Source organism: Sulfitobacter sp. M85, assembly GCF_029285915.1.
In the GTDB taxonomy this organism is placed as follows: Bacteria; Pseudomonadota; Alphaproteobacteria; order Rhodobacterales; family Rhodobacteraceae; genus Sulfitobacter; species Sulfitobacter faviae.
Map to the genome: position 1 here is coordinate 55,796 of NZ_JABECQ010000006.1, position 114,114 is coordinate 169,909.

Annotated in this window: 106 protein-coding genes and 1 pseudogene (2 of these 107 only partly in view); 50 read left to right on the forward strand and 57 right to left on the reverse strand. The window is 63.0% G+C overall.

The window, feature by feature from the left end:
- On the reverse strand, positions 1-152 hold the beginning of the coding sequence (locus HKX24_RS12955; protein ID WP_271693964.1) for an ABC transporter substrate-binding protein. Its footprint begins 1,420 nt before the window's first position; only the first 152 of its 1,572 coding nucleotides appear in the window; its start codon is at positions 150-152; the stop codon falls past the left edge of the window.
- 188 nt (positions 153-340) lie between these two features.
- Between HKX24_RS12955 and HKX24_RS12960 the strand changes: the two genes are divergently transcribed.
- From HKX24_RS12960 to HKX24_RS12995, 8 genes are all read left to right on the forward strand, one after another.
- A complete protein-coding gene (locus tag HKX24_RS12960) occupies positions 341-1,309 on the forward strand; it encodes a GntR family transcriptional regulator (RefSeq protein WP_271693963.1) in 969 nt (322 codons plus the stop codon).
- A complete protein-coding gene (locus HKX24_RS12965; RefSeq protein WP_271693961.1) occupies positions 1,306-2,007 on the forward strand; it encodes a creatininase family protein in 702 nt (233 codons plus the stop codon). Before HKX24_RS12960 ends, HKX24_RS12965 begins: the two co-directional genes overlap by 4 nt.
- A complete protein-coding gene (locus HKX24_RS12970; protein ID WP_271693960.1) occupies positions 2,004-3,017 on the forward strand; it encodes a 2-dehydropantoate 2-reductase in 1,014 nt (337 codons plus the stop codon). Before HKX24_RS12965 ends, HKX24_RS12970 begins: the two co-directional genes overlap by 4 nt.
- Positions 3,014-3,766, forward strand: a complete 753-nt coding sequence (locus HKX24_RS12975) for an SDR family oxidoreductase (RefSeq protein WP_271693957.1) — start codon at positions 3,014-3,016, stop codon at positions 3,764-3,766. Before HKX24_RS12970 ends, HKX24_RS12975 begins: the two co-directional genes overlap by 4 nt.
- The gene (locus HKX24_RS12980; RefSeq protein WP_271693956.1) at positions 3,763-4,662 is read left to right on the forward strand and encodes a polysaccharide deacetylase; all 900 of its coding nucleotides are present in this window, start codon (positions 3,763-3,765) and stop codon (positions 4,660-4,662) included. Before HKX24_RS12975 ends, HKX24_RS12980 begins: the two co-directional genes overlap by 4 nt.
- Positions 4,659-5,579 (forward strand): isoaspartyl peptidase/L-asparaginase, encoded by a 921-nt coding sequence (locus HKX24_RS12985; RefSeq protein ID WP_271693955.1) that lies wholly within the window; start codon positions 4,659-4,661, stop codon positions 5,577-5,579. Before HKX24_RS12980 ends, HKX24_RS12985 begins: the two co-directional genes overlap by 4 nt.
- Positions 5,580-5,720: 141 nt before the next feature.
- A complete protein-coding gene (locus tag HKX24_RS12990; RefSeq protein WP_271693953.1) occupies positions 5,721-6,299 on the forward strand; it encodes a TRAP transporter small permease subunit in 579 nt (192 codons plus the stop codon).
- Positions 6,299-7,690: a TRAP transporter large permease subunit gene (locus HKX24_RS12995; RefSeq protein ID WP_209219229.1), complete on the forward strand. Its 1,392-nt coding sequence runs from the start codon at positions 6,299-6,301 to the stop codon at positions 7,688-7,690. The genes HKX24_RS12990 and HKX24_RS12995 overlap by 1 nt, the downstream gene beginning before the upstream one ends.
- A gap of 284 nt (positions 7,691-7,974) precedes the next feature.
- Here HKX24_RS12995 and HKX24_RS13000 read toward each other — a convergent pair whose 3' ends face one another.
- A complete protein-coding gene (locus tag HKX24_RS13000) occupies positions 7,975-9,069 on the reverse strand; it encodes a TRAP transporter substrate-binding protein (RefSeq protein ID WP_271690295.1) in 1,095 nt (364 codons plus the stop codon).
- 242 nt (positions 9,070-9,311) lie between these two features.
- Here HKX24_RS13000 and HKX24_RS13005 point away from each other — a divergent pair, with 242 nt between their 5' ends.
- Genes HKX24_RS13005 through dctP form a run of 3 tightly spaced genes read left to right on the forward strand, consistent with a single transcriptional unit; the run spans position 9,312 to position 12,232 of the window.
- Positions 9,312-9,812: a TRAP transporter small permease subunit gene (locus HKX24_RS13005; protein WP_271694055.1), complete on the forward strand. Its 501-nt coding sequence runs from the start codon at positions 9,312-9,314 to the stop codon at positions 9,810-9,812.
- Positions 9,802-11,124 (forward strand): TRAP transporter large permease subunit, encoded by a 1,323-nt coding sequence (locus HKX24_RS13010; protein WP_271693952.1) that lies wholly within the window; start codon positions 9,802-9,804, stop codon positions 11,122-11,124. The genes HKX24_RS13005 and HKX24_RS13010 overlap by 11 nt, the downstream gene beginning before the upstream one ends.
- 19 nt (positions 11,125-11,143) lie before the next feature.
- On the forward strand, positions 11,144-12,232 hold the full coding sequence (gene dctP, locus HKX24_RS13015; RefSeq protein WP_067266589.1) for a TRAP transporter substrate-binding protein DctP: 1,089 nt from the start codon (positions 11,144-11,146) through the stop codon (positions 12,230-12,232).
- Positions 12,233-12,482: 250 nt separating this feature from the next.
- Here the strand turns inward: dctP and HKX24_RS13020 are convergent, their stop codons facing one another.
- The 12 genes from HKX24_RS13020 to HKX24_RS13075 form a co-directional block, all read right to left on the reverse strand.
- On the reverse strand, positions 12,483-13,217 hold the full coding sequence (locus HKX24_RS13020; RefSeq protein WP_271693951.1) for an amino acid ABC transporter ATP-binding protein: 735 nt from the start codon (positions 13,215-13,217) through the stop codon (positions 12,483-12,485).
- Positions 13,214-13,888, reverse strand: a complete 675-nt coding sequence (locus tag HKX24_RS13025) for an amino acid ABC transporter permease (RefSeq protein ID WP_271693950.1) — start codon at positions 13,886-13,888, stop codon at positions 13,214-13,216. Before HKX24_RS13025 ends, HKX24_RS13020 begins: the two co-directional genes overlap by 4 nt.
- 3 nt (positions 13,889-13,891) lie before the next feature.
- On the reverse strand, positions 13,892-14,650 hold the full coding sequence (locus tag HKX24_RS13030; protein WP_271693949.1) for an amino acid ABC transporter substrate-binding protein: 759 nt from the start codon (positions 14,648-14,650) through the stop codon (positions 13,892-13,894).
- A gap of 244 nt (positions 14,651-14,894) precedes the next feature.
- On the reverse strand, positions 14,895-16,250 hold the full coding sequence (locus tag HKX24_RS13035) for a sigma-54 dependent transcriptional regulator (RefSeq protein WP_271693948.1): 1,356 nt from the start codon (positions 16,248-16,250) through the stop codon (positions 14,895-14,897).
- A gap of 17 nt (positions 16,251-16,267) precedes the next feature.
- Positions 16,268-16,393: a hypothetical protein gene (locus HKX24_RS13040; RefSeq protein WP_259950196.1), complete on the reverse strand. Its 126-nt coding sequence runs from the start codon at positions 16,391-16,393 to the stop codon at positions 16,268-16,270.
- A gap of 34 nt (positions 16,394-16,427) precedes the next feature.
- Positions 16,428-17,627, reverse strand: a complete 1,200-nt coding sequence (locus HKX24_RS13045; protein WP_276154053.1) for a formate dehydrogenase subunit gamma — start codon at positions 17,625-17,627, stop codon at positions 16,428-16,430.
- A 67-nt stretch (positions 17,628-17,694) separates the two neighbouring features.
- A complete protein-coding gene (gene fdh3B / locus HKX24_RS13050; protein WP_067266580.1) occupies positions 17,695-18,288 on the reverse strand; it encodes a formate dehydrogenase FDH3 subunit beta in 594 nt (197 codons plus the stop codon).
- Between the two features lie 12 nt (positions 18,289-18,300).
- Positions 18,301-21,288: a formate dehydrogenase subunit alpha gene (locus HKX24_RS13055; protein ID WP_271693946.1), complete on the reverse strand. Its 2,988-nt coding sequence runs from the start codon at positions 21,286-21,288 to the stop codon at positions 18,301-18,303.
- A gap of 101 nt (positions 21,289-21,389) precedes the next feature.
- Positions 21,390-21,602: a twin-arginine translocation pathway signal protein gene (locus tag HKX24_RS13060; RefSeq protein WP_067266573.1), complete on the reverse strand. Its 213-nt coding sequence runs from the start codon at positions 21,600-21,602 to the stop codon at positions 21,390-21,392.
- A 65-nt stretch (positions 21,603-21,667) separates the two neighbouring features.
- Positions 21,668-22,276, reverse strand: a complete 609-nt coding sequence (locus tag HKX24_RS13065) for a molecular chaperone TorD family protein (RefSeq protein WP_271693945.1) — start codon at positions 22,274-22,276, stop codon at positions 21,668-21,670.
- On the reverse strand, positions 22,273-22,905 hold the full coding sequence (locus HKX24_RS13070; RefSeq protein ID WP_271693944.1) for a DUF3306 domain-containing protein: 633 nt from the start codon (positions 22,903-22,905) through the stop codon (positions 22,273-22,275). Before HKX24_RS13070 ends, HKX24_RS13065 begins: the two co-directional genes overlap by 4 nt.
- Positions 22,902-23,441 (reverse strand): DUF3305 domain-containing protein, encoded by a 540-nt coding sequence (locus HKX24_RS13075; protein WP_271694054.1) that lies wholly within the window; start codon positions 23,439-23,441, stop codon positions 22,902-22,904. The genes HKX24_RS13070 and HKX24_RS13075 overlap by 4 nt, the downstream gene beginning before the upstream one ends.
- Positions 23,442-23,822: 381 nt before the next feature.
- Between HKX24_RS13075 and HKX24_RS13080 the strand changes: the two genes are divergently transcribed.
- Genes HKX24_RS13080 through HKX24_RS13100 form a run of 5 tightly spaced genes read left to right on the forward strand, consistent with a single transcriptional unit; the run spans position 23,823 to position 28,287 of the window.
- On the forward strand, positions 23,823-25,787 hold the full coding sequence (locus HKX24_RS13080) for a 4Fe-4S binding protein (RefSeq protein WP_276154052.1): 1,965 nt from the start codon (positions 23,823-23,825) through the stop codon (positions 25,785-25,787).
- A 25-nt stretch (positions 25,788-25,812) separates the two neighbouring features.
- Complete coding sequence (locus tag HKX24_RS13085; RefSeq protein WP_271693942.1) at positions 25,813-26,016, forward strand: DUF6494 family protein; 204 nt, start codon at positions 25,813-25,815, stop codon at positions 26,014-26,016.
- 5 nt (positions 26,017-26,021) lie between these two features.
- On the forward strand, positions 26,022-27,092 hold the full coding sequence (gene apbC / locus HKX24_RS13090; RefSeq protein WP_271693941.1) for an iron-sulfur cluster carrier protein ApbC: 1,071 nt from the start codon (positions 26,022-26,024) through the stop codon (positions 27,090-27,092).
- Positions 27,089-27,805 (forward strand): biotin/lipoate--protein ligase family protein, encoded by a 717-nt coding sequence (locus HKX24_RS13095; RefSeq protein WP_271693940.1) that lies wholly within the window; start codon positions 27,089-27,091, stop codon positions 27,803-27,805. Before apbC ends, HKX24_RS13095 begins: the two co-directional genes overlap by 4 nt.
- A complete protein-coding gene (locus HKX24_RS13100; protein ID WP_271693939.1) occupies positions 27,802-28,287 on the forward strand; it encodes a DUF6505 family protein in 486 nt (161 codons plus the stop codon). Before HKX24_RS13095 ends, HKX24_RS13100 begins: the two co-directional genes overlap by 4 nt.
- Before the next feature lie 42 nt (positions 28,288-28,329).
- Here the strand turns inward: HKX24_RS13100 and HKX24_RS13105 are convergent, their stop codons facing one another.
- The 3 genes from HKX24_RS13105 to HKX24_RS13115 are packed head-to-tail and all read right to left on the reverse strand — an operon-like array spanning position 28,330 to position 30,553.
- Positions 28,330-29,142, reverse strand: coding sequence for a substrate-binding domain-containing protein (locus HKX24_RS13105; RefSeq protein WP_271693938.1), 813 nt, complete (start codon positions 29,140-29,142; stop codon positions 28,330-28,332).
- The gene (locus tag HKX24_RS13110) at positions 29,139-29,852 is read right to left on the reverse strand and encodes an ATP-binding cassette domain-containing protein (RefSeq protein WP_271693937.1); all 714 of its coding nucleotides are present in this window, start codon (positions 29,850-29,852) and stop codon (positions 29,139-29,141) included. Before HKX24_RS13110 ends, HKX24_RS13105 begins: the two co-directional genes overlap by 4 nt.
- Positions 29,849-30,553 carry an ABC transporter permease gene (locus tag HKX24_RS13115; RefSeq protein WP_271690280.1) on the reverse strand — a complete coding sequence of 235 codons (705 nt, stop codon included), beginning with the start codon at positions 30,551-30,553 and terminating at the stop codon, positions 29,849-29,851. The genes HKX24_RS13110 and HKX24_RS13115 overlap by 4 nt, the downstream gene beginning before the upstream one ends.
- Positions 30,554-31,003: 450 nt before the next feature.
- On the opposite strand from HKX24_RS13115, the gene repA reads away from it, so the two are divergent.
- The 4 genes and pseudogenes from repA to HKX24_RS13135 all read left to right on the forward strand — a co-directional run.
- Positions 31,004-32,179: a plasmid partitioning protein RepA gene (gene repA, locus HKX24_RS13120; protein ID WP_067266546.1), complete on the forward strand. Its 1,176-nt coding sequence runs from the start codon at positions 31,004-31,006 to the stop codon at positions 32,177-32,179.
- Complete coding sequence (gene repB / locus HKX24_RS13125; protein WP_271693936.1) at positions 32,179-33,174, forward strand: plasmid partitioning protein RepB; 996 nt, start codon at positions 32,179-32,181, stop codon at positions 33,172-33,174. The genes repA and repB overlap by 1 nt, the downstream gene beginning before the upstream one ends.
- 178 nt (positions 33,175-33,352) lie before the next feature.
- A complete protein-coding gene (gene repC / locus HKX24_RS13130) occupies positions 33,353-34,504 on the forward strand; it encodes a plasmid replication protein RepC (RefSeq protein WP_271693935.1) in 1,152 nt (383 codons plus the stop codon).
- Between the two features lie 141 nt (positions 34,505-34,645).
- Positions 34,646-36,589, forward strand: a pseudogene (locus HKX24_RS13135) (cache domain-containing protein); the annotation flags it as partial.
- A gap of 55 nt (positions 36,590-36,644) precedes the next feature.
- Here the strand turns inward: HKX24_RS13135 and HKX24_RS13140 are convergent.
- The 5 genes from HKX24_RS13140 to HKX24_RS13160 form a co-directional block, all read right to left on the reverse strand.
- Positions 36,645-37,697, reverse strand: a complete 1,053-nt coding sequence (locus HKX24_RS13140) for a M20/M25/M40 family metallo-hydrolase (RefSeq protein ID WP_271693934.1) — start codon at positions 37,695-37,697, stop codon at positions 36,645-36,647.
- 94 nt (positions 37,698-37,791) lie between these two features.
- A complete protein-coding gene (locus HKX24_RS13145; RefSeq protein ID WP_067266538.1) occupies positions 37,792-39,105 on the reverse strand; it encodes a TRAP transporter large permease in 1,314 nt (437 codons plus the stop codon).
- Positions 39,102-39,605, reverse strand: coding sequence for a TRAP transporter small permease subunit (locus HKX24_RS13150; RefSeq protein WP_067266537.1), 504 nt, complete (start codon positions 39,603-39,605; stop codon positions 39,102-39,104). Before HKX24_RS13150 ends, HKX24_RS13145 begins: the two co-directional genes overlap by 4 nt.
- A gap of 58 nt (positions 39,606-39,663) precedes the next feature.
- Positions 39,664-40,683 carry a TRAP transporter substrate-binding protein gene (locus HKX24_RS13155; RefSeq protein ID WP_271693933.1) on the reverse strand — a complete coding sequence of 340 codons (1,020 nt, stop codon included), beginning with the start codon at positions 40,681-40,683 and terminating at the stop codon, positions 39,664-39,666.
- A 138-nt stretch (positions 40,684-40,821) separates the two neighbouring features.
- The gene (locus tag HKX24_RS13160) at positions 40,822-41,316 is read right to left on the reverse strand and encodes a MarR family transcriptional regulator (protein ID WP_276154051.1); all 495 of its coding nucleotides are present in this window, start codon (positions 41,314-41,316) and stop codon (positions 40,822-40,824) included.
- A gap of 137 nt (positions 41,317-41,453) precedes the next feature.
- Here HKX24_RS13160 and HKX24_RS13165 point away from each other — a divergent pair, with 137 nt between their 5' ends.
- Genes HKX24_RS13165 through HKX24_RS13200 form a run of 8 tightly spaced genes read left to right on the forward strand, consistent with a single transcriptional unit; the run spans position 41,454 to position 49,759 of the window.
- On the forward strand, positions 41,454-42,404 hold the full coding sequence (locus HKX24_RS13165) for a PDR/VanB family oxidoreductase (protein WP_271693930.1): 951 nt from the start codon (positions 41,454-41,456) through the stop codon (positions 42,402-42,404).
- Positions 42,405-42,415: 11 nt separating this feature from the next.
- A complete protein-coding gene (locus tag HKX24_RS13170; RefSeq protein WP_271693928.1) occupies positions 42,416-43,750 on the forward strand; it encodes a Rieske 2Fe-2S domain-containing protein in 1,335 nt (444 codons plus the stop codon).
- A complete protein-coding gene (locus HKX24_RS13175; protein ID WP_271693927.1) occupies positions 43,747-44,226 on the forward strand; it encodes an aromatic-ring-hydroxylating dioxygenase subunit beta in 480 nt (159 codons plus the stop codon). The genes HKX24_RS13170 and HKX24_RS13175 overlap by 4 nt, the downstream gene beginning before the upstream one ends.
- The gene (locus tag HKX24_RS13180; protein ID WP_271693926.1) at positions 44,223-45,848 is read left to right on the forward strand and encodes an AMP-binding protein; all 1,626 of its coding nucleotides are present in this window, start codon (positions 44,223-44,225) and stop codon (positions 45,846-45,848) included. The genes HKX24_RS13175 and HKX24_RS13180 overlap by 4 nt, the downstream gene beginning before the upstream one ends.
- Positions 45,845-47,014 (forward strand): thiolase family protein, encoded by a 1,170-nt coding sequence (locus HKX24_RS13185; protein ID WP_271693925.1) that lies wholly within the window; start codon positions 45,845-45,847, stop codon positions 47,012-47,014. The genes HKX24_RS13180 and HKX24_RS13185 overlap by 4 nt, the downstream gene beginning before the upstream one ends.
- Positions 47,011-48,258 (forward strand): SDR family NAD(P)-dependent oxidoreductase, encoded by a 1,248-nt coding sequence (locus HKX24_RS13190; protein ID WP_271693924.1) that lies wholly within the window; start codon positions 47,011-47,013, stop codon positions 48,256-48,258. Before HKX24_RS13185 ends, HKX24_RS13190 begins: the two co-directional genes overlap by 4 nt.
- Positions 48,255-49,037, forward strand: a complete 783-nt coding sequence (locus HKX24_RS13195) for a cyclase family protein (protein ID WP_271693923.1) — start codon at positions 48,255-48,257, stop codon at positions 49,035-49,037. The genes HKX24_RS13190 and HKX24_RS13195 overlap by 4 nt, the downstream gene beginning before the upstream one ends.
- On the forward strand, positions 49,034-49,759 hold the full coding sequence (locus HKX24_RS13200; protein ID WP_271693922.1) for an SDR family oxidoreductase: 726 nt from the start codon (positions 49,034-49,036) through the stop codon (positions 49,757-49,759). The genes HKX24_RS13195 and HKX24_RS13200 overlap by 4 nt, the downstream gene beginning before the upstream one ends.
- A gap of 10 nt (positions 49,760-49,769) precedes the next feature.
- Here HKX24_RS13200 and HKX24_RS13205 read toward each other — a convergent pair whose 3' ends face one another.
- On the reverse strand, positions 49,770-50,642 hold the full coding sequence (locus HKX24_RS13205) for an NAD(P)-dependent oxidoreductase (protein WP_271693920.1): 873 nt from the start codon (positions 50,640-50,642) through the stop codon (positions 49,770-49,772).
- Between the two features lie 180 nt (positions 50,643-50,822).
- On the opposite strand from HKX24_RS13205, the gene HKX24_RS13210 reads away from it, so the two are divergent.
- Positions 50,823-52,319, forward strand: a complete 1,497-nt coding sequence (locus tag HKX24_RS13210; protein ID WP_271693919.1) for an aldehyde dehydrogenase family protein — start codon at positions 50,823-50,825, stop codon at positions 52,317-52,319.
- Between the two features lie 49 nt (positions 52,320-52,368).
- On the opposite strand, the gene HKX24_RS13215 is transcribed toward HKX24_RS13210, so the two are convergent.
- The 17 genes from HKX24_RS13215 to HKX24_RS13295 all read right to left on the reverse strand — a co-directional run bounded on the left by HKX24_RS13215 (position 52,369) and on the right by HKX24_RS13295 (position 69,530).
- Positions 52,369-53,652: a TRAP transporter large permease gene (locus HKX24_RS13215; protein ID WP_271693917.1), complete on the reverse strand. Its 1,284-nt coding sequence runs from the start codon at positions 53,650-53,652 to the stop codon at positions 52,369-52,371.
- Positions 53,645-54,163 (reverse strand): TRAP transporter small permease, encoded by a 519-nt coding sequence (locus HKX24_RS13220; RefSeq protein ID WP_271693916.1) that lies wholly within the window; start codon positions 54,161-54,163, stop codon positions 53,645-53,647. The genes HKX24_RS13215 and HKX24_RS13220 overlap by 8 nt, the downstream gene beginning before the upstream one ends.
- A 66-nt stretch (positions 54,164-54,229) precedes the next feature.
- Complete coding sequence (locus HKX24_RS13225; protein WP_271693914.1) at positions 54,230-55,213, reverse strand: TRAP transporter substrate-binding protein; 984 nt, start codon at positions 55,211-55,213, stop codon at positions 54,230-54,232.
- Between the two features lie 115 nt (positions 55,214-55,328).
- A complete protein-coding gene (locus HKX24_RS13230; RefSeq protein ID WP_276154050.1) occupies positions 55,329-56,234 on the reverse strand; it encodes an HAD-IIA family hydrolase in 906 nt (301 codons plus the stop codon).
- Positions 56,231-57,040 (reverse strand): phosphonate ABC transporter, permease protein PhnE, encoded by an 810-nt coding sequence (gene phnE, locus HKX24_RS13235; RefSeq protein ID WP_271693911.1) that lies wholly within the window; start codon positions 57,038-57,040, stop codon positions 56,231-56,233. The genes HKX24_RS13230 and phnE (HKX24_RS13235) overlap by 4 nt, the downstream gene beginning before the upstream one ends.
- Positions 57,037-57,831, reverse strand: coding sequence for a phosphonate ABC transporter, permease protein PhnE (gene phnE, locus HKX24_RS13240; RefSeq protein WP_271693910.1), 795 nt, complete (start codon positions 57,829-57,831; stop codon positions 57,037-57,039). The genes phnE (HKX24_RS13235) and phnE (HKX24_RS13240) overlap by 4 nt, the downstream gene beginning before the upstream one ends.
- Entirely contained in the window at positions 57,828-58,601 is a 774-nt protein-coding gene (phnC, locus tag HKX24_RS13245) for a phosphonate ABC transporter ATP-binding protein (RefSeq protein WP_271693909.1), read from the reverse strand. The genes phnE (HKX24_RS13240) and phnC overlap by 4 nt, the downstream gene beginning before the upstream one ends.
- 53 nt (positions 58,602-58,654) lie before the next feature.
- Positions 58,655-59,635, reverse strand: a complete 981-nt coding sequence (phnD, locus tag HKX24_RS13250; RefSeq protein WP_271693908.1) for a phosphate/phosphite/phosphonate ABC transporter substrate-binding protein — start codon at positions 59,633-59,635, stop codon at positions 58,655-58,657.
- A gap of 188 nt (positions 59,636-59,823) precedes the next feature.
- The gene (locus tag HKX24_RS13255) at positions 59,824-60,537 is read right to left on the reverse strand and encodes an FCD domain-containing protein (RefSeq protein ID WP_271693907.1); all 714 of its coding nucleotides are present in this window, start codon (positions 60,535-60,537) and stop codon (positions 59,824-59,826) included.
- The gene (locus HKX24_RS13260; RefSeq protein WP_271693906.1) at positions 60,534-61,376 is read right to left on the reverse strand and encodes a sulfite exporter TauE/SafE family protein; all 843 of its coding nucleotides are present in this window, start codon (positions 61,374-61,376) and stop codon (positions 60,534-60,536) included. The genes HKX24_RS13255 and HKX24_RS13260 overlap by 4 nt, the downstream gene beginning before the upstream one ends.
- 4 nt (positions 61,377-61,380) lie before the next feature.
- Positions 61,381-62,142, reverse strand: coding sequence for a DUF1028 domain-containing protein (locus tag HKX24_RS13265; RefSeq protein ID WP_271693905.1), 762 nt, complete (start codon positions 62,140-62,142; stop codon positions 61,381-61,383).
- A gap of 3 nt (positions 62,143-62,145) precedes the next feature.
- Positions 62,146-63,939 (reverse strand): gamma-glutamyltransferase family protein, encoded by a 1,794-nt coding sequence (locus HKX24_RS13270; protein ID WP_271693903.1) that lies wholly within the window; start codon positions 63,937-63,939, stop codon positions 62,146-62,148.
- Positions 63,940-63,950: 11 nt separating this feature from the next.
- Positions 63,951-64,850 carry an ABC transporter permease gene (locus HKX24_RS13275; protein WP_209219184.1) on the reverse strand — a complete coding sequence of 300 codons (900 nt, stop codon included), beginning with the start codon at positions 64,848-64,850 and terminating at the stop codon, positions 63,951-63,953.
- The gene (locus HKX24_RS13280; protein WP_067264018.1) at positions 64,850-65,794 is read right to left on the reverse strand and encodes an ABC transporter permease; all 945 of its coding nucleotides are present in this window, start codon (positions 65,792-65,794) and stop codon (positions 64,850-64,852) included. The genes HKX24_RS13275 and HKX24_RS13280 overlap by 1 nt, the downstream gene beginning before the upstream one ends.
- Before the next feature lie 66 nt (positions 65,795-65,860).
- Positions 65,861-67,375 carry an ABC transporter substrate-binding protein gene (locus HKX24_RS13285; protein ID WP_271693902.1) on the reverse strand — a complete coding sequence of 505 codons (1,515 nt, stop codon included), beginning with the start codon at positions 67,373-67,375 and terminating at the stop codon, positions 65,861-65,863.
- A 41-nt stretch (positions 67,376-67,416) separates the two neighbouring features.
- Entirely contained in the window at positions 67,417-68,526 is a 1,110-nt protein-coding gene (locus HKX24_RS13290) for a dipeptide ABC transporter ATP-binding protein (RefSeq protein ID WP_271693901.1), read from the reverse strand.
- A complete protein-coding gene (locus HKX24_RS13295) occupies positions 68,523-69,530 on the reverse strand; it encodes an ABC transporter ATP-binding protein (protein ID WP_271693900.1) in 1,008 nt (335 codons plus the stop codon). The genes HKX24_RS13290 and HKX24_RS13295 overlap by 4 nt, the downstream gene beginning before the upstream one ends.
- A gap of 345 nt (positions 69,531-69,875) precedes the next feature.
- Between HKX24_RS13295 and HKX24_RS13300 the strand changes: the two genes are divergently transcribed.
- From HKX24_RS13300 to HKX24_RS13325, 6 genes are all read left to right on the forward strand, one after another.
- Positions 69,876-70,574: a GntR family transcriptional regulator gene (locus tag HKX24_RS13300; RefSeq protein WP_271693898.1), complete on the forward strand. Its 699-nt coding sequence runs from the start codon at positions 69,876-69,878 to the stop codon at positions 70,572-70,574.
- 131 nt (positions 70,575-70,705) lie between these two features.
- Positions 70,706-71,668 carry a dihydrodipicolinate synthase family protein gene (locus tag HKX24_RS13305; protein WP_271693896.1) on the forward strand — a complete coding sequence of 321 codons (963 nt, stop codon included), beginning with the start codon at positions 70,706-70,708 and terminating at the stop codon, positions 71,666-71,668.
- Between the two features lie 192 nt (positions 71,669-71,860).
- Positions 71,861-72,634, forward strand: coding sequence for a cyclase family protein (locus tag HKX24_RS13310; protein WP_276154049.1), 774 nt, complete (start codon positions 71,861-71,863; stop codon positions 72,632-72,634).
- A 3-nt stretch (positions 72,635-72,637) separates the two neighbouring features.
- Positions 72,638-73,117, forward strand: coding sequence for a MarR family transcriptional regulator (locus HKX24_RS13315; protein ID WP_276154048.1), 480 nt, complete (start codon positions 72,638-72,640; stop codon positions 73,115-73,117).
- A gap of 9 nt (positions 73,118-73,126) precedes the next feature.
- Positions 73,127-75,277, forward strand: coding sequence for an indolepyruvate ferredoxin oxidoreductase subunit alpha (locus HKX24_RS13320; protein ID WP_271693894.1), 2,151 nt, complete (start codon positions 73,127-73,129; stop codon positions 75,275-75,277).
- Positions 75,274-76,815 carry an indolepyruvate oxidoreductase subunit beta family protein gene (locus HKX24_RS13325; protein WP_271693893.1) on the forward strand — a complete coding sequence of 514 codons (1,542 nt, stop codon included), beginning with the start codon at positions 75,274-75,276 and terminating at the stop codon, positions 76,813-76,815. The genes HKX24_RS13320 and HKX24_RS13325 overlap by 4 nt, the downstream gene beginning before the upstream one ends.
- Before the next feature lie 258 nt (positions 76,816-77,073).
- Here the strand turns inward: HKX24_RS13325 and HKX24_RS13330 are convergent, their stop codons facing one another.
- Positions 77,074-78,849: a glycoside hydrolase family 15 protein gene (locus HKX24_RS13330; protein WP_276154047.1), complete on the reverse strand. Its 1,776-nt coding sequence runs from the start codon at positions 78,847-78,849 to the stop codon at positions 77,074-77,076.
- A 45-nt stretch (positions 78,850-78,894) separates the two neighbouring features.
- Entirely contained in the window at positions 78,895-79,644 is a 750-nt protein-coding gene (gene otsB, locus HKX24_RS13335; RefSeq protein ID WP_271693890.1) for a trehalose-phosphatase, read from the reverse strand.
- A gap of 198 nt (positions 79,645-79,842) precedes the next feature.
- On the opposite strand from otsB, the gene HKX24_RS13340 reads away from it, so the two are divergent.
- From HKX24_RS13340 to HKX24_RS13350, 3 genes are all read left to right on the forward strand, one after another.
- Positions 79,843-80,817: a DNA topoisomerase IB gene (locus HKX24_RS13340; protein ID WP_271693889.1), complete on the forward strand. Its 975-nt coding sequence runs from the start codon at positions 79,843-79,845 to the stop codon at positions 80,815-80,817.
- Between the two features lie 93 nt (positions 80,818-80,910).
- On the forward strand, positions 80,911-81,507 hold the full coding sequence (locus HKX24_RS13345; protein ID WP_271690239.1) for an exopolysaccharide biosynthesis protein: 597 nt from the start codon (positions 80,911-80,913) through the stop codon (positions 81,505-81,507).
- A gap of 163 nt (positions 81,508-81,670) precedes the next feature.
- Complete coding sequence (locus HKX24_RS13350) at positions 81,671-83,074, forward strand: trehalose-6-phosphate synthase (protein ID WP_271693888.1); 1,404 nt, start codon at positions 81,671-81,673, stop codon at positions 83,072-83,074.
- Between the two features lie 9 nt (positions 83,075-83,083).
- On the opposite strand, the gene HKX24_RS13355 is transcribed toward HKX24_RS13350, so the two are convergent.
- Positions 83,084-83,851, reverse strand: a complete 768-nt coding sequence (locus HKX24_RS13355) for a DeoR/GlpR family DNA-binding transcription regulator (RefSeq protein WP_271694052.1) — start codon at positions 83,849-83,851, stop codon at positions 83,084-83,086.
- A gap of 220 nt (positions 83,852-84,071) precedes the next feature.
- Between HKX24_RS13355 and glpD the strand changes: the two genes are divergently transcribed.
- The 9 genes from glpD (at position 84,072) to HKX24_RS13400 (ending at position 94,381) form a co-directional block, all read left to right on the forward strand.
- Positions 84,072-85,661, forward strand: a complete 1,590-nt coding sequence (glpD, locus tag HKX24_RS13360; RefSeq protein ID WP_271694051.1) for a glycerol-3-phosphate dehydrogenase — start codon at positions 84,072-84,074, stop codon at positions 85,659-85,661.
- 13 nt (positions 85,662-85,674) lie between these two features.
- Positions 85,675-86,760 carry an ABC transporter ATP-binding protein gene (locus tag HKX24_RS13365; protein ID WP_067268463.1) on the forward strand — a complete coding sequence of 362 codons (1,086 nt, stop codon included), beginning with the start codon at positions 85,675-85,677 and terminating at the stop codon, positions 86,758-86,760.
- A complete protein-coding gene (locus HKX24_RS13370) occupies positions 86,760-87,845 on the forward strand; it encodes an ABC transporter ATP-binding protein (protein ID WP_271693887.1) in 1,086 nt (361 codons plus the stop codon). The genes HKX24_RS13365 and HKX24_RS13370 overlap by 1 nt, the downstream gene beginning before the upstream one ends.
- Positions 87,842-88,714, forward strand: a complete 873-nt coding sequence (locus HKX24_RS13375; protein ID WP_067268460.1) for a sugar ABC transporter permease — start codon at positions 87,842-87,844, stop codon at positions 88,712-88,714. The genes HKX24_RS13370 and HKX24_RS13375 overlap by 4 nt, the downstream gene beginning before the upstream one ends.
- A complete protein-coding gene (locus HKX24_RS13380) occupies positions 88,714-89,601 on the forward strand; it encodes a carbohydrate ABC transporter permease (RefSeq protein WP_067268458.1) in 888 nt (295 codons plus the stop codon). Before HKX24_RS13375 ends, HKX24_RS13380 begins: the two co-directional genes overlap by 1 nt.
- Positions 89,602-89,616: 15 nt before the next feature.
- The gene (locus tag HKX24_RS13385) at positions 89,617-89,889 is read left to right on the forward strand and encodes a DUF2160 domain-containing protein (RefSeq protein ID WP_067268456.1); all 273 of its coding nucleotides are present in this window, start codon (positions 89,617-89,619) and stop codon (positions 89,887-89,889) included.
- Positions 89,890-89,959: 70 nt separating this feature from the next.
- Positions 89,960-91,672 carry an ABC transporter substrate-binding protein gene (locus HKX24_RS13390; RefSeq protein WP_276154046.1) on the forward strand — a complete coding sequence of 571 codons (1,713 nt, stop codon included), beginning with the start codon at positions 89,960-89,962 and terminating at the stop codon, positions 91,670-91,672.
- 76 nt (positions 91,673-91,748) lie between these two features.
- On the forward strand, positions 91,749-93,245 hold the full coding sequence (gene glpK, locus HKX24_RS13395) for a glycerol kinase GlpK (protein WP_276154045.1): 1,497 nt from the start codon (positions 91,749-91,751) through the stop codon (positions 93,243-93,245).
- Between the two features lie 8 nt (positions 93,246-93,253).
- Positions 93,254-94,381 (forward strand): iron-containing alcohol dehydrogenase, encoded by a 1,128-nt coding sequence (locus tag HKX24_RS13400; RefSeq protein WP_271694050.1) that lies wholly within the window; start codon positions 93,254-93,256, stop codon positions 94,379-94,381.
- Positions 94,382-94,413: 32 nt separating this feature from the next.
- Here HKX24_RS13400 and HKX24_RS13405 read toward each other — a convergent pair whose 3' ends face one another.
- The 7 genes from HKX24_RS13405 to HKX24_RS13435 all read right to left on the reverse strand — a co-directional run bounded on the left by HKX24_RS13405 (position 94,414) and on the right by HKX24_RS13435 (position 102,846).
- Complete coding sequence (locus HKX24_RS13405; RefSeq protein ID WP_271693884.1) at positions 94,414-95,808, reverse strand: M20 family metallopeptidase; 1,395 nt, start codon at positions 95,806-95,808, stop codon at positions 94,414-94,416.
- Complete coding sequence (locus HKX24_RS13410; RefSeq protein WP_276154044.1) at positions 95,805-97,394, reverse strand: gamma-glutamyltransferase; 1,590 nt, start codon at positions 97,392-97,394, stop codon at positions 95,805-95,807. The genes HKX24_RS13405 and HKX24_RS13410 overlap by 4 nt, the downstream gene beginning before the upstream one ends.
- Positions 97,395-97,398: 4 nt before the next feature.
- The gene (locus tag HKX24_RS13415) at positions 97,399-98,394 is read right to left on the reverse strand and encodes an oligopeptide/dipeptide ABC transporter ATP-binding protein (RefSeq protein WP_209219165.1); all 996 of its coding nucleotides are present in this window, start codon (positions 98,392-98,394) and stop codon (positions 97,399-97,401) included.
- Entirely contained in the window at positions 98,391-99,389 is a 999-nt protein-coding gene (locus tag HKX24_RS13420) for an ABC transporter ATP-binding protein (RefSeq protein WP_271693882.1), read from the reverse strand. The genes HKX24_RS13415 and HKX24_RS13420 overlap by 4 nt, the downstream gene beginning before the upstream one ends.
- Positions 99,390-99,392: 3 nt before the next feature.
- Entirely contained in the window at positions 99,393-100,295 is a 903-nt protein-coding gene (locus HKX24_RS13425; protein ID WP_271690227.1) for an ABC transporter permease, read from the reverse strand.
- A 1-nt stretch (position 100,296) separates the two neighbouring features.
- A complete protein-coding gene (locus HKX24_RS13430; protein WP_136720362.1) occupies positions 100,297-101,214 on the reverse strand; it encodes an ABC transporter permease in 918 nt (305 codons plus the stop codon).
- Between the two features lie 114 nt (positions 101,215-101,328).
- Complete coding sequence (locus HKX24_RS13435) at positions 101,329-102,846, reverse strand: ABC transporter substrate-binding protein (protein WP_271694045.1); 1,518 nt, start codon at positions 102,844-102,846, stop codon at positions 101,329-101,331.
- 164 nt (positions 102,847-103,010) lie between these two features.
- Here HKX24_RS13435 and HKX24_RS13440 point away from each other — a divergent pair, with 164 nt between their 5' ends.
- Complete coding sequence (locus tag HKX24_RS13440; RefSeq protein ID WP_271694044.1) at positions 103,011-103,793, forward strand: IclR family transcriptional regulator; 783 nt, start codon at positions 103,011-103,013, stop codon at positions 103,791-103,793.
- 40 nt (positions 103,794-103,833) lie between these two features.
- Here HKX24_RS13440 and HKX24_RS13445 read toward each other — a convergent pair whose 3' ends face one another.
- From HKX24_RS13445 to HKX24_RS13470, 6 genes are all read right to left on the reverse strand, one after another.
- Complete coding sequence (locus tag HKX24_RS13445; RefSeq protein ID WP_271694043.1) at positions 103,834-105,897, reverse strand: catalase; 2,064 nt, start codon at positions 105,895-105,897, stop codon at positions 103,834-103,836.
- A 102-nt stretch (positions 105,898-105,999) separates the two neighbouring features.
- Positions 106,000-107,046, reverse strand: coding sequence for a glycosyltransferase (locus tag HKX24_RS13450; protein WP_271694042.1), 1,047 nt, complete (start codon positions 107,044-107,046; stop codon positions 106,000-106,002).
- The gene (locus tag HKX24_RS13455) at positions 107,043-107,606 is read right to left on the reverse strand and encodes a class I SAM-dependent methyltransferase (RefSeq protein ID WP_271694041.1); all 564 of its coding nucleotides are present in this window, start codon (positions 107,604-107,606) and stop codon (positions 107,043-107,045) included. The genes HKX24_RS13450 and HKX24_RS13455 overlap by 4 nt, the downstream gene beginning before the upstream one ends.
- Positions 107,606-108,304 (reverse strand): PIG-L family deacetylase, encoded by a 699-nt coding sequence (locus HKX24_RS13460; protein WP_271694040.1) that lies wholly within the window; start codon positions 108,302-108,304, stop codon positions 107,606-107,608. Before HKX24_RS13460 ends, HKX24_RS13455 begins: the two co-directional genes overlap by 1 nt.
- Positions 108,301-109,389 carry an acyl-CoA dehydrogenase gene (locus HKX24_RS13465; protein WP_271694039.1) on the reverse strand — a complete coding sequence of 363 codons (1,089 nt, stop codon included), beginning with the start codon at positions 109,387-109,389 and terminating at the stop codon, positions 108,301-108,303. The genes HKX24_RS13460 and HKX24_RS13465 overlap by 4 nt, the downstream gene beginning before the upstream one ends.
- A 174-nt stretch (positions 109,390-109,563) precedes the next feature.
- Complete coding sequence (locus HKX24_RS13470) at positions 109,564-110,193, reverse strand: glutathione S-transferase N-terminal domain-containing protein (protein ID WP_271694038.1); 630 nt, start codon at positions 110,191-110,193, stop codon at positions 109,564-109,566.
- Between the two features lie 135 nt (positions 110,194-110,328).
- Here HKX24_RS13470 and HKX24_RS13475 point away from each other — a divergent pair, with 135 nt between their 5' ends.
- Positions 110,329-110,832, forward strand: a complete 504-nt coding sequence (locus tag HKX24_RS13475; RefSeq protein ID WP_271694037.1) for a CinA family protein — start codon at positions 110,329-110,331, stop codon at positions 110,830-110,832.
- Entirely contained in the window at positions 110,829-112,892 is a 2,064-nt protein-coding gene (locus HKX24_RS13480) for an NAD(+) synthase (protein ID WP_271694036.1), read from the forward strand. The genes HKX24_RS13475 and HKX24_RS13480 overlap by 4 nt, the downstream gene beginning before the upstream one ends.
- A 6-nt stretch (positions 112,893-112,898) precedes the next feature.
- On the opposite strand, the gene HKX24_RS13485 is transcribed toward HKX24_RS13480, so the two are convergent.
- Positions 112,899-114,114: the 3' portion of an MFS transporter gene (locus tag HKX24_RS13485; RefSeq protein WP_276154043.1), read on the reverse strand. It continues 5 nt past the right edge of the window; 1,216 of the gene's 1,221 nt are visible here — the last part of the coding sequence; its start codon lies beyond the right edge, outside the window; it ends in the stop codon at positions 112,899-112,901.

The window sequence follows — 114,114 nt, forward strand, 5'->3', positions numbered from 1 at the left end:
GCTTCGGCCTGCGAGCCCAAGGTCGACCAATGCGGGTCAATCGAATCCGGGCCGGCGCGCAGGCCGATCACCAGATCGGCGGCCATCGCTGCTGGCGCGGCAGCGATCAGCGCCAATGCGGCGACGGCGGATTTCAGGGTAAGCTTCTTCATTGGTCAAAAACCTCCATGTGTTATATCTTGCAGTTACACTAGACAGCTATAATTGTGACGGTCAACACAAATATGTAACATTGCAACCTTCGCATGCCGTATAAGCCCAATATATAAGCTTGTCGCGCCACGGCTTTTGAGGCAGTGTTACAGACATGAGTGACAAACAGGCAAAATTTGAACGGGCAATGGATCGAATCGTACAGGCGATGGATCGCAGCTCGTCCGTATCTCTTTCCGTTCAGCTCCGCGGAGCGCTGGAATTCGGGATCGCGTCGGGCGAGTTGCCTTCCGACGCGCGCCTGCCCTCGGTCCGCGCTTTGGCCGCGCGGATGAAGATTTCCCCGGTCACGGTCAGCAATGTCTACGCCGCGCTGCAATCCTCGGGGTTGGTCGAGGGGCGCGTCGGCTCGGGTACATTCGTCAGCGGCGGTGGTAGCCGCGCCCACGACGGGCGCTTTCGTCAGCTTGATCAACAGATCGCTGAACTGTTGAGCCTCGCGAAATCCTGTGGCGTCAGCGCGTCGGAACTGGCTGTGCGCATTTCCATGGCCAGCAGCGCCAGCCCGCGCCCGCTGCGCATTCTGATGGTCGGCAATTTCATCGACGCGACCCGCGCTTATGCCGATGAACTGCGCCAGCATCTGCCCGAGGGCGATGAGATCGACGCCGCCGTTCTGGATGAGATCGCACCCAATCCGCCCAAGGACATCGACCTGATTATCGCGCCCAAAACCCTGCTGTCCAAAACGCGAGAAATCTTGCCGAATGTCGAAGTGCTGGGCCTGACACTCATCCCCAATGAAGCGACCCGCGTGGCGCTGGCCTCGATCCCGCCCGACGCCAAGACGCTCGCTTACTCCTATTTTCCCGGCTTCGTTACGATCATGAAAGCGGGCATCCTGCGGTTTGCCCCCCATGTCACGCAGTTGACCATGAAGGTTCGTGACGAGAATGGCCTGTCATCGGCCATGCGCGAGGCAGATGTGGTCATCTATGCCACCGGTGCCGACTACCTTCGTGGCGCGTTGCGCCCCGAGCAGACCGCTTTTGAATACCGTCACACCCCGGACGTGCACGCCATCCGTTCAGAAATCCTGCCCGCCATTGAGACATGCCGGGCCTCTCTCAAATCCGCAAAGGCCGCCGAAGAATGAAGATATCCGAAAGCAATTGGTTCGAGATCGAAGAATACCTCAAGACCGACGACCGCTGCGTCCTCCCCTTGGGCAGCACCGAGCAGCACGCCTACCTCAGCCTCTCGGTCGATTCGATCCTGTCGGAGAAGGTCGCCGCCGATGCCGCCGAACCTCTGGGCGTTCCGGTGTTTCCGGCCGTGGCCTATGGTCTGACGCCCTATTTCATGGGCTTCCCCGGCTCGGTCTCGCTGAAGCTTTCGACCTATGCAGCACTCCTGCGCGACATTCTCGACAGTCTCTACGCCACCGGATTCCGCCGCGTGCTGATCGTCAACGGCCATGGCGGCAACAGCCCCGTGCAGCCCGTCACGATGGAGTGGATGGAGGCCAACGAAGGCGCCCGCTGTCGCTTCCATGACTGGTGGCGCGCGCCCGAAACGTGGAACTGCGTGCAGGAGATCGACCCCGTCGCCTCTCACGCGTCCTGGATGGAGAACTTCCCCTGGACCCGCCTGCCCGGTCGTGAGCTTCCGGACGAGCAGAAACCCTTCGTCGATTTCGACCGCCTGCGGGACCGCAACGCCGCCGGCGTGCGCGCGCTCATCGGGGACGGCAACTACGGCGGCGTCTACCAGAAACCCGACGCCGACACCGCCCGCCTGTGGGAGATCGCCGTGCGCGAGACCCGCGCGCAGCTCGAGGGGGACTGGGCATGAGCGAGACCCCGATCCTGATCTGGGGCGCCGGTGCCATCGGCGGCATCCTCGGCGCCTATTTCGCCCGCGCGGGTCATGCCGTGCATATGGTCGATGTCGTGGAAGAGCATGTCGAAGCAATGCGCAGCAGCGGGCTGCGCATTGAAGGCCCCGTCGAAGCATTTACCCAAATCCTCCCGGCCAGCACGCCGGACGAACTGACTGGCCAATACGACCGCATTTTCCTCTGCGTGAAGGCGCACCATACCGCCGCCGCTTTGGAGATGCTTGCCCCCCATCTCGCGCCGGGCGGCTATGTCGTCTCGGCCCAGAACGGGCTCAACGAAAAGGTCATCGCCGCGCGCATCGGGGCCGAGAACACGGTCGGCTGTTTCGTCAACTACGGCGCCGACTGGTTGGAGCCGGGCCGCATCCTTTTCGGCAACCGCGCCGCCGTAGCTGTGGGGGAACTCGACGGGCGCATGAGCGACCGCGTGGCTGAGGTGCATCGCCTCTTGCAACTGGTCGAACCCGAAGCCGTCGCCACCGACAACATCTGGGGCTACCTCTGGGGTAAGATGGGCTACGGTGCGCTGCTCTTTTGTACTGCCCTCACCCCCGACAGCATGTCCGACGCCATGGCGCGCGACGAGCACCGCGCCGCCTACCGCGCGCTTGGCCACGAGGTGATGACACTGGCCGCGCATGAGGGCGTGTCCCCCCTCGGGTTCAACGGGTTCGACCCGGAAGCCTTCCGCGAGAACGACACCGCCGCCATCGACGCCGCGATGGAGAAGATGATCGCCCACAACCGCAAGACCGCCAAGACCCATTCGGGCATCTGGCGCGACCTCGCGGTGCGCAAGCGTAAGACCGAAGTCGACGCACAGATCGGTGTCATGGTCGAGTTGGGCCGGGAGGCAGGCATCGCGGTGCCGACACTGGCGCGCATGGTCGAGCTTATCCACGACATCGAGGACGGCAAGCGCGAACAATCCGCCGACCTCGTCGACCTGTTGGTGGCGGCATGAAGATCGATTTGACCGGCAAGGTCTTTGCCGTGACCGGCGCAGCACAGGGCATCGGCGCCGCGATCCTGTCCGAACTGCGCGCCGCCGGGGCCACCGTGGCCGCGATGGACATCGACGCCGCGGGCCTCGCCCCGCTGGAGGCCGAGGGCGTGACGCTGCATAGCGGCGATCTGGGCAACCGCGAAACAACCCTCGCGCTCTGCGCCGAGATCGTCGAACGGCACGGACGGATCGACGGGCTGGTGACCTCCGCCGGCGGCGTGCGCGGTCAGGTCGGACGCCCGCTGGAGGAGATCGGCGAGGCCGACTGGCAGGCGATCTTTCAAGCCAATGTCGATGCCGCCATGTGGTGTGCGCAAGGTTTCGCGCCCGCGATGAAGAGCGCGGGATCGGGCCGGATCGTCACCATCTCCTCCGGCGCGGGGCTGAAGCCCAGCCTTACCGGCATCCAAGCCTATGCGGCGGCGAAACACGCGCTTGTGGGTCTCACCAAGCAGCTGGCGCTGGAGCTTGGGCCGCAGGGCATCACCGTGAATTCCGTGGCCCCCGGCTTCGTCCTGTCGAACCCCTCGACAGAAAAGCAATGGGACGCCTTCGGCCCCGAGCGGCAGAAGCAGATCATCGGCGGCATCCACATGCGCCGCTTGGGCCGCGCGCAGGACATCGCGGATGCGGTCACCTTCCTCTGCTCCGACCGCGCCGGTTGGATCACGGGGCAAATCCTTTCCGTCGACGGAGGCCACGCATGAGCGAGCCGCATGAATGGGACGAGCCGCATTGGCGCGGGCTGGTCGAACAGGTCCGCGCCGGCCAAAACCTGCTGCCCAAATGCTGGCCGGGCGGTGCGCGCTGTGCCGTGGCGCTGAGTTTCGACAGCGATCACGAAACCAACGAGCTGCGCGACGGCGGCACAAGCATTGCCCGTCTCGGCTGGGGCGAATACGGCGCACGGCGCGGCATTCCGCGCATCCGCAAGGTACTGGATCGGCATGGGGTAAAGGCAAGCTTCTTCGTGCCCGCCGTCTCAGCCCTCCTGCACCCCGAAGAGCAGCGCAGCCTTGCCGAGGAGGGCCACGAGATCGGCCTTCACGGCTGGATCCACGAGCGCAATACGCAGGTCCCGCCGGAGGCTGAACGCGATCTGATGCTGCGCGCCTCGGACACGCTGGAGAAGATCACCGGCACCCGCCCCGTCGGCATGCGCACGCCGTCCTGGGACTACAGTGCCCACACGCTCTCGATCGCCCGCGAGATGGGGCTTCTCTACGACAGCTCCCTGTTCTCTGACGACGACCCCTATGAGATCGTGGAGAAAGGCGAAGCGACCGGGATCGTGGAACTGCCGGTGGAGTGGATTCGCGACGACGCCGTCTATTTCATGATGAACCGTTTCGGCGCGCAGCGGCCCTATACGCCGCCCGCGGACGTGCTCGACATTTTCCGGCGCGAGTTCGACGGCGCTTATGACGAGGGCGGGCTCTTCCTCTTGACCATGCACCCGCATGTGACAGGCTACCGCTCGCGCATCTTCATCCTCGACGAGCTGATCGACCACATCAAATCCCGCGGCGATTGCTGGATCGCCACCCATGCCGAGATCGCCGCCTATTGCGCCAAACAGGCCGGATTGAAAGGACACACATGACCTATTCCCTTGCCATTCACGGTGGTGCCGGAACCATCCTCAAGGAAAGCATGACGCCCGAGAAGGAGGCCGCCTATCACGACGCCCTCGCCCGTGCGCTGGAAGCCGGCGAAGCGCTGCTGCGCGACGGCGGCAGCGCGATGGACGCGGTGGTGGCCGCGGTCTCAGCGCTGGAGGACGAGCCGCTGTTCAACGCAGGGCGCGGCGCGGTCTATACTTCCGAAGGAGTGCAGGAGATGGACGCCGCCGTGATGGACGGCGCCGACCGGCGCGCGGGCTCGGTCGCCGGTGTTTTCGGGCCGAAGAACCCGGTGAAACTGGCGCGCGCCGTCATGGAACGGACCGAGCATGTCACCCTCATCGGCCCCAACGCGCTGGAGATCGCGCGGCAGGCGGGGCTCGAGTTCGCCGACCGTGACTATTTCTTCACCCAGTCACGCTGGGATGCCTTGCAGGAGACGCTCGAGATGCGCGCCCGGGGCGAGGTCTCCGACGATCCGGCGCGGCGGCATGGCACCGTGGGGGCCGTGGCGCGCGACGCGGCGGGCAACATTGCCGCCGCCACCTCAACGGGGGGCATGACCGCCAAGGCCCCGGGCCGGGTTGGCGACACGCCGATGATCGGCGCGGGCACCTTTGCCGACAACGCGACCTGCGCGGTCTCGGCCACCGGCCATGGCGAGATTTTCATCCGCTGGAACGCCGCCGGGGAGATCGCCGCGCGGATGCGCCACGCGGGCGAGGATCTGGCCACCGCCGCCGAACATGTGGTGATGCAGGATCTGGCACCCAACGACGGCTCAGGCGGGATCATCGCCGTGGATGCGGCGGGCAATATCGCCATGCCGTTTAACTCGCAGGGCATGTACCGCGGCATGGTCCGCAAGGGCAGCGCGCCCGAGACCAGTATCTATTGAGCGGCGCGGCCCTTCGGTTGCCTTCCTGCCACGGGAAGGCGACAAATGCCGCCGGGAAGAGCCGCCCGCCATCTAAATCTTGACATTTTGTCCCCTCCCTTTGATTGACGGTCAAACGAACTTGACGGGAGAGGGGACAAGGTGCGTTTTTTAGCAGCAATTGCCAGGGTGATCTGCGCGGTGAACTTGGTCATCGGCAATCTCTTCTCATGGCTCGCACTCGGCATCGTGTTGGTCTGTTTCACCGTGGTCGTGCAGCGCTATGTCTTCGCGATCAGCTTCGTTTGGATGCAAGACCTTTATATCTGGCTCAACGGCGCGATGTTCACGGCCGTGGCCGGTTTTGCGCTGCTGCGCGATGACCATGTGCGCGTCGACATCTTCTACCGCCCCGCCACCATGGCCCGCCGCGCGCTGATTGACCTGATCGGTGTCATTGTCTTTCTGCTGCCCTTCTGCTGGATCGTCTACAGCTATTCGATCCCCTTCGTGATCCGCGCTTGGGGCTATCAGGAAGGGTCGGCCAATGTGGGCGGCATGCCGGGGCTTTATATTCTCAAAGCCTTCATCATCGGCTTCGCATTTCTACTCGCAATTCAAGGGATTGCATGGATCATCCGCTCCATCCTCGTGCTCAGCGGCAATGCTGAGCTGGTGCCCAAATCCATGCAATACAGCCGGGACCAAATCCCCGCAGACCATCCGCAGGGAGCCGTTTGATGGATCCGATTTTCATTGGCGAGATGCTCGCCGCGCTCATGTTTTTTGGCGTGATCGGCTTTTTGCTGCTCGGCTTTCCGGTGGCCTTCACCCTTGCCGGCGTGTCGCTGCTGTTTGGCGCCGTGGGCATGGGCTTCGGCGTTTTCGATCCCTCCAACTTCGGCTCGCTCCCGAACCGCTACATTGGCTTTATGACCAACGAAGTCTTGGTCGCCGTGCCGCTCTTTATCTTCATGGGGGTGATGCTGGAACGCAGCCAGATCGCCGAGCAGCTTTTGCTCACCATGGGCAAGCTTTTCGGAAATATGCGCGGCGGTCTGGGGATTTCGGTGGTGCTCGTGGGCGCGATGCTCGCGGCATCCACGGGCGTCGTGGGGGCCACGGTTGTCACCATGGGCCTGATCTCTCTGCCCGCCATGCTGCGGGCGGGCTATGACCCCAAGCTTGCAACCGGGGTGATCTGCGCCAGCGGCACCTTGGGTCAGATCATTCCACCCTCCACCGTGTTGATCTTCATGGGCGACATGCTTTCGGGCATTAACTCTCAGGTGCAGATGGCCAAGGGCAACTTTGCCCCCACGCCCGTCTCGGTCGGGGATCTTTTCGCCGGGGCGCTGCTGCCGGGGATTTTGCTGGTCTCGCTTTATCTCAGCTACGTTCTCTTCAAGGCCGCGACCGCGCCCGCCTCCTGCCCCGCGACGCCGGTTCCGGCGGATGAGAAAAGCCAACTGGTGCGGGATTTCTTTGTCGCCCTGATGCCGCCCCTCTTGCTGATCCTCGCCGTGCTGGGGTCGATCCTCGGCGGCATCGCGACCCCGACCGAGGCCGCCTCTGTCGGTGCCGTGGGGGCGATGGTGCTTGCGGCCATGCGCTGGCGGCTGTCCTTCCGCATCTTGCGGGAGACGATGATCGCGACGGCCACGATCACCAGCATGGTCTTTGTCATTCTGTTAGGGGCTTCGGTCTTTTCCATCGTGTTCCGCATGATGGGGGGCGACAATCTGGTGCATGAGTTCCTCAGCAACCTGCCCGGCGGCCCCTTGGCGGCGGTGGCGGTGGTGATGATCATCATGTTCTTCTTAGGCTTCATCCTCGATACCTTTGAGATCATCTTTATCGTGATCCCGATCACCGCGCCGGTGCTGTTGATGCTGGACATCGATCCGATCTGGCTGGGTGTCTTGGTCGGGGTGAACTTGCAGACATCCTTCCTGACGCCGCCCTTCGGCTTTGCGCTGTTCTATCTGCGCGGGGTGGCCCCGGCGGATCTGCCGACGAGCGCGATTTACAAAGGGATCCTGCCCTTCGTGATGTTGCAGGTGGTGGCGATTGCGATCCTCTTTGCCTTCCCGCAGATCGTGACTTGGTTGCCTAAGGTGATCGCAGGGTGAGATAGCCCCCCTCGACGTTCAAAGGCCCGGCAGCAATGCCGGGCCTTTTTGGTTGAGCGGTAAGGGCTTCACCCTCCCTGGTGGGCGATCGAACCTGTGAAAGGGGCTGCGCCGGTGCCCATCTCGCGAACCGATCCGGCGCGGGCTACGTCGCAAAATCGCCCTCCGGGGGGAGGGAGGGCGATGCCCGGTGTGCCACCGGGCGGGACAGATTTCTTGGGGTTCGCCCATGAAAAAGGCCCGGCGTTTCCACCGGGCCTTTCCAATCACATTCAGCGCGAAGCTCAGTACTTCAGGAACTTCTGACGCGCCTGCACATAGGGGCTGTCGATGTTCTCGGTCCGGGTACGGACGAGGTTCAGTGCTTCGACAAAGCTCTCGGCGGTCTTCTTGACCAACGGGTCGTCGCTGTTGCGCAGTTCTTCGACCACTTCGACCGAGGCCTTGGCGCCGGCTTCCATGATGTCGTCGGGGAAGTTGCGCACGGTCACGCCATGCTCTTCCTGCAGGGTCTTCAGCGCGCGCGGATCGTTCGCGTAGAAGTCCGCGGCGACTTGGTCGTACTCCGCTTGGCTGACGTCACGGATGATCGCCTGCAGGTTCTCGGGCAGTTCCTGATACTTCTTCTTGTCGACGACAAGCTCGGTCGCCAGACCCGATTCCACGAAGGACGGCATGTAGTAGTTCTTGGCCACCTGATGGAAGCCGAGCGCCAGATCGTTGTAGGGGCCGACGAATTCCGCAGCGTCGAGCGTGCCCGACTGGAGCGCTTGGAAGATCTCGCCCGCGGCCATGTTGGTCACGGTCGCGCCCAGTTTCTCCCACACGCGGCCACCAAGGCCCGGGGTCCGGAAGCGCACGCCTTTGACGTCGTCGAGGCTCTTCAGCTCATCGCGGAACCAGCCGCCGGTCTGCGTGCCGGTGTTGCCCGACAGGAAGCCCTGAACGCCGAACTGGTCATAGATCTCGTCCCAGATTTCCTGACCGCCCATGTAGCGCATCCATGCCGTCAGTTCCGGCGTGGTCATGCCGTAGGGAACGCCAGTGAAGAAGGACAGCGCGGGCGATTTGTTCTGCCAGTAGTAGGCGGCGCCATGGCTCATCTCAGCGGTGCCGTCGATCACGGCGTCCAGCGACTGCAACGGCGGCACCATCTCGCCGGCGGAGAAGACCTGAATGGTCAGCTCGCCACCCGAGGCAGCGGTGATCCGATCGGCCAGACGCTGCGCGCCGACACCCAGACCGGGGAAGTTCTTGGGCCATGTGGTAACCATGCGCCATGTGATGTTGCCCTGCGCAATAGCGGGCGCTGCAAGTGTCGTGGCGGCGGCACCTGCCCCCATCACACCTGCTTTGCGGATAAATGAACGACGATCCATGTTTTTCCTCCCAAACGGATATTTGCTTAGCCTCCCCCGACGTCGACGCGGAGGGCCATGCGCAGCAGATAATCGTCGCTTTTCGAAAATGTCCATGGCTTAGGCAAATTGAAATCTCACCTTCTGGACAATCCCGCCCCAAGCCGCATACGTAGTGCTACTTAAAGCAGCATTATTAATGGTCTTTTGCCTTGTTTTCGGCAGAAAGGCCAATAATGTGCGAGCTGCCAGGGAGGGCTCAGATCTTGATAAAATTCATCGACCAGATGAACGAATTCGTCGGGCGCATCGTGTCGGTCGTCGCCGTCATTTTCGCCGCAATCATCATCTATGACGTCTTCATGCGCTATGCGCTGAATGACCCGACCCGCTGGGCCTTTGACGTCACGAAACAACTTTATGGCTTCTATTTCGTGATGCTGGGCGGCTATGCGCTGCGCCATCAGGCCCATGTGCGGGTCGATCTGATCACCGAAACCCTTGGCCCCAACCTGCGCCGTTGGGTCGAAGCGGCGGGCTATGTGATCTTTTTCTTCCCCTTCGCCTGGATCTTCACCACCCGCTCTTATGAATTCGCCATGCGCTCCTATACCCAAGGTGAGACGACATATGGCTCGGTCCAGCTGCCGGTCTATCCGCTGAAAATGGCCATGGCCCTCGCTGCCGGTCTTTTGCTGCTGCAAGGCGTGGCGGAATTTTTGAAACTCGTACTTAACCGTCAGGAACTGCCCCGTGACGCCTGAACTCATTGCACTCACCATGTTCGGCCTGCTTTTGCTGGGCCTTTTCATGGGCCACCCGCTGGCCTTCGTTCTGGGTGGCACGGCCGTATTGGGCGCTGTCATCGCCGGCAAACCGATGGTGCTGGGCATCGTCATCAACCGCATTTTCGGCGACGTGCTGGACAACTTCACGCTGATCGCGATTCCGCTCTTTATCTTGATGGCACGGTTCCTGTCCGATTCGGGCGTGACGGATAAGATGTTCGAATCACTGCGGCTTTTGATGTCGAACATTCGCGGCGGTCTGGCGCTCGCGGTGGTTTTCATCTCGATCCTGCTCGCCGCGACCACGGGTATCATCGGCGCCTCGATCACCGTGATGGGCGTGATGGCCCTGCGCCCGATGCTGCAATATGGCTATAGCCCGACCCTGACCACCGGGGTCATCGCGGCATCAGGCTGTTTGGGCATTCTGATCCCGCCGTCGATCATGTTGATCCTCATGGCCTCTTATTCCCCCCTCTCGGTGGGAGAGCTTTTCGCAGGCGCCATGGTGCCGGGCGTGGTGCTGGGGCTGCTCTATGCGGTCTGGGTTTTCGTCGTCGCCGTGGTCCGGCCCGACATGGCCCCCGCCGTCGAGCCGGATGAGAAAATCTCGAAACCCGCCCTTGTGCGTATGCTGCTGATCGAAGCCGTGCCGCCGCTCGTGCTGATCCTCGGCATTCTGGGCTCCCTGCTCGCGGGCATCGCCACGGCGACCGAAGCCTCCGCCATCGGTGCGGCGCTGGCACTGGTGATCGTTATCATGCGCGGCAAGTTCAGCTGGGCCTCCTTCTACGGCGCGATGTTGGAGACCGGGCGCACCTCAGCAATGATCCTGTTTATCGTCGTTGGCGCCACCGCCTTTACGGGCGTGTTCAACATCACCGGGGGTCTGCGCGCCACGCAGGAGATCATCCGCAACCTCGACATGGCGCCTTGGCTCTTGCTTGCGATGATGATGTTCATCGTCTTCATCCTCGGGGCCTTCCTCGACTGGACTGGCATCGTGCTGCTGTCCTTCCCGATCTTCCTGCCGATCGTGCAGGAGATGGACGTAAGCCTGCTGTGGTTCGTCGTCCTGATGTCGGTGGTTCTGCAAACGTCCTTTTTGACCCCGCCCTTTGGATATGCGCTCTTCTACCTGCGCGCCATTGCCCCGCGTGAGGTCAAGACGTCGCATATCATCGTCGGCGTGCTGCCTTTCATCGGTCTGATCCTGATGATGTGCGTGGCCATCGCCCTGTTCCCGCAGCTTGTCACCTGGCTGCCGGAAACGCTCTATACAAAATAATCAACGGAGGAGAGAGATTATGAAATTGAAATCAACCCTTGCCGGACTGGCACTCTGCGCGGGCGTTGCCACGCAGGCCGCGGCCCAAGACAGCTGGACCATGACCACCACATGGCCCACTTCGCTGGAACTGATCGAGATCGACAAGCATTTCGTCGATCTGGCCAACAAGCTGACCGGCGACGACCTGACCATCGAATTCTTCGAAGGCGGCTCCCTCGTGCCCGCGGGCGAAGTGTTTGGCGCGGTTGAATCCAACACCGTGCAGGCTGGCGCCGACTGGCCCGGTTACTGGGCGGGCCGCAACTCTGCCTTCTCGCCGCTGGCGACCACGGCGAGCCTGTTCAACGCGGTCGACTACGTCAACTGGATCGAGCAATGGGGCGGCAAAGAGCTTTATAACGAGATCTACGGCAAGTTCGGCATGGTCTATCTGCCCTACGGCGTGACCAACAACGAATCCGGCTTCCGGACCAACGAGCAGATCGTCACGCTGGAAGACCTCAAGGGCAAGCGTCTGCGTCTGTCGGGTCTGGAGCAGGGCCGTCTGTTGGAAAAACTGGGCGGGTCGCAGGTCTCGATGGCCGGTGGCGAAATCTATCAGTCGCTTGAGCGCGGCGTGATCGATGGCGCGGAGTTCTCGACCCCGAACGTCGACTTCTCGGGCGGTTTCCAGCAGGTCACCAAATACTGGGCGACACCGGGCTGGCACCAGTCTGCTTCGATCTTCGGTGTGATGATCAACAAAGGCGCATGGGATGCTCTGTCGGACGAGACCCGCGAAGCGCTTGAGATTGCGGCGCAGGCCAACCTCGTTTGGTCGCTGTCCTTCACCGAGAAGCGTGCGACCGAAGCTTACCAGCAGTTCCTCGACGCGGGCATCGAAATCAACCGTTATGATGACGAGACACTGACCAAGGTTCAGGAGATGGCGAACGAGACCATCGAGGAGACCGCCTGCGAGAACCCCGATTCCGCTAAGGTTTACCTGAGCCAGCTGGAGTATCTGAACGACTACGCCAAATGGCGTGACGCGTCGGCGCCGTTCAACCTGGGCCGCACGCCGAATGGACCGGACATCGAGAAAATCCGCGCCTGCGCGGAGTGATTTGAGCCGTCAGGTTTAAACGGAAAGGCCCACCAAATGGCGGGCCTTTTTGCGTTTGGGGAAGAAGATCGAGGGCCATCGCCTGCCCGCGGGTCGGCGATCTGACAGATGTTCGGTCGCACTTCATGGTTCAACTATGATGTGCCTTCCCGAGGTTGCACCCAGCCTCACCAAATCGCCTACCCGGGGGGGCGGGCAGGCGATGGCCCGGCGCCTGCGGCTTGTCCCGGGCCCGGGTGGCAAAATCACCCTACCCCTCGACCCGTTTCAAAAACTTCTGCAACCGCGCATCCTTCGGCGCGCCAAAAATCTCCGACGGCGCACCGCTCTCAACAATCTTCCCGCCGTCCATAAAGATCACCCGATCTGCGATCTCACGAGCGAATTGCATTTCATGGGTCACGATCAGCATGGTCTGCTTCCGCTCTGCCACCGCGCGCATCAGGTCGAGCACCTCCCCCACCCATTCCGGGTCAAGCGCCGAGGTCGGCTCGTCGAACAACATCAGTTCCGCCCCGAGCGCCATGGCGCGACCGATGCCAACACGCTGTTGCTGCCCGCCAGACAACGCCGCCGGGAAACTGTCAGCCTTATCGGCCAAGCCGGTCTCAGCCAGAACCGAGAGCGCGCGTTCTTCGGCCTCGGCCTTGGGCCGTTTCTGCACCGTCACGAGCGCTTCCATGATGTTCTCTTTCGCCGTCTTATTGGCGAAAAGCGCGTAGTTCTGGAACACCATCGCCGTCCGGCGGCGCAGCGCTAAAATATCCGCCTTGCGCGCCTTGGCGGCATCGACACTCACATCGCCGATGCGAATGACCCCCTCTTGCGGCACGTCGAGGAAATTGAGGCAGCGCAGCAGGGTCGACTTGCCAGTGCCCGAGGGGCCGATCACGACCACCCGCTCGCCCTCGGCAATCTGCAAATCAATGCCGTTCAGAACCGGCGCGCCGCCGAAATCTTTGGTCAGGCCAGTGATATCAATCATCGCGCGAACGCCTTATTCAGATAGGTTTCAAGCCGCTTTTGCACTTGGCTCAGCGCTTCGACGATGACCCAATAAATCATGGCGACGACGAGATAGGCCTCGAAATAAAGGAAACTTCCGGCGGCTTCTTTCTGCGCGGCGCCCATCATCTCGGTCACGCCGAGGGTAAAGGCGAGCGACGTGCCTTTGATCATGTCGATGAAGTAATTCACCAACGTCGGCGCGGCAATCCGGGCCGCCTGTGGCAGGATGATCCGCCACATCATCTGACCTTGGGTCATGCCGATGGACTGGGCCGCCTCCCATTGGCTGCGGTCCACCCCCATGATCGCGGCGCGGATGCTTTCGGCCATATAGGCTGCGAAATGCAGGGTCAGCCCCATGATGGCAGCAGTCACACCGCTAATATTGGTCAGGAACGACAGCACCTGCGGCAGACCGAAGTAGAAGAGAAACAGTTGCACCAGTAGCGGCGTGCCGCGGAAGAAGCTGATGAAAACGATCACGAGCCAGTCGAGCACGGGCACTTTCACAACCCGTTCGACCGCCAAAAGCGAGGCGAGGATGAGTGCGAACACCATCCCCGCCACCGCCATGAACAAGGTCAGCGGTACGTAGCCCAATATGACGGGCACCAGCCCCAGCATGTAGTCAAGGTCTAGCGCCCGCATGGGTTACTCCGCTTTGGTGATGTCTGTGCCGAACCACTTGTCCGAGATTTCGGCCAGTGTACCGTCTTCGCGCAGGGATTCCAGCGCAGTGTCGACACGGTCACGCAGCGCGCGGCCTTCCTCATTGTCTTGGAACGGCAGGGCGTTGCGGATCTCGGAGAAGGGCTTGCCCGCCAGTTGCAGCGGCAGGGGGCTTTCCTGAATGAGCTGCGCCGAGGAAACCCGGTCCATCACAAAGGCATCCACCCGGCCAAGCGCGGTATCTTGGGCAATGTTGGACTCATAGGTCTTGATCTCGATCTCATCCGCGAAGGCGAGTTCGTTCAAAAGCTGCTCGAAGTTCGACCCAAGGTTCACCGCAACGGTTTTGCCGCGCAGGTCTTCGACGCCGCCGATCTCTTCGTTGCCCTCTTTGGTCACGACCTGCGCACCGTCAAAGACATAAGGCGCGGTAAAGGCGAACTTTTCCCGACGCTCGGGCGTGATGGTGATTTGGTTGGCAATCGTGTCGATCCGGCCTGCGTCCAGCGCGCCGATCAGGCCGGAGAACGCCATAGTCTCGAACTCGACCTCAAAACCTGCCTCTTCGCCAACGGCGTTCATGACATCGACCTCAAACCCCTGAAGCACATCCTGCTTCACAAAGGTGAAGGGGAAATAGCCGCCCGACATGCCGACGCGGAGCGTGTCATTGTCTTGGGCAAAGGCTGCGGTGCCGGTGACCGCGGCGAGCGCGGTGGCGGTAACGATCTGTTTCAGCATTGAATTTACTCCTTTAACGCTTGCGCTTCAGATGTCACCGGGGGCCGCCCGCTTCAACACCATCGCTGAAACAGGAACGTTTGGCGGGTAGGATCGGTTCAGATGGAATAACGGGTCTAGGGAAACGCCTGCGGCAGGATAATCTTCTTAGATCAATACCCAGAACAGACTGATATTCCACGAAACCGACGCAGATTCCCCACACGTGGAACGGATATGCGCGTTTCGCATAGCTTTATCAGGGTCAAAGCGCCTCGATATCCAACCCTTCGGCGGCCCAAGCGGCGAGCTTGCGGTCGACGGTTTTGCGCGACACGCCCAAGCGGCGCGCGGCCTCGGCCCGGTTGCCGTTCGACAGATCAAGGATGTGCAGCATATGGCGCTGCGTGACCAGTTCGAGGTCTTCGATCGCCCGCGGCCCATCGACCGCGCCATGGCCCGCAAAGGCTTCGGGCAGGCTGCCAAGGATCACCGAGCGTTCGATCAGATTGCGCAATTCGCGCACATTCCCCGGCCAGTCGTAACGGCGCAGTTTCAGCAAAGTCTCCGCGTCCAAGCGCAGCGCGGGCATGCCGAGCGCGGTCGAAAACTGCTGCATGAACATCGCCGCCAGTTCGACGATATCCTCGGACCGGTCCTTGAGCGGCGGCATCGCGACCTCGACCACATTCATGCGGTGATAGAGGTCGGCGCGGAAACGCCCCTCTTCCACCGCCTTGGGCAGGTCGGCGTTGGTGGCGAACAGGAACCGCAGGTTCAGCGGAATCTCCCGCTCTGCCCCGTCGGGCCGGATGCGCTGGTCTTCCAACACCCGCAAAAGCGCCGCCTGTAGCTGCTCCGGCATCTGCGCCACTTCGTCAAGAAACAACGTGCCGCCGTCGGCCAAAAGGAACAGCCCCGGTTGCAGGGTCTCATTTCCCTCCACCGCGCCAAAGAGTTCGGGCGCGATCCGGTCCGGCGTGATGGCGGCGCAATTCACCGCGACGAAGGGATTATCGGCGCGGTCGGACATCTGGTGCAACTGCCGCGCGGCCAACTCCTTGCCCGTGCCGCTGGGACCGGTGAACAGCACCGGCGTCGGCACCGGGGCAAGACGGTTGAGCATGCCGCGGACCTTCGACAGCGCCTCGGACTTGCCGAGCATCTGCACCGCCGCGCCACCCTGCAACTCGCGCCTGAGCAGGGTGTTGTCGCGGCGCAGGTTCTTGCGGTCCAATGTGCGTGACACCGCGCCGAGGATTTGGTTCGCCCGGAAAGGTTTCAGCACGAAATCACTGACGCCTGCCCGCAGCGCGGCAATGGCAGTTTCAAGATCTGCATAGGCGGTGATCAGGACCGTGTCGGCGTAGAACCCCTTGCGGCGCTGTTCGACGACCCATTCCAGACCGGTCTTGCCGGGCATGACATTGTCCAGCACGACCACATCGAAATGCGCCTCGTCCAAGAGCTTGGTGGCCTCCGCAGGAGAAGCCGCTTGGGCCACGCGTTTGACGCGCGGCTCCAATATCTTGGTGAGGAAATGGCGCATCCCCGGTTCGTCGTCGATCACAAGGATCGACGCGCCTTCGAGCGTGCCGCCGTATTCATCGCCTGCCGCCATGATATGCCTCTTTGGTGTCAGTCCAGCCGGACGTTTTCACCTGAATAGACCTCGGCGGAGGAAAAGCCTATCTCATGCAGCCCGAAATAGGCCACGACGCCGATCACCGCGACGCCCAGAAACCCTGCCAACATGGCTTTCATCGCGCGACTCCTTTGATTTGAACGCCGCCGCCCGTCATTCTGCGGGGGTCCGTTTGTCTTGTTTGACCTCATCGAGCCAGAGCGAATGGTGCTGTTCGGCCCAACGCTCATCGACCTCGCCATTGCCCATGGCGTCAAAAGCGCCTTCCATGCCGAGCGTCCCGATGTAGATATGGCCCAAGATCACCGCCATCATCAGAAAGCCAATGATCGCGTGCCACAGCTGGGCATATTGCATTTCGGCGTGCGGCGTCAGATCGCCCTGAAGCGGACCAAAGCCTGCGGCCTCGGCCATGCCGATGTCATTGATGATGTTGAACGTATGCCCGAAAAGCTGGATCTCGAAGGGAAAGAGCAGCGACAGCCCCGAGAGCGAGACCGAGAAGCCCAGCAGGATCACGGCCCAGAAGACGATCTTTTGGCCGAAGTTGAACTTCTTGGCGGGCGGGTGTTTGTCACCGATGAAACCGCCGCCCTGTTTGATCCAGACCCAATCGGTCTTGTTCGGGATATTGTGCCAAATCCACATGACGAAGACCATGACGAGCGCAATCATGAAGGCCCATGAGACGTTGTTGTGGATGAACTTCGACCCGGTCAACAGGGTCGAGTTGAACTCATGCCCCAGCAAAGGGATGACGACCTTGCGGCCAAAGAGCGTGGCCAAGCCCGTCAGCGCGAGCAGGATGAACGAGCCCGCCAGCATCCAATGCGCGAAACGCTCAATGGCTTTGAAGCGGGTGACGGTGCGCCCGACCTTGCCGCCCTCGATGCGGATCCGGCCCCGCAAAAGGTAAAAGAGCAGCAGAACGGCCAGCGTCCCGGCGAGCAGCCAAGCGCCATAGGTCGCAAGTGGGCCTTCGCGGAATTGCTGCCACCACATCCCGTTGTCTTGAACAAGGACGCGGCCCGTCTTGTTCATCGTGCTCACGCGCACGGGCAATTCGTTATAGCGGATGCCGCGCCAGAGGTCGGGGTCGGAGCGTCCGCCGAGCGGGCCAAGGCTTGGCACCGTGGCCGCATCGCCGCCCAGATTGTTGCGCCGGAACCCATCGTCGATCTCTGCGCCGTTCTGACGCCGTTCGATATCGGCCAAGTTCTGCGCGCCGCCGGTGCTAGCGCGGTCGATGGCCGAGGGGGTCGCGTTCTCAGGCAGGCGCACGTCCTGCGCCGTGACGCTGACCGGCAGCGCGGCCAAGGCGAGAATGAAAAGAGCCATCAGGTGGCGCAGCATGGGAAATCCCCCGGCTAGACAGATATGGAGAAAAGGGACGGCCCGATCAGGCCGCCCCCGAAAGCCGTTACTGGCCCTTTTGCTCGTAAGCCGTGCCCCAGCCCCAAGCGCCGGAGCCGAAGCCGCGTGCGACCACGCGCTCGCGGTAGATGTCGGAGACCATGTCCCCGTCACCGGCCAGCAGCGCCTTGGTCGAGCACATTTCGGCGCAGATCGGCAGCTTGCCTTCCGCGATCCGGTTGCGACCGTACTTCTGGAACTCAGCCTGAGAGTGGTTCTCTTCGGGGCCACCGGCGCAGAAGGTACATTTGTCCATCTTGCCGCGCGACCCGAAGTTGCCAGCCTGCGGGTACTGCGGCGCGCCGAAGGGGCAGGCGTAGAAGCAGTAGCCGCAGCCGATGCAGAGGTCTTTGGAGTGCAGCACGATGCCGTCGTCGGTCTGGTAGAAACAATCCACCGGGCAGACCGCCATGCAGGGCGCGTCTGAGCAGTGCATGCAGGCGACCGAAATCGAGCGTTCGCCCGGCTGGCCGTCCTGAATGGTCACCACGCGGCGGCGATTGATGCCCCAAGGCACCTCGTGTTCGTTCTTACAAGCCGTGACGCAGGCGTTGCATTCGATGCAGCGCTCGGCATCGCAGAGAAACTTCGCTCTTGCCATTCTCTTGTCTCCTTACGCTGGCATGATCTTGCAGAGAGTCGCTTTGGTCTCCTGCATTTGCGTGACTGAATCGTAGCCGTAGGTCTGCACGGTGTTGGTGCTTTCGCCCAGCACGATCGGGTCGGCCCCGTCGGGGTATTTGTCGCGCAGGCTGACGCCGCCCATGTGCCCGCCGAAGTGGAAGGGCATGAAGGCCACGCCCTCGCCCACCCGTTCGGTGACCAAGGCCATCACCTTGATCTTGCCGCCCTCCGGGCCTTCGACCCAGACATCGGACCCGTCGCGCACGCCGAGGTTGTTGGCGTCACGGGTGTTGATCTCGATGAACATGTTCTGTTGCAGCTCGGCCAGCCATGGGTTCGACCGGGTCTCATCCCCGCCGCCCTCATATTCGACCAGACGGCCAGAGGTGAGGATGATCGGGAATTCCTGCGAGAAGTCGTTCTTTTGGATCGACGCATAGAGCGTCGGCACCCGCCAGAAGGTCTTGTCGTCATAGGTCGGATAATCCGCCACCAGATCGCGCCGGTTCGAGTAGAGCGGCTCGCGGTGTTTCGGCACCGGATCGGGGAAGGTCCAGACCACGCAGCGGGCCTTGGCGTTGCCGAAGGGGGCGCAGCCATGCGCGATCGCCACCCGCTGGATGCCGCCCGACAGGTCGGTCTTCCAGTTGATGCCGCCGACTTGGGCCACATAATCGGAATCGATCTCACCCTGTTGCGAGGTTTCACCGACCTCCGCCTGCCCGTCATCGGCGTTTTGCGGCGCTTCATAACCGGCGACGGCTTCGATGATGCGACGCTCATCCGCTGTCAGATCACTGTCCCAACCCAAGTCAATCAGCATCTGCATGGTGAACTCGGGATAGCCGTCCTTGATCTCGGACCCTTTGGAATAGACGCCCTCGGCCAGCAGGTTTTCACCATCACGCTCCACGCCGAAACGCGCGCGGAAGGTCAGGCCACCATCGGCCACCGGCAGCGACATGTCGTAGAGGTTCGCGGTGCCCGGGTGCTTCATCTCGGGCGTGCCCCAGCAGGGCCATGGCATGCCGTAGTAATCGCCATCCGCCGGGCCACCAACGGCACGCAGGGTGGTTTTGTCGAAAGTATGCTGGTTCTGCATGTGCATCTTCATCCGCTCTGGCGACTGCCCGGTGTAGCCGATGGTCCACATGCCTTTGTTGAACTCGCGCGTCAGGTCTTCGATGAGCGGCTCTTCACCATTCACCTCGATGTTGCGGAACATGCGATCTTCAAAGCCGAACTTCTTGGCGAACTTATAGAGGATCGTGTGGTCGGGCAGGCTTTCGAACAGTGGCTCCACGACCTTTTCGCGCCACTGGAGCGAGCGGTTGGATGCGGTGACCGAGCCAGAGGTTTCAAACTGCGTACAGGCCGGCAGAAGATAGGTGTCTTCGGTGCGGTCATGCAGAACGGCGGAAACGGTGGGGTATGGGTCGACCACAACCAAGAGGTCGAGTTTCTCCATCGCCGTTTTCATCTCGCCCTGACGGGTTTGCGAGTTCGGCGCGTGGCCCCAGAGCACCATCGCTTTGGTGTTGTCGGGCTGTTCGAGGTTCTCACGATCCTCAAGCACGCCGTCGATCCAACGCGACACCGGGATGCCGGTGAGGTTGATCATGCGCTGCTCTTCGCCTGCGCCATCGGTCCAAGCGGCGAAACGGCTCTGGATCCACTCTAGATCCTCGCCCCAAACGCGCGCCCAATGCGCCCAAGAGCCATCGGACAGACCGTAGTAGCCCGGCAGCGTGTCGGCCAGAACGCCAAGGTCGGTGGCACCCTGCACGTTGTCGTGGCCGCGGAAGATGTTGGTGCCACCGCCCGCGGTGCCCATGTTGCCAAGGGCCAGCTGCAGAATGCAGTAGGCACGGGTGTTGTTGTTGCCATTGGTGTGCTGCGTGCCGCCCATGCACCAGATCACGGTGCCGGGACGGTGGTTGGCCAGCGTGCGCGCGACGCGCTCAAGCTGGGAGCCGGGCACGCCGGTGACGCGCTCGACCTCGTCGGGCGTCCAGTTGGCGACTTCCTTGCGGATCTCATCCATGCCCCAGACACGGGTACGGATGAATTCCTCATCCTCCCAACCGTTCTCGAAGATGTGGTAGAGAAGGCCCCAAACCAGTGCCACGTCCGAACCGGGGCGCATCCGCACATACTCATCCGCGTGGGCTGCGGTGCGGGTGAAGCGCGGGTCGCAGACGATGAGCGGCGCGTTGTTTTCTTCCTTCGCCTTCAGCACGTGCTGAAGCGAGACCGGGTGCGCCTCGGCTGGGTTGCCGCCGATGATGAAGATCGCACGCGACTTGTGGATGTCGTTGTAGCTGTTGGTCATGGCGCCGTAGCCCCATGTGTTCGCCACGCCCGCCACGGTGGTGGAGTGGCAGATCCGTGCCTGATGGTCGACGTTGTTGGTGCCCCAGTAGGCCGCGAACTTGCGGAACAGATAGGCCTGTTCGTTGGAGTGTTTCGCCGAGCCCAGCCAGTAAACCGAATCCGGGCCAGAGGTGTCACGGATCGACAGCATCTTGTCGCCGATCTCGTTGATCGCCTGATCCCAAGAGATCCGCTGCCATTCGCCGCCGACCTTTTTCATCGGGTACTTCAGGCGGCGCTCGCCATGGGCGTGCTCACGGACCGAGGCGCCCTTGGCGCAGTGTGCACCGAGGTTGAAGGGGCTGTCCCAACCGGGTTCCTGACCCAGCCAAACACCGTCCGACACTTCGGCGATGACGGTGCAACCGACCGAGCAATGGGTGCAGACGGATTTCTTGACTTCCATCTTGCCGCTGACGGCGGCGGTGGCGGCGCTGGCCTGTTGCACGCTGCCCGCGGTGCCCGCGATTGCGGCAAGTCCACCGATGGCAAGGCCCGAGCCGCGCAGGAACGCGCGCCGGTCAATACCGCTGCGCGCCACATCGGACAAGATGCCTGTCCGCTGCGCAGACCGGGCGACCCCATTGGTCTTTTTCCTCAACATATCTTCACTCCCTATGCGCGGGCTGGCCCCGCCTGAGGTGGCTATTGAACGGCGGGCGTTGTCGCCCTGCCAATTTTCGGGGCCGCGCCCCGGTTATCTGGTCAGAACCGCGCAGCGGCGTAATAGGCCCGCGTGTGTTCGGTGTCTTGGATACGGTCCGAAGACAGGTCGGGCGCCTTGGCCGCTTCGGCCTCGGTCCCGGTGGTGGCCACGGCGACGGCGGCCAAAGGCGCGGCGCTGCCCGCGAATTTCAGGAAGTCGCGCCGATCCTTGCGAACGGCTGTGTCGGTGGATCCCTCTGGCTTGCGTGTCATCTTCTCTCTCCTGTTACGTCTCTTGTTCAGGGGCGCGCGGCCCCGCCTGTCTCATCCCGCTTGGTCTAGTCGTCTTTGCTCAGCCGGAAGGCTTCGGCCTCGATCTGCATGAAGGCGCGGCCGATCTTGCCCACCGGGGCGTAGAAGACCGAGTTTTTCGCGCCTTCGAGGTCGGCAAAGAAATGCCCGGCCCAAGGCGCGATATGCCGGTTAAAGAATGTCTTTTGCTGCGCCACCGTGGCGGGGGCCGAGAAACGGCCTGCGATCATCGCGCCCATCATCTCCATCAATGAGGCGATGTTGTCTTCGGGCTCGAACACATTCGCTGCACGCTCCAACCCGCGCGCGACCATGTCCTGGCGCAGTGCCGCCAGCGGCTTTTCGTTAAGAAAGCCGGTGAGGTAGAAGCTGGCATAGGGCAACAGTTCGCCCCGCCCCAAACCGATAAAGAGCCGGTTGAACTCGCTCTCGGCCCCCGCGGGTTTGGTCTTGGTGGCCAGTTTGGAGAGCGCTTTAAACCCCTGCCCCAATTCGCTGTCATCGCCCGACAGGGCGGCACATTGATCCAGCAGGATCTGATCCGGCGGGCCGGAAAGGATCAGCCCCATGAAGTTGTAGAGGTCCGCGCGCAGGCGGTCTTCTTCGGGCAGGGGCGTCGCGGCCAATTGGGTCATGCGCTGCTACCTTCCATGTCCTGTGCCAGATCGCTGGCGAAGTGAAACCGCATGCGGCGGTGGGTTGGCGCAGGCTGCGCCTCGGCGTCTTCTTCGGGGGTCACCGTCTGCGCCTCGTAAGGTGCGTCTTGAGCCAGAGCCGTTTCGGTCCGGCGTGGGCCCGGCACGACGACATCATGGGTCGGTGCCAGCGCGGGCGCTTCTGCCTCAGCCACCTCTTCCGGCGCGTCGCCCTCGGCGGTCAGCACCTCTTCGACCTTCGCGACCATGCCCCGGCCCACTTTGTAGATCGTATTGACCGGCTTTCCAGCGGTGGCTGCCGCTGAGTAATCGTCGTCATAGTCGTTCAACCCGTCGAGGCAGGCGAGCACCGGATTGGTTTTCCAAAAACTGCGCAGCGCACGGGTCTTGAGCCGTTGCGGCAGTTGCGCCTTGAGAAAGGCACGTAGCTGTTCGCCGCTCACCAGATCCTCAGGCGCGGGCAGGTCGAACTCGGCCAAGAGATCATCATCGCTGCGCTCAGCCAGCGCGGCCTCTTCGGCGGCAGCGGCGCGGGCTTCGTGAAGCCGCGCTTCGGCCTCCGCCTCGGCGGCGACGGCGGCGCGGCGCTTTTGCCAGAAACCGCTCATGCCAGACGCTTTCGCTTTAACGCGGGCGAGGCGTAGATGTCAGCGGGCTTTTCGATGCGCGGGTCGCCGATACCGTCTTGCTTGCGATCGGTGCGCAGACGATCCCGGCGGCGTTTGACGAAGGCTTCCTCTTGATGGAACTCTTCGACGAATGCCTGCACCCATGCGATCAACCCCGGCGTCATCGCGACCTTTTCCACGACCTCTTCGGCGCTGTCGCAATAGTCCTGCGCCTCATAGGGCGATGCGGTCACAAGGGCGAGTTTGAAGGGTCGGTCCGTCGCGCCGGGGATGGGGCGCATGACGACATAAACACACGGCACATCCGCGCCCAGCCCGTGCACATAGGCTTCGGTCTCGGCGCCGTGGAGCTCCAGCTTGAGGGTCGCGGCGTGGTATTCGACAGTCTCACCCTCGCGGCGCAGCTCACGCCAATCCGCTTTTTCAGCACCGGGCAGCACGGCGGTCGCTTTCCAGCTCCACTTGGCCCAACGGGTCACACCCGGCGCGCGCCGCAGCACAATGCCCAAGGGCATCGTCCGATACATTGTCGGGTTGTGAATCAAGTCGCTCCTCCGTTTCGAAGACCTTCGCCGGAAAGCCCGGTCCGGGGGAAGCGCTAATCCGCGCCGAGGCCCGAAAAACCCGGCTTTCGAGACAAGATGGCCCGCCGGTTCTGCCCGTCAATGGTGCCTCGGCCTATTTGTCTAACTTGAGTATTTTGATCGGAAAACAGGCAAATCGCCGATATCGAATCACCCGGGCGGCAAGGAGCCGCGCCGCCCCGCCGATCGCCCCTGTCGCGACGCGGTCGCGGGGCGAATTTCGGTTGTAGGGGGTGGCAAATCCCGTCTAGCTTGGGGCCTCAGCCGCCGCCGGAGAGGCTGCGGATTGACGGGCGAGATAAGGGAAAATTCATGGCCAAGACATTGATAACATGCGATTGCGCAGGGTCGCAGCGTATCGATTCCGATGCATTGGCCGAGCGTAGCGGTTTGGCGGTCTCCCCCCCCTGTTCGGCCCTTTGCACCACCCAGATCGACCGCGCGGCCAAGGCGCTCACCGCTGGCGATGCGATTTTATGCTGCACCCAAGAAGAGCGGGTCTTTACCGAATTGGCCGAGGAATTGGGCCTGTCCCCTGCCCCCCTATTGGACCTCCGCGACAGGGCCGGATGGTCCGATGACCCCCGGGACAAACTACCCAAAATGTCCGCCCTCGCGACGGAAGCGCTGTTGGACGTTCCGGCTGAAAAAACCATCGACGTCGCCTCGGAAGGTCTTTGCCTGATCGTCGGGCGTGGCCCGGCGGCTCTGGAAGCGGCGGCGCAACTCAAGGACCACCTCAGCGTCACGCTGTTGATGGACGACGCGGTGACCGAGGCTGACGACAGCCTGCCCGAGGTTCGCGATTTTGATCTGATCTCCGGCAAGCTGCGCCGCGCCAAGGGTGCGCTTGGCCAGTTCGAAGTGGTGATCGACGCGCTGCGGCAGGTCGATCCGCGCGGCCGTGGCCCGCTAAGCTGGACCGAACCGCGCGACGGCGCGCGCAGCCAATGCGACATCATCCTCGACCTGCGCGGCGAGACGCCGCTCTTCCCCGCACATGAGAAACGCGAAGGCTACCTGCGCGCCGATCCGGGCCACCCGCCCGCCGTGGCCGCTGCCGTGCTCGCCGCCTCGCATCTCACCGGCACCTTCGAGCAACCGCTCTACGTGCGCACCGAGCCGCTGCTCTGCGCCCATTCCCGCGCCGGGCAGATCGGCTGCACCGCCTGCCTCGACCTTTGCCCCACCGGCGCGATCACCCCCGACGGCGATCACGTCACCGTCGATCCGATGATCTGCGCGGGCTGCGGCGCCTGTTCCTCGGCCTGCCCCTCGGGCGCGATCAGCTATGACGCGCCGCCCGTCGATTTCACCATGCGCCGAGTGCAGACGCTGGCGCGCGCCTATCTCGAAGCGGGCGGCGACGCGCCGCGCCTCTTGGTCCACGACGCCCACGGGGCCGAGATGATCCGCCTCGCCGCGCGCCATGGCCGCGGACTGCCCGCCGACGTCATCCCGATGGAACTCGACGCGCTCGCCGCCTTCGGCCATGCCGAGGCGCTCGCCGCCCTCGCCGCCGGTTTCGCCCATGTCTCGCTCCTCCTCGGCCCCAAGGCCGACCGGGATGCCATCGAGACCCAGACCGCGCTGGCCCGCGCCATCGCGGGCGAGGCGCGGATGTCCCTCATCGACACGCCCGACCCCGAGGCGCTGACCGACATCCTCTACGACGCCGAAGCGCCCGCGCCTGTGGCCCAACCGGTGCGCCCCATGGGCAGCCGCCGCCAGATCGCCCGCCAATCCGCGCGCGCGCTGAACCCCGAGGCCGAGGTGCTCGACCTCCCCGCCGGCGCGCCCTATGGCGCCGTGCTCGTGGACAAGGAGGCCTGCACGCTCTGCCTCTCCTGCGTCTCGCTCTGCCCCTCGGGCGCCTTGGGCGACAACCCTGACCTGCCGCAACTGCGGTTCCAAGAAGACGCCTGCCTGCAATGCGGCCTTTGCGCCAATGTCTGCCCCGAGGACGCCATCGCGCTGGAACCGCGCCTTGACCTCACGGAGGCGGCGCTGAGCCAGCGGGTGCTGAACGAGGAAGAACCCTTTGCCTGCATCGAATGCGGCAACCTCTTTGGCGTGAAATCCACCGTCGAGCGGATCACAGACAAGCTGCGCAGCCATTCGATGTTCGCCGACGAGGCCAAGCTGCGGATGATCCAGATGTGCGATGACTGCCGGATCAACGCGCAGTACCATAGCACTAATAACCCGATGATGGGCGCGGAGCGTCCCCGCCCCCGCACCACCGACGATTACCTCTCCAAACGGCGCGACCACTAGGCCGCCCCCAACACAGGAGCTACCCATGAGCGAAGACTTCAACATGTCGATGCGCAAGTTTCTCAAACAGGTCGGCGTGACCTCGCAGCAGGCCATCGAGAAGGCCATGCGCGACCATGACACCGCCGGTAAGACCTTCCCGGTCAAGGCCGTGATCTCGATCCCGGAACTGGGTCTCGAACATACGGTCGACGGCACCATCGCCGGTGCGGACAAGGGCGAGGCATAAGCGACGTGACTGCCAGCAGAGACGCGGTTCTGACCGCATTGAAGACCGTGACCGATCCGGCCACGGGCACCGACATCGTGGCCAGCGGCGTGATGCGCGCGTTAAACGTGGACGCCGAAGGCGCGGTGCGTTTCGTGATGGAAATTCCACCCGCGCAGGCCAAGGCTTATGAGGAAGCCAAGACGCAAGCAGAAGCTGCATTGGCGCAGGTCGAGGGGGTCTCGAAAGTCTCCATCGTGCTGACCGGCCACAGCGAGAAGGCTCCGCCCCCGGACCTCAAGCCGCAACGCAAGGCAGAGCCCGCGGGCCCGCAGAAGATCCCCGGTGTCGACCGGATCATCGCCGTGGCCTCGGGCAAGGGCGGTGTCGGCAAATCCACCGTTTCGGCGAACCTCGCCTGTGCGCTCGCGGCCCAAGGCCGCCGCGTGGGCCTCTTGGACGCGGATGTCTACGGCCCCAGCCAGCCGCGGATGCTCGGCGTTTCGGGCCGTCCGGCCTCGCCCGATGGCAAGACCATCCTGCCGATGCGCAACCACGGCGTCACCATGATGTCCATCGGTCTCATGACCAACGAGGATCAGGCCGTGGTCTGGCGCGGGCCGATGCTGATGGGCGCACTGCAGCAGATGATGACGCAGGTGCAATGGGGCGCGCTCGACGTGCTGATCGTGGACCTGCCGCCGGGCACCGGTGACGTGCAGATGACGCTGGCGCAAAAGGCGCAGGTCGACGGCGCGGTGATCGTCTCTACCCCGCAGGATGTGGCCCTGATCGACGCCCGTAAGGGCATCGACATGTTCAACCAACTCAAGGTGCCGATCCTCGGCATGATCGAGAACATGTCGACCCATGTCTGCTCCAACTGCGGCCACGAGGAGCATGTCTTCGGTCACGGCGGTGTCGCCTCCGAGGCCGAGAAATGGGGCGTGCCGCTGCTCGCCGAAGTGCCGCTCGACCTGCAGATCCGGCTTGCTTCCGACGGCGGCGCGCCGATCACCGTGAGCCAGCCCGACAGCAAGCAAGCCGCGGCTTTCCACGCCATCGCCAAGACATTGGTCGACAGCGGCGCGGCATGAGCGAAGACCTGTCCTTTCCCCCGTTGATGTCGGGCGAGGCGGTGACGGGCGATGCCCTCGCCGCCGCCTGCGCCCGCGCGGCCGAGGGCTGCGACGCGGGGCTGATTTGCTACCGGTTGGGCGAGACGGAGATCGAGGCCGCGCTGGTCTTCGCCCCCGAGGTGCCGCTGGCGCGCGCCGTGGCGATGCTGCCGCTCTGCGGGGTGGGCTTCCAAAATGCACTCGGCGCGCTGTCGCCGCCTGAGGTGGCGGTGCAGCTCGACTGGGACGGCGGCATTCGCCTCAACGGCGCCTCCTGTGGCCGCTTTCGCACGGTGGCGTCCACGAGTGACGCTGAGGCGGTCCCCGACTGGCTCGTCGTGGGCTTCACCCTGCCGCTCTTCCCCGCCGACGATCCCGAGATGACTCAAACCGGTCTTACCCCCGACCGGACCGCGCTCTATGCCGAGGGCTGCGCCGAAGTGCAGCCCCCTGCCCTCGTGGAATCCTGGGCGCGGCACAGTTTGCATTGGATCAACCGCTGGGAGGACCTCGGCCCGAAAGCGCTGCATAGTGAATGGCGCGGGTTGGTTTTCGACCTCGACACACAGGTGACCGTGCAGGGCCAAAGCGGTAGATTCATCGGTGTCGACGAGGACTTCGGCATGTTACTGCGGGACAAAGAGACCACCCGTCTCATCCCGCTCACCACCCTATTGGAGCCCGCCCCATGACCCTCAAACTCGCCCGCGCGATCCATTTCGACGAAAGCGACCGCAACGTCTTCGCCTCCCCCGCCCGCACCGGCGAATGGTGCATCTCGGGCGGGTTCGAGTTCTCGGACTGGACCGAGGGTGATCTCACCGGCAAGGCACGCCAAGCTTTCGCCAACGGCTGGCTGGGGCTGGAGACCTTCGGCCGCGTCACCTTCGTCGCCGTCACCCAGATCGAAGAGGCCGAGGTCGAGGCGCTCGCCGCCCTGCTGGCGCAGCATTTCGTGACATACTACGGCGCGCCCTCGGTCGATGCGGCACGCCCCGTGGCGAAGGAGGAACTGGCGCAGATGGTCGATCTCTGCGCCGACCACGCGCCCAATTGCCTGCTCACCGTCGCGCGCGAGTTGACCGAGGCGGGCGTGCGCGAAAGCTTCCGCATGATCCAGCCGCAGGACGCAGGCCTCGAGCAATTCGCGATCCACGGCGACCTGCCCGAATGAACCACCCGCGCCCCGGCTGGCGCGGATGGTCTCTAACAAAGGCTATTTAGCCTCTGCCGCGTTGAAGACAAAGAGCGTCTCACCGTTGATCTTGTAGTCATTGATCAAGGTTTTCGCGCGATCTGATGTCAGCCAATCCTCTAGCTTCAGGGCCAGTTCGTTTTTCACATGGCCGTGCATTTCGGGATTTACCGGCAGATAGGCATATTGGTTGAACAAAACTGGATCGCCCGCGTAGAGCAGCGTCAGATCGCCTTTGTTTCCGAAGTTCAGCCAGCTCGCGCGGTCCGACATGACATAGGCGGGCATCCCCGACGCGGTGTTGAGCGCGGCGCCCATGCCCGCGCCGACAGCGTTGTACCAATCCCCGAATGCCGCCGGGTCAAGGCCCGCTTCGGCCCAGAGGGACAGTTCCTTTTTATGGGTGCCGCTGTCGTCCCCCCGGCTCACGAAGGCAGTCTCCGCCTCGGCGATTGCGCCCAAAGCAACCGTGGCCGCATCTGATCCTTCGATGCCCGCCGGATCGTCTTTCGGCCCGATGAAGACGAAATCGTTATACATGATCTCAGTCCGGTGGCTGCCGAAGCCACCTTCGACAAAGGCTTCTTCCGCCTTGCGCGAATGGACGAGAATCGCATCCACGTCGCCCGCCTCGCCCAATTTGATCGCTTGGCCGGTGCCGACGACCAGCAGTTGAACGTCCAGATCCAGGTCCGCCGCGATCTCGGGTAGGAGCACGTCGGCAAGGCCCGAGTTGTTGAACGAGGTGGTCACCGCCATCTTTATCACATCCGCGGCTTGCGCGGCACTGCTCATCGCCAGCGCGGAAATTGCGCCAATCATCCAATGTTTCATTCTACGATATCTCCTCTTAGAAATGCCTGAGCCTCTGCGGTCTCAGGTCGGTTGAAAAACACATTTGCGGGACCGGCCTCATGCAGACGCCCCCCCAGCAGAAACAAAACGTCATCGGCCAAACGGCGGGCTTGGCCAAGGTCATGTGTCGATAGGATCAGCCGCGTGCCGGTCGATTTCGCCGATTGCAAAATCGCCTCGATCTCTCGCGTCGCGCGCCCGTCCAATGCGGCACAGGGCTCATCCAGAAACAGCAATTTAGGCTTGCAGATCAGCGCACGGGCAAGGGCCAGCTTTTGCTGCTCACCGCCCGAGAGCACCGGGGCCGCGCGGCCCAAAAGTGGCTCTAACCCGACGCGGTTGGCCCATTCCTCGGCTTCTTTTCGTGCGTGGGCCTTTGACACGCCGCGCAGGCGCAAGGGGTAGATGAGGTTCTCAAGCACCGTACGTCGCAGCATGACCGGGCGCTGAAAGACAAATGCTTGGTGATGCCGCGCCTCCTCGGTCGAGCAAGCCCAGTCAATCTTTCCAGCCGACAGCCGCGCCGTGCCGTGCAACAGTTGCAACAGCGTGGTCTTCCCTGCGCCGTTCGGCCCCATCACAACCGTAGCGCCCTGCCCGTCCAGCGTCAGATCGATCGGCCCGACCAGCCGCTGCCCACGCCTGCGGCTTTCGATCGCTTTGGTTTGCATCGGGAAAAGTTGCGTCACCACCGGCCCTCCCGCTCCGTCCGGCCCAGCCAATGGATGGCGAGGTTCACCGCCACCGCAAGCCCGATCAGCACAAACCCAAGGGCGAGCGCCAGGGCGAACTCCCCCTTCCCGGTTTCAAGCGCGATGGCCGTGGTCAACACACGCGTCGCATGGTCGATATTGCCGCCGACGATCATGATCGCTCCGACCTCACCAATCGCGCGGCCAAACCCCGCAAGTGCCGCAGTCAGCAACGCGCGGCGAGAGTCCCAGAGCAGGGTGCGTATCTTCTGGCCCTGCGTGACATTCATCGAAATCAGAAGGTCATGATATTCCTGCCAAAGCTCACGGATCGACTGATGCGCGATGGAAGCGATCAGGGGCACGATAATGATCACCTGCGCGATGATCATCGCCGTGGGAGTGAAGAGCAGTCCGAATACCCCAAGCGGCCCGGAGCGGGAGAGAACCACATAGACGATCAGCCCGACCACGACCGGCGGCAGCCCCATGAGCGCGTTCAATATCGCAATGACCAACCGCCTCGCGCGGAACCGTTTGACGGCGACCAAAGCGGCGAGGGGCAGCGCGATCAGGCAGGCAACAGCCAAGGCAGAGAGGGTGACACGAAGAGACCGGCCGGCGATCTCCACCAGCTCGGCATCAAAGGTAAAGACAAGCCAAAAGGCCTGCGTGATACCGCTCCAAATATCGACCATCTCGCGGAGGCCTCCCCCGAATAGGAGCCCGCGGCCCCATCGCCCGCGCAGAGTGTCAGGACTATCATTCGGACGCCAGAGCCTGCCGGCGTGAAAATACCCAGGAAGACAGGCTGGCTTTGATTTACCTCGCTCAGAAGGACAGAAGGTCAAGTTGACCCACCTGTGATTCCCGCGAAAGGAAGGATGTGGCTCTAACAAGGGGGAGCGGACGCGCGCGTGGGGTTCACTCGTGGTTGGCGAGGGCCTTTTGCCGCAAGAATAGTTTTATTGTTTATCTACAGTCACTTCTGTCGAGTGGGACATTCTATCTTTGCGTTTGGCCAGATAATTAATGCCGCCTTGCCCTCTCCTTCCGCAAGAATCTATTGCAAGCTTCGCTCCAATCGCATTAAGTAACGGAAACAAAAGCGCTACCGAATAATAGCGTTACTGAGAGCGAGGGCAGATGTGACGGACACGGTACACATCAATACACGGATCCGTCGTAATGCGGAAACGCTTTCCGAGGCGTTGGAAAGTCACATGCTGAAGGTCTTTGCGCCCGACGCGCGCAAGGAGTTGCGCCGCTTCTCCGCCGGGGAAGCCGCTGAATTACTTGGCATTTCTACGAGCTTCCTTCGCAAACTCCATTTCGACAATAAGATCGTCGATGTCCAGACCAGCCCCGGCGGGCGGCGGCACTACAGTGCGGACGATCTACTGTCGATCCGACGGACATTGGAATCCACCGCTAAAACCCGCGGCGCCTATCAGCGCGGTCGTCGTGAGGGGGACAAACTACAAGTATTGTCCTTTTTGAACTTCAAAGGCGGCAGCGGCAAAACCACGAGCGCGATCCACGCGGCACAGCGGTTGGCCCTTAAAGGCTATCGCGTGCTCTGTGTCGATATCGACCCGCAAGCGTCTTTAACAACTCTGTTTGGCTATCGGCCGGAGTATGATTTCCTGAATTCTGGCACCATTTACGATGCGATCCGCTATGATGATCCCGTCCCCTTGGCCGATGTGATCCAAAACACATTCTTTACCGGCATTGATTTGGCCCCGGGCGGCTTGATGCTGCAGGAGTTCGAGCACGAAACGCCTCAGGCACTGCTTAACAATACGCAGCCTCCATTTTTCGCGCGTCTGGCGACATCCTTGCAGGATGTAGAGCAGAATTACGACGTGGTTATCTTCGATTGTCCGCCGCAATTGGGCTATCTGACCATGTCGGCGCTCTGCGCCTCGACGGGTGTGTTGATCACAGTGGTCCCGAACATGCTCGACGTCGCATCCATGTCGCAATTCCTTCAGATGAGCGCCGATCTGCTCGATGTCGTCTCTAACGCGGGGGCAAGCATGGAGTTCGACTTCCTGCGCTTCCTTATCAACCGCTATGAGCCGAATGACGGGCCGCAGCAGCAGGTTCTATCCTTCTTGCGGCAACTCTTTGACGAGGAAGTCATGGTGGCCCCGATGCTGAAATCCACTGCGATTTCTGACGCGGGGCTGACCCATCAGACCATCTATGAGGTCGACCGGTCGCAGTTTCATCGGACAACCTATGACCGCGCGGTGGATTCACTCAATCTTGTGAATGATGAGATCGAAAGCATGATCCAGAAAGCATGGGGGCGGTAATGGCACGTAAAGGTATTCTATCATCCGCGCCAGCGAAATCTCCAAAGACGGAGCCGCCGAAAACGCCCACGTTAGAGCCGAAGAAGAGCCGGAGCAAGCCTAGCCTCATGCCCCGCGGAGCGGTTGGGGCGCTTCAGTCGTCGTTGAACCGGATGCAAGAGAATGCAGTTCAAGAATTGGACTGCAACCTGATTGATATGGCCGGCGTCGAAGACCGGCTAGGGACTGATACGCAGGCTCAGAAGCAGCTTCATGACAGTCTAAAGACCTATGGCCAGCAGGTCCCGGTTCTGGTTCGGCCGCATCCGGACACCCCGGGCCGGTTCGAGATTGTCTACGGGCGGCGGCGACTTCAGGCTTTGAAAGCGCTTGGGATGCCGGTCAAAGCGATGGTGCGTCAGTTGGATGACCACGCTTTGGTGATGGCGCAGGGCCAAGAGAACACGGCCCGTCAGGATCTCTCTTTTATCGAGAAAGCGAGTTTTGCGGCGCAACTCGATGCGGGGGGGCATGACCGGCAGACAATTGCGGATGCGCTTTCGATCGACCTGCCAATGGTCAGCCGGATGCTCAAGGTGGGCCATGCGTTCGATCTGCCCTTTCTGCGTCAGATCGGGTCGGCGCCATCCATCGGGCGTGATCGCTGGATGGCACTGGTCAAATTGTTTGAACAAACGAGCGCGAAAGAACGGGCAGAAAAACGAATGGCGCGGCCCGATTGGGACGGGTTCACCTCGGATGAGCGGTTTGAGGCGATTTTCGCCGAGGCTTCGACGACCCCTGAAAAGTCTGCCGCCTCCCCTGCCCCATCGGCCAAGCCCCGCACGCTTCGGAGCAGGGATGGCAAGGCGCTGGCGGACATTCGCAGCGGCAAGCGTGGTGTCACGGTCACCGTGCCCGCCCGCGCAGCGGAAGGTTTTGATAAATGGCTCGATGCACATGCAGAAGAGCTTTTGCAGGAGATTCACGACCGCTGGCAAAAGACCCGCGCGTGAGACATTGAGGAAGTAGCAACAGGAGGCACATCCAAGACCACAAAAGAAAAGCCCCCCAGGATAAATCCCGGAAGGCCCTTCTCAAACTTTGCACCTTCGAGATAGCCCCAAAGATTTATCGATGTCAACTCTACCCGATGGGATAGGGCCGGTATTTTGTTGTCTTTCGTGATTTTAGATGGAAAACACGTTCCGAACTGCGTTCGGGCGGCCGAAATCGGCTACCCAAGTGGAATGCGAGGGGCCGGACAAATGGGCTTTGCTCGACCGGCTGACAACCGCGGCAGAGGCCTTCGAGCTGTCGCACCGCACTCTCACCGTATTGAAGGCTCTGCTGAGTTTTCTGCCAAGCCGGCATATTCCAGATGGCGCGGCGGGCATTGTATTTGCCTCGAACGCCCGGCTCTCTGAACGACTCCACGGTATGCCGGAGAGCACTCTGAGGCGGCATCTGGCGCAGTTGGTCCGCGTGGGCCTGATTGCGCGGCATGATAGCCCCAACCGAAAGCGTTTTGCGCGAAACCAAGGGGGCGCGATTGCGCTGGCCTTTGGGTTTGATCTTGCCCCTCTTGTCGTTCAGGCGGGAGTGATCGAGATGGCAGCTCAAGCAGCCGAGGCAGAGCAGGAGCGCTTGCAGGCGCTGAGGGACCGCGTGCTGGTCCTCCGCCATGCGCTGATCAGGAAGGGTTGCGGCGAGAGATTGGCTGATGAGGCGGGCCGGGTTCTGCGGCGCAAACCGGATGAAATGGCGTTGTCTCAGCTTGAGACGGCGATCCGTGTGGCACTTGACAATGCCCGTGGAGAAGAACCTGTGGGTGAAACAGCACCCGTCCCCCCTGCCCCGCTTACGGATCAAATGAGCGCCAACGACGGCGAAAATGAGCGGCACATACAGGTTTCAGATAAATCCTATTTTGACTCTGAAGAGCGCGGCAAAGGCAATAAGAACCCGCGTACGGCTGACAAAGCCGAACCTGATTATTCTGAGAAAGAAGAAGGCGTATCATTCGCGGTTGTCGTAGATGCCTGCACAGAGGCTCGGAGCTTTTTCCCGGATGCGATGGGAAACTGGGGAGACCTTGTGCGGATCGGAGACCGGATTGCACCGATGCTGGGGATTGACCCGCCTGTGTTAAATGAGGCAAAACGAGACATGGGCCTGGAGAGCGCTGCGGTCACGGTGCTGTGCTTGCTTGAGAAAGCCGCGACGATCCGTAGCCCCGGAGCTTATCTGAGGCGTTTGACGCAAATGGCCCGAAATGGTGCGTTTTCCCTTGGTCCGATGGTCTCAGCCTTGGCAAACCGGCGAAATTGTCAGCTGACAATTTGAAAACCATAGGTTTTACAGTGACTTAGGTTAACTTACGGCTGGCAATTTAAGAAATTGAGCCTTCTATCGGCAAAATCCCTCCATATGCTTCACCCTCCTCGGCTCACCGGCTAACTTAGGTGAAGCTCACCGGGAAAACCCATGACCTCTGTCCGCCTCCGCCTGCTTATCCTCGCGCTCACACCGCTCATTGTGCTGATGCCGCTTCTGTTGGTTCTGGGCATGTCACGTTGGACGGCGGATTATGACGAAGTCCTCATCGCGAATGTTGAAAGCGAATTAAGGATCGCCAACCAGTATCTAGCCCGGTTGTTGGCGCAGACGGGGAATGAGTTGGACGCTGTCGCCGGGTCCGTCGAATTCGCCCAGCAGGTTGATAGCCCGGCGCCAGGACAGGCGGCTTTCTTTGCCGAGATACAGGACCGGCTGGGATTGGATTTTCTGCAATTCCTCCCCATCGACGTCGCCGTCGAAGACGGAGAGGATTGGCCGGTGATCGCCCGCGCCGCGCGGGGCGAGAGCGGCGCGGAGATCGATGTATTCAGCAACGCACGGCTGACAAGATTGAACGACGCCCTCGCGGTCCGCGCGCAGGTGCCGGTGATCGATACGCCCGCCGCCGTGCCCACGGACCGAAAGACCGAAGACCGCGGCATGGTGGTTCACGCCGCGAGCCCGGTTAACTTGGACGGCAGGCAAGGGGTCTTGGTCGGCGGGATGCTGTTGAACCGCAACCTCGACTTTATCGATACGATCAATGACCTCGTCTATCTCAACGCGGTGACCGGTGGTGACAGGCAGGGCACGGCGACGCTTTTCCTAGATGACCTGCGCATCTCGACCAATGTGCGCCTTTTCGAAGATGTGCGCGCCCTCGGCACCCGGGTCTCGGCAGAGGTGCGGGAGGCCGTGTTGATTGAGGGGCGCACTTGGCTCGACCGGGCCTTCGTGGTGAACGATTGGTACATCTCTGGCTACCAGCCGATCACGGATAGTTTCGGCGAGCGGGTAGGGATGCTTTATGTCGGCTTCCTCGAAGCACCCTTTGCACAGGCGAAGCGGGAGGCGTTCTGGTGGATGCTGGCTGCTTTCTTTGCCGTGCTGGCGCTATCGGCGCCGGTGTTCCTTTGGCTGGCACGCGGTATCTTTTCGCCGCTCGAACGGATGACAAAAGTCATGCACCGGGTCGGCAAGGGGGAACTTTCGGCGCGGATCGGCGCAGTGCCTGCACGGGATGAGATCGGGGCGGTGGCGCATCACCTCGATTGGTTGCTGGAGCAGGTGCAGGAACGCGACCGGCAGTTGCGCAGCTGGAATGATGCGTTGAACCAGCGGGTTGATCAGCGCACTGCTGAACTGCGCGAGGCGAACGAGAAGCTCGAGCAGACCTTCCGCCAATTGGTGATGAGCGAGAAGCTCGCCTCCATCGGTGAGATCACAGCAGGGGTCGCGCATGAAATCAACAACCCCGTCGCAGTCATCATGGGCAATGTCGATGTCATCCGGGAGACGCTTGGCCCGGATGCAGAACCGGTGGCCACGGAACTCGGCTTGATCGACCGGCAGCTGTCACGGATCGAGGTCATCGTCGGCAAATTGCTCAAGTTCGCCGCGCCATCCGAATTCTCAGACTGTGAACATAATATCTCGCTGCGGCCCTTGGTGCAAGACTGTCTCGTGCTGGTCGATCACCTCATCAGCCGGGGCGGGATCGAGGTGCATTGCGATCTGTTTGAGGTGCCGCCAGTGCGCGCGGACTCCGGTGAGATTCAGCAGGTCGTGGTGAACCTTGTGGTCAATGCGGTGCAAGCGATGCAGGGGGCAGGGCGGTTGGCATTGTACCTTAGCCCTGAGGATCGCGACGGCGTGGCCGGTGTGGCGTTGTCGGTGCATGACAGCGGACCGGGGGTGCCTGAGGCGTTGCTCGGCTCGCTTTTCGATCCCTTCTTTACCACCAAACCGGGGGAGGGAACGGGCTTGGGCCTGTCGATCTCTCAGACGCTGATCCAGCGGGCCGGGGGGATCATCACGGTCCGCAATCGGGCGGAAGGGGGCGCGGCTTTTACCGTTTGGCTGCCGCAAGCCCCCGAGGATGCGGCCCCCCCGACTAGACCTGACGCGCAAGGGGGGGCAGGGGGCATCAGGCCGCCTTGCCGTCAAAGCCCTCAAGATAGGCCACGAGGATGTCGAGTGCGGCTTGCAGGTCACCTTTCGATACCATCTCGGTCACCGTGTGGATGTAGCGGGTGCCGACCACGATCCCCACAGCCCGCGCGCCAGCGGCGGCTTGCTGCGCCGCAGCGCCGTCCTGTCCCCCTGCGGCAAGCATGGTGCGTTGGAAGGGGATGTCGCGGGCTTCGGCCAGCTTTTCGATGTCGCGCACGAGGTCCACATCGGCGATGAAGCTGCTGTCGCGGACGTGCAGGCCAAAGCCTTTGCCGAGCCGCGTGGTGGAGAGATGCTCGGGCACGCCGGGTGTGTCACAGGCCAGCGTCGTGTCGATGCCTAGGCCGATATCGGGCTGCACTTTATAGGCCGCCGTGCGCGCCCCGCGCAGGCCGACTTCTTCCTGACAGGTGAAGGCCACATGAATCTCCGCGCCACGCCCCTTTTCGGCCAGCTTGCGGATCGCCTCGATCCCCAGCCAGCAGGCCACGCGGTTGTCGAGCGCTTTGGAGACGAACTGCTCACCCATCTCAAGGAAAGGCTCGTCCATGACGACGAAGTCACCGACCTTGACGATGTCCTTTGCTTTTTCGCCGAGCCCCAGATCGACGAAGAATTCCGAGACTTCGGGGATCTTCTTGCGGTCTTCGGGGGAGGAAATGTGAATGGGCTTGCCGCCGGGGTTCATCACGCCCTTCAGATCGCCCTGATCGGTGCAGACCAGCACCCGGCGCGAGAAAAGGTTGCGCGGATCGAAACCGCCCACGGGCTGCAGGTAGAGGAACCCGTCTTTCGACACATGGCTGACCAGAAAGCCGATCTCGTCCATATGGCAGAGCAGCATGATCTTGGGCGCTTTGCCATCGCCCGCCGTCGCATCCCGGCGGCAGAGGAGGGAGCCCATGGCGTCGGTCTCCACATGGTCGAACAGCCCTTCGATCTCACGGGTGATCAGATCGCGCACGCGGTGTTCGCGCCCCGGAACGCCGGGGGTTTCGCAAAGGTCTTTGAGTAGGTCGATGTTCATGCTGGCCTCATCCTTGGTGATTTGGCCGCACTATCGCGCCGCGCCTGCCGAAGTGCAAACAGACGCGGCCCGATGAGGCTGAGAGGGCAGGGGGCTACATCTGACCCGGCAGGAACAGCACGAGCGCGGGGAAGACGAGCAGCAGGATCAGCCGCAGGATATCGACAAGCCAGAACGGGGTGACGCCGCGAAAGATCGTCCCGGTGGAAACATCGCCCACCACGCCTTTGAGGACGAAGACATTGAGGCCGACCGGCGGGGTGATCAGGCTGATTTCGGTCACGACGACGACGATAATGCCGAACCAGACCGGATCGAAGCCAAGACTCGTGACCAGCGGAAAGAAGATCGGCACCGTCAGCAGCAGCATCGACATGCTCTCAAAAATGCAGCCGAGCGCGATGTAGATCAGAAGGATCAGACCCATGACCACCCAAGGCCCGAGGTCGAGCGCGGTCACGGTGGCCAGCAGCCCTTCGGGCAGCCCCGCGAGGTTCACGAAGTTGGAGAAGATCCACGCCCCGATCAACACCGAGAAGAGTGAGGCAGAGGTGAGCGTCGTCTCCTCCAGCACCTCCCGCAGGCCCCGCCAGCTAAGCCCGCCGCGTGCCCAAGCGATGAGGAAGGCCCCCGCCGCCCCCATGCCCGCGGCCTCGGTCGGGGAGAAGGCAAGGTGGATCGGCCAGAAGTCCAAGACCCCATAGAGCCCGCCGATAACCAGCGCAAAAAGCGCCAGCACCGACCAGACGTGATTGAGCGCGCGCAGCCGCTCGCCCCAAGTCGCACGGGGGCCAGCAGGGCCGGCCTCGGGGTTCATGGCGACGGAAAAGCGCACCGCGCAGAGATAGAGCAGGATGCCGAGCGCGCCGGGCACGATGCCCGCGATGAACAGCGCGCCGATCGAGGTCTCGGTCAGCAGGCCATAGATCACGAGGATCACCGAGGGCGGGATCAGGATGCCGAGCGTGCCCCCGGCAGCGATGGAGGCGGTTGAGAGGCTGTCGGAATAGCCGTATTTGCGCATCTCCGGCATGGCGACCTTGGACATCGTGGCGGCGGTGGCAAGCGATGAGCCGCAGATCGCCGCGAAGCCCCCGCAAGCGACGATGGTGGCCATGGCTAGACCGCCCCGGAAGTGGCCCAAAAAGGCGTTGGAGACTTGGTAAAGCTCACGGCTGATGCCGCCTTTGTTGACGAAAAGCCCCATGAGGATGAAAAGCGGGATCACGGATAGCCCGTAGTCTTGGCTGGTGTCGATGATCAGCCGCGACACCATGGAGATCGATGCGCGGTAGCTGGTCTCATAGACCAGCCCGATCATCCCGACGAGGCCCATGGCAAAGGCAATCGGCAAGCGCAGCAAGACGAGGACGAAAACGGCGGCAAAGCCGATAGCAGAGGCGATCATGTGGCAGGGTCCAGAAGTTGCGGCGCAAAGAGGCGCAGAAGCCCGCGCAGGATCAGCACGACAGCAGTGAGATAGGTCATCACCGCGATGAACATGCCGATGTAGAAGGTCGGGATTTCAAGATATTCGGTCACGTCGCCATAGCTCAGCGCGCGGTAGGCGAGGTCGACGACCCGCCCCGCCGGAAACCACAGCATCACCCCGCAGCCCAGTGTCACCAGCCCGTCGCGCCAGCGTTGCAGCCCCCAGTTTTCAAAGGGGCGGTCTAAAAGGTCGGCGGCGATATGCCCTTCGCGGCCCGACAGGACCGGCAAGGCAGAGAAAACGATCAGCGCGATGCCGATGCGGATCAGCTCGGTTGCAGCTTCGATGGGTGCATTGAAGACCGACCGCATGATGACATCGGCAAAGGTCAGCACCATCAGCGCGAAGAGCGCGAGAGAGGCCATCGTCATCGGCAGGGCCGAGAGGGCGGTGGTTAGGCGGATTAAAGAGCGCATGGCGGTTCCCTGGCTGGGGGCCGACCGCCTCTGCGCCCGGCCCCTTTGGCGGTGGGGGTTATTTGCTGGCCTTCGCCATTTCCTCACGCATCATCTCATAGGCGGCCTGCCCATCGACACCGGCCTCGTCGAGCTCTGCGATCACCTTGTCGCGCACTTTGGCGGCCATCTCGGCAAAGCGGGCTTGATCCTCTTCCGAGGCGGTGACGATCTTGTTATCGCCCGCGGCCTCGGTCGCCTCACGCGCGTCGACGTCGCTCTGGTCCCAAACCGCACCCATCATGCGGCTCGCCGTCTCGCCAAAGACTTCGCTGTCGAGCTTTTGCTGCACGTCTTCGGGCAGGCTGTCGAAGGTCTCTTGGCTCATGATGACCGAGAAGGAACCGCGGTAGAACCCGCCGGGCATCTCATAGACGTTCTTGGCCACTTCGTTGAGCTTGAAGCTGATCCGCTCGCCCATGTTCATCGCCACCGCATCGGCGGCCCCGGAATCGAGTGTTTCGTAAACCTTGGGCGCGGGCACCTGAATGCCGACGAGGCCAAGCTCCGCCCCCACATCCGCCGAGACACCACCGCCGAGGCGGGTTTTCAGTCCTTGCAGATCGTCGAGGGTGTTCACCTCTTTGTTGGAGTGGATTTGCCCCGGGCCGTGGGTTGTGAGCGCGATCACCTTCACGCCGCGGTGCTCGTCCAATTCAGACAGCATCGCCTCATGCACGCGCCAATGGGCGACCGATGCGGCCTCGGCATTGCCTTCGTAGCCGGGGATTTCCACCAGTTTCGTGCCGACGAAACGACCGGGCGTGTAGCCGTGGAACAGAATGGCGATATCGGCGGCCCCGTCCAGCAGCAGGTCCATCTGCGCGGGCGGCGGGGCGAGGCCGTTTTTCAGCTCGGTCTCGATCAGCCCATCGCTGGCCTCGGCCATCATGTCGGTCAATTGGGTGAACATGCCGGTGTTGACCGGGTGGCTTGGCGGCAGCCATGTGGAAATGGTCAGCGTCTCGGCGGCGAAGGCGCCGGTCGCGGTGCAGAGCGCAAGCGCACTCGTCGTGAAAAACTTGGTGAATTTGGTCATTTTGGGCTCCTCCCCATACCGTTCGATATGCCTTGGCGGGGTTCTCCCAAACCCGCATCGCCAAGTATATGCTTTTTCATGTATTCACATTTACAGCACGATTGGAACCATTTTTTGCGCCCGGGGCAAGGGCGCTGATCAGCCGCGAAGATCGCCCGTGTCATCCAAGGCGGCGAGCAGCGATTTCAGCGCGGGCTTCAACTGCGCCCCCTCGTTGCCCTTCAGCATTTCCATCAAGGCCGCCTCATGGCGGCGCGCTTGCGGCACCAGTTCGGCGGCCAGCGCGCGGCCCGCGTCGGTCAGATAGACCCGCACCCGGCGGCCATCGGCAGGGTCGCTGCGGCGGATCAGCAGGCCGCGTTCCTCCATCTGGGCGATGATCCGTGTGAGGCGGGATTGTTCGGCCAGCGCCCGGCGCGCGAGCTGCGTGATCATCGCGCCATCAGTGTCCGACAGGCAGGCCAACACGCGCCATTCCGGCACCCGCAGCCCCGCCTTGCGCACCTGCGCGTGGAACTGCGCACTCGCCACATCGCTGGCCGCCGCCAAGAGATACAGCAGGTAATCCGAGACGAATCCCCCCTCCTGACCCGTCTCCTTTTGGGCGGTTGCATCGGTCTTTTGCTGCGTCACACCAGTTAACCCTTTGATGGAAAGAGGGCTCCTTGCGCCTCGGCCTCTCTAAATGGCGGGCAAATTGGCGCTTGGCAAGAAAACCCTTGACCGAAACTATATGAAAAATCATATTGTTTGGCAGGGGAGGACATCACATGTCGAAGATCAACGCCATCGTGCGCAGGGTCACAGCGCTGACCGACCGCATCAGCGAATTCGAGATTGCAGCCGCCGACAGCAGCCCGTTGCCGAACTGGGATGCCGGGGCGCATGTGCTTTTCGATCTGCCCGATGGCGACAGCCGCGCCTATTCCCTGATCACCTTCGATCCGATCCCCGAGGCCCCGGAAAGCTACCGCATCGCTGTCCAGCGTGAGCCCGAGGGCAAGGGTGGCTCGACCCATATGCACGGGCTGAAACCGGGGGCCGATATCACCTGCGCCGCGCCGAAGAACGATTTCCCCCTGTCCCCGGACGCGCCCGCCGTGCTGCTGGCGGGGGGGATTGGCATCACGCCGATGATCTCGATGGCGGCGACGCTCAAGGCCGTGGGGCAGGACTTCGCCTTTCATTATACGGGCCGCAGCGCGCCCGTCATGGCCTACCGCGATGCCCTGCGCGACAATTTCGGCGATGCGCTGCATCTGCATTGCGATGATGACGCCACGGCGCTGGATCTCGGCGCGGTGATCGACAGCCTCGGGGCCCGCGCGCATCTCTATGTCTGCGGCCCCAAAGGGTTGATCGACGCGGCCAAGGCAAAAGCCGAAGCCGCGGGCATCGCCGCCGAGCGTATCCATTTCGAACTCTTCGACGCGCCACAGGAGCAAGAGGGCGACAGCGCCTTTGAGGTCGAAGTTGCCTCAAGCGGGGAGGTTTTCACCATCCCCCCCGGCCAGTCGATCATCGACGTGCTGGAGGCGGGTGGTGTCGATGTCATGTACGACTGCCAGCGCGGCGATTGCGGCATCTGCCAATGCGATGTGCTCAGCGGCACCCCCGATCACCGCGACGTGGTCCTGTCCGAGGCCGAGCGCGCGGCAGGGAATGTCATGCAAATCTGCGTCAGCCGCGCGAAATCTCCGCGCCTTGTGCTCGACATCTGAGGGAGGAACTCATGGGACGTTACGACAGCCCGGCGGCCTTGGCCGCCCTCGTGCAGCCACATCAGGTGCACCGCGATATCTACACTGACCCAGAGGTGTTCCAGCAGGAGATGAAGCATCTCTTCGCCAATGCTTGGGTCTTTGTCGGCCATGAAAGCCAGACCCCGAATAAGGGCGATTATTTCAGCACCCATATCGGCACCCAGCCCGTCATTCAGGTGCGCCATTCGACGGGCGACATCCATGTCCTGCTGAACCGCTGCCCCCACAAAGGCACCAAGATCGTGATAGACCGGCAAGGCAACACCGGCAAATTCTTCCGCTGTCCCTATCACGCATGGAGCTTCAAGACCGATGGCTGCCTCTTGGCGATCCCGCTCAAGAAGGGCTACCAGAACACCGGGCTGGAAGAGACCGACAGCGGCAAGGGGATGCGCAGCGTCGGCGATGTGAAAAACTACCGCGGCTTCATCTTTGCCCGTTTGGCCGAAGAGGGCATGAGCTTCGAAGAGTTCTTTGGCGAAAGCCTGTCCTCGTTCGACAATATGGTTGACCGCTCCCCCGCCGGACGGCTCGAAGTGGTCGGCCCGCCGCTGCGCTACATGCATCATTGCAACTGGAAGATGCTGGTCGAAAATCAGACCGACACCTGCCACCCGATGGTGGCGCACGAGAGCTCGGCCGGGACGGCGGTGAAGCTCTACGAAGAACTGGGCCTGCCCGAGGACGCGCCCAAACCCCCCGCGATGGAGATCATCGCCCCCTTCATGTCGCCTTACGATTTCTTCGAAGGCATGGGCATCCGCACATGGCCCAACGGGCATGGGCACACCGGCGTAAACCACTCTATCCACTCGGATTATTCCGCCATCCCCGGGTATTTCGAAGCGCTCTGCGACAGCTATGGAGAGGAGAAGGCCAAGGCGATCCTTGATGAGAACCGCCACAACACGGTCTATTTCCCAAACATCATGATCAAGGGGCCGATCCAGCAATTGCGGGTTTTCATCCCCATCGCCGCCGACCGGACCGTGGTGGAAAGCTACATCTACCGCCTTGTCGACGCACCCGATGAGTTGACCGCCCGCACCGCGATGTACAACCGCATGATCAACGCGCCCACCTCCATCGTCGGCCATGACGATCTGGAAATGTACGAACGCGCGCAGGAAGGGCTGATGGTTGACGGGCTGGAATGGGTGAACATCCAACGCCTGATCGAAGAGGACGAGGATTTCGAGGTCGAGGCGGTCGAAAACGGCACCACCGAACGCCAGATGCGCAACCAATTCCACGCATGGGTCAAGTTCATGACCATGGGCCAAAAGACGGAGGCGCCGGAATGAGTGTGACGCGCGAAAGCCTGATCGACTTCATCTATGATGAAGTGCGCATGTTGGACGAGGGGCGCTATACCGAATGGCTCGACCTCTGGCTGCCGGATGGGCACTATTGGATGCCGTTGGACTATCAACAGCAAGACCCGATCAACGAGACCTCGTTGATGTATGAAGATATGTTCATGCTCAAGCTGCGCGTCGAACGTCTGAACGGCGCGCGCACCTTCAGCCAAAAGCCCAAGAGCCGCTGTCACCATGTTATCCAACGGCCCTACGTGGATGAAATGGATACGGACGCCGGGCGTTTCGTCACGACCACCTTCATGCACTACGTCGAGACGCGGCTGGATGAGCAGCAGTTGCTCGCCGTCACCGCGCGGCATGAGCTGGCGCTGGTCGACGGGCGGTTGCGCATTGCCAACAAACGGGTGGATATCGTCAATTGCGACGCGGCCTTCCGCAATATCCAGTTGCTGCCATGATCGGGGCAGAGACTAAGACGGTCTTCGCAGCCTTTGAAGACACCGCCGCGCGGCACCCCGAACGGGGTTTCCTGAATGTCTTGCCGGAAACAGCGGGCATCTACGGCATCGCGGCGGGGGAGGTGAGTTATGCCGAAGCCGCGCGCGAGGTTGCCGCCCTGCGCAAGCGCATTTCGGCGGCGGGCTATTTGCCCGGGCAGCGCGTGATGCTGCTGATGGAGAACCGCCCGGCCTTCTTCCTCTGGTGGCTTGCGCTGAACGGTCTGGGCCTGTCGGTCGTGCCGGTGAACCCCGATCTGCGTGCGGCGGAGCTGAGCTATATGATCGACCATGCCGAGCCGGTCTTGGCCGTGGCGATACCCGCGCGCGGCGACGACCTGCGCGCCGCGGCACGGCAAGCGGGACGCGACATGCCGGTGATCGCGCCGGAGGATTCCTTGCCCGCGCCCGCCACGCGTGAGGCCATCGCGGCACGGCAAGGCGGGGCAGAGGAGGCCGAGGCGGCGTTGCTCTACACCTCAGGCACCACCGGTCAGCCCAAGGGCTGCATCCTGACGAATGCCTATTTCCTCGATGCCGGGCGGTGGTACGCTGACACCGGCGGGCTTTGCGCCCTCTCGCAAGACGGCGAGCGGATGATCACGCCGCTGCCGATCTTCCACATGAACGCGATGGCCTATTCCTTCATGGCGATGATCGCCGTGGGCGGCTGTCTGACCGCGCTTGACCGCTTCCATCCCCGCAGCTGGTGGGCCTCGGTCCGGGCCTCGGGGGCGACCTGCCTGCACTACCTTGGTGTCATGCCATCCATGCTGATGGGGGCCGAAGAAAGTGAAGCCGACCGCGACCATGCCGTGCGCTTCGGCTTCGGCGCGGGGGTGGACCCGAAACTGCACGCCGCCTTCGAGGCGCGTTTCGGTTTTCCATTGGTCGAGGCTTGGGCCATGACCGAAACCGGCGCGGGGGCGGTGATCTGCGCCAACCGCGAACCGCGCCGCGTGGGCGAAAGCTGCCTCGGCACGCCCGAAGGGGGGCTGGAGGTCCGGCTGCTCAACGATGCCGGGCAAGAGGCCGATCAAGGCGAACTGCTAGTGCGCCGCGCCGGTGCCGAACCCCGGCGCGGGTTCTTTGTGGGCTACTTTAAAAATGCCGAAGCCACGGATGAGGCTTGGGCGGGCGGTTGGTTCCACACCGGCGACATCGTGCGCCGCGCGCCGGATGGTGCGATGTATTTCGTCGACCGCAAGAAAAACGTGATCCGGCGCTCGGGCGAGAACATCGCGGCGGTCGAGGTGGAATCGACCCTGATGCGCCACCCTGCCGTGGCCAGCGCCGCCGTGGCCGCCGTGCCTGACGCGGTGCGCGGGGATGAGGTTTTCGCCTGTATCGTGCCGAAGGACGCCGGTGCTGACCCTGCCGTCTTGGCCCGTGAAATCACCGAATGGTCCCTGACCCAGCTTGCCTATTACAAAGCCCCCGGCTTCATCGCCTTTGTCGAGGCGCTGCCGCTGACGGCGACGCAGAAACTCCAACGCGGGGTGCTGAAAACGCTGGCCGCCGACCTACTGGACGATCCCGCCACGCAAGACTTGCGCGGGCTAAAGAAACGGACGGCAGCATGAGGCGCAGGGGCTATGACGGCGTCGTGCTCGCGGCGCCTACCTCGGTGCCCTATGCCCGCTATAGCAATGAGACCGCCCATTGGTGGATCGCCCGCGCGCTGCGCGCGATGCTGGGCAAGGCTGGGATCGCGCCGGGCGAACTGGACGGGTTCTCGGTCTCCAGCTTCTCGCTCGCGCCGGACACGCCGGTCGGGTTGACCCAGCATTTGGGGCTCAGCCCGCGGTGGCTCGATACCGTGCCGACGGGTGGGGCCAGCGGGGTCATCGCGCTGCGCCGCGCGGCGCGGGCGGTGCAGGCGGGCGATGTGGATGTGGTGGCCTGTGTGGCGGGGGACGCGAACCGGATCGACAGCTTTCGCAGCCTGCTCAGCGGCTTTTCGCGCTTTTCGATGGATGCCACCTTTCCCTATGGTTTTGGCGGCCCGAACGCGAGTTTCGCCCTGCTGATGGACCGCTACATGCAGGAATACGGCGCCACGCGAGAGGACTTTGGCCAGATCGCCGTGGCGCAACGGGCCAATGCGCTGCACTATCCCGATGCGCTGATGAAGACCCCACTCACTCTCGACCAATACCTCGATGCGCGGATGATCTCGGACCCCATCGCGCTTTTCGACTGCGTCATGCCCTGCGCCGGGGCCGAGGCGTTTCTGGTCATGCGCGACGACGAGGCCGCGCGCCGCAATCTACCCTTCGCTCGGATCAGCGGCACAATCGAACGGCACAACGCCTACCCCGAAGATCCGATGCAACTGCGCGGCGGCTGGGGCGTCGACATTGGTGAGCTCTATGACATGGCGGGCCATGGGCCGGAGGGGGTCGATCTGTTGCAAACCTATGACGACTACCCGGTGATCTCGATGATGCAATTCGAAGACCTCGGGTTCTGCGCCAAGGGGCAGGGGGCCGCCTTTGTCCGGCAGCGGGATCTGACGATTGAGGGGGACTTCCCCCACAACACCTCGGGCGGGCAGCTGTCGGTCGGCCAAGCCGGGGCCGCGGGCGGCTATCTGGGACTGGTCGAGGCGATCCGGCAGGTGACCGGGCAGGCCGAGGGCACACAGGTGGCCAACGCCCGGCGGGCCTTGATCTCGGGCTTTGGCATGATCAACTATGACCGGGGCGTCTGCTCTGCCGCGGCGATCATCGAGGGGCGCGGGCCATGACCGATCCACTGACGCCGCCCCGAAAGAAAAACCCGCAAAAGCGCAGCAGGGTGCCGACGCTGCCGCCCGCGCAGCGCTCGCGCGCGGCCCTCGGCCTCGCCATCGCCGCCGGGCGCGGCACCTTCGCTTTGCAACACTGCGCCGATTGCGGGGCGGTGCAATACCCCCCGCGCGATGCATGCTGCAAATGCCTGTCCGTCGCGCTGGATTGGCGCGAGACGGACCGCGCGGGCGAAGTCTTGGCCGAAACCACGATCCGCGTCTCGCCCGACCCGTATTTTCGGGAGCGGCTGCCTTGGCGCATCGGCACGGTGCAACTGGCCGCAGGGCCGGTGGCCGTGTGCCATCTGCATGGCGAGGTCGAGCGCGGTGATGCGGTGCTGCTGGCGTTGAAACTGGACCGAGCCGGGCAGGGGGTCATGGTGGCCCTGCCGCGAGAGGGAAGCGAATTGATGCAAGAAGATCCAATGCTGCGCGAAACGTCGAGCGATCCGAAACACCGGCGTGTGTTGATCACCGATGCCCGCTCCCCCTTGGCCCTGCCGCTGGCCCAAGCGCTCCTGAGCGCAGGTGCGGCGGAGATATTCTTGGGCGAGCCGGAACATTGGCGCAGGTGGGAAGGCCGCGCCGCCTTCGAGGAGATGGAGAACGTCAGCCTCATGCCCCTTGATGTGACCGATACGGCCTCCGTCTCGCGCCTCGCGGCTGAGATCGGTGGCAAGGTCGACATCCTGATCAACACCGCCCAATTCATCCGCCCCGGCGGGGTGTTGGGCAATGACACGGTCTTTGCCCGCGAGGGGATGGAGACCAATGTGCTGGGCCTGATGCGCTTGGCGCAGGGCTTTGGCCCCGCGATGGCCGCGCGCACGGCAGATGGGGTTAATGCCGCGGTGGCTTGGGTCAATCTCTTGTCGGTGGGGGCCTTGGCGCCCGAGGCGGGGTTCGGCGGTTTCGATGCCTCACAAGCGGCGGCGCGGTCGCTCAGCCAGACGATGCGGGCAGAATTTGCCGGATCGGGCCTGCGGGTGATGAATGTCTACACCGGCCCCGTCGATGACGAATGGCACCAACCTCTGCCGCCGCCCAAAGTCGCCCCCCGCGCGCTGGCGCGGACAGTGGTGCGCGGGCTGGTCGACGGGTTGGAAGAGGTCGCCTGCGGTGACGTGGCCAAAGACGCGCTGGCCCGCTGGCTGGACGATCCGGCCTTGAGGGAACGCGAAACGCGGGGGGGCGGCGCATGAGCGATGCAATCACGACACTGGCCCAGGCACTGGCAAGCGGTGCGGCAAAAGTCGTCGATCTGACCCATCGGCTCGACGCGGACTTCCCGGTCATCGTCCTGCCGCCAGAGTTCGGCCAATGCGCGCGGTTTCGGATGGAGGAGGTCTCGGCCTATGATCACCGCGGCCCGGCGTGGAAGTGGCATAACCTCACGCTGAACGAACACACCGGCACCCATTTCGACGCGCCCATTCACTGGGTCTCGGGCAAGGACGTGGCCCATGGCGCGGTGGATGAAATCCCGCCCGAAGCCTTCATCGGCCCGGTCGTGGTGATAGACTGCTCGGCGGGGGCGGCGCAGAACGACGACTTCGAGCTGACGCCCGAGATCATCCGCGATTGGGAGGCCCAGCACGGGCCGATCCCCGCCAATGCTTGGGTGTTGATGCGCACCGATTGGTCGAAACGCAGCGGCGCGGATTACCTCAACATGCGCGAGGATGGCGCCCATTCGCCCGGCCCCACCCCCGCCGCCATCGAACTGCTGCTAGAGCGCGGCATTCGCGGCTTTGGCACGGAAACGGTCGGCACTGACGCGGGGCAGGGGATGCATTACGACCCGCCCTTCCCGGCGCATTACCTGCTGCATGGGGCAGGCAAATACGGGCTGCAATGCCTATGCAACCTCGACGAATTGCCGCCTACGGGGGCCATGCTGATCGCACCGCCGCTGAAGATCAAAGGCGGCACCGGCAGCCCTTTGCGGGTGCTGGCACTGATACCGGGAGAGAGACAATGACCGAATACACCGCCGTCATCACCGGGGGCAGCAAGGGTATTGGCGCCGATCTCGCGCAGCGGTTGCTGGAGCGCGGCTATCGCGTGATCTCAATCGCCCGAGGCAAGCCGGAGTGGGAGGCGGAGGGCTGCGAGCACATCGAAGCCGACCTGCTCGACCCCGCCTCCGTCGCCGCCGTTGCTACGGATATCGCCGCGCGCCATGAGGTGACCCATCTGGTGCATAACGCGGGGCTGATCTGGCCCAATCTGGTTGAGGAGGCCAAGCCCGAAGACATCACTGGCCTTGCGCAACTGCACCTCGGCTCGGCCCTGACGCTGCTGCAAGCCTTCTTGCCTGCGATGAAGGAACGCGGCTTTGGCCGGGTGATGTTCAACGCATCTCGTGCCGCCTTGGGCGCGCCGACGCGCACCGCCTATTCAGCCTCGAAAGCGGGGATGATCGGCATGGCACGCACATGGGCGCTGGAGCTTGCGCCGCATGGCATCACCGTCAATGTCGTGGCCCCCGGCCCGGTGCAGACGGATAACTTCTGGGGCATCATCCCGAAAGAAAGCGAACGCGAAGCGGCGCTGGCCAAGCGCATCCCCGTGGGGCGGTTGGGGCAGGCGGAGGATGTGACCAACGCCTTTCTCTTCTTTTGCGATCCGGCCAGTAGTTTCGTCACTGGCCAGACGCTTTTCGTCTGCGGCGGGTCGAGCATCGGGACGCTGACGCTCTGACCCCTCGGGCTTAACCCTTTCGGAAATGCTGCACCAATTCAGGGACATAGGCGTCGCCCGCGCCCTTTTCGACGACTTGGGATAGGGCGCGATAGACCCCATCGGCAATCTCGACCTGCGCGCCCGCTTCGGTGGACATCTGGCGGTAATAGTCGAAATCCTTCAGCGCGTTGCTGATGGCGAAGGGCAGCGCTTCACGGTCGCCGCTGGTGATGAAGGGCGACAGCCGATCAAGCGCGACACTGGCACCGCCGCCGCCCGCCAAGACATCCACGAAGCTCTGCGGATCGATCCCCGCATCCGCCGATTGCGCAGCCGCCTCGGCCAGCAGAGACATGAAGCCGACCGAGACATAGTTGTGCAGCAGTTTCAGCCGATGGCCCGCGCTGACTTCGCCCACATGTTTGACCTCTTCGGTAAAGGCGGCGAGCACCGGAGAGACCTTTTCGACCGTGGCCGCGTCACCGCCGACGAGCAGGTTCAACTTCCCCTCATGGGCAAACTGCGCGGTGCGGGTCATCGGCGCATCGACGAAATCGCCCCCCGCCGCTTTGACCGCCTCGGCCATCTTCAGCGTCGACGCGGGCAGGGAGGTTGAGCAATCGACGACCACAGCACCCGGTTTCAGCCCCGCGATGACGCCGCCCTCTCCGGTCAGGATCCCTTCGACCTGCGGCGAGCCGGTGACGCAGAGGATGATCACATCGGAGGCGGCGGCCAGATCGCTCAGGCTGTCGAAGGCCGTGGCGCCGAGCCCGTCCAATTCATCGGTCGGCTGGTTGCCGGGGTGGTCGAAATAGCCAAGCGCAAATCCCCCGCGCCGCATCACGTTGCGGGCAATTCCGTGGCCCATCAGGCCGACACCGATCATACCGATTTTCATGGATTTTCCTTCGCTTGCCACCGCCACCCCTGCGCGCGGTTCCCGTGGGGAAAGTTCTAGCGATCCACCCGGCACGGTGCAACGCGGCAGGGCCGGATTTTCTTGCCCAAACAGGGCTTTGTATATTTGAAACCGACAATTCGATTGATAGGAATGGCGCATTAATGGAATGAGGCTGAAATGACTTTGACCCGCGACCCCCACCAGATTGCCGAAACGCTTTACCACGGGCAGTTTTGCCCGATGTTCATCGACGGTCAGGACGTGCCCGCCTACTCCGGCGCGGTGATCGAGGTGAAAGATCCCGCCTCTGGCCGCAAGCTGGCGGAAGTGCCGCGCGGCGGGGCGCGGGATGTCGATCTGGCCGTGGATGCCGCGCGCCGCGCCTTCGAAGGCGTCTGGTCCACCTTCACCCCCTACGACCGGCAAGAGGTGCTGTTGCGCATCGCCGATGTGATGGAGCGGGATTGGGAGAAGCTCTGCATCTCCGATACCGCCGACATGGGACTGCCGCTAGCGCGCACCCTTGGCAACAAGCGGCGGGTGATCGGGATGCTGCGCTTCTACGCCGGCCAAGCGGTAGCGCTGCATGGCGACGTGATCGAGAATTCGATCTCGCAGTCGATGCTGTCTTTCACCACCCGAGAGCCGGTCGGCGTGGTGGGCGCGATCATCCCTTGGAACGCCCCGACCGCCGCCTCGATCTGGAAAATCGCACCGGCGCTGGCTACCGGCTGCACCGTGGTGCTGAAACCCTCCGAAGATGCGCCGCTGACGCCCTTGATGATCGCGCGGCTGATGCAGGAGGCGGGCGTGCCCGACGGCGTGGTCAACGTGGTCACCGGCACGGGCCGCGAGGCCGGCGCGCGGTTGGCCGAGCATCCGGACGTGAACAAAGTGGTTTTCACCGGCTCGACCGCCACCGGCAAGACCATCGCGCGGGCCGGGGTGGAGAACCTGAAGCGGATCACGCTGGAGCTTGGGGGGAAAAGCCCGTTGATCATCTGCAAGGATGCCGACCTCGACAAGGCGGTGCCGGTGGCGGCGATGGCGGTCTATGCGCATTCGGGGCAGATCTGTATCGCGGGCTCGCGGCTTTTCGTGGCGCGGGAGATTCAGGAGGAGTTCATCGAGAAACTGGCGGCCTTCGCGCGGGGGCTGAGGATCGGGCATGGCCTTGACGAAGGCACCGATCTGGGGCCGCTGATCAACGCCGTGCAGACCGAAAAGGTCGAGGGCTATATCGCCAAGGGCAAGGCCGAGGGCGCGCGGATGGTCACGGGCGGCGGTCGGCCCGAGGGGGAGGGCTATGCTGGCGGCAACTTTCTTGAGCCGGTGATCTTTGCCGATGTGGAGGACGAGATGACCATCGCGCGGGAGGAGATCTTCGGCCCCGTGATCTCGGTCCTGCCCTTCGACACGATGGAGGAGGTCGTGACCCGCGCCAATGCCACGCCCTACGGGCTGGCGGCGGGGATATTCACCCGCGATCTCGGGGTGGCGCATCGGACGGTGAAAAAGCTGAAGGCGGGCTCGGTTTGGGTGAACATGTACCACGCGATCGACCCGGCGGTGCCCTTTGGCGGGCTGAAGATGTCGGGCTACGGCAAGGAGGGTGGCGTGGAGCACCTGCAGGCGTATCTGGATACCAAGGCGGTTTGGATCCAGACCGAGTAAGGACAAGCTCAGCGCGGCGCCGCCCGGTCTGATGCCGGGCGGTAAATTGCTAAAAACCGCTGACCTTTGGCAGCCATGTCGAAATTGCTGGCACAAACGTCAGCAACATCAGCACCCCGAAATTCGCCAGAAAGAACGGCGGCATCTCGCGGATTAGCGCGGCGGGCTTCAGGTTCACCGCCGAGGAGACCACGAAGATCAGGCTCCCCACCGGCGGCGTCGTCAGCCCCAGCGTCAGATTCACGATCACCACGATGGCGAAATGATCCGGCGCGATGCCGAGCGCGTGGCTGATCGGCGCGAGGATCGGCACGAGGATCATCACCCCCGGCAGCGGATCCATGAACAGACCAAAGAGCAGCAACAGCACGTTCACCGCCAAGAGGAACAGGATCGGCGACAACTCCCACGCGATGATCGCCTCGGCCAGAAACTGCGGCACGCCTTCGATCACCAAGACCCATGCGAAAGCCCGCGCGGCCCCAAGGATCAGCAGCACCGCGGATGAGATCAGTGCCGCGCGTAGGATCAGCCCCGGCAGATCGCGCAGGCGCAGGGCGCGGTAGACGAAGAACCCGCAAAACAGCGCATAGAATACGGCGATGACCGACGCTTCGGTCGGGGTGAAAATGCCCCCCCGGATGCCGCCGACGATCAGCACGATCAGCCCAAGCGCGGGCAGCGCCATCAGGCTGTTGCGCCACATCTGCGCCCGCTCGGGCCGGGCCTCATCGCTGCGGTAATCGCGTTTCCAACTGACCCAACCGTTGGCCGCAAGGCTCCCTCCGGCGAGCAGCAGCCCCGGAATGACGCCCGCCATGAACAGCGATCCGACCGAGACTTCCTGATCTTGCAGCGCATAGATGATCATCACGATCGAGGGCGGGATGATCGGCCCCACCACGGCGGAAGAGATCGTTAACGCCCCGGCGTAGGAGCGGTCGTAGCCGCCCTTCTCCATCATGCGGATCATCATCGCGCCGGGGCCCGCTGCATCGGCCAGCGCCGAGCCGGAGATGCCTGCGAACATGGTCGAAGAGATCACATTGGCATAGCCCAGCCCCCCGCGCAGATGGCCCACGAACTGCGCCGCGAAGCGCAAAAGGGTGTGGGTGATCGCTCCGCCGGTCATGATCTCGGCGGCGAGGATGAAGAAGGGCACGGCCAAAAGCGGGAAGCTGTCCAGGCCCGAGAACATCTCTTTCACCACGACGATCTGCGGGTAGGAGCTGCCCAAGCCAATCGCCGCGAAGACAGAAATGGCCATGGCAAAGGCGACGGGCAGCCCCAGCACCATAAGCACGAAAAGCGAGATAAAGAGGATCTCAGCCATTGGCGGCTCCTGGCATGTTTTCGGTCTGACCTTCGGGCTGGTGATAGCGGCCCGCCATGATGAAGGGCCGCGCGATCAGCAATAGATGTACGATCAGCAGCGTGAAACCGACCGGCATGGCGGCATAGACATAGCGGAACGACAGGCGCATCGCCGGGGTCATCTGATACTGCGCGCGCTGCATATAGTCCCAGCCGACTTTGACCATGAAGGCAAAGAAGAACAGCAAAATCAAAACGATGACCCCGCGCAGGATGCGCTGCATCCGGGTGTTCATCACATCATGCAGATTGGTGATGGCCACATGGCCGCCCTGCCGCAGGGCAAGGCCAGCCCCCAGAAAGGCCATCCAAATCATCAGGTAACGGGCGGATTCATCGGACCACGAGAGCGAATGGTTGGTGCTGAACCGCAGGGCGACATTGGCCCCCACGACCAAGACCATTCCCGTCAAACAGGCGATCACCACGGCGGCGTTCACCTTGACGAATAGCTGTTCCAATCTGCGCATGGTTTCCCTCCCGTGCAAAACGGCCGGAAGCACTGCTCCCGGCCGTCCGTCTTTCCGTCGCGGCGCTTACTCGGTCGCGGCGATCTGGTCGATCAGCTCTTTGCCGTAGGTCTCGTAGTACCCCTCATAGGCGCTCTCGATGGAGGCGCGGAAGGCGGCTTTTTGCTCTTCGCTCAACTCGTTCACTTCCATGCCGCGCTCTTTCAGCGTCTCGACGCCGCTTTGCTCCACGTCATCGACGAAGGCGCGCATGGCGGAGACGGCCTCGGTCGCGCCTTTCTCGAAGGCGGCTTTGTCCTCATCCGACAGTCCTTCCCAGAAGGGTTTGGAGACCAGCAGCATGGCGGGCGAATAGACATGGCCCGACAGCGTCAGGTATTTCTGCACCTCGTCGAGCTTCACGGAGACGATCACCGAGAGCGGGTTTTCCTGCCCGTCGATGGTGCCCTGTTGCAGCGAGCTGATCACCTCGGGCCAGGCCATCGGGGTGGGGGCGGCGCCAGCGGCGTTGAAGGCTTCGAGGTGGACCGGGTTCTCCATGGTGCGCAGCTTCATGCCCGCGATGTCTTCGGGGGTCTCAATGGCGTTGCGGTTGTTGGTGATGTGGCGGAAACCCTGTTCGCCCCAGGCCAAGGCCACCATGCCCGCGCCGTCGAACTCGGCCAAGATGTCCTGACCGATCGGCCCGTCAAGCACGCGGCGCGCGTGGTCGAGGCTGCGGAACAGGAAGGGGATGTCGGTCACGCCGGTGGCGGGGACGAAGTTGCTCAGCGTGCCGGTGGAGACGATGGTCGCCTCGACGGTGCCCAGTTGCAGGCCCTCGACGACCTCGCGCTCACCGCCCAGACCGGAGGAGGGGAAATGGCGGAAGCTGAACTTGCCGTCGGTCTCGGCCTCGACGACCTCTTGCCACTTCTGCGCCGCGACGCCGTAGTGGCTGTCGGGGGCGAGGGCGTAGCCGATCTTGACTTCGGTCTCAGCGCTCAGGGCTCCTCCGGTGAGCGCGGCCAAAGTGGCGAAAATTGCCGTGGGCTTGGTGATTTTGAACATTTTGTATCCTCCAGCGATCTTATTAACAAGGTCACGAAAACTGCTAGCGGCGGATGTTCAGAATGGCAATGGGGGTGGGGCGCTTTGTGGACAATGAATCCACAGCAAAGCGCCGCTAAATTTCCGTGACGATATGATCGGGCGCGATGCCCGAGCCTTGGATCGCCGCACCAACCTCCAACCCCAAGAGGGAGCCGTGGCCGGTGACCAGCGCCGTGGCGAAACCCGCCTGCGCCCCGCCGAGGATGTCGGTGTGCAGCGTGTCGCCGACCATCAGCACGCGCGCCGGATCGACGGGCTTTGCCCGGGCGAGGGCCAGATCGAAGATATCGGGAAAGGGCTTGCCGCAGAAATGTACCGCCACGCCGGTCGCGTCGATCAGACGATGCGCGAACCAGCCGGGTTCGAGCGAGAGACCATCCTCACGCGGGGCGACGAGATCGGGGTTGCCGACAAAGACGGGCCGGGGCTGGCGTTTCAGACTGGCCTCCAACAGGGCCTGCCGCGCCTCTGTCCACCCATCCGCCCCGACGAGGAGGAAACCTTCGGCCCGGTCATAGACTGCCGGATCATCCGCCAGAACGGTCGCGCCGAGGTCGGCGATCTCTCCCATGTCCTTATCGAGGTTCAGCATCACGCCCCAGCGGCGCGCGGGTTCTGTCGCGAGGCGGTGCAGCAGCGCCTCGCGGCTGGTAACCACCTCGTCTGCTGCGAAATCAAAGCCGAGGCGCGCGTAGCGGTCCATCATATGCGCCTTGGGATAGGCGGCGGAGTTGCTGACGACCATGACGGATTTGCCCATATCGCGCAGGGCGGCGATGGTCTGCGCGGCCCCCTTGATCGCGGTCTCCCCGACGTTGAGCACGCCGTAGGCGTCGAACAGGATCAACTCATAGGGCGCGACGATATCGAGGAAACGGGCGGCCTCCACCCCATGGCCAAGCTTGTCGCAGGCGGGCAGGCGGGGGCGCAGGCGCTGGTATTCGGCCAGCGCCTGCGCGGGGTCTATGGCGACACTCACAGGATGCGGCGGCGCAGGAAGGCCGAGATCACCTCACCGATGATCACCAACACGATGATCGCGATGAGGATCGTGGCGACCTCGGGCCAGTTGAAGGTGTCGATGGCACCTTGCAGGATGATCCCGATGCCGCCCGCGCCGACGAGGCCCAGAACGGTGGATTCACGCAGGTTGATGTCCCACCGCAGGATCGACACGGCCCAGAAGGTCGGCATGACCTGCGGCACGATGGCATAGGCGATGACCTTGAACCGCGAGGCGCCGGTGGCCTCCAGGGCCTCCACAGGGCGGCGGTCGATCTCCTCAATCGCCTCGCCCAGAAGCTTGCCGATGAAGCCGATGGAGCGGAACATAATCGCGAGGATCCCCGCCACCACGCCGGGGCCGAAGATCGCGACGAAGAGAAGCGCCCAGATGATCGTGTTCACCGACCGCGAGGTCACGAGGATCAGCCGTCCGAGCCAGAGCGTGGCACGGTTCGGTGTTGTGTTCTGCGCCGCGATATAGGCCACGGGCAGCGACAGCAGCACGGCGAAGGTGGTGGCGAAGGTGGCGATATTTACCGTGTCCCAGAGCACCTTGAGAATGGTTTCGAGGTTGCTGGGGTCAGGCGGATACATGCGGCCGAAAAGGTCGCCAATCTGCTCTGGCGCGCCCCAGACCCAAGCCCAGATGACCTCGATCGAGGTGAGGGCCCAAGCGATGGCGAGCGCGCAGCCGAAGATCACGCCGTAGCGCGTCATGCGCTGGCGCAGGGTGAAACGGGTCCAGTCGTCGCGACCGAATTTCTCTGCAATCGTCGTCATTGGATGCGCTTTCTGATCACGCCGCTGATGGCTTCGGAGACAAGGATGACACCGACGATGACCATGGTGATGGCCAGAGCGAAGTCATAGTCATAGCGGCCGAAGGCATTGGCCAGCGTCGCACCGATGCCGCCCGCGCCGACGATGCCCACCACGGCCGAGGCGCGCAGGTTGCTGTCGAGCTGGTAGATCGTGAGGCCGATCTGGCGCGGCATGATCTGCGGAAAGATCGCGTAAACCAGCGTCGAGAAATAGGGCGCACCGGCGGCGCGCATGGCCTCGACCTGACCGAAGTCGATCTCTTCAATCCGCTCGGCCAGCATCTTGGCGACGAAGCCGATGGAATAGACGATCAGCGTCAGCACCCCGGCGAAGGGGCCGAAGCCCACGGCCTTGACGAAAAGAATCGCGACGATCACCGGGTGGAAGCTGCGCGCGATGATGATGATGGCGCGGCCGAGGTAGAAGATCGGCTTGGGCGCCACGTTGCGCGCGGACATGAAGGCGATGGGGATCGACAGAAGCACCCCGCCCGCAGTGGCGAGAATGGCGATCTTGAGGCTCTCAAGAAAGCCGTCGATCAGCAGGCCCGAGCGTTCGAAACTGGGCGGAAAGGCCCCGCCGAAAATCCGCCCGGCGCGCCCCAGCCCTTCGGCGACGCGGTTCCAGTCAATCGGCATGGTCAGACCGACCCAGCCGAAATAGGCGACCGCGCCCAAGATCACTGCCCACCGCAGCACCGGGTTGGCGATGAAGGGCGGCTTTTTCCAACTGTCCCGTGGCGCGCTCATGCCGCGGCCCCATCTTTGGCGCGGTCCGCATGGGGGCTGCCGGCGTAGATCTTGTCCATCGCCTCTTGGTCGAGCTTGGCAGGCACGTCGTCGAAAATGATCCGGCCATAGCGCATGCCGACGATGCGGTCGGTGTATTCCTTGGCCTCGGTCACGTTGTGGATGTTGATTAGCACCGGCAGCTTCAACTCACCGGCGAGGTCGCGCAGCAGGCCCATGATCTGTTCCGAGGTCTTGGGGTCGAGCGAGGCGGTGGGCTCGTCCGCGAGCAGGATGTCGGGGTCTTGCATCAGGGCGCGGACCACGCCGACACGCTGGCGTTCACCGCCCGAAAGCTGGTCAGCGCGGGTGTTGGCATATTGCGCGATGCCGACACGTTCCATCAGCTCATAGGCGCGGCGGATGTCTTCTTTCGGATAGCGGCGGGTCACGGCGGACCATGTCGAGATGTAGCCCAAGCGACCGGACTGGACGTTCTCCATCACGGTCAGACGGTCGACGAGGTTGAAGCCTTGGAACACCATGCCGATCTTGCGGCGCGCGGCGCGCAGGTTCCGGCCTCGCAGGCTGGTCAGTTCGGTGCCGTTGAGCGTGATCGACCCCGAGGTCGGCTCCACCAGTCGGTTGATGCAGCGCAGCAATGTCGATTTGCCCGCGCCGGAGGAACCGATGATAGACACGACGCTTTCGCCCTCGATTGTCAAATCGAGGTTCTTCAGCACCGGATCACCGCTGCCATAGCGTTTCACGAGGTCGGAAATTTTCAGCATTTATTGTACCTTAAACGTGGGGCCGGCCAAAAGCCGGCCCCGGTGTTGAACGATTATTCAGCCGCAAGGCCCTGCGGCGTGTACTCGACGCCGTTCGCCTTCTGGATCTGACGGATCACCGCCCACTGGTCCTTGTAGGTGATCGGGACGAACTTGCTCACGCCCGCGAATTCTTCACCCAGTGCGGTGCCTTCGAAGTCGAAGGAGAAGAACGCTTCCTTGATCTTTTCCTTCAGCTCGGGCGCGAGGTCATGCGCCACGCCGTAGGAGGTTGTCGGGAAGGGGTCGCTTTCCCAGACGATGCGCACGTCCTCGGGGTCGTAAAGACCACGCTCGGCCATGCGGTCGACCACTTCGGAGGCCACCGGGGCCGCGTCATAGTCGCCCGCGACGACGCCCAGCATCGACTGGTCGTGGCTGCCGGAGTAGGTCACTTCGTAGTCCTCATCCGGCACGACGCCCAGATCGGGGAAGAGCGCGCGCGGCGCCTGGTTTCCGGAGTTCGAGGTGGGCGAGGTATGCGCGATGCGCTTGCCCGCGAGGTCCTTCATCTCTTTGATGTCGCTGTCGGCCTGCGTGTAGACCTGCAGCTTGTAGCCGAACTGGCCATCTTCGGCGCCCATGATCGCGAAGGGCTCGACGCCCGCGAGGTTCACCGCGAAAGGGGTGGGCCCGGTGGAGAAACCGGCGATATGCAGACGGCCCGAGCGCATCGCCTCGACCTCGGCGGAGTTCGACTGCACGGCGAAGAACTGCACGTCCTTGCCGGTCACATCCTCTAGGTGGTCAATGAAGGGGGTCCAGATGTCTTCGTAGATCGCGGGGTCTTCGACGGGCGTGTAGGCGAAAACCAGCGTCGAGGGGTCTTTCAGCATATCGGGGTCGGTCGGCGCATCGGCGACCAGATCGCCATCGGCGTCGCAGAACATCTTGTCCAAGGCGCCGCGCTCGCAATCCTCTTGCGCGAAGGCAAGGCTGCCCGTCAGTGTGAAGGCCGCGGTGAGACCTGCGGCGAATAGGTATTTATGAGACATTGCGTTCTCCTCCCTGAGAATCCGCGCATCTGGCGCGAAATACAATAATGCGCAGATACGAACATCGAACAGTTTCGTTTGCAAGCTGTTCCGGCGCGTCGGCGGACAAAATTGTCACAAAGCTGTAACATTTTCCGCCGCAGAGCGGGGAAGGCCAGCGTGCGGTTTAACCAGTCGAAACAGGGGATTCAGAGATCGAGTTCGATCTTGCGCACCCGGTCGCGCAGCAGGGTTTTGGAAACGGTCAGCAAATGCTGCTCCATCGCGGCGGCGGCGCCGAGCGTATCGCGCCGGGCGATGGCGTCGTTCAGGGTCATGTGCTGCTCGCCCAGAACCTGCAGCGTTTCGGGGGCGTGATAGGTGCGGCGGCGCGAGGTCCATGCCACTTCGCGGCGCACCGCGCGGATGGATTCATAGACCGTAAGGAACAACGGATTCCGCGCCATCTCGGCGATCTTGTAGTGGAACATGTCATCCGCCGCCTCATAGGCGTCCGGGTCACTGAGGTTCAGCGTGGCGCGCATCAACTGGTCCAACCGCTCGATCTCTTGCGGGCGGGCGCGGTCGGCGGCGAGGGCGGCAAGGGCAGGCTCAACCTCTAGCCGCACTTCCATCACGTCGCTTGGCGTGACTTGTCGTGCAAGGTGGCGCAGACTGTCGGCATTGGTCGCGGGGGGCGGTGTGGCGAATGTGCCTTGGCCGTGGCGGCGATAGATTGTGCCGTCCTCTTGCAACAGGCCAAGCGCCAGTCGCAGCCGCGCCCGGCTCACGCCGAAATGCTCGGCCAGCGCCCGTTCGGGGGGCATCCGCCCGTCGTTCAGGATGTCCCCTTGGCGGATCGCTCCGCGCAGCCGCTCGGCCAATTCATCTTCACTTGGGGCGGACTGGGGGGTCTGTGTCATGAGTTGGAAAACGCTTCAAATAAATCAATGAACATGCGCAGAGAGGTTACCATTAGGAAAATTCCAAAGGCAAACCGAAGCGCCCGGCGCGGAATGCTATGGGCCAGTTTCACACCCACATGGGCAAAGCTGGAGGTCAGCGGAATGATGATGGCCGCAGCGGCAAGGTTCACATAGCCAAGCGAGAAGGGCGGCAGCCCCTCGGCGCCGAGCCCGGTTAGCGCATAGACAACGGCACCCGGCAGGCCGATGATGAAACCGATCGCGGCAGAGGTGCCGACGGCACGGCGAATGTCATAGCCCAGAAAGTTCAACAGCGGCACGCCGATGGTGCCGCCCCCGATGCCCATCATCGCCGACAGCCCGCCGGTGACGACACCCAAGATCGCCCAGATCGGTTTGGCAAAGCCGCGCGGCGTGGGGTCGTCCTTGGTCTTGCGAAAGATCATGTCGAGCGCGACAAGTGCGGCCACGGTGGCAAAGACGCCCACAAGGATCAGCCCCGAGACATAGCCCCCCAGAAGCGCGCCGATCACAACGCCGACCAGCAGCGATGGCGCCCAGAGTTTCAACAGGTCCATATCAATCGCGCCGCGTTTGAAGTGGCCATAGCCCGATGACAGCGAGGTAAAGACGATGGTTGCTAGCGAGGTGCCCACCGCCACCTGCATGGTGATCGCCGGGTCCATCCCCGCCGTCGACAGCGCAAGATAAAGCGCGGGCACGATCACGATACCGCCGCCCACACCAAGCAGTCCCGCAAGGATGCCGCCAAAGACCCCGGCGGAAACCGCAATGGCGAGAAGGGGCAGAAGCTGGCCGAAATCGAGCGCGTTCATATGGTTAATCTTTCTTTGTCTCTAAATCTGTTGCCAGCGACCGGCTGGGCTTGCCCGCCGCCTTGCGGGCCTCTTCGGCGCGGGTGATTGCCGCATCAATCGGCGCGCGGTCCGAGGTGCCCGAAAAATTGTCGAGGCTCGGCATCGCTTCGGCCACATGGAGATAGCGCTCTCCGGCGACGTCGAGCAGCCGGTCAAGTTCGCTCAGCGGGTCGCCATGGTCATCGACGCGCAGGTCGAGATAGGCGTGGTCCTGTCCGCGGTGGATCACCAGCCCCGCGGCTTGGCGCCCGCGCATGTCGCCGCCAGCCTCTTCGCCCGCGCGCATGGCGGCGAGCAGACGTTCAGCCATCGGCAGATCATGGCGCGCGGCGTAGGTCTCGAACGTGGCCTCCACCACGTCCGGCCCGGTCAGCATATTGCCCGCGACGGAGTGAATGGTCCCCACACGGTGCCCGGCCCAATCGACACAGCCCGCACCGGTATGCGCGGCGAAGTTTCCTTGGGCATCGAGCATGTGGCACTGGCGGATGTCGCGCCCCGCATCGCGGGCGGCGAATTCCTTCAACAGCGCCTCTGCCGGATCGCCGCTTTCCAACATGCGCCGGCCTTCGGTCCCCCAAAGCGGGTTGACGAACGCCTGCGTGGCCACGGCGACGCGCCGCCCGATGTAGGGCACGGCGGCACCGCAGGCGAAAAAGCGGCTGGCCACGGCGATGCCGATTTCATTGCTTTCGGGATCACGGGCGATGATGGAATAGGTCATGGGTCAGCGTCCTACGGCATAGGCCTGCATCAGGCGGGGGGTCGCGGCGGCGTGAAGGCTGCCATCGGGGTTGCGCAGCGCGGCTGTCATTCGGCCCACCGACCACGGCTCGGCCACGGTAACGATATGCCCCCGGGCGCGCAGCGCGTCGATCACCGCAGGGCCAACATTGGGTTCGATCATCATCTCACCGGGCAGGGCTTGGCGGGGGAAGAAACTGCTTTGGAAGTGCAGCGTGTGGAACAGCGGCGCGTCCATCCCCTCTTGCAGGTCGAGGCCGTGGTGCACGAAACGCAGGAACCAGATCAGCTGCCATTGGTCCTGCTGGTCGCCGCCCGGCGTGCCAAAGACCAACTGCCGCCCATCGGCATGTTCGGCGAAAGAGGGGGTCAGCGTGGTGCGCGGACGCCGTCCGGGGGCGAGGGAGGTGGGCAGGCCCCGCTCAAGCCAGAACATCTGCGCGCGGGAGTTCAGTGGAAAGCCCAGCCCCGGCACCACCGGATTGCTCTGCAACCACCCGCCTGAGGGCGTGGCCGAGACCATATTGCCCCAGCGGTCGATCACATCGAGATGCACGGTATCGCCGCGTTTCTCGGTCAGATGCGCCATCGTCGGCTCTTGCGGGGCGGCGTTCTGAACGCCGAAATCACGGGCCGCGCGTTCGATATAGCGCTCGGCCAGATGCTCCAGCCCCGCGATCACGCCGGGGCGCTGCTCAAGCGATGCCTTGCCGTTCACCAGCTTCGCGCGTTCCGCGTTATAGGCATCAGAAAGCAGCTCTTCCATCGGGATGATGCTCTGCTCGGGGTCGCCGTAATAGGCCTCGCGGTCGGCATAGGCGAGTTTCATCGCCTCGATCACCGTATGGGTAAAGGAAGCGCCCATCGGATCCATCGCGGCCAGATCGAAATGTTTGAGAATCGCGAGGGTCTGCAAGAACACCGGCCCCTGCGACCAAGCGTGGGTCTTATGCACCGTCCAGCCGTGGTATTCGTAGGTCAGCGTGTCCTCATAGCTGGCCTGCCATTTGGCCATGTCCTCGCGCGCCAGAAGGGCGCTGTTCTTTTGCTCGGACACATCATGCACGCAGGCATCTTCGAGATAGTCGAAAATCGCATCTGCCACGAAACCTTCGGACCAGATTTTGCGCGCCGCTTCGATCTGTGCGCTGCGGTCTTCGCCTGTGGCTTCGGCCTCGCTGACCAAACGCTCATAGGTCGCGGCAAGATCGGGGTTCTTGAAGTTGGCGTTTGGCTCAGGCGCCGCACCGCCGGGCGTCCAGACCGCGGCGGAGCTGGGCCATTCGGCGGCGAAATATTCGGCCAGCCCCTTGATGGTGTTCGACACGCGCGGCAGCACCGGATGGCCATCGCGGGCATAGTCGATCGCGGGCTGCATCACCTCGCGCAGACCCATGGTGCCATGGTCGCGCAGCATTAGCATCCAGCCGTCAAAGGCCCCCGGCACCACGGTGGAGAGAAGACCCGAGCCGGGGATCAGCTTGAGCCCCAATGCCTCGAAATGCTCCAGCTTGGCGGCGGCGGGGCTGACCCCTTGGGCGCAGACAACCTTGGTCGCCTGTTTCTCCGCGTCGTGAAAGATGATCGGCAGGTCGCCCGCCGGGCCGTTCAAATGCGGCTCGACCACTTGCAGGACAAAGCCCGCGGCGACAGCGGCGTCAAAGGCGTTGCCGCCTTTTTCAAGGATGCCGAACCCCACGGTCGAGGCGATCCAATGGGTCGAAGTGGTGACACCAAAGGAGCCGCGGATCTCGGGGCGGGTGGTGAAGGGGGTCATGTCGTCTCCGGTCAGTGTTCGCGTGGGTCGAGCGCGTCGCGCAGCCCGTCGCCCAGAAGGTTGAAGCCAAGCACGACCATGAAGATCGCGATGCCGGGCCAAAGCGCCATCCAAGGCGCCTGATTGAGAAAGTTCTTCGCCGTGTTCAGCATCGACCCCCAAGAGGGCGCGGGCGGCTGCTGGCCAAGGCCAAGGAAGGAGAGCGACGCCTCGGCGATGATGGCGGTGGCGACGGTCAGCGTGGCCTGCACCAACACGGGCGGCAGCACATTGGGGAAGATATAACGGCGCAGGATGCGCGGCGTGCTCAGACCAATGGCGCGGGCGCTTTCGACGTAATCCTCGGCGGCGACGCTCAGCACCTGACCGCGGGTCAGGCGGATGAAGATCGGCGTGGCCGAGATGCCGATGGCGATCATCGCGTTGGTCAGGCTCGGCCCGAGGAAGGCCGCAAGGGCGATGGCGAGGATCAGGAAGGGTGCCGCGAGCAATGCTTCGGTGCAGCGCGAGATCACCGCGTCGGTCCAGCCCCCGAAATAGCCAGCCACGATGCCCAGAGGCACGCCAAGCCCAAGCGCGATGGCAACGGAGACGACCCCGGCCAGCAGAGACGCCTGTGCGCCCCAGACCAGACGGCTCAGCACATCGCGGCCCAACTCATCGGTGCCCATCCAATGGGCTGCCGAAGGGCCCTTGCGCACCGCGCCCCAATCGGTGGCGGCGGGGTCGGGGATCGGCAGCAGCGGGGCCAAAAGCGCGATGGCGCAGAAGAAGACCACCAGCACGCCGCCCAGCATGGCGCTGCGATGGGTGCGGAACTTCTTCCAAACCCGGTTTTCCGGGCGGGCGGAGAGGACCGGATCGGCGGCGCTTTCGGCGTCGATGGTGATGGGGGTGGCAGGTTGAGCCATTATTGCTTCCTCAGGCGGGGGTTCAGCAGCACATAGGCGACATCGGCGAGCAGGTTCATAAAGATGAAGCCGACGGCGGTGACGAGCACGATGCCTTGGACCACGGCGTAATCGCGGTTGAACACGGCATCGACCACCAGCTTGCCAAAGCCGGGGATGGTAAAAATCTGTTCGGTCAGCACCGCACCCGCGATCAGCTCACCAAAGAGCAGGGCGGTCAGGGTGACGATCGGCGTCAGCGCGTTGCGAAAGGCGTGTTTGAGGATCACCCGACGCTCGACCAGTCCCTTGGCCCGGGCGGTGCGGACGTAGTCACTGCTCAGCACGCTTAGCATGGCCGAGCGGGTGTGGCGCATCAGCGTGGCCGCGAGCGCCGTGCCCAGCACGAAGGCGGGCATGATCATCACGGTGATGGAGCGGATGGGGTCTTCGCTCAGCGGCACATAGCCCGAGGCGGGCAGCAGTTTCCATTTCACCGAGACCAGCAGGATCAGCATGATGCCCAGCCAGAAGTTCGGGATCGACAGGCCCGAGAGCGCCACGACATTGGCCACATAATCGGTCACGGTGCCCTTCTTGACGGCAGAGAAGATGCCCGCAGGCACGCCGATCAACAGGGCAAAAATCATCGCCATCGTGGCCAGTTGGATGGTCACGGGCAGTTTCTCTCCGATGAGTTCCAGCACCGGCTGGTTGGTGCGCAGCGAAATGCCCAAGTCACCGGTCAGCGCGTTGCCGATCCAAGTGAAATACTGCACCGGAATAGGATCGTTCAGGCGGTATTTCTCGCGCAGGAACTCCAGCACCTGCGGGTCGCGTTCTTCGCCGGCCATGGCCAGCACCGGGTCGCCCGGCAGCAGCTTTTGCAAGGTGAAGACAAAGACCGAGATCAGGATGATCGTCGGGATCGCGATCACCAGACGGCGCAGGATGAAGGACAGCATTTTGAAACGTCTCGCTCAGGGGAGGGGCACCGCCGGAACCGGCCCGGCGGTGCGGATGCAGAAGGGTTAGCCTTCTTCTTTTTTCATGCCCGCAAGGCGGATCATGCCGTCAGGATAGGGGGTGAAACCGGTGATGTCGGAATCCAGCGCCCAGATCCATGTCTGGTGGTAGAGGTACACGATCGGCATCTCTTCGTTCAGGATGGCGCGGGCGGCGGTATAGCTCTCGCGGCGCACGTCTTGGTCGTTGGACTTGCGCGCCTTGTCGAGCAGTTCATCCACTTCGGGGTTGGAGTATTTGGAATCGTTGATCCCGCCCTCGGTGGTCATGAACTGGTGGATGTTGCCATCGGGGTCCACACGGCCCGACCAGCCGATCTGGCTCGCCTGATAGTCACCCGCCGATTGATCGGCCAGCAGCGTCGCGAATTCCTTGGAGGTGATCGAGATGTTGATCCCCGCCTCGGCAGCCATGGACTGCACGACCTGCATCAGCTGCAGCGGGATCGTGGTGTTGGGCACCTGCACCTCAAGGTCGATGCCATCGGCGAAACCGGCTTCGGCCAGCAGTTCCTTGGCCTTTTCCACGTCACGTTCAGGCACGGGATAATCGGTGCTGTACCAAGGGGAGTTTGGCGGGAAGGGCTGGTTGCCCGCGGCGAAGGCACCGTTGAAGACGACCTGATTGATCGCCTCGCGGTCGATCGCATAGCTCAGCGCCTGACGCAGACGTTTGTCGTTGCCCCAAGGGTTGTCGCCCTTTTCGCCATTGGCCACGTTGATCGTGATGCCCTGATAGCCGAGCGACACGGCGCTTTCGACATTGATGCTGTCGTCACCTTCGGCCTGCGCGAGGTCGGTCGCGGCCAGACGCTCCAGCATGTCGATGTCACCCGATTGCAGGTTCGCCAGACGCACGGTGGTGTCGGGGATCGGCAGATAGGTGACGGTGTCGAAGTGGTATTCCTCGGCATCGTAATAGTCGGCGAATTTCTCAAGCACGATGCGGTCTTGGGCCACACGCTCTTTGAACTGGTAGGGGCCAGAGCAAACCGGGTTCAGGCCAAAGTCATCGCCCGCCGCCTCGGCAGCGGTGGGGGAGACCATCATGCCTGCGCGGTCGGCGAATTGAGCCATCAGCGTGGCATCGGCATCGGCCAGATCAAAGCGGATCTCATGGCTGCCCAGCACTTCGACGCCGGTGATGGAGGAAAGCTCGGACTTGCGGCGCGAAGTCTCCATGTTCTGGCTGCGGTCGATGTTGGCGGCCACGGCCTCGGCATCAAAGGGGGTGCCGTCATGGAAGACCGCATCGTCGCGCAGTTTCATGGTCAGCTGTTTGCCGTCTTCGGAAAAGGACCATTCGGTCGCCAGCTGCGGGATGATTTCGAGGTCGGGTGTGATGTCCACCAGCTTGTCGCAGAGCGACGCGTAGACGATGCGACCCACGAAGGTGCGCGACTGGTCGGGGTCCAGCACATCGGCATCGGATTGCAGCGCGATGCGCAGATCAGCCGCCTGCGCGCCGAGGGTCGTGGCCCCCAGCAATGCAGCGGCAAGTGTCATTTTGGTCAGTGTCATGTCGAACTCTCCTGTCGTTTCAATGAGTCTGGTTCAGCCTGTTATTCTTGGTTTTGGCGGGGGCGGAGCGTGGTCCGGTCCCGCATGGCGTCTTGGTAAAGCGCAAAGCGCGCGGCGGCCCCGGGGGCGCGTTCGGGCGCATCGGGAAGGCCGAGGTCCGGCGTGGCGGCGGCGATCTCTTCGAAGTAATGGCAGGCGGCGACATGGCCCTTGCCCGCGCGGGTCTCGCGCAAAGAGGGCGGCTCGCTCGCGCAGCGTTCTTTGGCAAAGGGGCAGCGGGTGTGGAAACGGCAGCCTGCGGGTGGGTTCGCCGGGCTGGGCATCTCGCCCTCAAGTGCGGTCTGCGGCGTGCGCGCGCCATGGGCCGCCACCGGAATGGCCGACAAGAGCGCGCGGGTATAGGGGTGGCGCGGGTGGTTATAGACCGTGTCGACATCGCCCTGTTCGACAATTTGCCCCAGATACATCACCGCCACGCGGTCGCTCATATGGCGGATCACGGCGAGGTCATGGGCGATGATAACCAAGGTGAGCCCCAATTCGTCCCGTAGATCGCCAAGCAGGTTGATCACCTGCGCCTGCACCGAAACGTCGAGGGCCGAGACCGGCTCATCCCCGATCACCAGTTTCGGGGCCGAGGCCAGCGCCCGCGCGATCCCGATCCGCTGACGCTGACCGCCCGAGAATTCATGCGGGTAGCGTTCGGCATGTTCGGGGCGCAGCCCGACCTTGGCCAGTAGTTCGGCCACTTTGCCGCGCCGCTCGGTGGCGGACATCTGGGGGAAATGGGTCTCAAGCGGCTCACCGACCAGCTTGCCGACGCTCATGCGCGGGTTGAGCGATGAAAAGGGGTCTTGAAAGATGAATTGCATGTCCCGGCGCAGGGCGGTCAGATCGCGCCCCGAAAGGCTGCGCACATCCGCACCGTCGAACTGCACATCGCCCTCGGTCGGCGTCAGCAAGCGCATCAACAGCCGCGCAAGGGTGGATTTGCCGCAACCGGATTCGCCGACGATGGCAAAAGTCTCGCCCCGGCGCACGTCAAAGGAAACGTCATCGACCGCCTTGACCGTAGCCCCTTTGGCCAATCCGCCGCCCGAGGTTTTGAAATGTTTCTTCAGCCCGCGCGCTGTCAGGATCGTGTCACTCATGCGCTCTGCTCCAGATGTGTCTCCAGCGGGGCGAAATGGCAGGCCACGGCATGGCCCCCCTCCAGCGGCGCAAGCGGCGGCTCTTGTGCGCAGATGGGCTGGGCGAAGGGGCAGCGCGTGGCAAAACGGCAGCCTTGGGGCATGTTCTGCGTTGTCGGCACCATGCCCGGCACGGTCGCCAAGCGTCCGCGGGGACCGCTAAGCTGCGGGATCGAGGACATGAGGCCGATCGTGTAGGGATGCTGTGGGTCGTTAAAGATGCGTTCCGCAGGGCCGGTTTCGACGATCGTGCCCGCGTACATGACGGCCACGGTATCCGCGATTTCGGCCACCACGCCAAGGTCATGGGTGATCATGATCGTGCCCATATCGGTCTCGGCCTGAAGGTCGCGGATCAGCTCAAGGATCTGCGCCTGAATGGTCACGTCGAGGGCGGTCGTCGGCTCATCCGCGATCAAGAGCGCGGGGTCGTTGACTAAGGCCATGGCGATCATCACCCGCTGGCGCATGCCGCCGGAGAGTTGATGCGGGTAGTCGCGCATCCGCTTCTCCGCCGCTGGAATGCCGACCCGCTTGAGGATCGCCAGCGCCTTGTCCTCGGCCTCGGATTTGCTGGCATCGCTATGCGCGCGCACGGCTTCGGTGATCTGCTCGCCAATGCGGAAGGCGGGGTTGAGCGAGGTCATCGGCTCTTGGAAGATCATCGTCATCCGACTGCCGCGCAGTTTACGCATGGCGGTATGGTCGGCAAGGTCGAGCTTCTGACCTTCGAAAACCATCTCGCCCGAGCGGATTGTCGCCGCACCGGCCGGCAGCAGCCCCATCATCGCCAGCGAGGTCACGCTTTTCCCGCAACCGCTTTCCCCGACGACGCAGAGCGTCTTGCCCGGGTGGACCGTAAAATTCACATGGTTGATCTGGTCGCTCGGCGCGCCGCGAAAGCGCAGGCTGAAGTCGCGCACTTCGAGCAAAACCTTGTCGGGACCGGTGTCGGGGCTGGGCAATGGACCGCTTTCTTGAACCAATATCAGATTGGTCGAGTATGCGGTTGCAACTTTCGCGCTGTCAATCCGGCGATTGCAGTTTTTGGAAAAGCCTTTTTGGGTCAGTCTTTTGGCGGGAATTGTGCTTGATACATCGGCAGTGATGCCTTTTTTTTGGGCGATTTGTGGCGGCGGTTGGGTGGGCGATTGGCGCGGGGTGGCGTTTGGGGAGAGTGCGGAAGGTATTTGAGAAAGGATGAAATGAAGGGAATGGCGAGCTTTGGGGGCGATAGCGCTATTGTAGGGCGGGGGATTTGTTGCTTTATCGAGGGGGAGCCATGAACATCGAAAGGGCGGCATCCCCGCATGAGTAGCAAACCTAAAACGGCGGAACGCAAGCGCGGGTCCGGGGCGCAATTTGTCTATTCCATCCTGCGTGATGAGATACTCGATCTGACCCTCTTGCCGGGTAGTCCGATCGACGAGATTCGCCTTTCCGAGCGGCTGTCGATGTCGCGCACGCCGATCCGCGAGGCTTTGGTGCGGTTGGCGAGTGAGGGGTTGGTGACCACGCTGCCCAACCGTTCGACGGTCGTGTCGAATATCGACTTCATGAACCTGCACACCTTCTTTGACGCGATGACCTTGATGTACCGTGTCACCACGCGTCTTGCGGCGCAGTTTCATACGCCGGCGGATATGGCCAATATTCGCGCGCGGCAGGTGGAGTTCGCCAAGGCCGTGTCGGCGCAGGACGCGCTGTCGATGATCGCGACGAACCGGGAGTTCCATGCCGAGATCGCCCGGGCGGGGCGCAACCCCTATTACGAATCGCTTTGTCTGCGGCTGTTGGATGAGGGGCGCCGGTTGCTGCGGATGTATTACCAGTCCTTCGACGATCAGCTTCCCAGTGAGTATGTGCAGGAACATGAGGACTTGATCGCGGCGATTGAGGCGCGGGATATTGGTCGTGCGGATTCTTTGGCCGCAACCCATGCAGATCAGATCGTGGGGCAGATTCAGGCGCTGATTTCGCGGGATCGGCGGCAGCATATCGACCTTTAATTATAGGAAAACGCACCTTTAACGGCCCGTCATAGGAGATGTGCAGATTTTATGTCGACAAATAAAATACAATAGCTAAGATGCAGCCAAGCCCGGCGGTATCGCGGCCGGTTTCTATGATGGAGAGATATATGACCCCTTCGATTTTTTCCGGCTGCATCCCGGCCCTGATGACCCCCTGCACCGAAGACCGGAAACCTGACTTCGACGCTTTGGTGCGTATGGGCAAAAAGCTGATCGCCGATGGGATGAGCGCGGTGGTTTACTGTGGGTCCATGGGTGATTGGCCGCTGCTGACCGATGCAGAGCGGATGGAAGGTGTCGAACGTCTGGTCGAAGCGGGCGTGCCGGTGGTTGTGGGCACGGGGGCCGTGAATACGAAGCTGGCCGCCGAACATGCGGCCCATGCGCAGAAGGTCGGCGCCAAGGGACTGATGTTGATCCCCCGCATCCTGTCGCGCGGCACGTCGGTTGCCGCGCAGAAAGATCACTTCAAAAAGGTTCTCTCGGCGGCGCCTGAGCTTCCTGCCGTGATCTACAACAGCCCTTATTACGGTTTCGCCACTCGGGCCGATCTGTTCTTTGCGCTGCGGGCCGAGCATTCCAACCTTGTCGGCTTCAAGGAGTTCGGCGGCGCGGAGGATCTGCGCTATGCGGCGGAGAATATCACCAGCCGGGATGATGAGGTCACGCTGATGATCGGTGTGGATACCACCGTCTTCCACGGTTTTGTCAATTGCGGCGCCACCGGCGCGATCACCGGGATCGGCAATGTGCTGCCGCGCGAAGTGTTGCATCTGGTCGCCCTCAGCCAAGCTGCGGCAGCGGGCGATGCCGAAGCGCGCCAGCGCGCGCAGGAGCTTGATGCGGCGCTTGGTGTTCTGTCCTCCTTCGACGAGGGGCCGGACCTCGTGCTTTATTATAAGCATCTGATGGTGCTCGAAGGCCATGCGGAATATGCGTTGCATTTTAATGAGGCCGACGCGCTGACCGACAGCCAGCGCGGCTATGCCGAGGCGCAGTATAAGCTTTTCCGCACATGGTATGCCGATTGGAGCCAGCAGGGCGGGGCGGTCGCCAAATACGCCGCTTGATCTCCTTAGCCCCCTCTCCCCGGCTGGGCAGGCCCGTCGCATTTGCGGCGGGCCTTTTGCGTTCCTGGCAAGCCTTTCGAAGAAGATAATTGCAAACGCATATAAATGTGACTAACATCTTTGCAGGGACAACGCATCGGGAGTGGGTGCGCCATTTGAGGGAGATTAATTGAAATGAGTGCTACGGATTTAATGCGTGATTTCGGCGCGATGCTGGCTTCGGGCGGGGTTGAGGTCGTCGATTGCTCGGGCGTTTTGGGGCCGGATACGCCGATCCTGCAGCTGCCTGCTGATTTCGCCAAGCCGACGCCGAAGGTCGAGATTCACAAGATCAGCGAATATGACGAGGACGGCCCCTTCTTTGCCTGGAACTGGATGGTGCTGGGCGAGCATTCGGGCACGCATTTCGACGCGCCGCATCATTGGATCACCGGTAAGGATTACGACGACGGCTTCACTGATACGCTCGACGTGCAGCGTCTGGTCGCCCCGGTCAACGTGATCGATTGTTCGCAGCAGGCGCAGGAAGACCCGGATTTCCTGCTCGATGCCAAGGGCATCAAGGAATGGGAAGCCGAGTATGGCGAGATCGGCGAAGGTGAATGGGTTGTCATGCGCACCGATTGGGACGCGCGCGTCGATGACGAGGCGCGGTTTCTTAACGCCGATGAGACCGGGCCGCACAGCCCCGGACCGACCCCGGATGCGATCCAGTACCTGATGGAGAAGAAGATCGTCGGCTGGGGCACGCAGTGCATCGGCACCGATGCGGGGCAAGCGGGCGGGATGGAGCCGCCCTATCCGGCGCATAACCTGCTGCATAAGAATAACTGTTTTGGTCTGGCGTCACTGGCCAACCTCGACAAACTGCCGCCGAAGGGGGCGATTCTGATCGCCGCGCCGTTGAAGATCAAGAACGGCACCGGTAGCCCCATTCGGGCGCTGGCACTGGTGCCGAAGGGCTGATCGGTGACAGATACACCACCTTCCGAGGCCGAGAACGCGCCGCTGGATCGGATGGGGCTCGATAATTTCGCGCCCTATCTGATGAACCGGATCATGGGGCGGTACAATGCCGCCCTGTCGGCGGAGATGGCGGCACTTGGCCTGACCACGCCGCAGATGCGCTCGCTCGCGGTGCTGTCGGTGACCGATGGCATCCTGATCCGCGAGTTGGCGGTTTACGCGGTGGTGCAGCAATCGACGCTGAGCCGCGCGCTCGACGCATTGGTGCGCGACGGTCTGGTCCGGCGCGAGACCGATGCCAACGACAGCCGCGCCACGCGGGTCTACTTGACCGATCAGGGGCGCGAGGCCTATGGGCGCCTCTGGCCGCATATGGCGCAGGCCTATGAGGCGATGTTCAAGGGCATAGGCCCCGAGGAGAAGGCGGCCTTCGTGGCCACCTTGCAGACCATGCTGCGCAACATCCGAAAACACGATTTCTGAGAGGGTCCGATGGCCGAACGTTCGTTCAAGGCAGAGGTGGAACATCTGCGCAAGGGAGATGGCGACGTCTTCACCGGCGAGGGCATCCTTGCGATCACCAAGGCGCTTTTGGAGAACGGCGTGGGCTATGTCGGCGGCTATCAGGGTGCGCCGATCAGCCACCTGATGGACGTGCTGGCCGACGCCGAGGAACTGATGGGCGAGCTTGGCGTGCGCTTCGAGGCCAATGCAAGCGAGGCCGCGGCGGCGGCGATGCTGGCGGCCTCGGTCCACTACCCGATCCGCGGCGCGGTGACCTTCAAGGGGCCGGTGGGGGTCAACGTGGCCTCAGACGCGCTGGCGAACCTCAGTTCTTCGGGCGTCACCGGCGGCGCGCTGGTGATCGTGGGCGAGGACTATGGCGAGGGCTCCTCGATCATGCAGGAGCGCAGCCACGGCTTTGCCATGAAATCTCAGTTCTGGATGCTGGACCCGCGCCCGAACCTGCCCTCGATCACCAAGGCGGTGAAGGACGGGTTCGAGCTGTCCGAGGCCAGCAACACGCCGGTGATGCTGATGGTGCGCATCCGATCTTGCCATGTCACGGGCAGTTTCGAGACGAAAGACAACCAACGCCCGCCGCTCACTGTGGCCGAGGCCGCGGCCAACCCGCAGTCGGACTTCAACCGCGTTGTGCTGCCGCCGATGTCCTATCTGCACGAGAAGGACAAGATCGAGAACCGCTGGCCGGCGGCCGAGACATTCATCCGCGATAACAAGCTCAACGAATTCTTCGGCCCCGAGAAGGCGCCCCTGGGCATCGTGGTGCAGGGCGGCATGTATAATTCTGTCATCCGGGCATTGCAGCGGCTGGGGCTCGCGGACATCCACGGCCAGACCGAGGTGCCGCTTTATGTGCTCAACGTGACTTACCCGCTGCTCAAAGACGAGTTCGATGAATTTTGCGCGGGCAAAGAGCATGTGCTGGTGGTTGAGGAAGGCCAGCCGGATCATATCGAACAACAGCTTGGCTCCTACCTCTACAAGCTCGAACGGAAGGTGAAGTTGCACGGCAAGGACGTGCTGCCGATGGCCGGGGAATACACCGGGCAGGTGCTGCTCGACGGGGTAACGGCCTTTCTCAAGATCGCCGCGCCCGAGATGCTGCCCGGTGCGGTGCGTGCCCCCAATGCCGAAGCGCCTGCAATCCCGGACCTGTCGCAGACCGTGCCGATCCGCCCGCCCGGCTTCTGCACCGGCTGCCCGGAACGCCCGATTTTCGCGGCGATGAAACTGACCGAGCAGGAGTTGGGCAAGCACCAGATCACCGGCGACATCGGCTGCCATCTCTTCGGCTGCCTGCCGCCCTTCGAGATCGGCGGCTCGACCATGGGCTATGGCCTCGGCCCCGCCTCCAACGCGGCCTTTGACGGCGGCGGCGACAAGCGGGTGATCTCGATTCTGGGCGACGGGGGCTTCTGGCACAATGGTCTGTCGACCTCGATCGGCAACATGGTGTTCAACAAGTCCGACAGCGTCGCGGTGATCGTCGACAACTACTATTCCGCCGCCACCGGCGGGCAGGACGTGATGTCCTCGCGCGCGCATAACGACACGAAAAGCACGAACAACCCGATTTCCAAGGCGCTCAAGGGCGTCGGCGTGGAATGGGTGCGCCAGATCGACCGGACCTATGACGTGGGCAAGCTGCGCGAGGTTCTGCGCGAGGCGCTGACCACCGATTACAAGGGGCCGAAGGTCATCGTGGCCTCCTCGGAATGCATGCTCAACAAGCAGCGCCGCGAGAAGCCGAAACGCAATCAGGCGATTAGGGACGGCCGCCGCATGGAGGTGCCGCGCTTTGGCGTCGATGCGGATGTCTGCACCGGCGATCACGCCTGTATCCGCCTCTCGGGCTGTCCCTCGCTGTCGCTGAAGCGGCTCGACGATCCGCTGCGCGACGACCCGGTGGCGCATATCGACCAGACCTGCGTCGGCTGCGGCAACTGCGGCGAAGTGGCGGATACCGCCGTCCTCTGCCCGTCCTTCTATCAGGCCGACGTGGTGCACAACCCGACGAAGTTCGAGCGTTGGCGGGCTGAGAAGACCGGCCAAATCATTCGCTGGTTGCAAGACCGACGCGATGCGAAACGACTGCGCAACGAAGGAGTGGCCACATGAACATGGTGCTGCCGCAAAAGACCCCCGACGCGCGGGTTGAGAAGATCATCAACCTTGCCGTCATGGCCGTGGGCGGGCAGGGGGGCGGCGTGCTCACCGGCTGGATCGAGGCGATGGCCCGGGCCGAGGGCTATGTCTGTCAGGCGACCTCGGTCGCCGGCGTGGCGCAGCGCACCGGGGCCACCATCTACTACGTCGAAATGGCCCCCAAGAGCGCGCTCGACCCCGTCTTCGCGCTGGCCCCGGCGGCGGGCGACGTGGACGTGCTGATCGCCGCCGAGATGATGGAAGTGGGCCGCGCCGTGATGCGCGGTTTCGTGACGCCGGACCGGACGACGCTGATCGGCTCGACCCACCGCGCGCTGGCGGTGAGCGAGAAGATGGCGCCGGGCGACGGCATTGCCGATGCCGATGAGGTCCGCGCGGCGGCCGAGATCGCGGCGCAGAAACTGGTGCTCGAAGATATGGAAGGGCTGGCCGTCGGCGCAGGTTCGGTCATCTCGGCCTCGCTCTTCGGCGCGCTTGCAGGCTCCGGCGCGCTGCCGTTTCCACGTGAGGCCTATGAGAATGCGATCCGTGCCGGCGGCAAGGGGGTCGAACCCTCGCTGCGCGCCTTCGCCGTGGGATTCGATGCGGCACAGGGCAAGCTGCCCGAAACACCGCAGACCCCCGAGGAAGAGATCAAACCGTTCAGCCTTGTCGGGCCGGAGAAGTTGCAGGCCGAATGGGCCGCGCTGGTGGACCGGGCCGACCGCCTGCCCGAGCCGGTGCGTGACCTCGCGCTTGCCGGGCTCGCCAAGGTGGTGAACTTTCAGGACTGCGCCTATGGCGCGCTCTATCTCGACCGACTCGATACCGTGCTGGCCCGCGATGACGCCGCGCGGGACTGGGCGCTCTCAACGGCGGCGGCGAAATACATCACCAATGCCATGGCCTATGACGACATCATCCGCGTGGCGGACCTCAAGACCCGCGCCCCGCGTCTGTCGCACATTCGCCAAGAGATGCGCGCGGGCGAGGAGAACCTGCTGCAACTGACCGAGTACTTCCACCCCCGCGCCGAGGAGATCGCGGGGCTCATGCCCGCGCGGCTCGGCGCCAAGGTCGAGGCGAGCGAGACGTGGATGTCCCGGCTGAACCGCTGGTTCGACAAGGGCCGCCGGTTGCGCACCGACCGGCTGCCCGCCTTCCTGATGCTGCATTTCCTCGGCGGCCTGAAGGGCTACCGGCTGCGCACCCATCGCCATGCCCTTGAGGTCGCGCATCTGGAGGACTGGCTGCGCCGCTGCCTTGCGGAGGTGGAGAGTGACTACGCCCTCGCCGTGGAACTGGTGAAATGCCGCCGCCTGATCAAGGGCTACTCCGACACCCATGCGCGGGGTCTGAGCAAATTCGACCGGGTGATGGACGCCGCCGATCTGCTGCGCGGGCGCGACGATGCGGCGGAGTGGATCGCGCGGCTGCGCGAGGCGGCGTTGCAGGACGCGGAAGGCAAGGCGCTTGACGGGGCCATCGCCACGGTGCGCTCCTTCGTGTGAGGTGCCCGTTTTCTGAGCGGGCGCGGGGCGGATCACGCACAGAGCGGCCCCCCGGCGCCTGCATCGCAGTTGACCACGGGTTCGCGTCGCGCCTAGTCGTCGCCAATCACCTGATCATCGAACTGGCCTTCTACACCGCATTGGCCTTCGGCATGAGCCGCCCTGCCGTCAGCCAAGGCTACCTGCGCGCGAAGGTCTATTTCGACCGCACCGCCTCGGTCGTGCTGGGCTTTTGGGGCTGCGGCTGCTGCTTGCGCGTTAAAGCTCGGCCTCCCACCGGCGCGACAGGCGCATGGCGCCGTTGATGATGCCGACCATGGAGTAGGTCTGGGGGAAGTTGCCCCAGCCCTCACCAGTGGCAAAAGCGGTGTCTTCGGACATCAGGCCAAGGTGGTTGCGCGCCTCCAGCAACTCTTCGAACAGTTTGCGTGCTTCCTCTTCGCGGCCAATCCGCGCCAGCGCGTCGATGCGCCAGAAGGCGCAGACGTTAAAGCCCACCTCCGGCACGCCGAAATCGTCGGCTTCTTCGTAACGCAGCATGAAGGGGCCGCGGCCCAGCACTTCGGATAGACGTTCGACCGTGGCGATGAATCGCGGGTCTTTCGGCGGCAGAAAGCCGACCTCGCCCATGAGCAAAACGCTCGCGTCGAGGGTGCTGCCGCCGAAGCTTTCGACAAAGGCGCCGCGTTCCTCGGACCATGCGTTGTCGAGGATCATATCGCGGATCACCTCGGCCCGATCGGCCCAGAGGGTGGCGCGGTCACCCAATTCCAGATGCCGCGCGATCTTGGCCAGCCGGTCGCAGGCGGCCCAGCACATCAACGACGAGGAGGTGTGAATCCGCGCGCGGCTGCGCAATTCCCAAATGCCCGCATCGGGCTGGTCGTGCAGCTCCCACGCCTGTTCGCCGAGCGGCTCCAACTGCTCATAGGCGGTGCGCCCTGTGTTCATCGGCAGCCGGTGATCGAAGAACGCCGGGGCGGCACCGAGGATGATATTGCCATAGGTGTCATGCTGGAAATGCTCATGCGCCTGATTGCCGATCCGTACCGGCCCCATCCCACGGAAGCCTTGCAAGCTGGGTGAGATACGTTCGGTCAGCGCCGTCTCAAGCCCCAGCCCCAGCACCGGCTGGATATGCCCGCCCTCGGCATCGGCCACGGCGTTCATCAGCCATTGGAAATAATGCTCCAACGTGCGGGTCGCGGCGAGGCTGTTGAGCGCGCGCACGGTGAAGAAGGCATCGCGCACCCAGCAATAGCGGTAATCCCAGTTGCGCCCCGAATCCGGCGCCTCGGGCAGGGAGGTGGTGATCGCGGCGATCACCCCGCCCGTGGCCTCGTAGCTGCACAGTTTCAACGTGATCGCGGCGCGGATGACGGCCTCCTGCCACTCGAAAGGGATCGCCAAACGCTGCGTCCAGCGCTGCCAATAGCGGGTCGTCTTGGTGCGGAAGGTGGTGCCGATCTGCTCAGGGCTGTCCGACAGGGTCTCATCGGGGCCGAGGATGAAGGTCATCTCACCTTCGAGGTTGATCATCCGCCCGTCGAGCACATGATCAATCGGCGCGTCAGTGGTCAGGCGCATGTTCTGCTCAGGCCCGACGAAACGCACATGGTTGGAGCCACGGGTGAGGGTCGGGGCCACTTCCCCCCATTGAAAGCGCGGCTTCAGCCGCATCCGCACACGGGGAGAGCCTTCGATACGCCGCACCTGCCGCACCAGCATCTGCGGGCGAAAGCTGCGGCCATAGGCGGTGAAACGGGGGCAGAAGTCGACAATCTCGACCGCGCCTTTCGGGCTGCGCAACACGGTGCGCAGGATCGCGGTATTGGGCAGGTAGCTCTGCTCGCTCTCGGTCATGTCTTCGAGTTCGACGGCAAATTCCCCGTCGCCCTCTTCGCCCGCGCCATGGCCCATCAGGCTGTGAAAGACCGGATCGCCGTCAAAACGCGGCAGGCAGAACCAGTTGATCCCCCCTTCGCGGCTGACCAGCGCCGCAACCGCGCAATTCCCGATGACACCCAGATCCATAAGTCCCTCTTTTCTATTCATGATGCGACTGCCGGGCGGGCCGGATCAGCGCAAAATCTCTTCCAGCCAATCGGCAAAACCGGCCACGTCTTCGATGCGATGTTGGGCCTCGGTCGGCCCTTGGCCGATCTTGATGCCAAAGCCGCCCATGGCCTGCGCTGCGCGAAAGCCGTCTTCATCCGTCACGTCATCGCCGACCATCACGGGCAGACGGTCTGCAAAGGCGGGGGAGGCCATGAACCGCGCCACCGCGCCGCCCTTGTCGACACCTTTCAAGGCGACCTCGCTGACCATCTTGCCATGCAGACCGCGCAGGCTGGAGTCTTCGCCGACCAGCGTATCGACGAAGCCGCGACAGGCGTCTTCTTGATCCGGGGCCTTGCGGTAATGCAGCGCGATCGCGCCGGGCTTGCGCTCGGATGTTACCCCATGCAGCACGGCGAATTCCTCGACCCGGTCGATGACCGGGGTGGGGATGCCCGCGCTCTGCTCCGGCGCGTGATCCTCCGCGGTGCTAAGCCGCAGCTCCAGCCCATGCGATCCTGAGACCGGCAGGCGCAGCGCACCCAAGATACGGTCCACATCCGCCATGGCCCGGCCAGAGATCACCGCCACCGCCCCATCGGTCTTTGCGACGAGACGGGTCAGAAGATGGCGCGTCGCCTCCGGCAGACAGGCGTCTTCGGGGTTGTCGACAATGGGGGCGAGCGTGCCATCGAGATCGAGGAAGAACGCATGGCGCTCGACCGGGATCACGGGCGGCAGGTTGCGGGGCGACAGGGTGGTGCTATCCATAGGGTCCGGTCTATCCGTTTCGTTGCACGGGCGTTCCCCCAGAAACCTATGCGCCAGCGCAGCGAAATCAACGGATTTATGCTGCAACTGCGCAGAGATGCGCGATGTGCGCCGCGGGAACCCAGCCGATGTGCCCGCGTTGATCAAAACGGGGGCTGGCGCCAGACGCCACCCCGCCTATCGCAATCGGAAGCCCAGATGACCGCACCGTCGACGCTCAGGTACTACCCCGACAGCAAGCCCGGCATCGCTCGGCGGCGCTGCGGGCGGGGGTTTTCCTATCACGCGCCCGATGGCCGCTGCATCAAGGACAAGGCCGAGCGGGCGCGGCTGGTGAAACTGGCGGTGCCCCCGGCCTATGAGCGGGTCTGGATCAGCCCCTATGACAACGGTCACCTTCAGGCGACGGGGTTCGATGCACGGGGGCGCAAGCAATACCGTTACCATCCGCTCTGGTCCGAGGCGCAGGCGCAGGAGAAATACGCAAGCCTGCCCGAGTTTGCCGAGACCCTGCCGCGCATCCGCCGCCGCGTGCGCCGTGATCTCAAGGAGGAGTTGGGCGAACGTGATTTTGCGCTGGCCGCCGCCGTGGCGATGATCGACCGGCTGTCGCTGCGCGTCGGCAATCAGGTCTATGCCGAAACCAACCGCACCTATGGCACGCTGACCCTGAAACGGCGGCATCTGGTCCTGCGCGACGGCAAGTTGCAGGCGTCCTTCATGGCGAAGGGCGGCAAACGGGTTCGCCGCCAGATTGCCAACCGCACCCTAATGCGCGCGCTTGAGAAAATTCGCGACCTGCCCGGCGCGGACCTGCTGACATGGCTCGACGAAGAGGGGCAGCCGCGCAGTCTGACCTCAACCGCGCTGAACGATTACATCGCCGAGGCCGCTGGCACCGAAGGCTTCTCGGCCAAGACCTTTCGCACTTGGGCCGGGTCCGTCGCCGCCTTCGACGTTGCGCTGAAAGAGGACAAGCCCAGCATCAAAGCCATGGCCGAAGCCGCCGCCGAACGGTTGCACAATACGCCCACCATCGCGCGCAACAGCTATATCCATCCGGAGGTGATCGAACTTTGCCAGACCCCGCAAGACTTGCCGGACCCGCCCGATATCGACGATATGACCCAAGCCGAACGGGGGCTGCTGGCCTTTCTGCGCGCGAAGACGTGAACTTGAACTGACAATTCGGGCGAACTTTCACCGCGCTCACGCATTGTTAACAGGAGTAGCGCTATCGCCCGACGTTAGAAGGACTAGAATTTCATGAGCGACACAGGTCGGCCAACCCTCAGCGGCGTCCTAGATGAGATGGAACATCTTTCCGGCGGCGCGGATCGGCAAATCACCGTGGAAGAGATCATCGATTGTCTGGGCAAACATTCCTTTGCCTCGACTATTCTTGCCTTCAGCCTGATCTCAACCTCGCCCGCCAGCGGCATTCCGGGGATCACGGCTTTCATCGGTTTGGTGGTGCTGTTTCTGGTGGTGCAGATGATCTTTGGCCGCGACAGCCTCTGGCTGCCCGGTTTCGTCATGCGACGTGACATCGCGGCGAAGAAACTCCGCGAGGGGGTGCGGTGGCTGCGCCGCCCGGTGGATTTCGTGGACCGCTATCTGCACGAGCGCTCGACCTTCATCCTGCACCGCCCGTGGATTTACCTGCCCCTGTTCATGGTGATGGCCCTGTCGATGTTTATGCCCTTCATGGAGGTCGTGCCCACCTCCGGCTCCATCGCGTCGGCGATGATCGCCGTCTTCGCGGCGGGCTATCTGATGCGCGACGGGCGGGTGGTGATCCTGTCGATGATCCTGATGTCGCTGCTGCCTGTGGGGGTCGCGTGGTTCTTTCTTGGGCGCTGAGAAAATAATTCCGGCCCTCTGCTATGCTGCACCTGCAAAAGATTTGACCAAAGCTGCTCAAGCTGGGAACCTTTACCGACCTAAACCATTAAACCGTTAGTGGTGGTCGGCGTTCCGCCTAATCAGGCTCGGCGACCGAAAATGATTGTTCCCGAGGCATAAAATGGCTGGCAGATTAATTGTAATCTCAAATCGCATCCCATCGGAGGCCGCCCCTTCCGGTGGGCTGGTCTATGCGCTGCATGAAACCCTGCGCAAGATCGGCGGCATCTGGATCGGGTCGCACCCCGAAACCACGGAAACCCCCGCCAACAGTCTCAGCGAATATGGCGATCAGGGCAATTACACCCGGCTGAGCTTTAGCCTAACCCCCGAAGATTACAAGAATTTCTACCTCGGCTTCTCGAACTCGGTGCTTTGGCCCGTCTGTCACCGCCGTGGCGATCTGGTCAAGCTGGACCGCGGGTTCGAGCGGGGCTATTGCGCCGTCAACGCGCGCCTTGCCCGGCAGGTGATGGAGGTGGCCGAGCCCGACGATATGATCTGGGTTCACGACTATCATTTCTTCCCCCTCGCCACAGAGCTGCGCAAGCTGGGCTTTAGCGGCAAGATCGGGTTTTTCCTGCACATTCCTTTCCCAGCCTTGGGCGATATGGGCGCCCTCCCGCGGGAGGCCAATCTGGCGCATTGGCTGGCGGATTATGACCTCGTCGGTCTGCAAACCCGCGCCGATGTGGCCCGCTGTCTTGAGATGTTCCGCGCCGAGACCGATTCCGAATTTCTTATGGATGGCACGATCAAATGCGGCTCTCGCGCGGTGGCGCTACGGTCTTTCCCCATCGGGATCGACGTGGAAACCTTTGTGCAGGCCGCGCAGGGCGGCAGCGCGCAGGACCGTCTGGCCGACGATATGGCAGGCGACATCGTGATCGGCGTCGACCGGCTGGATTACTCCAAAGGTCTGCCCAACCGCTTCCGCGCCTTTGGCCGCTATCTTGAAACCCGGGATGAGCGGGAACGCCGGGTGAGCATGGTCCAAATCGCCCCGCCCAGCCGAGAGGAAGTCGCCGCCTATCGCGAGTTGCGCTACGAGTTGGAAGAGCTTGTCGGCCGCGTGAACGGGGAGCATGGAGAGATCGACTGGACCCCGCTGCGCTATATCCACCGCAACCTTGATCGCAACCTTTTGGCTCGCCTTTATCGCCGGGCGCGGGTCGGGATCGTGACGCCCTTCGCCGATGGGATGAACCTTGTGGCCAAGGAATATGTCGCGGCGCAAAACCCCGAAGACCCCGGCGTGCTGATCCTGTCGCATATGGCCGGCGCCGCCGAAGACCTGACGGATGCGATTCAGGTCAACCCCTATGACATCGAAGACATGAGCGAAGCGCTCAAGACCGCGCTCGCTCTGCCGCTGGAAGAGCGCAAGCGCCGCCATGCAAGCTGCATGGCGCAGGTGCGGGCCACGGATGTGAACCTCTGGAGCCAGCATTTTGTCGACGCTTTGAAAGCCTGCAAGCCGACGCTCGTGGTCAAGCCCCGCGCGCGGGAATGGACAGACGCCTAGCGGCGGGGGTCACTCTTCCGGCGCATAGACCACTGCGGTCTCCCAACCGTTGCATTTCTCGGCAAGGCCCGCAGGCAGCGCCAGATCGGTAAAGAACATATTCACCTCCCGCGCCGAGGCGATGCGCGCGGGGGCAGAGCGTTTGAATTTGGAATGATCGGTCACCAAAAAAGTCTTCCGTGACTGCGCTATGATACATTGGCTGACGCCGACCTCCTCGATGTCGAAGTCGAGCAGATCGCCATCCGCATCCATTGCCGAACAGCCGATCACCGCGATGTCGAATTTGAACTGGCGGATCGTCTCGATCGTTAGATTGCCGACCAGACCGCCGTCCATCCGGCGCAGCGCGCCGCCGGTCAGCACGATGCGGCATTCGGGATTGTCGACCAGAATATTCGCCACGTTCATGTTGTTCGTCACCACCATCAAATCCCGGTGGTGAAGCAGGGCGCGGGCCACGGCCTCGGTACTGGTCCCAATATTTAGAAAGACCGAACAGCCGTCGGGGATATGTTCGGCGCAGGCGCGGGCGATGCGATTCTTGGCCTCTTCATGCAGATTGCGCCGCTCGGCATAGCCGATGTTGCTGGCCCCCGAGGGCAGCACTGCGCCGCCATGAACCCGCTCAAGCTTACCGCTGTCGGCCAGTTCCGTAAGGTCACGGCGGATGGTCTGATGGGTCACGCCGAAATGTTCGGCCAGCCCATCGACGGTGACTTTGCCTTCGCGCCGGGCGATTTCAAGGATGTCGGGATGGCGGAATGTCTGTGAAATGGGCGTCGCTCCTGCCTGCTGTCGGCGCATTATCTCCAGTGTTTTGGCTAACGCAAGCAATCGCGCAGCAAGACACGTTTAACATGTTCGCTATGCTGGTGAAACGAACATAAACGAAAATAATTCTTGTGCAGATGAGAGTCGTTTCGTAACACTGCCCCAAATTGGACAGTCTGAGCTGGGGGAGGGCCGGATCGTGAACCAACAGCCCGATAGCCATATGGCCGCTGCCCCGGTCGATTTATTCGTCATCGGTGGTGGCATTAACGGCGCCGGGATCGCGCGCGACGCGGCAGGCCGGGGTCTGAGCGTGACCTTGGCCGAGATGAACGATCTGGCCTCGGCGACCTCTTCGGCCTCGACCAAGCTTTTCCACGGCGGGCTGCGTTACCTTGAGTATTTTGAGATCGGCCTCGTGCGCCATGCGCTGACCGAGCGCGAGGTGCTGCTGAAGGCGATGCCGCATATCTCTTGGCCGATGCGTTTCGTGCTGCCCTATCACCGCGACATGCGGTTCGAAGGAGACACGCCGACCTCTAAACTGCTGCGGTTGTTCATGCCGTGGATGCGGGGCCGCCGCCCGGCATGGCTGATCCGGCTGGGCCTGTTCCTCTATGACAACCTCGGCGGGCGTAAAATCTTGCCCGCCACACGTAGCCTTTCCTTGCGCGGCACGCCCGAAGGGGCGCCGCTGGAGGATCGGTTCGAGAAGGCTTTTGAATACTCCGATTGCTGGATCGAAGACTCGCGCCTTGTGGTGCTGAACGCCCGCGACGCCGAACTGCGCGGCGCGCGCATCATGACCCGGACCGAAGTCGTCTCTGCCGACCGCAGCGCCGATGGCTGGGCGGTCACGGTAGAGCATGGCGCGGATGGCCGGCGCGAGGTGATCCACGCCAAGATGCTGGTCAACGCGGGTGGCCCGTGGGTCGGCGACATCATCCATAACACCGCGCGGCTGAACTCCTCCGAAGGGGTGCGGCTGGTGCGCGGCAGCCATATCGTGACCAAGCGGCTCTACGATCACGACAAATGCTATTTCTTCCAAGGCACCGATGGGCGGATCATCTTCACGATCCCCTATGAGCAGGATTTCACCCTGATCGGCACCACCGACGCCGATCATCCTGATCCGTCCGTCACCCCGGAATGCACGCCCGAAGAGCAGGACTACCTGATCGACTTCGTGAACGGCTATCTCAAGCAGGACATCACCCGCAAAGATATCGTCTGGACCTATTCCGGCGTGCGCCCGCTTTATGACGACGGCGCCAGCAGCGCCACGGCGGCGACGCGGGACTATACGCTCAAGGTCGACAAGACCGGCGGCGCGCCGATCCTCAATGTCTTTGGCGGTAAGATCACGACCTACCGCAAACTGGCCGAAGACGCGCTGGAGTTGATCGCGCCGCATTTCGACGGGCTGTCGGGCCATTGGACCGCGGGCGTCGCCCTGCCCGGCGGCGATTTCCCGGTGGACGGCGTGGCGCAGTTGATCGCGCGACTGAAAGCGGATTATGACTTTCTGGATGAAAGCTGGGCAGCACGGCTGATCCGCGCCTATGGTACGGATGCTTGGGCGATGGCGGGCGAGGCCAAGACGCTGGCGGATATGGGCGAGCATTTCGGGGCTACCCTCACCGCGCGCGAGGCCGCTTGGCTGATGAACAAGGAATATGCCCTCAGCGCAGAGGACGTCGTCTGGCGCCGCAGCAAGCTGGGCCTGCGAATGGACGAGACGCAGATCGCGCGTCTTGATGAATGGATGCAGATGCGCGCGGCGAAACAAGCCGCCTCTGCGGCGGAATGAGGGGAGGTCGAACGTGAGTTTGATCCTGAAGAACGTGTCGAAGACGGTAGGCGGCCAAACGCATATCTACCCGACCGACCTGACCTTGGAAAAAGGCACGATGAACGTGCTTTTGGGGCCTACGTCCTCGGGCAAGACGTCGCTGATGCGGCTGATGGCGGGGCTCGATGTGCCGGGCACGGGGCAGGTGATCTGGAACGGCGAAGACGTGACCGGCATGCGGGTGCAGGACCGCAAGGTCGCCATGGTCTATCAGCAGTTCATCAACTACCCCTCGATGACGGTTTACGACAACATCGCCTCGCCGATGAAGCTGGTGGGCAAGTCGAAGGATGAGATCGATCGCGCCGTGCGCGAAACCGCTGAATTGATGCAGCTCACCCCGATGCTCGACCGTAAGCCGCTGGAGCTTTCGGGCGGCCAGCAGCAGCGCTGCGCCTTGGCGCGGGCGCTGGTCAAGAATGCCGGGCTGGTGCTCTTGGATGAGCCGCTGGCGAACCTCGACTACAAGCTGCGCGAAGAGCTTCGCGCCGAAATTCCGCGTATCTTTGAACGGGCCGGGTCGATCTTTGTCTATGCCACGACCGAGCCGGAAGAGGCGCTGCTTCTGGGCGGCAATACCGCGACGCTCTGGGAAGGCCGCGTTACGCAATTCGGCCCGACGCCGAGTGTCTACCGCCGGCCCGAGAATGCGACCACGGCGCGGGTGTTCTCTGACCCGCCGATGAACTTCCTCAGCATGACCAAATCGGGCGACACACTGCGTTTCGACGGCGGTGAGATGGCGGCACCCGCCACGATGGCGAGCTTGCGCGACGGCGAATATACCGCCGGTTTCCGCCCCAACCACCTCACGCTGAGCGCGCAGGCGCCCGAGGCCATCGGCTTTGACGCGGTGCTGAACGTGACCGAGATCACGGGGTCGGAGACCTTTATCCACCTCGATTACCACGGTGCGAAATGGGTCGGTCTGGTGCATGGCATCCAGCATTTGCAGCCCGGCCAGCCGCTGCCGGTCTATCTGGACCCGGCGCATATCTACCTGTTTGACGCGAACGGGGCGCTCGTCTCGGCCGCGCCCTATGCGGAGGCGGCATAATGGCCAAGATCACGCTTGATAACCTCGCCCATTCCTATCTGCCCCATCCCAGCGGTGAGGATGATTTCGCCCTCAAGGAATTGAACCACGATTGGATCGACGGCGAAGCCTATGCGCTTCTGGGCGCCTCGGGCTGTGGCAAATCTACGTTGCTCAACATCATCTCGGGGCTTTTGCAGCCGTCGCAGGGGCGCATCCTGTTCAACGACGTAGACGTCACCCATGCGCCGACAGCCGAGCGCAACATCGCGCAGGTCTTCCAGTTCCCGGTCGTTTACGACACGATGACCGTGCATGACAATCTGGCCTTCCCGCTGCGCAACCGCGGGGCGGATGCCTCTTATGTCGCGTCCCGCGTCCAGCAGATCGCCAAGATGATCGGCATGGAGGATGAGCTGAACCGCAAGGCGCGGGGCCTCACAGCAGATGCCAAGCAGAAGATTTCGCTGGGCCGTGGCATGGTGCGCGAGGACGTGAACGCGCTCTTGTTCGACGAGCCGCTCACGGTGATCGACCCCCATATGAAGTGGGAGTTGCGCACGCAGCTCAAATCGCTGCACCACGAATTCGGCCACACGATGATTTACGTGACCCACGACCAGACCGAGGCGCTGACCTTCGCCGACAAGGTGGTGGTCATGTATGATGGCCGCGTGGTGCAGATCGGCACACCGCAGGAGCTTTTCGAGCGGCCTGCCCATACTTTCGTGGGCTATTTCATTGGCTCGCCGGGGATGAACCTCTTTGACGCGCAGATCGCGGGCAATGCGGCGCAGGTCGCGGGCACGAGCGTCAATTTGAACAAGACCTACGCGCCCAAGGGCCAGAAAACGCAACTGGGCGTCCGGCCCGAATTCGTTCGGATCAATGGCGAAGGTCTGGGCCTTCCGGCCAAGGTGACCCGTGTCGAGGATGTGGGCCGGCACAAGATCATCCGCCTTGACGTGGCAGGCCAGCCGGTCAGCGCCATCGCCGAGGAAGGCGCAACAGTGCCGAGCGAAAACACCGCGATCAGTTTCGATCCGGCGGGCATCAACGTCTATGACGACGATTGGCGCATCAGCGCAGAGGGAGAGGCCGCATGAACAAGACCGTCAACCAAAAGGCATGGTTCCTTGTCCTGCCGGTGCTGATCCTCGTGGCCTTCTCTGCCGTGATCCCGCTGATGACCGTGGTGAACTACTCGGTGCAAGACACCTTTGGCCGCAACGAGTTCTTCTGGGCCGGGCTGGAGTGGTTTTCCGACATGCTCGACAGCGACCGGATGTGGGACGCGCTTGGCCGTCAGTTGATTTTCTCGGGCGTCATACTGGCAATCGAAATCCCGCTCGGCATCTTTGTCGCGCTCAACATGCCGAAAAACGGGTTCTGGGCCAGCTTCTGCCTTGTCCTCATGTCCCTGCCGCTGCTGATTCCGTGGAACGTGGTCGGCACCATCTGGCAGATCTTTGGCCGGGTCGACATTGGCCTTTTGGGCTATACGCTCGACAAGCTGGGCATCACCTATAACTACACTCAAGACATCACATCGGCTTGGATCACGGTTGTGGTCATGGATGTCTGGCACTGGACTTCGCTGGTAGCGCTTCTTGCATATGCCGGTCTGCAATCCATTCCGGATGCTTACTATCAGGCGGCGAAGATCGACCAAGCCAGCCGTTGGGCCGTGTTCCGCTACATCGAACTGCCGAAAATGGCGGGCGTGCTGATGATCGCCATTCTGCTGCGCTTCATGGACAGCTTCATGATCTATACAGAGCCGTTCGTCGTGACGGGTGGCGGGCCGGGCAATGCCACGACCTTCCTGTCGATCGACTTGGTGAAAATGGCCATCGGCCAGTTTGACCTTGGCCCCGCAGCGGCGTTCAGCCTGATGTATTTCCTCGTGATCCTGTTGATTTCATGGGTGTTCTATACCGTGATGGTCAACCTCGACAAAAGGGATGGTGTGTGATGACCGACACAACCGTGCAAGCCCCCGGCGCCGCGCCCATTCCGGGTGACGTGACCGCTGCCAAACGCACCCGGCGCAGCCGCTTCCGGCCCAAGGGCTCGGTGGTGGTGATGACGCTCTACCTGCTGTTCCTGATGCTGCCGATCTATTGGCTCATCAACATGAGCCTCAAGACCAACGCCGAAATCCTCGGGTCCTTCTCGCTCTATCCGCGGGACCTGACGCTGGCGAACTATGCCAAGATCCTCACCGATCCGAGCTGGTACATGGGCTATGTGAACAGTCTGATTTATGTGGTGATGAACACGGTGATCTCGCTCGCCGTAGCGCTGCCAGCGGCCTATGCTTTCTCGCGCTACACCTTTCTGGGCGACAAACACCTGTTCTTCTGGCTGCTGACAAACCGCATGTCGCCGCCCGCCGTTTTCGCGCTGCCGTTCTTCCAGCTCTACTCCTCGGTCAACCTCTTTGACACGCATATCGCCGTGGCGCTGGCACACTGCCTGTTCAACGTGCCGCTCGCGGTTTGGATCCTCGAAGGTTTCATGCGCGGCGTGCCGAAAGAGATCGACGAGACGGCGTACCTCGACGGCTATTCCTTCCCGCGTTTCTTCATCCGCATCTTCACCCCGCTGATTGCCAGCGGCATCGGGGTCGCGGCCTTCTTCTGCTTCATGTTCTCATGGGTGGAACTGCTGCTGTCGCGCACGCTGACCTCGGTCGATGCCAAACCCATCGCCGCTACCATGACCCGCACCGTCTCCGCTTCCGGCCTCGACTGGGGCGTCTTGGCCGCGGCGGGTGTGCTGACCATCGTGCCGGGTGCGCTCGTGATCTATTTCGTCCGCAACTACATCGCCAAGGGCTTTGCCCTCGGACGGGTATAAGAGAGGAGACCGCCCATGTCTTGGATGGCTTGGACCATGCCCACCGCGATCTTCTTCGGTGTCATCGCGCTGTTACTCGTGACCTTCACGATCCTCGCGATCAAATTCCCTGAGACGCCCCGTGTGGGCATCCTCAGGATTGAGACAACCCGTGGTGACCGTCTGTTCATCACGCTTCTCGGCTCGGCCTTTATCAATTTGATCTGGCTGGGTTTCGAGGCGGGTCCGCAGCCCTATGCGCTGCTGGTCTGCCTTGCCTATGCCGCGGCCGTATTTCGCTGGGTCTAGGCGCTATCACGGCGGACCCCGGGCAACCGGGGCCGCCATACGACACGACCAAATGTCTAGGGAGGACATAATGAAACGATCTGTCATGAAATCGAGTACCGCTTTGGCGGTCACGCTCGGTCTGCTCGCCGGGCCAGCATTCGCGGATATGGAAGCCGCGAAGAAGTTCCTCGACGAGGAAATCGAACGCTCCGCGCTGAGCCGCGAAGAGCAGGAAGCGGAGATGCAATTCTTCATCGACGCGGCCGAGCCGTTCAAAGGCATGGACATCAAGGTGGTCTCTGAAACCATCACCACGCACGAATACGAAGCCAACGTGCTGGCCCCGGCCTTCAGCGCGATCACCGGCATCAACGTCACCCACGACCTGATCGGCGAGGGCGACGTGGTCGAAAAGCTGCAAACGCAGATGCAGTCGGGCGAGAACATCTATGACGCCTATGTCAACGACTCGGACCTGATCGGCACCCACTGGCGCTACAAACAGGCGCGCAGCCTGACCGACTGGATGGAGAATGAAGGCAAGGACGTGACCAACCCCGGTCTTGATCTGGACGACTTCATCGGCCTTGATTTCACCACCACCCCGGATGGTGATCTGTACCAACTGCCCGACCAGCAATTTGCAAACCTTTACTGGTTCCGCCACGATTGGTTCACCGATCCTGAGCTGATGGCTGAATTCAAAGAAAAATACGGCTATGAGCTGGGCGTGCCGGTCAACTGGTCTGCCTATGAGGACATTGCTGAATTCTTCACTGGCCGCACGATTGATGGCGTCGAAGTCTATGGCAACATGGACTATGGCAAGAAAGACCCAAGCCTTGGCTGGCGCTACACCGACGCGTGGCTGTCCATGGCGGGTGGCGGCGATGTGGGTGAGCCCAATGGCCTGCCGGTCGATGAATGGGGCATCCGGGTGAACGAGAACTCCCAGCCTGTCGGGTCCTGCATGGCACGCGGCGGCGCCACCAACGATGCAGCGGCGGTCTATGCGATCACCAAAGCGATCGAATGGCTGGAGAAGTACACGCCCCCCGCAGCCGCGGGCATGACCTTTAGCGAAGCAGGCCCGGTGCCCGCGCAGGGGGCCATCGCGCAGCAGATGTTCTGGTACACCACATTCACCGCCGACATGGTGAACGACAGCGCCAAGGCCGTGCTGAACGAAGACGGCACGCCCAAGTGGCGCATGGCCCCCAGCCCGCATGGCGCCTACTGGAAAGAAGGCCAGAAGGTTGGTTATCAAGACGTGGGCAGCTGGACGCTGATGGAAAGCACCCCCGTCGACCGCGCCAAGGCCGCATGGCTTTACGCGCAGTTCGTGACCTCGAAAACCGTGGACGTGGAAAAGGCCCATGCCGGTCTGACCTTCATCCGCGAGTCCACCATCCAGCACGAAAGCTTCACCGAACGTGCGCCGAAACTCGGCGGTCTGGTGGAATTCTACCGTTCGCCCGCGCGCACCGCATGGTCGCCCACCGGGACGAACGTGCCGGATTACCCCAAGCTGGCGCAGCTGTGGTGGCAGAACATCGGCGACGCGATGTCGGGTGCGAAAACACCTCAGGAAGCGCTCGACAGCCTCTGCGCCGAGCAGGAAAAGGTCATGGAACGTCTTGAGCGTGCAGGCGTCCAAGGTGATCTGGGTCCGAAAATGAACGAGGAGCGGGAAGCCTCCTACTGGCTTGAGCAGGAAGGTTCGCCCGTTGCCAAGCTCGACAACGAAGACCCCGAGCCCGAGACCATCAGCTACGAAGAGTTGATCAAGTCCTGGCAGTAAGCCAAACTTTCGGGGGCCGGGACGCAGCAGCGTTCCGGCCCCTTTTTCGTTTCATCCAACATCCGGGGGCCGCGCCATGACCCATATCCTCGCCATTGATCAGGGAACCACTTCCTCCCGGGCGATCATCTTTGACGGCAACATGTCGGTGACGGCCACGGCCCAGGAAGAATTTCCGCAGCATTTCCCCCGCTCCGGCTGGGTCGAACATGATCCGGGCGATCTGTGGTCGACGACCGCTGGCACCTGCCGCGCGGTGATCGAAAAGGCCGGTCTGCGCCCCGATGACATCGCCGCCATCGGCATCACCAACCAACGCGAGACGACGCTGGTCTGGGACGCAAAGTCCGGCAAGCCGGTCCATAACGCCATCGTCTGGCAAGACCGCCGTACCGCTGATTTCTGCCGCGCGCTGCGCGAAAGCGGCGACGACAGGATCATCACCGAACGCACCGGCTTGCTGGCCGATCCCTATTTCTCAGGCACCAAGCTGAAGTGGATCCTCGACAATGTCGAAGGCGCGCGCGAACGGGCGCGGGCGGGCGAGTTGCTTTTCGGTACCGTCGACAGCTATCTGATCTGGAAGCTCACCGGCGGCGCGCGCCATGTGACCGATGCCACCAATGCCGCCCGCACCATGCTCTATGACATCCACAAAGGCCGTTGGAGCACGACGATCTGCAAGATGTTCGACGTGCCGCTCGAAATGCTGCCCGAGGTGCAGGACTGCGCCGCCGATTTCGGCACCACGCGGCCCGACCTCTTTGGCCGCGAGATCCCGATCCTCGGCGTCGCGGGCGACCAGCAGGCGGCGACCATCGGGCAAGCCTGTTTCCAGCCCGGCATGATGAAATCGACCTATGGCACCGGCTGTTTCGCCCTCCTGAATACGGGCGAGACGGCGGTGACCTCGACCAACCGGTTGCTCACCACCATCGCCTACCAGCTTGATGGCAAACCGACCTATGCGTTCGAAGGCTCGATCTTCGTCGCCGGGGCCGTGGTGCAATGGCTGCGCGACGGGCTGAAAATGATCCGCGAGGCGGGCGAGACCCAAGCGCTGGCCGAGCAGGCCGATCCGCATCAGAACGTGGTGCTGGTGCCTGCTTTCGTGGGCCTCGGTGCGCCTTACTGGAACGCCGAATGCCGTGGTGCGATCTACGGGCTGACGCGCAACTCCGGCCCTGCGGAACTCGCGCGGGCGGCGCTGGAAAGCGTGGGCTACCAGACCCGTGACCTCTTGGAAGCCATGCAGGCCGATTGGGCCGCCCAAGGCCAACCGGGCGAGATTGCGACCCTGCGCGTCGACGGCGGGATGAGCGCCAGTGACTGGGCGATGCAGTTCCTCTCGGACGTGATCGGCGCCTCGGTGGACCGCCCCGATGTGCTGGAAACGACAGCGCTTGGGGCCGCGTGGCTCGCCGGGCAGCGGGCGGGCATCTACCCCGATATGGAGGGTTTCGCGCGAGAATGGGCGCTTGATCGGCGGTTTGAAACCCAGATGGACGAGGCCGCGCGCGAAGAGAAATACGGCGCTTGGCAGCGGGCTGTTCAGGCGACGTTGCAGTTCTGATGCAAGCGATCTCTCCTTTCGGTTTCGCCACCGCCGGACGCATCCGCTTTGGCCGCGGTGTGGCGGGTGAAACGGCCTCAGCCGCGCGGGGTTATGGGCGGCAGGCGCTTCTGCTGCGCGGCGGCTCGGTCGCTTGGGTCGATGAACTGGCGCGCGATTTGGCGGCGGCGGGCTGCGAGGTGACCCAGTTGCGCGGCAGCGGCGAGCCATCGGTCGACGACGTGCGCGCCGCCGTGGCAGCGGGGCGCGGCGCGGATGTCGTGCTGGGCGTGGGCGGTGGCGCAGTGATCGACCTTGCGAAAGCGGCAGCGGCGCTGATCCCGTCGGAGTGCGACGTGATGGAGCATCTCGAAGTCGTGGGCGCGGGCAAGCCCTTGCAGGCCGATCCCCTGCCGATGATCGCGATCCCCACCACCGCAGGCACCGGAGCCGAGGTCACAAAAAACGCCGTCATCGCCGTGCCGGAGGCCGCGCGAAAAGTCAGCCTGCGCGACGACCGCATGCTGCCGCGTCTGGCCTTGGTCGACCCGGCGCTGACCGATGGCGCGCCGCGCGGGGTGACTTTGGGCTCCGGCCTCGACGCGCTGGTGCAGGTGATCGAGCCCTATCTGTCCAGCAAGGCTAACCCGCTGACCGATGCGCTCTGCCGTGCCGCGATCCCACAGGGCATCGCTGCGCTTAAACGTCTGGCTGCGGGAGAGGATCAGGACGCGCGGGATGCGCTGGCCTATGTCAGCCTTTCGGGCGGTTTGGCACTGGCCAATGCGGGCCTCGGGGCCGTGCATGGGATGGCAGGTGTGATCGGTGGACGTTTCGGCGCGCCGCATGGGCTGATCTGCGGGCGGCTGTTGGGGCCGGTTCTGGCCGCGAACGCGGATGTGCTCGGGGTCTCGGCCCGCTTCACGGAAGTGCAGAGGTGGCTCTCCGACGGGTTCGGCCTGCCTGAGGAAGGCACGTTCGACGCGCTGACCGCCATGCTGGATGGTTGGGGGCTGGACCGGTTGAACCAATGGATCCCCGAAGATGCGGAACTGACTGAGACCGCCCGCGAGGCGGCGGCCTCTTCCTCCATGCGTGCGAACCCCTGCATGCTTGAGGCGGAAACCCTCGAAGCCTGCATCCGCGCGGCAATGTAGCGGGCAGGGGCCACGGCCCCGGCCCGGTAATTTTAGGCGGCGCGCGGCGGCGTATTGCCTTCGCCCAAGTCCCAGAACACGCCCGCCATCACCCGCAGCGCATCGCGGCAGACGGGTTTTAGCACATGTTCGTCCGGCGCGTGCTGCGAACAGCTGCGGTAGGAATGCGGCACCCAGACGGTGGGCAGACCCAAGATATCGCTGAAACTGTCATTTGGCAGCGAGCCTGCGAGGTTGGGCAGGATATGCGGCGCTTTCCCGGCGCTTTTCGTCAGAGAGTCAGCCACGAATTTGACCCAAGGGTGATCCGCATCCAGCCGCGTCGCGCGGAAAAAGCCACGGTCATGCGGTTCGATCCGGACATCCTCGAACCCCTGTTTATCAAGGTGCCGGCGCAGCGCTGGCAGGATGTCTTCGGGATCGGTGCCGACCACATAGCGCAATTGGCAAGTGGCCGTGGCATGGGCCGAAATCGCGTTGACCGGCGCTTCGGGGACGCCGCTTTTCATTGCGAGGATGGCAAAGCTGTTCCAGCCATAGGCGCGCTCGACCGGGGTCAGGTCTTCTTCGCCCCAATCGCTGTCGATGGCGGGGCCGTCATCGCTTTCGATCGGCAGGTCTTTCAACGCCGCGCGGACCGAGGGGGTCAGGCTGTCGGGCCGCCATTCGGGGATCTGGATTTGCCCGCGTTTGTCGGTGATGGTCGACAGGGCCTGCACCAAGATCATCGCAGGATCGGCCAGCAAGCCACCCCAGTTGCCCGAGTGATGCGCCCCTTCGCGTTTGTCGACGATCAGATCAAACGACACGCCCCCGCGCGAGCCCATGAACATGGTCGGCACTTCGGGTTGCAGCCGCGGCCCGTCCGAGGCGATGAGCACGTCGGCGGTCAGTTCCTCGCGGTGTTCGGCAAAGAACTCGGGCAGACCTGCGCTGCCGGTCTCCTCGCTCATCTCGATCACGATGCGGCAGTTGAAACCCAGCTTGCCACGGGTTTTCAGCACCGCTTCGATGGCGGCGATGTTGATCAGGTGCTGGCCCTTGTTGTCGGCGGTGCCGCGTCCATAAAGCTTGTCGCCTTCTTCGACCAGTTTGAAAGGATGCAGCCCCTCGCGCCACTGGTCGGTCTGGGCGCGGATCACGTCGCCGTGGCCATAGGTCAGCACGGTCGGCAGGTCGTCCCCCTCACGGCGCTCGCCCACCAGAAAGGGGCCGCCGCGCGGGTCGGGATTGTCGTGAAAGCGACAGGCAAAGCCCATCGCCGTCAGCCGCGGCTCCATCGTCTCGACCAGATAGCGTTTCAGTTCGGGGGCTTGGTCGGGGTTCTGGCTTTCGGTCTCGTAGGAGACGAGGTTGGCCAGTTCGGCTTGGAACGTCCCCTCATCGAAATAGGTCGAGATCGCTTCGATCGCTTGATCGCGGGTCATGCTTCAATGTCCTTTGTCATATCTTCGGAAATGGCGTCGCCCCAAGGCGACATGATCTCGGTGCAGCCGGAATTCTGCCCGCCCGCGCGCATTACGCCTGCGGGACAGGCGAAAGCGTAGGGAAAGATCGTGCGTTTGGTCTCGGCGACCTCATTGTTCTCGCGCAGCCGGTCGAGCACATCGCGCGGCAGGCTTTCATCGGCGATGAGCTGGTTGGCGTCCGAAGCGTCAATGCGCGGCGCGTGGAAGCTGTCTTCGAGCGACATGTCGAAATCGGTGACGAAGGAGGACAGTTGCGCCACCGCGCCCAAAATCTTGCGCCCGCCGGAGGCGCCGAAGGCGAAGCGTTTGTCGCCCTGTTCGCCGATCACCGGGCAGACGTTCATTAGGCAGCGCTTGTTCGGCCCCAGCGAGTTCGGGCGGCCCTGAACCGGGTCGAACCACATGATGCCGTTGTTCATCAAAAAGCCGGTGGAGGGCGAGACGACGCGCGAGCCGAAGATCGACAACAGCGTCTGGGTCTGCGCCACCATATTTCCGTGGCGGTCGACGACCGAGAAATGCGTGGTGCAGCCCGGCGCCTCGGGGCTTTCGCCGGTATCGCCCATGGAGCCGAGGCGGCGGGCATAGGCGCCTTTGAGCGCCTCGGCCATGGCGGCATAGCTGTCGGGGCCGGGGGCTTGGCCGAGGTCTTCGGTCGCGAGAGAGGCAAAGGTGTCGCGGAAGGTCGGCCCGGCGGTCAGCCCCGGCACCACGTGGAAGCGCGCATCGCGGTAGGCGAAGTCGAGCGGCGCGCTGAACTCGGCGCGGTAGGCTTGCAGGTCGTCGTGGCTGAGGCAGCCGCCTTTCTCCTGCACATCCCGCGCCATCGCGGCACCAAGGTCTCCATCATAGAGCGCGCGCGCCCCGTGCCGCGCGATCTGGTCAAGGCTGTCGGCCATGCGCGATTGGTCCAGCCGTTTCTCGGCCAGCGCGGTCCAGCCGCTGATCGTCGGCCATTGCCCGTCTTCCAGAAAGAGGTCCGCCGCATCCGCATCCTGCGCAAGGGCGCGCGTGCAAGAGGCGATGACCAACGCGGCATACCAATCCACCAACAGACCCTTGCGGGCATGTTCAACCGCCGGGGAAAGCAGCTCGCCCCAAGGCATCTTGCCGAAACGTTCATGCGCTTGGCCCAGCCCGTCGACCACGCCGGGCACGGCGATGGCAGTGGCGCCTTGGACATTGCGGTCCCCCTCCACATGCTCCCATGGGAAGAGATCGCCCGCCTTGCCCCGCCCGCTCAGCGGATAATTCGCCGGGTCGAGCGCGCCGGGGCTGCGCATGCCGTGGTTCAGTGCATGGGCTTGGCCTTCTTCGGCGCGCCAGAGCATCATCGCCCCGCCGCCCGCAGGGCCGCTCATCCAAGGTTCCAACACGCCGATGACGAAAGAGGTGGCCACAGCTGCATCCACCGCATCGCCCCCTGCCGCAAGCACCTCGGCCCCCGCGATTGCTGCCAACCGATGCTGCGCGGCGACAACGCCATGTTCGGTTTCGATGACGGTTTTGCGGGTTTGACTGCTGTGCGACAGGTTCGATGACATGGGACTACTCTTGTTCGTACATGGGGGTTTCCGGATCGTGCAGATGGCAGGCGACATGCCCCTGCGGGATCGGGGTGTGACGCGGTGCCTTTTGCTTGCACAGATCCGTCGCGCGCGGGCAACGCGGGTGGAAATGGCAACCGGGCGGCGGCGCGATCGGGTTCGGGTAGGCCATGCCAAGCTGGGTGTCGGGCACACCCAATCCGGGCTCGGGTGTCAGCACGGATTTCAAAAGCGCCTTGGTGTAAGGGTGACGCGGCGCGTCAAAGAGCCCGGCGACCGAGTTCTGCTCGACGATCTCGCCCAGATACATCACCGCCACGCGGGTGGCGAGGTGTTCGACCACCGCCAAATCATGGCTGATGAAGAGATAGGTAAGGCCGAACTCCTCGCGCAGCTCGCCCAGCAGGTTGAGGATCTGGCTCTGCACCGACACATCCAGCGCCGAGGTCGGCTCATCGCAGATCACCACCTCGGGCTTCATGATGAGCGCGCGGGCGATGGCGACGCGCTGGCGCTGGCCGCCCGACATCTGGCTGGGGTAGGTGTTGATCACCCGTTGCGGCAGGCCCACAACGTCGAGGATCTCTTTGACCTTTTTCTTGCGGCTCTCCTCATCACCGATGTTGTGCACCCGCAGCGGCAGAGAGATCACGTCATAGATGCTCTTGCGCGGGTTGAGCGAGGAATAGGGGTCTTGAAAGATCGGTTGGATCCGCCGTGCCAGCGCTAGACGGCCCTGCTGCGTGATCTCCTCACCGTCGATCTTAACGTGACCGGCGGTTGGCTCCTCCAGCCCCAAGAGGATCTTGGCAAGGGTGGATTTGCCGCAGCCGGATTCACCGACGAGGCCCAGCACCTCCCCCTTGCCCAATTGCAGCGACACGTCATTCACCGCCGTGAGCGGTTTGACCTTGCCGAACATGCCCTGTTTCACCCGGTAGGTCTTGCTGACGCCGGAAAGTTCCAGCACCGGGGGTGTGTTCACGCTGTCCTTCATACGGTCAGCTCCTTCTCGGACTGGCGTTTGCCATCGGGGAAAATGCAGCGGAAGGCATGGTTGCCGTTCTCGCGTTTGGGGATGTCGCCACGGCATTCGGCGACGGCATGCGGGCAGCGGGTACGGAAGACGCAGCCCTCAACCTCGCCCACCAGCGAGGGCACGATGCCCGGGATGGTGCCCAGTTTCGCGCCGCGGTCGGTCTTGCCCGGGAGCGGGATGCAGCGCAGAAGCCCACGGGTGTAGGGGTGCGAGGGGGCGTTGAAGATGTCTCCGACCGGGCCGGTCTCGACCAATTCGCCCGCATACATCACCGCGACCTTGTCGGCCACGCGGGCCACCACGCCGAGGTCATGGGTGATCAGGATCACGGCCATGTTCATCTCGCGCCCCAGATCGTGGAGCAGCCGCAGGATCTGCGCCTGAATGGTCACGTCGAGCGCGGTGGTCGGCTCATCCGCGATGATCAGCTCCGGCTCGCACATCAGCGCCATGGCGATCATCACGCGCTGGCGCAGACCGCCTGACAGCTGGTGCGGATATTGCGACAAGCGGCTCTCGGCGGCGGTGATGCCGACTTTCTCCAAAAGTTCAATCGCCCGGTCCCGCGCCTGTTGGCGGCTGACCTTGCGGTGCAAAAGCAGCGCCTCGGCCAGCTGATCGCCGATGGTATAGGCGGGGTTGAGCGAGGTCATCGGCTCTTGGAAGATCATCGACATCCGCGCCCCGCGCAGCTTGCGCATCTGGCCTTGGCTCGCGGTGGTCAACTCGGTCCCGTCAAAGGTCATCCGATCCGCGCGGCGTTTGATGGATTTGCCCAAGAGCCCCATCAGCGCCAGCGAGGTGAGCGATTTGCCTGAGCCGCTTTCGCCGACGATGCACAGGGTCTCGCCACGGTTGAGGTCGAAGTCGATCCCGCGCACCGCATGCAGGGTGCCGCCGCCCGTGGGAATATCGAGCCGCAGGTTGCGGACGCTCAGAAGTGGTTCTGTCATGGGTCAGCTCCGGTTTTCGGGGGCGGTGACGTCGCGCAGACCGTCACCCATCAGGTTGATCGCCAGCACCAGCACGAAAAGCACGGCGCCCGGGATCAGCACGAGCCACGGCTCGAACAGCATCATGTTCTTGCCTTCGGAGACCATCAGCCCCCAGCTCGGCGTCGGCGGTTGCACCCCAAGGCCGAGGAACGAGAGTGCCGCTTCCAGAAGGATCGCATGGGCCATCTCCAGCGTTACGACGACGATCAGGTTGTTGGCGATGTTGGGCATGATCTCGGACAAGAGGATGCGCGGGGTGGAGGCGCCGATGACCTGTGCCGCGGCCACGTATTCGCGCCGCCGCACCTGCATGGTGGAGGCGCGCATGACCACCGCGAAACGGTCCCACAGCAGCAGGCCCAGCACCATGATCACCACTTGCAGCGATCCGCCAAGGATCGCCACCACGGCCAGCGCCACCAGTACCACCGGCATCGCGAGACGCACGTTGATGAGGAAGGTTACGACCGCGTCGACCTTGCCGCCGAAGTAGCCCGCAGCCACGCCCATCGCGGTCCCGATCAGACCCGAGATCAGCGCCGCCACGGCCCCGATCAGCAGCGAAATCCGCGCGCCGTAAATTAGGCGCGACAGGTAATCGCGGCCCAGATGGTCGGTGCCCAAGGGGTGCTCCCATGTGCCGCCCATGAAAACGGGGGGCTCCATCCGGGTCATCAGGCTTTGGGCATAGGGATCATGCGGGGCAATCCAAGGCGCGAGGATCGCGATGATCGTGAGGATGATCAGAACGACCGCCCCGATCAGCAGACCTTGGTGCCCGAAGATGCGCTTGCGCAGCATCTGGCCGGGGGTCGGGCCGGTGATTTCGTCCAAAAGGCTGTCATGTGTGCTTGCCGTGGCCATGTCAGCTGCTCCTCATGCGGGGGTCGAGCCATGCGTTCAGCACGTCTGCGAGGAAGGTGAAAACAATATAGAACATCGAGAAGATCAGGATCAGCGCCTGCACGGTGGGCAGGTCGTTGCGCGCGATGCTCTCCCACGCCAGATAGCCCGCGCCATGGAGCGCGAAGATCGACTCAACCACGATGGAGCCGCCCAGCATGAAGCCCATCTGTACGGCGGCGAGGCTGACCACGGGGATGATCGCGTTGCGCAGCGCATGGCGGAACAGCACCCGGCGCTCGTTCGCGCCCTTGGCCCGCGCGGTGCGGATGTAGTCGGAGTTCAGCACGTCCAGCATGCCCGCGCGCGTCAGGCGCATGATGGCGGGCATGGCGTAATAGCCCAGCACCACGGTCGGCAGGATGAAATGCCGCCATGTGTCGGTGCCCGAGGGTGGCAGCCAACCCAGTTGGATGGCAAACACCACGATCAGGATGAGGCCGAACCAGAAGCTCGGCATCGCTTGGCCGGCGACCGAGATGAACAGGGCCACACGGTCGATGATCGAATTGGGGCGGATCGCGGCGACCACGCCCAAGGGCACGGCGGTCAGCAACGCGAAGGTGATCCCGCAGACCCCTAGCGTCATGGTCACGCTCAATCGGTCGGCGATGAGCGAGGCGACGGGCAGGCGGAAATAGTAGCTCTCGCCGAAATCGCCTTGAAGGGCCGAAAACAGCCATTCGCCATATTGCACCAGCATGGGCCGGTCAAAACCATAGAGACGGCGCAGGGCCTCGATATCTTCGCCACTGGCGGTTTCACCGGCCAGCGCGGCGGCGGGGTCGCCCGACAGGAACAGCAGGCTAAAGCTGATAAACGACACGGTGAAGGCCACGAGAAGGGCCAGTCCCAATCGTTTGAGAATGAATTGAAGCACGGGTGCAACTACCTTGAGGCTGCGCCGCAGGCGAGGGCCTGCCGCGTGGGTCTGGGTTGGGTGCGGAAGGGGAGAAGGGCAGGGGCACCGGTCACGGCGCCCCCGCCGATTGGTTTACTTCCAGCTGGCCGTGGTGAAGCGCAGGACTTCGTCGGCTGTGGGCGTGTATTCCACCTCGTTGGTGGTCACGTAGTTGGTGTTGTAGGAGAACATCGGCGCCCAATAGGCTTCCTCGGTGATCCGTTCGATCGCCTTGGAGTAGTTCTCTTTGCGGACCTCAGGGTCGGTCGAGCTGTCGGCGATGTTGAGGTATTCGAGCGTTTCGTCGTCCATCGCGTAGTCGAGCGAGCCATGTTTGAAAAACTGGCTGACCATGGCGGAGGCGTCGTTGATCGAATAGCTGCCCCATGTTTGGAACGACACGGCGGTTTCGCCCTTCATGTTCTGCTCGCGCAGGGCGGAATACTGCAACATCTTGAAGTTGGTATCGATGCCCACAGCGTTCAGATAGCTGGTGATCGCCTCGGCATATTCACGGTCGCGGTAGGCGTAGAAGTCGATGGTCAGACCGTCTTCGTAGCCAGCTTCGGCCAGCAATTCCTTGGCCTTCTCGGGGTTGTATTCATACTTCACCGCCGCGTCTTCGTCGCAGCCGAACTGGCTGGGGAAGCAAGGGGTGTAGACGACTTTGGATTTGCCTTTAAGCAGCGCGTCGACCAGTTCCTGACGGTTGATCGCATAGTTCACAGCCTTGCGCACGCGCACGTCGGTGAAGGGGCTGTCCTCGGACCGGCCCGCCGCATCGAGCGTCAGATAGCCCACGCGCATGGTGGATTCGTTGGAGACTTGGAACTCATCCCGCTCGGCCAGTTTCTCGGCTTGGTCCGAAGGCACCTGCCAGATCAGATCAAGCGAGCCGCTGAACAGTTCGGCCATCTGCGTGTTCACATCCGGGATGGTGCGGATGTCGATGTTCTTGATGCTGGGCTTGCCCTTGGGGCTGTCGTGGTAGCCCTCATAGGCTTCCAGTTTGAAGTGCTGGCCGGGGACGACTTCGGTCACCTTGTAAGGGCCAGTGCCGACGGGTTTCAGGCCCATGCCTTCTGGGCCGGCTTCTTCGTAGTAGTCGCTGGGATACATCGAAACGGGGCCGGAAAGGAATTCGATCGCCGCCGGGAACTTCTCTTTCAGCATGATGCGCACGGTGTAGTCGTCGACCTTCTCAGCCGATTTCATCCAGTTCACGTTGCGCTGCGTTTTCACGCCATTGGCCTCATCGGCCACGTAGTTCACGGTAAAGACCACGTCATCGGCGGTGAAGTCCGAGCCGTCGTGGAATTTCACGCCTTCGCGCAGTTTGAATTCGATGGTCGTGTCGTCGACCCATTCCCATTCGGTGGCGAGGTTGCCCATGTATTCGTTGGTGACCGGATCGCGGTAGATCAGACCATCCCAGACCGCGCGTTGCAGCACCACGCCTTCGCGGGACGAGTTGAAGTAGCTGTCGACGTTCTCAAGCTCTTTGGTGAAGGCGACATTCAGCGTGTCATTAGCTTTGTCCGCCCAAGCCGCGCCCGTGGCGGCGGCCAGGACAAGCCCGGTGATGGTTGATTTCAGGACCGTGGATTTCATGGTCAACTCCCCTGCTGGTTAACGAATTCGGTTCCGTATCTTTTTGACTTGCGTCTCGTATCATATAATAATACTTGGTATCGCAATACGATTAATAAACGCAATCAGATCGACATACGTCAAGCCCCGGTTTGAACAATTGGGCCAGATTTCGGGGTAGGTGATTGGAAAAGAAGCAAAATACCCTCTACGTCGGGTCGCTTGCCAAGGGGCTGCGGCTGCTCCGCGCCTTCGATGAATCGCATACGGAATTGTCGTTGGTCGAGCTGGCCGCGCGCAGCGGATTGGACAAAAGCGCGGTTCAACGGCTGGCGAATACGCTGCATATCGAGGGGATGTTGGAAAAGGATCCAGCCACGCGGCGCTACCGCCCGTCTCATGCTTGGTTGGAGCTGGCCTATGCCTATTACTGGTCGGATCAATTGGTGGGGCAGGCGATTCCCAAGCTGATCGACCTCAGCCAAGAGATCGGGGAGACGGTGAACCTCGCCGAGCTTTCGACCGATCATATCATCTACGTCAGCCGACTGCCCTGCCAGCGAACCTATTTCGCGGCGACGGTGATCGGGCGGCGGTTGCCTGCGCTTTCGACGTCGGCGGGGCGGGCGATCATCTCGACCTTCTCGCCCGAGGACCGGGAAGAAGCGATCGAGACTTGGCCGCTCAAACCCTTTACCGCGCGCACCACGATGGACCGCGCCACGATCCGCAACAGCATCGGTGAGGCCGTGCAGCAGGGCTATGCGATCTCCAGCGATCAGATGATTTTGTCCGAGATCGGGGTGGCCTGTCCGATTACCGGCCCGGATGGGCGGGCCTTTGCGGCGGTGCAATGTTCGGTCTCGGCGCATACTTGGACGCGGGAGCGGATCAGGGCCGAGATTCTGCCGCGCCTTCAGGACACGGCGAACGCGATTTCGCCCTCATCACAGGTGCATCGGCGCTAGAAAAAGGGCCGGGGCATCGCCGCCCCGGCCCGGTGTTATCTTATTCCCAGTTCAGCTTTTCTTCGCGCTGCCAGAACCGAAGTTTGCGGCAGGTTTGAAGGAACGCGTCCGCATTATCGGCAGAGACCTCGATCGTGCCCTCGTCCTTCTCAATCCCGGCGGCGTTGAGCAGCGGATCGGCGGCTTTGGTCCAGGCGATGAACTTATTATGCGCAAAGGCGTCCGAGACGAAATCCTGCGCCGGTTTGTTCTTGGCGATCTTATCGGCTTTCTCTTCACCGAAGACTAAGGCCACCGCGTCAAAGACCACCGAGGGGCCGCCGTCGATCTTCTCATCCGCTTCGCGGGTGCTGCCGTCCGAAAGGGTCACCCCTTGGATATGCGGCGTCACGATGGCGACCATCGCGCCCTCATCGGCAAAGGCTTTTTCCAAGGCTTCCACCACCGAGGCATCCGCGCCTTCGGTCAGGAACAGACCCAACTTGCGGCCCGCGAAGCTGTTCGGCGCGTTCTTTAGAATGCTGAGCGCATCCGACGGCGGCAGATCGGTGATCGGCTCCCGCGCGGGTTTGGCGGGTTCCGGCATCTCGGTCACGCCCAAGCCTTCGGCCACCTGTTTCGCCAGATCGTCATGGACGTTCATCAGATGCGAGAGCATCCGCAGGCGAATGCGTTCTTCCTGACATTTCGACAGCTCGAAGGTATAGGCCGCCGCGATATGCTGCTGCTCGATCTCGGTCTGGCTGATGTAGAACTGCCGCGCTTGGCTGTAGTGGTCAGCGAACGTCTCGGACCGCACGCGCTGTTTCGTGCCTTCGACTTCGGCCGGGTAGCTCTGAAAACCAATCTCGGGGTTCTCGCGCGGGCCGTCATCCTCGCCCCAGCTGTTGGGCTCGTAGTTCACGCGGCCCTTGGGATTGTGCATCGCCATATGGCCGTCTTGCTGGAAGTGGTGGAACGGGCATTTCGGCGCGTTGATCGGAATATGGGTGAAGTTCGGCCCGCCGAGACGCTTAAGCTGCGTGTCGAGGTAGGAGAAATTCCGGCCCTGAAGCAGCGGGTCATTCGTGTGGTCGATCCCGCGCACGATGTTCTGGGTGCAAAAGGCCACCTGCTCGGTCTCGGCGAAGAAGTTGTCGACATTGGCGTCAAGCGTCAGCGTCCCGATGATGCGCACCGGCACCTGCTCTTCGGGGATGATCTTGGTGGCATCAAGGATGTCGAACTCGAAGTTATCGGCGAATTCGTCGTCGAAAACCTGAATGCCCAAATCCCACTGCGGATAATCGCCCGCGTCGATCGCATCCCACATGTCGCGGCGGTGGAAATCCGGGTCCGCGCCGTTGATCTTGAGCGCTTCGTTCCAGACCACCGATTGCAGACCCTGTTTGGGCTTCCAGTGGAACTTGACGTAATGCGATTTGCCTTCGGCGTTGACCAGCCGGAAGGTATGCACGCCGAAGCCTTCCATAAAGCGGAACGAGCGCGGGATCGCACGGTCGGACATTTGCCACAGCGTCATATGGATCGCCTCGGGCGAGAGCGAGACGAAATCCCAGAAGTTGTCATGCGCCGACTGCGCCTGCGGGAAGCCACGGTCAGGGGCGGGTTTGACGGAGTGGATGAGATCGGGGAACTTGATCGCGTCTTGGATAAAGAACACGGGGATGTTGTTGCCGACGAGGTCCCAGTTGCCTTCTTGCGTGTAGAACTTCGTCGCGAAACCGCGCACGTCGCGGGCCAGATCGAAAGAACCCTTGTTGCCTGCCACGGTGGAGAAACGGGTGAAGGTCGGGGTCTTTTCGCCGACGCGCTGGAAGATATCGGCACAGGACAGTTCGGGGATCGCTTCTTTCAGCTCGAAATGCCCATGCACGCCGTAGCCGCGGGCGTGAACGACACGCTCTGGAATGCGCTCATGGTCGAAATGAAACATCTTCTCGCGGAATACATGGTCTTCCATCAAGACCGGGCCACGCGGACCTGCTTTGAGTGAGTTCTGATCATCCGCGATCGGGCCGCCCTGCGCGGTCGTCATCGTCTTTTCGCGGTCCGTGGTTTGCTGGCGGGGTTCGCCGCCTTTGCCAAGTGCTTTGTCTGTCATGATCTTTCTCCACAGCGCCCCCGGAATATAATCGGGAGGATTTGTTGCTAATATGTGGCGGGCCGAGAGGGCCGCTCCAGTGCCGGCGGTGATTGCCCGACCCTATGAGAGTTCAACCACCCCCGCGGCGAGGGGTTCCGATGCTTTTGCCCGGCGGGCGGGAAAGTTCTCGCGCGGGCGGGGACCTCCCGCCTCCGGTGCGAGGGGGGCGGCTGTCTCACGGGCCGCGGACTTGTCCAAAAAGCCCCGCAGCAGCGCGATATGCGCGGGCAGTTCATCGACCGGAATGCGTTCAGCCTCTGGCACCTGCACCGGCCAGCAGCCCAAGGCCCCCCGGCGCAGTTTCTCCAGCAAGCAGCCCGCATCCGGCAAACAGTCATCGGCCAGATAGCCCGCCCCGCTCAGCCGAGTGCGCAGCGTATCGGCCATGCCGCCTGCCGCCCGCCCGACAAGCCTGCAAGAGGCTTCGACCCAGACATCATCCGCGTGATGCACCCGGCGGCCCGCGGCCCGCAGGGCGCGGATGATCGCGCGGTCCTCGCCACAGGGGATCGGGGCGAAACCGCCGACGGACTCATAGGCGTCGCGGGTAAAGCCAAGGCTGGCCCCCGGCGCTTCGCCGTGGCTGCCTTGCAAATCGGCGCAGTTCGGGGCGTGCCGCGCGTAGAGCGTGAGCACCAAGCGGCGGTAGGCCATTTCATGGGCCTCAAACATGGGGTCTTGCTGCGACAAACAGGCGGCCTCTTCGGGGTTCAGCGTGACCCTGCCGCAGAGGGCATCAAAGCGTTGGAGGTGGTGAATGCTGCGCGCGACCCAATCGGGGCTGACGCGGCAATCGGCATCGGTGGTCAGGATCTGGCGCAGATGAGGCATCTGTTCGAGCGCCACGGCGCAGCCCTTCCGCCGTGCCGCGCCGACCCCCATGCCGGGGGGAAAGGTGAGGTCGAGCACGGTGAGGTCGATGCCAAGCCGCCCTGCCGCTGCCGTGGCGATCTTGGCGGTGTCGTCATCGGTGTTGTTCACCACGAGGATCACGTGGACACGGTCGTTACACTGGGGGGCGAGGGCGGTGAGGCAATCGCCGATCCGCTCCGCTTCGTTCCGGGCGGGGATGATGATCGCGGTGTCTTTCCAGCGCTCGAAACTCATCTGTCACCCTCCGGAAAGGCGCGGTCGATGCGGTAGTTCTCGGTCTTGCTGACGCAGGTGAAGGCATGGGTGTCGAGCGCCTTGGCAAAGCCGTTCAGCGCCTCTTCCCCTTGCAACGGATTGCCGGTGTCACCGCGCCAAGTCACGCAGATGATCTCGGCCTGCGGCCAGCGGGTTGCGATGTCGGTCGCCAGTTGGTCCAGCCCCGCATGATCCAGAAAATAGAGCACTTCGGAGAGGATCAGCAGATCGAAGTCCCCCTCGGGCAGGGGGCCGGGATAGAACCCTTGGACGAAGCGCCCCTCTGGCACCGTTTTGCGCGCGGCGGTCAGGGCGCTGGCCACGGCGTCCATCCCGGTATAGCGCGCGCAGATGTCGATCAGGTGGCGTGCCAGTTGACCATTGCCGCAACCGAGTTCAAAGGCCGATCGGTAGCCATCTTGCGAAAGCGCCGCCCGCGTCGCCGCGAATTTGGCCTGCTCATAGGCGCTATGTTCGAACCCCCAAGGATCGCTCGTCTCGGCATAGAGACCTTGGAGATGATCCAACCCCACACCCATCACGGCATCCTCCAAAAGATTTCGTCTTGCTGTGCGAAGAGGTTGATCATCGCCTCGGGCAGAACGAACCCCTCGGGATCGTCTTGCACGACTTGGCCAAGCTGGCTGCGATGCGCGCGGATCGCGGCACTCTTGGCTTCGCGGTAGGCGGCGGTGTCGAGGGTGAGGGGGGCGTAGCCTGCCGTGTTCTCGGCAAAGTTCGGATCGTCGAAACGGCTCCACACCGGATAGCTATGAAAATGCAGATCGGGGCGCTGCGCGCGCAGGCCGTCGGCCAGTGACGCGGTGGTTTGGTGGTCGCAATGTTTGTCTTCGCGGGCCGGGACGAAGACGTGGCGTGCCGTTTGCGCGTCGATTACCTGCATCAGCTCGGTCAGGATGGCGTCGGCAGGCACTTCGTGCAATCGGCTGTCGGGATGGCCGAGCCATGTCAAATCCGCTGCGCCGCCACCAAGGAGATCAAGCGCCTCTGCCAATTCCGCGCGTCGCCTTTCGGCCAATCGGGCCGGAGGCCATGCGCGGGAGCCGGGGTGGCTGGCGCCGCCATCGGTCACGCAAATGACATGCGCCCCGGGCCCTGCGAAAGCGCGGGCCACAAGCCCGCCGCAGCCGAGTGTTTCGTCGTCCGGGTGCGGCGCCAGAACCACAATCTTTTCGCGGCCCGACAGAGCCTCGGCGAGGGGGGCGTTATGGCTCATCCAAAGACACCCCAAACCGTCTGGTCACTCGAAAGCGCATGGCGAGCGGCCCGTTGCAGGAAGGCGTCGCGCGCGGCTTGGCGCAAATAGACCGAAAGATCGCGCGCCATGCGACCTGTCTCGGAAGTTCCGGTGAAATGGCGCAAACCAAGGCTCTGCTCCACCGCTTTGATCGCGTCGAGGGCGACTTCCTCAGTATAAATCCGCGCGGCGATCGAGGCGCTGACGAGCGTCTCCTCCGCGTGGTCATCCGCGTTGGCGAGAGCGGCGCGTTCGACCAATGCCATACCAGCCCAGACCCGCATCAGCACCTGCATCAGGCGGCTCAATTGGGCCTCGGCCTCAAGCCGGTCCATGTCCCGCAGAGCAGTGGCCGCCGCATCGATCAACCCCGCCGCCGCGCCCGCCTGAAGCGCTGCGATCCGCCAGACGCCGCCGACGAAATGCGGCTCTTTCAGATAGTCGCCGGGAGCACCGATAAGCGCGTCATCCTCAAGAGGCAGGCCGGAAAAATTATAGGTCCCCGAGGCCGTTGCCCGCATCCCCAGCATGTCCCATTGGGAGGCATCGCCGCGGGCGGGGTCGGTCACATCGATCAGCGCAAGCTGCACCTCAGGGCCGGAATTGAGCGAGACGAGCGCATGGGTGACAGTGCCGAGGCCGGAGGCAAAGATCTTCTCACCCTTCAAAACACCCTTCTCGAAACGCGCCGGATTGCCGCCATCGGCCCCCCAAACGCCCAGAAGCCCACCTTGCCGGATCACCTGCTTCGCTCGCTCTGCCTGCGCCGCGCTGCCGTATAGGCGGATCAGGCGCAGCGCGTTGACGTGGCCCTCCCATAAGCGGCCGACGCTGAGGTTGGCGGCACCGATCTGCATCAGCGCATGGGCGGTGCGCAAAGGCGCCGTGGCGCCATCTTCCAGCATCAGCCCCGCGTCGCGCAGAATGTCGATAGAGCCGCTGATCGGGGCGGTGCCCGCCTCTTCGGCCCGCGCCGCGTGGCGCAGGGCCTTTCGGGCAGATTGCGAAAGGATATCCCTTTGCGACTGGGGCGGAAAAGGGTCGAAACGCGGCGCACTGTTCATGGCAGTGCCCGACAGCCGAGCAAGGATACACCTTTGAGATCAAGTGTCACGATACTGCCCCCCCATTCGTGAAACGGGCAGCCTGCGCGCGTGGCAGCACTGCCTTCGGGAGTGCAACCGTTCAACTTGTCTCTTGGTTCCCGCCTACGTTGCAGCCGCGGCGGGGGGCGGATGTCAGCCCTCGGGAATCTCGCCCATCACCTTGGGCACATGGTAGCCCTTTTGCACCGCCTCCCGTGCGCGCAGGCGCTGGTACCACGCACGCACATTGGGGTGGTCGGCAAGGTCGATCTGCTGCCATTCATAGCGCGACACCCAAGGCCAGCAGGCCATATCCGCGATGGAATACTCGCCGCAGATATGGTCCCGCCCCTCAAGCTGCTTGTCGAGCACGCCGTAAAGCCGTTTGACCTCGGCCCCGAAACGCTCTTCAGCATAGGCGGCCTTGCCGGGGTTGAAATGCAGGAAGTGATGCGCCTGCCCGGCCATGGGGCCAAAACCGCCCATCTGCCACATCAACCATTGCATCACCTCGGCCCGCGCGGCCTGCCCCTCGGGCAGGAAGCGGCCATGTTTCTCGGCGAGGTAGACCATGATCGCGCCGGATTCCATCAGGCTTACCCCAGTGTCATGGTCCACGATGGCGGGGATTTTGTTGTTGGGGCTGATCTTTAGAAACTCGGGCGCGTGCTGCTCATCCTTGCCGATGTTGATGGCATGCACATTGTAGTCGATCCCCAATTCTTCGAGCAGGATCGAGACTTTGCGGCCGTTGGGGGTGGTCCATGTGTAGAAATCAATCATCGCTTCGGTCCCATATGCAGAGGTGCGTTTCGGTTTCTTGCAATGTTAAGCAGGCGGTTTGCGGCGGGTCAACGCAAGGAACCACGGCGGCCTGCGGGGGTTTTGCTTAACAAGGCACCAATTTGCGGAGCGAAGATGCAGAACAGTGACCCCCTAGCGCAGCCCGACATCGCAGATCGCGCGAAATCCGTTTTGGGAGCGCTTTGCGATCGCGACATTCACATCGCCACGGCGGAAAGCTGCACCGGCGGGCTGGTCGCCGCGTTGCTCACGGATATCGAAGGGTGCTCCCATGCGTTCGAGCGGGGTTTCGTCACCTATACGGATCAATCCAAGCATGAGCTGTTGGGCGTCGATCGGGCGCTTTTGGACCGCTGCGGTGCGGTTTCGTGCCCCGTGGCGATTGCCATGGCCGAAGGCGCGCAGCACCGTTCCGGCGCGCAGATCGCCGTCTCTACCACCGGGTTTGCCGGGCCGGGCAGCGCCGAGGATGAAGAGGGGCTTGTGCATTTTGCGCTTGCACGCGAGGGGTGTAACACGGTTCATCGGGCCGAGTCCTTTGGAGCCATTGGCAGGGATGCGATCCGGCAGCGATGCCTTGAAACGATTTTGGATATGTTGGAGGAGAGCCTGACGTGAGCAAGAGCCAAGCCGCCGCCTTTACCGCCTACCACCGTCATGGCTTTGTCCGGGTGGCGACCTGCACGCCCCATGTGCGGCCCGCCGATGTGGCTTTCAACCGCGACAGCCTGTTGGACGAAATGCGCCGGGCCGATGCGGCGCGGGTGGATTTGCTGGTTTGCCCCGAACTGTCACTCTCGTCCTACGCCATCGACGATCTGCACATGCAGGATGCGCTGCTGACGGCGGTGGAAGAGGCGCTTGGCGACCTGATCGAGGCCAGCGCCCAGATGACCCCCGTGATCCTGCTCGGCGCGCCACTGCGCCGCGAGGGGCGGCTTTACAATTGCGCCATCGCCATTTCACGCGGGCAGGTGCTGGGCGTGGTGCCGAAATCCTACCTGCCCAATTACCGCGAGTTCTATGAGAAACGCTGGTTCGCCCATGGCCGTGACACCGGCGGAGAAATCACCGTCGCAGGCCGCCGTGTGCCCTTTGGCGATGACCTGATTTTCGAGGCGACGGATCTGCCCGGTCTGATCTTCCATGCCGAGATTTGCGAAGACCTCTGGACGCCTGCGCCGCCCTCGGCGGATGCCGCGCTTGGGGGCGCCTTGATCCTCGCCAATCTGTCAGCGTCCAACATCGTGATCGGCAAATCCTCTGACCGTCACTTGCTGTGCCGGTCGCAATCCATGCGCGCCTTTGCGGCCTATGTGTACTCCGCCGCCGGGCCGGGGGAAAGCACAACCGATCTGGCGTGGGACGGGCAGGGGATGATCCATGAGTTGGGCGATCTTCTGGCCGAATCCACCCGTTTCCCGCTGGAGCCGGAACTGACCATTGCCGATGTGGATTGCGGGCGTATCCAGTCCGAGCGGATGCGGACGGGCAGTTTCCATGATGCCGCGCGGCACCGGGCGCCGGAATTCCGCCGGGTGACCTTTGCCCATCAGCCGCATCACGAAAACGCCGGTCTGATCCGCCCCGTGCGCCGTTTCCCCTATGTGCCGAACCGCGAAAGCCATCTCGACCAAGACTGCTACGAGGCGTTCAACATTCAGGTCGAAGGGCTGCGCCGCCGCTTTGAGGCGACCAAGGGCAAGACCATGGTCATCGGCATTTCCGGCGGGCTGGATTCGACCCATGCGCTGATCGTGGCGGCGAAAGCCTGTGACCGTATGGGCATCCCGCGCGACCGGATCCTCGGCTTTACCATGCCCGGTTTCGCCACCTCCGAGGGCACCAAATCCAACGCGTGGAAATTGATGCAGGCCATGGGCATCACCGCGGATGAGATCGACATTCGCCCCGCCGCGCGCCAGATGCTTGAGGATATGGATCATCCCTTCTCGGACGGGGAGCCGGTCTATGACATCACCTTTGAAAACGTCCAAGCCGGGCTGCGCACCGATTATCTCTTCCGGCTCGCCAACCAGCGGCAGGGCTTTGTCATCGGCACCGGCGATCTGAGCGAATTGGCGCTTGGCTGGTGCACCTATGGCGTGGGCGACCAGATGAGCCACTATGCCGTGAACACCGGCGTTCCGAAAACGCTGATCCAATATCTCATCCGTTGGGCCACCCGTTCGGGCCAGTTCGACGCTGAGACGGACAAGGTTCTGCAAGCCATTCTCGACACCGAAATCTCGCCCGAACTGGTGCCCGCGGGCGAGGATGAAGAGATTCAAAGCACGGAGTCGATGATCGGCCCCTATGAGCTGAACGACTTCTTCCTCTTCCACACCATGCGCTACGGGCTTGCCCCGTCAAAGGTGGCCTTTCTGGCGTGGCACGCTTGGCATGATGTCGAGGCGGGGCGCTGGCCTGAGGGCTTTCCGCAGGGCAAACGCAACGCCTATGATCTGGAGACCATCCGCCACTGGCTCGAAAAATTTCTGCACCGCTTCTTCGCCACCAGCCAGTTCAAACGCTCGGCTCTGCCGAATGGGCCTAAGGTCAGCGCCGGGGGGGCATTGTCGCCGCGCGGGGACTGGCGCGCGCCGTCGGATTCTGTCGCCACTCCGTGGCTGGAAGAGCTGCGCAGCAACGTGCCGGAGAGCTGGCCCCAGAGCTAAGCCGCGCTATTCCTCGCGGCTCAGCTCGCCTTCGACAAAGTTGGGGGTCAGCGGCGGTGCCGCGTGGCGTTCTTGGGTTTCGGGATCGCTGCGCAGGGTCATGCGCAGCAGCCCCCATGCCACGATGGTCAACTGAAAACCGCCAAGCGCCAGCGGCAGGCCGCGCGGCCCGAGTGTATCCAGCAGCACACCCGCCAGCAGCGGCCCGATCGCGGCGCCAATCCCCTGCATCAGCACCAGCCCGCCCGAGACGGCCACCACCGCCGAGCCGGGGGCGCGGTCGTTGACATGGGCGATGACGATGGATTGCGCGGGCAGAACCAGCCCGCCAATGGCAAAGCCCAGCACCAGCAGCATCGACCCCGAAGGCGCGGGGATCGGCAGGGTCAGCATCATCAAAGCACCGCCCGCCACAGCCAGTCCGACGCCCAAGCCCCGGCGGCTCATCCGGTCGGAAACCCAGCCCAACGGGAATTGCAGCATCAGCCCGCCGATGGTGAAGGCCGCGATCAGCAGGGCGATGCGCGATTGGGTATAGCCCATCTCCTGCGCGAAAAGCGGTGCCAGCCCGTAGAACGTCCCGATAGAGGCACCGACCAGCCCCGCGCTGACCGCGCCGTAGGGCGACAGCCCCCACAGGCGGCGCAGCGATGGCGGCTCCTGCGCGCCTTCCGAGCGCGGCCCCTCCACACGGCTAAGCGAAATTGGCACCAGCGACAGCGACATCACGATGGAGACAAGCACGAAGAGGATGAACTCAGCCGGATCCCCGAGGTTCAGCAGGAACTGCCCCGCTGCACCTGAGGCCATGCCGACCATGCCGTAGACCGCGAGCAATTTGCCCCGCTGCGCGGAACTGACAGAGGCGTTGAGCCAGCTTTCCGTCACGATGATCAACCCGGCAAAGGCAAAGCCGGTGAGGCAGCGCACGGCGATCCAGACCCAAGGGTCGATGAAAGCCAAATGCATCAGCGCCGCGGCGGAGGCGACAGAGGCGAGTGCTGCAAAGGTGCGGATATGGCCCACCTCGCTGATCAGCCGCGGTGCCACGAAGGAGCCCACGCTCAGCCCCGCGAAAAAGCCCGACATGATAAGGCCGGTGGTCGCCCCGCCAAACCCTTCAAGCCCCGCGCGCACGGCCAAAAGCGTGCCCTGCAACCCGTTGCTCATCTGCAAAAGCGAAAAGCCCAGTAGCAGTGTCGCCAGTGGTAGAACCGTCGCG

What these genes read in the sequence shown, in the direction of transcription:
- HKX24_RS12960 (WP_271693963.1), top strand. Translation starts at nt 341, where the DNA reads ATGGATCGAATCGTACAGGCGATGGATCGCAGCTCGTCCGTATCTCTT.
- HKX24_RS12965 (WP_271693961.1), top strand. Translation starts at nt 1,306, where the DNA reads ATGAAGATATCCGAAAGCAATTGGTTCGAGATCGAAGAATACCTCAAG.
- HKX24_RS12970 (WP_271693960.1), top strand. Translation starts at nt 2,004, where the DNA reads ATGAGCGAGACCCCGATCCTGATCTGGGGCGCCGGTGCCATCGGCGGC.
- HKX24_RS12975 (WP_271693957.1), top strand. Translation starts at nt 3,014, where the DNA reads ATGAAGATCGATTTGACCGGCAAGGTCTTTGCCGTGACCGGCGCAGCA.
- HKX24_RS12980 (WP_271693956.1), top strand. Translation starts at nt 3,763, where the DNA reads ATGAGCGAGCCGCATGAATGGGACGAGCCGCATTGGCGCGGGCTGGTC.
- HKX24_RS12985 (WP_271693955.1), top strand. Translation starts at nt 4,659, where the DNA reads ATGACCTATTCCCTTGCCATTCACGGTGGTGCCGGAACCATCCTCAAG.
- HKX24_RS12995 (WP_209219229.1), top strand. Translation starts at nt 6,299, where the DNA reads ATGGATCCGATTTTCATTGGCGAGATGCTCGCCGCGCTCATGTTTTTT.
- HKX24_RS13000 (WP_271690295.1), bottom strand. Translation starts at nt 9,069, where the DNA reads ATGGATCGTCGTTCATTTATCCGCAAAGCAGGTGTGATGGGGGCAGGT.
- dctP (WP_067266589.1), top strand. Translation starts at nt 11,144, where the DNA reads ATGAAATTGAAATCAACCCTTGCCGGACTGGCACTCTGCGCGGGCGTT.
- HKX24_RS13020 (WP_271693951.1), bottom strand. Translation starts at nt 13,217, where the DNA reads ATGATTGATATCACTGGCCTGACCAAAGATTTCGGCGGCGCGCCGGTT.
- HKX24_RS13025 (WP_271693950.1), bottom strand. Translation starts at nt 13,888, where the DNA reads ATGCGGGCGCTAGACCTTGACTACATGCTGGGGCTGGTGCCCGTCATA.
- HKX24_RS13030 (WP_271693949.1), bottom strand. Translation starts at nt 14,650, where the DNA reads ATGCTGAAACAGATCGTTACCGCCACCGCGCTCGCCGCGGTCACCGGC.
- HKX24_RS13035 (WP_271693948.1), bottom strand. Translation starts at nt 16,250, where the DNA reads ATGGCGGCAGGCGATGAATACGGCGGCACGCTCGAAGGCGCGTCGATC.
- HKX24_RS13040 (WP_259950196.1), bottom strand. Translation starts at nt 16,393, where the DNA reads ATGAAAGCCATGTTGGCAGGGTTTCTGGGCGTCGCGGTGATCGGCGTC.
- HKX24_RS13045 (WP_276154053.1), bottom strand. Translation starts at nt 17,627, where the DNA reads ATGCTGCGCCACCTGATGGCTCTTTTCATTCTCGCCTTGGCCGCGCTG.
- fdh3B (WP_067266580.1), bottom strand. Translation starts at nt 18,288, where the DNA reads ATGGCAAGAGCGAAGTTTCTCTGCGATGCCGAGCGCTGCATCGAATGC.
- HKX24_RS13055 (WP_271693946.1), bottom strand. Translation starts at nt 21,288, where the DNA reads ATGTTGAGGAAAAAGACCAATGGGGTCGCCCGGTCTGCGCAGCGGACA.
- HKX24_RS13060 (WP_067266573.1), bottom strand. Translation starts at nt 21,602, where the DNA reads ATGACACGCAAGCCAGAGGGATCCACCGACACAGCCGTTCGCAAGGAT.
- HKX24_RS13065 (WP_271693945.1), bottom strand. Translation starts at nt 22,276, where the DNA reads ATGACCCAATTGGCCGCGACGCCCCTGCCCGAAGAAGACCGCCTGCGC.
- HKX24_RS13070 (WP_271693944.1), bottom strand. Translation starts at nt 22,905, where the DNA reads ATGAGCGGTTTCTGGCAAAAGCGCCGCGCCGCCGTCGCCGCCGAGGCG.
- HKX24_RS13075 (WP_271694054.1), bottom strand. Translation starts at nt 23,441, where the DNA reads ATGCCCTTGGGCATTGTGCTGCGGCGCGCGCCGGGTGTGACCCGTTGG.
- HKX24_RS13080 (WP_276154052.1), top strand. Translation starts at nt 23,823, where the DNA reads ATGGCCAAGACATTGATAACATGCGATTGCGCAGGGTCGCAGCGTATC.
- HKX24_RS13085 (WP_271693942.1), top strand. Translation starts at nt 25,813, where the DNA reads ATGAGCGAAGACTTCAACATGTCGATGCGCAAGTTTCTCAAACAGGTC.
- HKX24_RS13095 (WP_271693940.1), top strand. Translation starts at nt 27,089, where the DNA reads ATGAGCGAAGACCTGTCCTTTCCCCCGTTGATGTCGGGCGAGGCGGTG.
- HKX24_RS13100 (WP_271693939.1), top strand. Translation starts at nt 27,802, where the DNA reads ATGACCCTCAAACTCGCCCGCGCGATCCATTTCGACGAAAGCGACCGC.
- HKX24_RS13105 (WP_271693938.1), bottom strand. Translation starts at nt 29,142, where the DNA reads ATGAAACATTGGATGATTGGCGCAATTTCCGCGCTGGCGATGAGCAGT.
- HKX24_RS13115 (WP_271690280.1), bottom strand. Translation starts at nt 30,553, where the DNA reads ATGGTCGATATTTGGAGCGGTATCACGCAGGCCTTTTGGCTTGTCTTT.
- repB (WP_271693936.1), top strand. Translation starts at nt 32,179, where the DNA reads ATGGCACGTAAAGGTATTCTATCATCCGCGCCAGCGAAATCTCCAAAG.
- repC (WP_271693935.1), top strand. Translation starts at nt 33,353, where the DNA reads ATGGAAAACACGTTCCGAACTGCGTTCGGGCGGCCGAAATCGGCTACC.
- HKX24_RS13140 (WP_271693934.1), bottom strand. Translation starts at nt 37,697, where the DNA reads ATGAACATCGACCTACTCAAAGACCTTTGCGAAACCCCCGGCGTTCCG.
- HKX24_RS13145 (WP_067266538.1), bottom strand. Translation starts at nt 39,105, where the DNA reads ATGATCGCCTCTGCTATCGGCTTTGCCGCCGTTTTCGTCCTCGTCTTG.
- HKX24_RS13150 (WP_067266537.1), bottom strand. Translation starts at nt 39,605, where the DNA reads ATGCGCTCTTTAATCCGCCTAACCACCGCCCTCTCGGCCCTGCCGATG.
- HKX24_RS13155 (WP_271693933.1), bottom strand. Translation starts at nt 40,683, where the DNA reads ATGACCAAATTCACCAAGTTTTTCACGACGAGTGCGCTTGCGCTCTGC.
- HKX24_RS13165 (WP_271693930.1), top strand. Translation starts at nt 41,454, where the DNA reads ATGTCGAAGATCAACGCCATCGTGCGCAGGGTCACAGCGCTGACCGAC.
- HKX24_RS13170 (WP_271693928.1), top strand. Translation starts at nt 42,416, where the DNA reads ATGGGACGTTACGACAGCCCGGCGGCCTTGGCCGCCCTCGTGCAGCCA.
- HKX24_RS13175 (WP_271693927.1), top strand. Translation starts at nt 43,747, where the DNA reads ATGAGTGTGACGCGCGAAAGCCTGATCGACTTCATCTATGATGAAGTG.
- HKX24_RS13180 (WP_271693926.1), top strand. Translation starts at nt 44,223, where the DNA reads ATGATCGGGGCAGAGACTAAGACGGTCTTCGCAGCCTTTGAAGACACC.
- HKX24_RS13185 (WP_271693925.1), top strand. Translation starts at nt 45,845, where the DNA reads ATGAGGCGCAGGGGCTATGACGGCGTCGTGCTCGCGGCGCCTACCTCG.
- HKX24_RS13190 (WP_271693924.1), top strand. Translation starts at nt 47,011, where the DNA reads ATGACCGATCCACTGACGCCGCCCCGAAAGAAAAACCCGCAAAAGCGC.
- HKX24_RS13195 (WP_271693923.1), top strand. Translation starts at nt 48,255, where the DNA reads ATGAGCGATGCAATCACGACACTGGCCCAGGCACTGGCAAGCGGTGCG.
- HKX24_RS13200 (WP_271693922.1), top strand. Translation starts at nt 49,034, where the DNA reads ATGACCGAATACACCGCCGTCATCACCGGGGGCAGCAAGGGTATTGGC.
- HKX24_RS13205 (WP_271693920.1), bottom strand. Translation starts at nt 50,642, where the DNA reads ATGAAAATCGGTATGATCGGTGTCGGCCTGATGGGCCACGGAATTGCC.
- HKX24_RS13210 (WP_271693919.1), top strand. Translation starts at nt 50,823, where the DNA reads ATGACTTTGACCCGCGACCCCCACCAGATTGCCGAAACGCTTTACCAC.
- HKX24_RS13215 (WP_271693917.1), bottom strand. Translation starts at nt 53,652, where the DNA reads ATGGCTGAGATCCTCTTTATCTCGCTTTTCGTGCTTATGGTGCTGGGG.
- HKX24_RS13220 (WP_271693916.1), bottom strand. Translation starts at nt 54,163, where the DNA reads ATGCGCAGATTGGAACAGCTATTCGTCAAGGTGAACGCCGCCGTGGTG.
- HKX24_RS13225 (WP_271693914.1), bottom strand. Translation starts at nt 55,213, where the DNA reads ATGTTCAAAATCACCAAGCCCACGGCAATTTTCGCCACTTTGGCCGCG.
- phnE (WP_271693911.1), bottom strand. Translation starts at nt 57,040, where the DNA reads ATGACGACGATTGCAGAGAAATTCGGTCGCGACGACTGGACCCGTTTC.
- phnE (WP_271693910.1), bottom strand. Translation starts at nt 57,831, where the DNA reads ATGAGCGCGCCACGGGACAGTTGGAAAAAGCCGCCCTTCATCGCCAAC.
- phnC (WP_271693909.1), bottom strand. Translation starts at nt 58,601, where the DNA reads ATGCTGAAAATTTCCGACCTCGTGAAACGCTATGGCAGCGGTGATCCG.
- phnD (WP_271693908.1), bottom strand. Translation starts at nt 59,635, where the DNA reads ATGTCTCATAAATACCTATTCGCCGCAGGTCTCACCGCGGCCTTCACA.
- HKX24_RS13255 (WP_271693907.1), bottom strand. Translation starts at nt 60,537, where the DNA reads ATGACACAGACCCCCCAGTCCGCCCCAAGTGAAGATGAATTGGCCGAG.
- HKX24_RS13260 (WP_271693906.1), bottom strand. Translation starts at nt 61,376, where the DNA reads ATGAACGCGCTCGATTTCGGCCAGCTTCTGCCCCTTCTCGCCATTGCG.
- HKX24_RS13265 (WP_271693905.1), bottom strand. Translation starts at nt 62,142, where the DNA reads ATGACCTATTCCATCATCGCCCGTGATCCCGAAAGCAATGAAATCGGC.
- HKX24_RS13270 (WP_271693903.1), bottom strand. Translation starts at nt 63,939, where the DNA reads ATGACCCCCTTCACCACCCGCCCCGAGATCCGCGGCTCCTTTGGTGTC.
- HKX24_RS13275 (WP_209219184.1), bottom strand. Translation starts at nt 64,850, where the DNA reads ATGGCTCAACCTGCCACCCCCATCACCATCGACGCCGAAAGCGCCGCC.
- HKX24_RS13280 (WP_067264018.1), bottom strand. Translation starts at nt 65,794, where the DNA reads ATGCTGTCCTTCATCCTGCGCCGTCTGGTGATCGCGATCCCGACGATC.
- HKX24_RS13285 (WP_271693902.1), bottom strand. Translation starts at nt 67,375, where the DNA reads ATGACACTGACCAAAATGACACTTGCCGCTGCATTGCTGGGGGCCACG.
- HKX24_RS13290 (WP_271693901.1), bottom strand. Translation starts at nt 68,526, where the DNA reads ATGAGTGACACGATCCTGACAGCGCGCGGGCTGAAGAAACATTTCAAA.
- HKX24_RS13300 (WP_271693898.1), top strand. Translation starts at nt 69,876, where the DNA reads ATGAGTAGCAAACCTAAAACGGCGGAACGCAAGCGCGGGTCCGGGGCG.
- HKX24_RS13305 (WP_271693896.1), top strand. Translation starts at nt 70,706, where the DNA reads ATGACCCCTTCGATTTTTTCCGGCTGCATCCCGGCCCTGATGACCCCC.
- HKX24_RS13310 (WP_276154049.1), top strand. Translation starts at nt 71,861, where the DNA reads ATGCGTGATTTCGGCGCGATGCTGGCTTCGGGCGGGGTTGAGGTCGTC.
- HKX24_RS13320 (WP_271693894.1), top strand. Translation starts at nt 73,127, where the DNA reads ATGGCCGAACGTTCGTTCAAGGCAGAGGTGGAACATCTGCGCAAGGGA.
- HKX24_RS13325 (WP_271693893.1), top strand. Translation starts at nt 75,274, where the DNA reads ATGAACATGGTGCTGCCGCAAAAGACCCCCGACGCGCGGGTTGAGAAG.
- HKX24_RS13330 (WP_276154047.1), bottom strand. Translation starts at nt 78,849, where the DNA reads ATGGATCTGGGTGTCATCGGGAATTGCGCGGTTGCGGCGCTGGTCAGC.
- otsB (WP_271693890.1), bottom strand. Translation starts at nt 79,644, where the DNA reads ATGGATAGCACCACCCTGTCGCCCCGCAACCTGCCGCCCGTGATCCCG.
- HKX24_RS13340 (WP_271693889.1), top strand. Translation starts at nt 79,843, where the DNA reads ATGACCGCACCGTCGACGCTCAGGTACTACCCCGACAGCAAGCCCGGC.
- HKX24_RS13345 (WP_271690239.1), top strand. Translation starts at nt 80,911, where the DNA reads ATGAGCGACACAGGTCGGCCAACCCTCAGCGGCGTCCTAGATGAGATG.
- HKX24_RS13350 (WP_271693888.1), top strand. Translation starts at nt 81,671, where the DNA reads ATGGCTGGCAGATTAATTGTAATCTCAAATCGCATCCCATCGGAGGCC.
- glpD (WP_271694051.1), top strand. Translation starts at nt 84,072, where the DNA reads ATGGCCGCTGCCCCGGTCGATTTATTCGTCATCGGTGGTGGCATTAAC.
- HKX24_RS13370 (WP_271693887.1), top strand. Translation starts at nt 86,760, where the DNA reads ATGGCCAAGATCACGCTTGATAACCTCGCCCATTCCTATCTGCCCCAT.
- HKX24_RS13375 (WP_067268460.1), top strand. Translation starts at nt 87,842, where the DNA reads ATGAACAAGACCGTCAACCAAAAGGCATGGTTCCTTGTCCTGCCGGTG.
- HKX24_RS13380 (WP_067268458.1), top strand. Translation starts at nt 88,714, where the DNA reads ATGACCGACACAACCGTGCAAGCCCCCGGCGCCGCGCCCATTCCGGGT.
- HKX24_RS13385 (WP_067268456.1), top strand. Translation starts at nt 89,617, where the DNA reads ATGTCTTGGATGGCTTGGACCATGCCCACCGCGATCTTCTTCGGTGTC.
- HKX24_RS13390 (WP_276154046.1), top strand. Translation starts at nt 89,960, where the DNA reads ATGAAACGATCTGTCATGAAATCGAGTACCGCTTTGGCGGTCACGCTC.
- glpK (WP_276154045.1), top strand. Translation starts at nt 91,749, where the DNA reads ATGACCCATATCCTCGCCATTGATCAGGGAACCACTTCCTCCCGGGCG.
- HKX24_RS13405 (WP_271693884.1), bottom strand. Translation starts at nt 95,808, where the DNA reads ATGACCCGCGATCAAGCGATCGAAGCGATCTCGACCTATTTCGATGAG.
- HKX24_RS13410 (WP_276154044.1), bottom strand. Translation starts at nt 97,394, where the DNA reads ATGTCATCGAACCTGTCGCACAGCAGTCAAACCCGCAAAACCGTCATC.
- HKX24_RS13415 (WP_209219165.1), bottom strand. Translation starts at nt 98,394, where the DNA reads ATGAAGGACAGCGTGAACACACCCCCGGTGCTGGAACTTTCCGGCGTC.
- HKX24_RS13420 (WP_271693882.1), bottom strand. Translation starts at nt 99,389, where the DNA reads ATGACAGAACCACTTCTGAGCGTCCGCAACCTGCGGCTCGATATTCCC.
- HKX24_RS13425 (WP_271690227.1), bottom strand. Translation starts at nt 100,295, where the DNA reads ATGGCCACGGCAAGCACACATGACAGCCTTTTGGACGAAATCACCGGC.
- HKX24_RS13435 (WP_271694045.1), bottom strand. Translation starts at nt 102,846, where the DNA reads ATGAAATCCACGGTCCTGAAATCAACCATCACCGGGCTTGTCCTGGCC.
- HKX24_RS13445 (WP_271694043.1), bottom strand. Translation starts at nt 105,897, where the DNA reads ATGACAGACAAAGCACTTGGCAAAGGCGGCGAACCCCGCCAGCAAACC.
- HKX24_RS13450 (WP_271694042.1), bottom strand. Translation starts at nt 107,046, where the DNA reads ATGAGTTTCGAGCGCTGGAAAGACACCGCGATCATCATCCCCGCCCGG.
- HKX24_RS13455 (WP_271694041.1), bottom strand. Translation starts at nt 107,606, where the DNA reads ATGGGTGTGGGGTTGGATCATCTCCAAGGTCTCTATGCCGAGACGAGC.
- HKX24_RS13460 (WP_271694040.1), bottom strand. Translation starts at nt 108,304, where the DNA reads ATGAGCCATAACGCCCCCCTCGCCGAGGCTCTGTCGGGCCGCGAAAAG.
- HKX24_RS13465 (WP_271694039.1), bottom strand. Translation starts at nt 109,389, where the DNA reads ATGAACAGTGCGCCGCGTTTCGACCCTTTTCCGCCCCAGTCGCAAAGG.
- HKX24_RS13470 (WP_271694038.1), bottom strand. Translation starts at nt 110,193, where the DNA reads ATGATTGATTTCTACACATGGACCACCCCCAACGGCCGCAAAGTCTCG.
- HKX24_RS13475 (WP_271694037.1), top strand. Translation starts at nt 110,329, where the DNA reads ATGCAGAACAGTGACCCCCTAGCGCAGCCCGACATCGCAGATCGCGCG.